The organism is Mycolicibacterium rhodesiae (assembly GCF_002086695.1).
In the GTDB taxonomy this organism is placed as follows: Bacteria; Actinomycetota; Actinomycetes; order Mycobacteriales; family Mycobacteriaceae; genus Mycobacterium; species Mycobacterium rhodesiae.
Genome location: NZ_MVIH01000004.1, coordinates 393996 through 488126 on the forward strand (window position 1 = coordinate 393996; position 94131 = coordinate 488126).

A 94131-nucleotide genomic window follows, 5' to 3' on the forward strand; every position below is an offset into this window, starting at 1 on the left:
CCGGTGGCCCGCGCGATGGCGACCTCGGTGTTGGAGTCCATCGTGAACGTGGTCATACCGTCGACGTCGGCGGGAGTCAGACCCGCGTCGTCGAGGGCGTCCAGCACGGCCTCCGAGGCCAGCCGCAACTCACTGCGGCCGGAGTTCTTCGAGAAGTCGGTGGCGCCGATGCCGACGATCGCGGCCTTGCCGCTCAGTTCGCCCGGCATTACGCGGCGCCGATCGTCAGCGTGGCGGTGGCGATCACATGATCACCAAGACTGTTGCTGCCAACGATTTTCAGCGTGATCAAACCGTCCTCCACTGCAGTGACCTCACCCGAGAACGTCACCGTGTCATAGGCGTACCACGGCACGCCCAGGCGCAGACCGATCGACTTGATGACGGCGGTCGGGCCTGCCCAATCGGTGATGAACCGCTGCACCAGACCGGTGTCGGTGAGGATGTTGACGAAGATGTCCTTTGAGCCCTTGGCCTGCGCCTTGTCCCGGTCGTGATGCACATCCTGGTAGTCCCGGGTGGCAATCGCCGTCGAGACGATGAACGTCGGGTCGCCGTAGAACTTCAGCTCCGGCAGCTTGGTGCCGACTTCGATTGCAGGCGCGCTCATTTGGCCGGCTCCCACGCATAGTTGGTCCACGCCGGCCCCACATCGTTGGCCGGGAAGTCGATATACATTGCGCGGACGGGCATTCCGATCTTCACGGTCGAGGGATCGACGTTGCGCAGCTCGCCGAGCATCCGCACACCTTCCTCGAGCTCGACGAGCGCGATCACGAAGGGCAGAGTCCGCCCGGGCACCTTCGGCGCATGGTGCACCACGAAGCTGAAGACGGTGCCGTTGCCGCTGGCGACGACGTAATCGGTCTCCTGCTCCTTGTCCAGCCACAACGCCGGAACCGGCGGGTGGACCAGTGTTCCGTCGCCGCGCTTCTGGATGCGCAGTTCATGCGCGTTGACGCCATCCCAGAAGAACTTGGTGTCCTTCGACGACGCCGGACGCATCGCGGAATCGGCGTCGAGGTCATCCGGTACCGCTGATGAGGTAGCGGGGGCCGCCTCCGATTTGTCGGCAGGGATGAACTTCATGATGCGCCACATCATCTCGGCGACATCCTCGTCACCGACCGACCAGGTGATGGTCTGGGTGATGAAGAACGCCTCGCCCAGAGCGGTCCGCTTCGGGCCGACGACATCGGTCAGCTCGGCGGCGACACTGACCTCTTCGCCGGGCCGCAGGTAGCGGTGGTAGGTCTGCTCACAGTTGGTCGCGACGACGCCGATATAGCCTGCCTCGTCGAACAATTCGATGATCTTGCCCAGCGGGTCGTCGTCCGGCCGGACGCCGCCCAGACCCATCATCGTCCACACCTGGATCATCGCCGGCGGGGCGACCAGACCGGGATGGCCTGCCGCCTTGGCGGCAGCCTCGTCGACGTAGATCGGGTTCTTGTCCCCGATCGCGTCGAGCCAGTGGTCGATCATCGGCTGGTTGACCGGATGCCTGCCGACCCGCGGCTTGCTCTTGCCCTCAGCCTTGACCCGCTCGGCAGCGGCCTTGATGTCCTCGACCGAGGCGCTCACCGCGGAACCCTCGGCACCTTCAGACCCGCAGCCGCAATCATCTCGCGCATGACCTCGTTCACTCCGCCACCGAAGGTGATCACCAAATTGCGTTTTGTCTGGCTGTCCAGCCAGTCCATCAGCTCGGCAGTCTCCGGGTCAGCCGGATTGCCGTGTGCAGCAACGATTTCCTCGGCAAGCCGGCCCGCATACTGGATGCGCTCGGTGCCGAAGACCTTGGTGGCGGCCGCATCAGCGACGTCGATGTCCTCGCCCGACGCCGCGACCTGCCAATTGAGCAACTCGTTGATGCGCCACATGGCCTTGAGCTCGCCCAGCGAGCGCTTCACGTCCGCGTGATCGAGCGGAGTGTCTCCGCTGCTGCCCGGCTTCGAGGCCCACGCATGAACCTTGTCGTAGAGCGCCGCGAACCGTCCGGCCGGTCCGAGCATGACCCGCTCGTTGTTGAGCTGGGTGGTGATCAGCCGCCATCCGCCGTTCTCTTCACCGACGAGCATGTCGGCGGGCACCCGCACGTCGTTGTAATACGTGGCGTTGGTGTGGTGGGCGCCGTCGGACAAGATGACCGGCGTCCAGGAGTAACCCGGATCCTTGGTGTCCACGATCAGGATCGAAATGCCCTTGTGCTTCACGGCTTCCGGATCGGTGCGGCAGGCCAGCCAGACGTAATCGGCATCGTGCCCGCCGGTGGTCCACATCTTCTGGCCGTTGACGATGTACTCGTCGCCCTGCTTGACCGCGGAGGTCCGCAGTGACGCCAGGTCGGTGCCGGCCTCCGGTTCGCTGTAGCCGATCGCGAAGTGCACCTCGCCGGCCAGGATCGCCGGCAGGAACTTCTTCTTTTGCGCTTCGGTTCCGTACTGCTGCAACGTCGGTCCAACGGTCTGCAGCGTGACCGCGGGCAGCGGCACATCGGCACGCTGGGCCTCGTTGACGAAGATCGACTGCTCGATGGGGCCGTAGCCCAGGCCGCCGTACTCCTTGGGCCAGCCAACGCCCAGCTTGCCGTCGGAACCCATCCGCTTGATGATCGCGCGGTAGGCCTCGTTGTGCCGGTCGGACTCCATCGCCTGGGCTTCCTCAGGCGAGATGAGATTCGAAAAGTATTCCCGCAGTTCAGCTTGCAGCTGCTTCTGCTCCGGAGTCAGCTCGATGAACATTTACGCTCCCACCAGTTCCAGACGGTGTGCCTTGCCACCCAACAGACGGGTGAGATCCTTGATCGACGAGTAGTAGCGGTGCATCGGGTAGGTGATGTCCATACCCATGCCGCCGTGCAGATGGTGGCACAGTTGCATGACCGGCGGCGCCTGCGAGGTCACCCAATAGCCAAGGATGTCAATGTCTTCGGCCGCATCGCGTCCTTCGGACAGCGCCCAGGACACCGCCGTCGACGCCAACGTGATGGTGCGCGAGGCGATGTAGATCTCGGCGAGCTGCGCGGCGACGGTTTGGAAGGTGGACAGCGGCTTGCCGAACTGGTGCCGGTTGGCGACGTAGTCGGCGGTGAGCCGCAGCGCACCTGCCACCAACCCGGACGCGTAGGCGCCGACGGCGGCCACCACCAGCTGATTGATCCGCCGCACAGTATCGCTGCCGCCCAACACATCTGCGCTGTCGACGGGGGTGTCGGCAAAGGTGACGACGTATTCGTCAGCGTGCGTCGCCGACGGGGTCTTCGCCAGGCTCACGCCGGCCGCCGTGGGCGACACGACCACCACACCGCTATCGGTGCTCACGACGATCCAATCCGCTTGCTCGGCAAAGGGAACGCCGATCTTGGTGCCGTTGAGCTTGCCGTCCGTCAGCCGCGTCTCGGGCCGCTCGGGCAGCGCGCGCCCCGGCTCGTTGAGCGCCGCCGTCAGCACCGCCCCCTTGGCGACACCGGCCAGGTAGCGATCCTGCTGAGAGTCCGACGCCAGGTCCAGCAGCGGAAGCAGACCCAGACCGAGGGTCGCGAACGCGGGACTGATGTTGCCGAACCTGCCGATCTGGGTGAGCGCCGCGGTGATCTCGGCCAGGCCGAGGCCGTCACCGCCCAGGCGCTCGGGGACGCCGAACGCCACGACGCCGCCGGAAACCAGCGCGTCCCAGCTGTTGTCCCGCTCGAGCGCGGACGTCACCACGTCGGTGACTGCCTGCTGCCCTTCGTCCGGACTGAAGTCCACGAAGAATCCTCCTTGATTCTCAGGCGATAAGCGTGTTTTAGGCCGATGCTCCGGTGTAGTCGACCTGCCAGTGCTTGATGGCGTTGAGCCACCCCGAACGTAGCCGCTCCGGTGTGCCCGCGGAGGTGAGATCGGGCATGTGGTCAGCAACTGCATTGAAGATCAGGTTGATCGTCATCTTGGCCAGGTTGGCGCCCACGCAGTAGTGCACCCCGGTGCCACCGAAACCGACGTGCGGATTCGGGTTGCGCAGGATGTTGAAGCTGTACGGGTCCTCGAAGACGTCTTCGTCGAAGTTGGCCGAGCGGTAGAACATCACCACCCGCTGGTCCTTCTTGATCTGCACGCCGGACAGCTCGACGTCCTCGGCGGCGGTGCGCTGGAACGCGGTGACCGGGGTGGCCCAGCGGACGATCTCGTCGGCCGCGGTCTCCGGGCGCTCCTTCTTGTAGAGCTCCCACTGGTCGGGGTTGTTCGCAAACGCGATCATGCCGTGGGTGATCGAGTTGCGGGTGGTCTCGTTGCCGGCCACGGCCAGCATCATCACGAAGAAGCCGAACTCGTCGTCGGAGAGCTTCTCCCCGTCGATGTCGGCGTTGATCAGCGCGGTGACGATGTCGTTGCCGGGGTTCTTACCCTTCACCTCGGCCATGTGCATGGCGTAGGCCAGCACCTCCATCGACGACTGCTTGGGGTCGACGTCGAACTCTTCGTCACCGTTGCCGGTCATTTCGTTCGACCAGCGGAACAGCTTGGCCCGATCGTCCTGGGGCACACCGAGCAAATCGGCGATCGCCTGCAGCGGCAGCTCGCAGGCCACCTGCTCGACGAAGTCTCCGCTGCCGTGGGCGGCGGCCTCCTTGGCGATGATCTGCGCCCGCCGGTCGAGTTCGTCGCGCAGCGCACTGATGGCACGCGGGGTGAACCCCTTGGAGATGATGCGGCGCAGCCGGTCGTGGTACTCGCCGTCCATATTGAGCATGACGACCTTCTGCAGGTCGATGTCCTCGCGCGCCATCTCGTCGGGGAACTGCGGGATGGCGGTGTTGGGCGAGCTCAGGAAAACGTCGTTGCGGCGGGAGACCTCTTTGACGTCCTTGTGCTTGGTGACGACCCAGTAACCGCCGTCGTTGAAGCCGCCCTTGCCGATAGCCTGTTCGCACCACCAGATCGGCGCGACCCGGCGCAGTTCGGCGAGCTCCTCTACCGGCAGCCGCTGCACATGCAGGTCCGGATCCAGAAAGTCGAAACCGGCCGGGATGTTGGGGGTTGGCATGATCATGCGCTCCTCAATATGACGTGTTCTAGTGCCAGTAAAACATGCCTTCACCGCAGACAAAAGGCACCGCAGCATCCTCGCTTGTCAGAGTAATGAAACGTGTTCTAGCCTGACCTCATGGGTAATCCTGTCATCGTCGAAGCCACCCGTAGTCCCATCGGAAAGCGGGGCGGCTGGCTGTCCGGTCTGCATGCGACCGAATTGCTGGGGGCCGTCCAGAGAGCCGTGGTCGAAAAGGCCGGCATCGATGCCGATGAGGTCGAGCAGGTCATCGGTGGCTGCGTCACCCAGTACGGCGAGCAGTCCAACAACATCACCCGCGTGGCGTGGCTGACCGCAGGCCTGCCTGAGCAGATCGGCGCCACCACCGTCGACTGCCAGTGCGGCAGCGCGCAGCAGGCCAACCACCTGATCGCCGGGCTGATCGCGACCGGCGCGATCGACGTCGGCATCGCCTGCGGTATCGAAGCCATGAGCCGCGTTGGCCTCGGCGCCAACGCCGGCCCGGACCGCTCACTGATCCGCGCCGCGTCGTGGGACATCGACATGCCCGATCAGTTCACCGCCGCCGAGCGAATCGCCAAGCGCCGCGGCATCACTCGCGAGGATCTCGACCATCTCGGCTTCCTGTCTCAGCAACGAGCCAAGCGGGCCTGGGACGAGCACCGCTTCGACCGAGAGATCTCCCCGATCGAGGCGCCGATTCTCGACGAGAACAAGCGACCCACCGACGAGCGCCACATGGTCAGCCGTGACCAGGGCCTGCGCGACACCACCATGGAGGGCCTGGCCGGGCTCAAGCCGGTGATGGAAGGCGCCATGCACACTGCGGGCACCTCGTCGCAGATCTCCGACGGTGCCGCCGCGGTGCTGTGGATGGACGAAGACAAGGCGCGCGCGCTGGGGCTCAAGCCGCGGGCGCGCATCATCAGCCAGGCGCTTGTCGGGTCGGAGACCTACTACCACCTCGACGGCCCGGTGCAGTCCACCGCGCGGGTGCTGGAGAAGGCCGGCATGAAGCTCGGCGACATCGACCTGGTCGAGATCAACGAGGCGTTCGCCTCGGTGGTGCTCAGCTGGGCGCAGGTCCACGAGGCCGACATGGACAAGGTGAACGTCAACGGTGGCGCGATCGCGTTGGGCCACCCGGTCGGCAGCACCGGCAGCCGTCTGATCACCACCGCGCTGCACGAACTGGAGCGCACCGATCAGAGCACCGCGCTGATCACCATGTGTGCCGGTGGCGCGTTGTCGACCGGAACCATCATCGAGCGGATCTAGTGGCCACCGACGACGAGCGGATCGCGGCGGCACGGGCATACATCGAGGCTCTCGCCAGTCACAAGGCTGATGATGTGCCGTTCGCGCCGGGCTGCACCCGCATCGAGTTCGGCGTCAAGACCGGATTCTCCGGAGATCAATTGCGCCGCAGTCTCAATCGCGGTCCGCAGTACCTCGTCATCAAGTCGGTCAGCGAGCCGGAGTTCACTGTCAGCGGCGATGAGGTGCATGCCCGATTCGAACTCCTCACCAAACCGACGCTCGCGGGACGACGAGTCGCCGCGCGTATCGACGAGACGTTTCTGATCCCGGCCGCCGATGGCAAGATTCATCACATTCGGGCGATCGTCCGCCCGTTCATCAAGAGCTAGCCGAGGAGTTCTTCTTGCCCAAGCCCCGCCCCAAGGGTCTCGACACACCGACGACGAAGTTCATCATCAAGTGGATGTCCAAAGGGCAGACCGCGCTGTACAAGGCGAGCAAGGGCAAGATCGGCGGCAGTTTCCTCGAAGGTGCGCCGGTGGCGCTGCTGACGACGATCGGGCGCAAGAGCGGTGAGCCGCGGGTCGCGCCGCTGCTCTTCCTCCGCGAGGGCAACCGGGTGGTGTTCGTTGCGTCCCAAGGCGGAAGCGACAAGCACCCGTTGTGGTACCTCAACCTCAAGGCAAACCCGAAGGTCAAGGTCCAGATCAAGGACGAGGTCCTCGAACTGACCGCACGCGATGCCACCGAGGCCGAGCGTGCCGAGTACTGGCCCAAGATGACGGCTTTCTACACCGGCTTCGAGGACTACAAGTCCTGGACCGACCGCGTCATCCCGATCGTGATCTGCGATCCGTAAAGCTACGCCCAGGATCTCGGCGACCAGAGCGCACCCGCGGCGAGTTCCGCGGCCTCGATGCCCGCTCTGAGATCAACGGTGGCCACGAGTAGGTCGGCGCCGTCGGTATCCCCCACCCGTGGCGCTTGAGCCACGATTGACCCGTCCGGTGCGATGATCCGGCTCTTGCCAAGCAGGTCGGCACCGCACTGATTCGCCATGATCCACCACTGGCCGTTGGCCAGCGCATTGGCCGGATACAGGATGTCCCACCAGGATTCGGTAGCGACTTCGTAGGCGCACGGTGCGACCACCACCCGGGCTCCGGCGTCATGCAGTGCGCGCGCATAGCCGGGATGGTCGCCATCGAAACACGTGCTCAATCCCACCGTGCCGAGATTGTCGATCTCGACGACGGTGGCTCGCTCGCCTGCGGTGAACGCCTTGTGCTCGTTCAATGGGGTATACAGATGGACTTTGCGATGGGCGCCCACGAGTCGGCCGTCGGGTCCGTAACACGGTGCGGTGTTGTAGATCCGGTCTGCGGCCAACTCCGGCACTGTTCCCGCGAACAGCCACACCCCGTGGCTGCGCGCGGCATCTGCAAGAGCCCGGCCCCGCACACCGTCGAGCGGTTCGGCCGCCGTGCGCGCATCGTCGGCCACCGTCGCGGGATCGTATCCGCACGGCCACAGCTCCGGAAGCACAATGAGTTCGCAGCCACCGTCCGCGAGGTCGGCGACACGACGCAGCGCGTCGTGGAGATTGCGCTCCGGCTCACCGCATCGCGCCAGCCACTGCGCGATACCGATGGTCAGCGTGTTCGTCATCAGCTGTTCCCGTGCTGCGGGCCGGTCAAATTCTGTGGTGTCAGGATCCTCTCCAGCTCCGAGGCCGTCAGCAGCCCGCGACCGAGAACGAGAGAGGCGATGTCGGAGTCGGAACTCAGCGCGTCGGCGGCGAGCCGGGTTGCCGCCTCGTAGCCGATGTACGGGTTGAGTGCCGTGACCAGTCCGATGGATTGGTCGACGGTGGCCCGCATCCGGTCCACGTTGGCGGTGATCCCGACGACGCACCGTGTCCGCAAGGTGTCGCAGGCCGCTGTCAGGTGGGCCAACGATTCGAACAGACTGTGGGCGATGATCGGCTCGAAGGCGTTGAGCTGCAACTGGCCACCCTCGGCCGCCATGCTGATGGCGACGTCGTTGCCGACCACCTCGAAAGCGACCTGATTGACGACTTCGGGAATCACCGGGTTGACCTTGCCCGGCATGATGCTCGAACCCGCCTGCACCGCAGGAAGATTGATCTCACCCAGGCCTGCGCGCGGACCAGAAGACAGCAGCCGCAGATCGTTGCAGATCTTCGACAGCTTGACCGCCGTACGCTTGAGCACCCCGGACAGCTGGACGAAGGAACCGACATCCTGGGTGGCCTCCACGAGATTCGAGGCGGTCACCAGCGGTAGTTCGGTGGCGGCACAGAGCTCTTCGCAGACCGCCTCGGCGTATCCCCGATGCGTGTTGAGGCCGGTCCCGATCGCGGTGCCGCCGAGGTTGATCTCGCAGATCAATGTTGCGGCCTCCCCCAACCGGTCACTGTCCTCACCTACCATCACCGCGTAGCTGCCGAACTCCTGCCCGAGCGTCATGGGAACCGCGTCCTGCAGTTGGGTGCGTCCCATCTTCAGATGGCCACCGAACTCGACCGCCTTATCGGCGAAGGCCGAAACCAGTTCGGCCATCGCAAGTTGCAGCCGGTGGACCGCGAACTGGAGCGCGATCTTCAACGCCGTCGGGTAGACATCGTTGGTGCTTTGCCCGAGGTTGACGTGCTCGAGTGGATGCAGGTAGCGATACTCGCCGCGCCGGTGTCCGAGTAGCTCCAGACCGCGGTTGGCGATCACCTCGTTGGCGTTCATATTGGTCGACGTGCCGGCACCGCCTTGGATGACGTCGACGACGAACTGGTCGTGCAGCAATCCGGACTTGAGTTCCGCGCATGCCGAGACGATGGCATTCGCGCGTTCTGAACCGAGCAAACCCAGCCGCTGATTGGCAAGCGCAGCAGCCATTTTCACGCAGGCCAGCGCAACAATGAACTCCGGATAGCGTGAGATCTGCGTCCCGGTGATCGGGAAGTTCGCCATCGCGCGAGCGGTATGGACGCCGTAGTACGCCGCGTCGGGGACCTCGCAGTCGCCGAGCAGATCGTGTTCGACACGAACGCTCATCGCGCATCTCCTTCGGCGGTGGCCATCAAGCGTTGGCGAGTGCCGGTATCAACCGCCGCATCCAGCAGCGTAAGCGCCAGTGCCAGCGCACCATCGGTCGCGGCCCGGTCGGCGGCCGGCGAAATGGCGGCAGCGGCGAACTCGACCTGGTGGTTGACCGCGGGCAGCGAGTCGATCCCGATGTAGGGGTGGATGGCCGGAATGCGCTGGGAGACATTGCCCATGTCTGTGGACGCGCGGTTCATCAGCGAGTCGGCGCCGGAACTGAACCGCCGGCCGAGCTCCTCGGCGCGGCGGACGTATCCGGCGAGTAGTCCCTCATCGGTACGGAACTCCGCGTACGGCTTGCTCTCAGCAGTGATGGTCAGTTCACAGCCCGTCGCGTGCGCGCCGGCTTCGAAACACCGGTTGACGCGTTCCTCCAGGCCCGCGAGTTCGGCCAGTGTGCCGGCTCGTACGTACCAACGGCCTTCGGTTCGCTGCGGAATGGCGTTCGGCGCCTCACCGCCGTTGGTCATCACCCCATGCACCCGGACTCCGCTGGGCAGCTGTTGGCGCAGCAGGCCGATCGCCACCTGGGCAATGGTGAAGGCATCAGCGGCATTCACCCCCCGATCCGGATATGCCGCGGCGTGTGCGGCCTTTCCGTCGTACTGAATGTGGCTGTGCGACACCGCGTATGGTTCAGCTCTGGCCACATCGACGGGCCCGGGATGCACCATCGCGGCCGCATGCACGCCGGCGAATCCGCCGCGCTCGAGTATCTCGATCTTGCCGCCGCCGCCCTCCTCTGCAGGTGTCCCGAATACCGACAGCGTGATGCCCAGATCGTCGACGTAGGGTGCCAACGCAACGGCCGCGCCGGTGGAGATCGCGGCGATCACATTGTGGCCGCATGCGTGCCCCATCCCCGGGAGTGCGTCGTACTCGGCACACACCGCCAAATGCAGCGGCCCGGTACCGAGGCGGGCCAGGAAAGCGGTCGACAGACCCGTGAAGTTCTCCTCGACGGCGAATCCGGAGTCGGCAAGGTCGCCGGCCACGCGCGCACAGGACCGGACCTCTTCCCAGGCGATTTCGGGGTGTGCGTGTAGGTCGTGGGACAGCGCAAGGATCTGGCCGGTCGCCCGATCGGCCGCCGACCGGACGGCATCGTCGAGTGCGGTGATCATAGATCCCCCGGCACTCCGTACGAGGGCGCGGCGGTGGGATCGATGCCGCGGGTGCGGTAGTCGGCCTTCTGCGGCGCCCACACCGCCCACAGCCGATGGAGTTCACCGATCGGATCATCGTGCCAGTCGACTCGCAGATCGGTGACCGGCCACGGTACGTCCTCGACCACTTGAAGGCCCGCGGAATGCACAGGTCCCGCTTCACCGCCGACTGCCAGCGCGGCGCCGAGGCCGTCCAGTAGCCGCTGTTCGGTCTGCAGTGCAACGGAATTGAGGTATCCGTCGATCAATGCGTCGATCACCGCCGGTTCGGCGAGCATATTGCCTGCGGCGGCGGCATTCTCGGTCTGCCGCTCGTGGCGGGTGCCAAGCGCCTTGGCGCCGGTGTGGATCGCCGTCCCTCCTGAGGCATCCACGACGATCAGCTGTCGATACTCGGCGAACGGCTCCCCCACGACGGTCTTCTCAAGTGCCGAGGACGCATTCGCTCCTGCCGCAAGCGCATCCAGGGCCAGCGCGCCAAGGTTCGGATTCGTGACGTTCTGACTGGCCACCGCTCCCACACCCGCGCGCAGGTGCACACACCGGGATGCGACCGCGGGACTCGACGAGCACACCACCATGCCGAACGCCGCGCCGTTGCGCACAACGAGCGAGAACGTCACGACCGATCTCCACTGAGCACCGCGGTGGCGTCGATCTCCACCAGCCATTCGGGGCGGGCCAACGCGTCGACGACCAGCCCGGTAGAAACCGGGTAGACGCCTTTCAGCCAGCGCCCCATGACGCGGTACACCGGTTCGCGGTAACGGATGTCAACCAGGTAGACCGTGACCTTGACGATGTCCTCGACACCGCTGCCCGCCTCGTCGAGGAGCATCGCGATGTTGGCCATGGCCTTCTCGGCCTGCGCCTCGACATCGCCGATCCCCACCGACTCCCGGCTGTCGAGGTCTTGGCCGATCTGCCCGCGCAGATAGACGACTCCTCCGGCCACCACCGCTTGGCAGAGATCGTTGTCGAGGTTCTGCTCGGGGTAGGTGTCCTTGGTGTTGAACGGCCGGATTCGCCTGTGGGTCGCGCCGGCCGGCGTCGCATCGCTCATTGACAGAGGTCCTCTCTCAGGTGTTGGCGCAGTCAGTGATCGGCGAGCACAGGCGCCTGGTAGGCGAGGTAACTGCGTTGGATCGCAATCTGATCGGCCAGGTACTTGGCGTCGTGCCAGACTCCCCAGATGAAGCTCGACCCCCGGCGGGACTGCCACGGCAGACCGAGGAAGTAGACACCGGGCTCGCTCGACACACCGCGCTGATGACGCGGACGGCCGCTGTCATCGAAGGTGTCCACCTGAAGCCAGCCGAAGTCGAACGCGAAGCCGACCGCCCAGATGATCGACGTGATGCCTGCCTGCGCAAGCTCCAGCGAGCCGATCGGGTTTGTCACGCACTCCGGATCGGGGGCGAATACCCGAGCCTGTGGCTCCTCGGGTAGGTCCAGCCCGTTGCGGGCGATATAGGCATCTGCCTCGTCGAGCATCGAGAGGTAGTTCGCATCACCGCTTTCGATGTTGGCGCGCAGATCCGGAGCAAAGTTCATCACGCCGTTCTCGTAGGGACCGGCCATCCCGAGCAAGGTGATTCCACGTGCCGCCAGATCGCGGAAATCGACAGTGTGCCCGCCGTGCGCCCCGCTGACCGCGATCGTCACATGCTCGGCGCCACGCGGCGGTGCGGCCATGTCCCACTTGCCGAGAACCCCCAGCCACCAACAGAAGTCGCGGCCACGATAGCTGCGGGGCGGTCGGTCGTGCGGGCCGACGGCGAGATACACACTGCGCCCGGACTGACGCAGTTCGTCGGCGATCTGCACTCCTGATGAACCCGCACCGATCACCAGTACGGCACCGTCGGGCAGTTGCTCGGGGTTGTGATACGAGCTGGAGTGCAGCTGATGAACGCCCGCACTCTCGGGGACCACCGGGGGGATGATCGGTTTCTGGAACGCGCCGGTGGCGGCGACGACGTATCGGGCGTCGATGGTCCCGGCGGTTGTCTCGGCCCGGAAGCCGCTGCGCCCCTCGAGCTTTCGAACGGATTCCACGGTGACACCAGTACGGATCGGCGCGTCGATCTTGTCCGCGTACGCGACGAGGTAGTCGGCGACCTCTTCCTTGCCTGCGAAGGCGTCGGGGGCGATGTCGAAGTCCAGCCCCGGGAACCGGTCGTGCCACGCCGGGCCGTTGGCGACCAATGAGTCCCAGCGCCATGACCGCCACCGTTCGGCGATGCGGTCGCGCTCCACGACCAGATGCGGCACGCCGTGCGCACTGAGGTGCTCACTCATCGCGATCCCCGCCTGCCCAGCCCCGACAACGAGAACCTCGACCTCTTCGATCGCCAATTTGACCTCCACGGACTCGGCGTTCCTGCTCGCCCTCCATCGTTCAAGCCGCTCTTGCATCTGTACAGCGCGTAGATCCGATGTACGGCATCGATGAAAACGATCCACGCTGGTCGTGGTGTCAGATCTTGGGCGGGTTCGCGAACAGGTTGCGGCACAGGTCCGCCACCACACTGGCCCGGCGGGTGGGACGGGCGGCCACCGCGTCGAGCAGCACCACGGTGAGGCTCGGCGGGTCACCACTGATCGGGATCGCCGCCACGGCATGGCCGTCGAGCGCGGTGGGCACCGCGGCCCGCAGGTTCAGCACGCAGTAGGCCAGCCCGCGCCCGACCAGGGCCCGGCAGGTCTCGACCGTCGTCGAGCGATACCGGATGTTCGGCGTGACGCCGGCGGCGCGGAACACGCTCTGGAAGTAGTCGCGGCTGTGCGGCAGGTCCAGCAACACCATCGGTTCGTCGGCCAGCTCGGCGAGATCGACGCTGTCCCGCGTCGCGAAGCGGTGCTCCCCCGACACCAGGACATACGGCGGCAACGTGTACAGCGGCCAGCGCTTCAACCGTGGATCGTCGACGAGGTCGTAGCCGATGCCGAGTTCGAACGTCCCGTTGGCGACGCCCTCGGCCAGATCGGCGAGATCGACCTCGGTGGTCAACAGATCGAGTTTGGGGAGTTTCTCGGCGGCGGTGGCCAACAACTCCGGCAGCAGGTAGGGCGCCACCACCTGGAAGCAGCCGATCGACAGAGTGCCGCTCAGTGAGGTGCCCAATCCCTGTGCGACTGCTCGCAGGTCACCCGCCGATGCCAGCAGCTGGCGGCTGGCCACCAGAAGTTCCTTGCCCGCGGGTGTCAGGCTGATGCCCCGCGCGTGGTGCCGAACCAGCAACTGGACCGACAGCGCATTCTCCAGGTCGGCCAGCGCGGCCGACATCGCCGATTGCGACAGGTGGACCGACGCCGCCGCCCGCGTGACACTGCCTGCCTCGGCCACCGCGACGAAGTACTCGAGTTGTCGCAACGTGTAGTCGGACATGTCGGCGCCTTCCGCATCAGGAAAATCGATCCTAGGGTTCGGAAACACCTGCTGTACAGGTTCATGCGGTGCGTGCAGGGTGGAACTGTGACGCTTTCCGCAGATGCCCACCCCGAGACTCTGGACGACTGGACCCGGCACGCCGCCGAGATCGAGCCTCGAGCCGGCGTTTTCATCGACGGCACCTTCCGGACTGCCGCATCGGGGGCGACCTTCGATTCGGTCAACCCGGCCACCGGCGAGGTCATCGCTGCGGTGGCCTCAGCCCAGGACGCCGATGTCGATCTGGCCGTGCGATCGGCCCGGCGGACGTTCGACGGTGGCGAGTGGTCGCGCTGCGCCATCTCCGACCGTAAGCGGGTGCTGTTGCGGCTGGCGGACTTGATCAGCGAGCACAGCGTCGAACTGGCGCTGCTGGACTCCATGGACATGGGCAAGCTCGTCATCGAAGCCCACAGCGTTGACGTTCCATCGGCCGCCGGCTTGGTCGCCTACTACGGCGAGGCACTGGACAAGATCAACGGCGAGATCGCACCCACCGAACCGGGCAATCTCGCCCTGGTCAGCCGTGAACCGCTCGGCGTGGTCGGCGCCGTGACCCCGTGGAACTTCCCGCTCGACCTCGCCGTGTGGAAAGTCGCCCCGGCACTGGCCGCGGGAAATTCGGTGGTGCTCAAGCCCTCTGAACGCGCGCCGCTGTCCTCACTGCGGCTGGCCGAACTGGCAGCCGAAGCGGGTGTGCCCGCCGGGGTGTTCAACGTCGTCCCCGGCCTGGGTCAGACCGCGGGTGCCGCCCTCGGCCTGCACCCCGACGTCGACGTCATTGCGTTCACCGGCTCGACCGCAACCGGAAAGGCGTTTCTGCGTTACGCCGCCGACTCCAACCTCAAACAGGTCTGGCTCGAATGCGGCGGCAAGAGCCCCAATCTGGTTTTCGCGGATGCCGACCTGGAGCAGGCCGTCGACAAGGCACTGTTCGGCGCCTTCTACAACCAGGGCGCGGTGTGCTCGTCGAATTCCCGCCTGCTGGTGGAGAAGTCGATCGCCGAGGAATTCGTCGCCGAATTGGTGAACCGCGCCGGCCAGATGCGTCCGGGTAACCCGCTGGATCCGGTGGCCGCCCAAGGCGCAATCGTCGACGCCGCCCACACCGAGCACGTCCTCGGCTTCGTCGAGCGGGCCCGCGAGCGCGGCGACATCAGGGTCGGCGGTCGACGAGTCGACGGCGGCTGCTTCATCGAGCCGACCGTGGTGACCGGCCTCGGCCCCCGCGACGAACTGATCACCGACGAAGTCTTCGGTCCCGTTCTCGCCGTGCAGACATTCGACGATCAGGACGAGGCGATCCGGATGGCGAACGACACCGTCTACGGCTTGGCCGCATCCGTATGGACCAACGACCTGCGCCGGGCTCACACGGTCTCCGCGGCCTTGCGGGCCGGCACTGTATCGGTGAATACGGTCGACGCACTCAGTGCTGGAACGCCGTTCGGCGGTTTCAAGCAATCCGGCTTCGGCCGGGATCTGTCCCTGCACGCGCTCGACAAGTACACCGGTCTGAAGACCACGTGGATCGCCCTCTAGGAGCACATGATTCGCGGCGCCCTCGGTGCTGACCAGATGGGTGCCGAGCCCGCTGCGGGCGATGTGCCTCGTCACCGGCCAGTGGCTGTTCGGCACCGGCGAGGCGATGATCGTGGCGGCCCAGCTGGGTAATTCGCCATGGACAGTGTTCGCCCAGGGCACTGCGATGCGCGCTGGACTGTCCATCGGACTGATGACGAATCTCATCGGCGCACTGGTCCTGCTGCTGTGGGTTCCTTTGCGGCAGCGGCCTGGTCTGGGGACGGTGGCAAACGTGCTGCTGGTCGGCACCGCGCTCGATGTCACCGCGCACTGGCTGCCCGCACCGAGTGGCCTGCCGGAGCGCATCGCGCTGTGCCTGGGCGGCATCCTCGTCGTCGCATTGGGCAGCGGCATCTATCTGACGACGGGGCTGGGACCCGGCCCGCGGGACGGACTCATGACCGGAATCGCGCGGGTGTCGGGGTGGCCCCTGGCCGCGGCGCGCGTTGCCGTCGAGGCGACGGTGCTGATCGCCGGCTGGCTGTTGGGCGGCGCCGCCGGCCTGGGGACCCTGCTGTTCGCGGTCTTCATCGGACCCTGTGTCCAGATCGCGGTGCGGCTGATCGGCCGTATGCCGGACCGAGACCTCTGACATCGACACCGCGGCACCCTCACTGCAGAGCGGGTTCGCTCTCCACGGCCGAGTCCATGCCGTCGGCCGTACGACGTTGGATCCGAAGGGGTCTCGCCGCCAGATAGCCGACGAGGCCCAGCACGGTCAGGGTGGCCAGCGTGCCGAGCGTGAACGCCTCGAACACGCCCGCGCTCACGCCCCAGGTCTCCTCGAAGTCGTAGTCCAGGCCGAAGAGGCGGTCCAGCGTGCCGGGGAAAACGGCCACCCAACTCCCCAGTGCCACCCAGGCGAAGCAGAGTGCGCCCATCGCACGGAATACGTTGTTCGACACCGGAACCCTGAACGGACGGACGACATCGGGGAATGCCGTGCGCAGCCGCACCGCCGCCGGAATCGAGATCAGATAGCTCAGCAGGAATGTCGACACCGAGATCGACAGCACAACGCCGAACACCGCAGCCGCTGATCCGCTCAGCGCCATGGCGGCCAGCATGAAGACGGTCCCGACGACACCGGACAGCAGATTCACCCGTACGGGCGTGCCCAGCCTGGGGTGGAAGTGGCCGAAGAAGCCGCGGAAGAAGGCGCCGTCGGCCGCGGCCATCGCCTGCATCCGGTCGCTGATGATCATCCAGGCAGACCCTTGCGTCATCAGAACAAGGGCGAACACGACGCCGGTCAGGGTCAGCATGGTCGGTGCCGCGGATCCGTAGACGCTGTAGACGGTGGCGACGGCCTCCATGAGACCCCCGATGCCGGTGATCTTTTCGGCAGGCACGACGAGCAGAATGGCAGCGATCGGCAGCAAGTAGGCGGCCGCGGCGATGGCCGACGAGCGTGCGATGGCGATCGGTACGTCGCGGGCGGGCTTCTTCATCTCTTCGGCCGCGCTGTTGCCCGACTCGAATCCGAGATAGGAGAACAACAGCAGCGGCGTGACGCCGAGAAGACCAGCCAGTGTCGGGGAGAAGTCGCTCGAGGTCAGTCCCGCGAAGCCGTTGCGGGCGGCGTAGATTCCCGCGGTTACGAGGAATCCCACCAGGAATCCGATCTTGAGGATCGCACCGAGATTTGGGATCCACTTGCCGTGTCGCAAGCTGACCACTGCGGCGAGCACGGTCATCCAGATGAACACGGTTTTGAATATGTAGTCGGTCCATGAGCCGTGTTCGAATGGCATGACGTACTGACTCCACACCTCGGCGGCGATGAACGTGCACGAACCGCCCACCCACACCGGCTGTGTCACCCATGTCAGCAGCGACGCGATGGCCGCCATCGGCCGGCCGAACGCCCGTCGCACCCATACGTACACGCCGCCCTCGTCGGTGAAGGTACTGCCGATTTCGGCGAAGATCAGGCCGTACGGCACCAGGAACAACACTGCGAGCACCAGTGCCCAGGTGAAGGTCTGACCTCCGAAGCTGGACACTTGCCCGAGCACTTCGATGGAGACCACTGCCGCCACGATGAGGAAGATGATGTCGAGCCGGCCGAGCGACTTCTGGAGATGTCTGCTCTGAGTGGCGGCCAGGACAGTCTGTTGCTCCGCCGATACTTCGAATGGCTTGTCTGGGGCCATTTATCGCGCCTTTACTTGAGTCGTCAGCGATGGGATACCGCTGCTGTGAGATAAGACACTGCGGCCTCCGGGGCCACCTGTAAAGCGCTCTTTTCCTGCTTAGGAAATCGCATAAATCGATGTAGCACAACTGTTTTCGCGAACGACGAAGTGCCCGAAGCCGATGACTCCGGGCACCTGGCGCGAGCGTCTACCGCACGGATCCGGCCAGTTCGTCGAGGAGCCGGCGCATCCGCGCGACCAGCTCGTCGATGTCGGCCCGGTCGAACACCAGCGGTGGGGAGAACTGGACCAAAGGTGCGCCCTCGTGATCCACCGCGGCGCGGCAGAGGATTCCAGCCTTCAGCAGCGCCGGCTGAAGCATGTCGTAGACGAAGTCGTTGGCTGCCGTCTCGGCCTCCCACGTCCGCCGCTGCTTGTCGGTCACCAATTCCAATGAGTAGTGGTAGCCAAGACCTCGAACGTCGCCGACGAGCTGCTGGTCGCGTAGCGTGTCCAGCTGTGCGCTGAAGTAGTCCTGGTTGCGCCGGACGTTTCCGAGTACGTCCTCACGCTCCATCACCGCGATGTTCGCCAGTCCGGCCGCACAGGCGACGGGATGACCGCCGAACGTCAAGCCGTGCAGAAACATTCCGTCTGGGCCGTTGTTGACCGCGTCCAGAATCTCACTCTTGGTGATCATGCCGCCGAGGGGCACGTGCGCTGACGACACGCCCTTGGCGAAGGTGATGATGTCGGGCGCGACATCGAACCGTGTCGAACCGAACCACTCCCCGAGCCTGCCGAATCCACAGATCACCTCATCGGCGACCAGGACGATGCCGTACCGATCGCAGATCTCGCGCACGCCTTCGTGGTACCCCGCCGGAGGCACCAGCGAGCCCCCTGCGTTCTGCAGCGGCTCCAGGAAGATTCCCGCCACGGTGTCCGGGCCCTCCTGCACAATCAGTGACTCCATCTCGCTCAGCAGCAGACCGGTGAACTGCTCTTCGGTCTCCCCTGCCGGCCGCCTGTAGCGCTTGCTGTTCGAGATGTGCCGAGACCCGTACATCAGCGGCTCGAACTGTTTGCGCAGATTGGTCATCCCATTGAGTGACAGTGCCGCGTAGGACGTTCCGTGGTAGGCCGAGCGGCGGGAGAGGAACTTGATTCGGGTGTACTCACCGCGCGCCTGGTGATACTGGCGGATGAGTTTGACCGCGGCTTCGTTGGACTCACCGCCGCCGGAGGTGAAGTACACGCGGTCCAGCCCGGGCGGCGCCAACTCGGCGATCTTGGCGGCCAACTTCACCGCAGGCGGGTGCGCGGCGTTCCAGTTGGTGTAGTAGGGCAGCTCGGCCATCTGGGCGCGAACGGCGTCGCCGATCTCCGCGCCGAAGCTGTAACCGACGTTGACGCAGAACAATCCGGCCAGCGCGTCGATATATTCACACCCGTCGGCATCCCACAGACGACTTCCCGCTCCCCGGACCATCACCGGCGGTGGCGCACCCGTGTACGCCGAACCCGCGGTGAAACTCATGACGAGGTGCCGCTGGGCCAATCTTCCCAAGTCGGTCGCCTCGGCGGCGTGAACCGAAGTGCTGGGGCTCTCGATCGTGTCGGTCATGTGGTGCTGTCCTCTCACCGGGCGTTCGTATCGGATCGCTCACATTCTTTGCGCTATACCGCAAAGAATGCTCCTTGGAGAAGTTCACGTCAAGTGGGACAGCGGGTTTCTCAGATATCGATTCCAGTGGCCGAGCGCGCATAACTGCGCAGCAAGGCCGCGGCGGCGCCGGCATCCAACGACGAGTTGCCCCCGTTGATATACATGCCGAAGGCGTCCTCGAGTGCGACAAAGTTCTGTGCGATCGCGAGCACCGACTCCGAGAGCACGAAATCTTCTGTCTTCAGGCCAGATTCGAGAACAGAGACGTAGAGCGAGACCTCCCGCTCGAACAGCAGAGTCATGAGCGCGCCATGAGTGGGTTCACGTCCGGCGTTGACCGAGAACTCGTACAAGGCTCGGCTGAGCATGTCACCGTCGCCCGCGGGCAGGCCCGATTCGATCAGGTTGACGAGCTGGTCGACCGGACTGTCGAGCTTGCTGATCGCCTCCAGCCGTTGCCAGTAGTACCGGTCAACGGCGCTGCGGTACACCTCGTCGATGAGATCGTCGATCTCGGGGTAGTAGTAAGCCACCAGTCGTGGCGATATCCCCGCGACCTCGGCAATGTCCTTGGCACGCACGGCACCCAGCCCACGGTCGGCGATGACCTCGATCGCCGCGGCCACCAATTGGCTGCGTCGGGCGTCCTGGTTGCGCACTCGCGCCACAGCCTGCTCCTACCCGTCCCGAGGTGTCCGCCAAGGGTACGGTACGCCGCCACTCTCTATCGGTCTGCCGGCGTTATCTGCGGGTCATCGCACGGGATGTGCGGCACCGTCACCGCCTTACGATTGTCCTCGGCGATGAGGTCGCTGGCACGTTCGGCAACCACCATGATCGTCCCCACCGGATTGACCGAGGGGATCGTCGGGAGTACCGACGCGTCGACAACCCGTAACCCGCGCACCCCGCGAACGCGCAACCGCGAATCACACACCGCCAGTGGATCTTCGGACGCACCCATCCGGCACGTGCCGGACACGTGGTAGACGGTCTGGTGCGTGGCGCGCAGCGCGGGCGAAAGCTCCTCGTCCTCGGTGAGATCCGCCCCTGGAAACACTTCGGCACCGATCCACTCCGACATCGGCGCGGTCGCCGCGATGCGCCGCGCGAGCCTGATTCCGGCGATCAAGGCCGCTTCGTCGGCGCCGCCGGCGTCGGTGAAGTAGCCGTAGTCGATCTCGGGCGGTGCCGCCGGATCCGGCGTGCTGATCCACACCCGGCCGCGGCTGACCGGCTTCGCGACGTTGGGCGCCAACGCCACGATCCGATCGGGCAGTTCGACACCGTAGGTGACAGCGTGGTCGGCGACGGCCTCCACCGGAAAGTGCATGAGAACGTCGGGCCGCGCGGGGCCATCGCTGCGCAGCCGCACCGCGGCACCGGCGTCCCAGCCGGTGGCACAGGTGTCGGGGATATCGCGCCGGGCCTCCCAGACGATGAGGCCCTCGGCATGATCCATCAGGTTCTCCCCGACACCGGGGCTGTCCACGACAGTCGTCACACCCGCAGCGGCCAAAACGTCTTGTGGCCCGATCCCGGAGAGCTGCAACAACTTCGGCGAGTCGATAGCGCCGCAGCACAGGATCACCTCGCATGAGGCGCGAATATCGTGCTCGGTTCCGTCATCGTCGAGAGCCAGCACACCTACCGCGACCCCGTCCTCGAGCAGGATGCGCACCGCGCGCATTCCGTGCCGAACAGTGAGGTTGTCGCGCACGCCGATGATGTCGTGGAGGTAGTGCACCGATGTCGACGACCGCAGATGAGTTTGCGGCGTGTAGCCGATCTCGAAGAAGCCCGCTCCCACGCCGGTGCGGGCGAAGTCGGGATCGCTGTTCCAGTTCGATCGCCGTGGCAGATCGAGGGCGGTCACCGCGGACGCGACGACGTCGGCAAGGTAGCGATTCTGATCTTGCTCGGGTATCGGAACGATCGGCGTCGCGAGTCTGTCGAAGCAGGCGTCGACGGTGTCAGAGTCCCAGCCCTCGACACCGAGCGCCGCCCACTCCTGCAGATCGGCGGCCAGCGGTCGCCAGCTGATCATGGTGTTGGCCGTGGAGCATCCACCCAGGATGCGCATCCGCGCCTGGCGGATGTTGGAGTTACCCCGCTGTTGCGCAATGCTGCGGTAGTCGAGGTCGTACTCGCTCTCCACCATCTCCGGCCACCGGCGGATGTCCAGCGCACGGGGTTCGCCTGCGTCCGAAGGCCCCGGCTCGATGAGAGTGACCCGGACGTCGGGATTCTCCGAAAGGCGCGCGGCGACAATGCATCCTGCGGTGCCACCCCCGACGACCAGGAACTCGCAGTCACTCACGCGACGCTCGGTGCCGCACCGGTGACGGTTGCCGCGGAAACCCGCGGCCGCATCAGCACGTAGTACAGCGGGCAGATGACCGCCAGGCCGACGATCCACGAGATATCCACCTTGCCGATGGCCTCGGCGGCGAACCCGGTGAACAACGTCGTGGACAGGAACGGGATCTGCACCAGGATGCCGGCGAAGTAGCAGCCGATGGCTACCCAGTTGAAGCGGCCGTATATGCCGCCGTCACGCTCGAAGAGCGCGTCGATGTCGTAGTGGCCGTGGCGCAACAGGTAGTAGTCGACCAGGTTCACCGCCGTCCACGGAATCAGCACACACAACAGCAGTGCCAGGAAGTTGGCGTAGTTGGCCAGGAAGTCGTCTGCGCTGACCAGTGCCGGGATCAACGTGAGCACGAAGAGCACGATCGCGACGGCGGCGCGACTGCCGGCTTGAGGATTCCACCGCGGGACGATGTTCTGCCCGATCGTGATTGTCGACAGCGTTCCGCAGTACAGGTTCATCGCGTTGGTGGCGGTGATGCCGATCGCGAAGATCGCGAACACCCCGGTCGTGACACCGTGGGTCAATGTCGAGAGTCCATCGAGTGTCTCGTCGTTGGGCAGCGCGGCACCCACCAGCACACCGAGCAGCATCGGTAGCACCGAGCCGAGCACGCACCCCGAGTAGGTGCCCCAGAACGCGGCGCGCTGACCGGTGTCCTTGGGCATGTACCGGGTGTAGTCGGAAACGTATGGGGCGTAAGCGATCTGCCACAGAGCGGCCACCGAGAGCGTGGCCATGAAGCCGGCCCAGGTGAAACCGTCGGTATGCCAGGTGCCGGCAGGAACGCCGTTGACACCGACAATCCACACGAAAGCGACGACGAGCGCACCGCCGGCCACTACCGACAACACCGCTGTCACCCGGTGGATCAGCCGGTAGCCCACGATGGTGGCAGCCACGCTGATCAATCCGATGATCACGATGGACCAGTTGGTGGGGATGCCGGTCACGTGCGAAAGGGCCTGTCCGCCCAGGACCGCGTTGGAGGCGAAGAACCCCAGATACATGAACACCACCAGAACCACGACCAGCAGGCTGCCGTACGACCCGAACTGGGCGCGGGTCTGCAGCATCTGGGGTACTCCCATCTGCGGTCCCTGCGCGGCGTGCAGTGCCATCACGACGGCGCCGACCACGTTGCCGAGTATCACCGCGACCGCGCCGGCCCACCACGGCAGACCGAAGACCGTGGTGGACAGCGCCCCGGTGATGATCGTCAGCAGCATGATGTTGGAGCCGAACCACACCGTGAACAGATCACGCGCGCGGCCATGGCGTTCGTCCACCGGAACGTGGTCGATCGTCCGGCGTTCGACGGATTCCGGTCTGGAACTGGGTGCGGTCATGGACACCGGCCTTCACATACGACGTTTTCTCGCGGATGAGACCGCGACCACTTTCAGTATTCGGCCAGGACTGAAACGGATAAATCACAAAGAACTGGACTGCTAGATCTGTTTCATCGATGTAGGGCAGCGGGAAGTCCGCGTTGACCGCGCCGCGGGAGCGGCGTGACGATCTCCCGGTGCGCGCCGACTACCTTTTCACCAACGCCTCGGTCTTCTGTCCCGCCGGTGACGGCCCCTCCGACAGTGTCGCGGTGCATGACGGTCGGGTAGTCGCCGTCGGACGCGGTGTCGATCGCGACTTGATCGGCGCGGGCACCCAGATCGTCGACCTCGGCGGTGCGACCCTGCTGCCCGGTTTCATCGATGCCCACGTCCATCCCGTCGCCGCCGGAATGCAGGCTCTCCGTTGCGATCTGTCCACGCTTGCGCACGACCGGGCCGGCTATCGCGCGGCGCTAGCCGATTACGCGGCAGCCCATCCCGAGGATCACGTGATCGCGGGGAGCGGGTGGTACGGCGACGCGTTCGACGGTGGTTTCCCCACCGCCGCCGATATCGACGATGTGGTCGCCGACCGCCCGGTCGTGCTGTCGAGCCACGACGGCCACGGCGTCTGGGTCAACAGCCGCGCGCTGGCCCTTGCCGGGGTCGACGCCGCCACCCCTGACCCGCCAGGGGGACGCATCGTGCGAGACCACGACGGGAGGCCCACGGGAATGCTCGTCGAAAGCGCCGCCGATCCGCTCAACCGCCTCATCCCGCAGGTCACGCCGGAGTTCCTCCGCCGAGCTCTGCTCGAGGCGCAGCGACGGCTGCACGCCGTCGGCGTCACGAGCTGGCAGGACGCAGGCGTCGGCATTCCTGCCTTCGGCCTCACCGATATTCTCGCGACCTACCTCGACGCCGATGCCGCCGGCGAGCTGAGGTCACGGGTGGTCGGGGCGCTGTGGTGGACGGCCGAGGCGGGGCTGGCCCAGATGGACGAGCTTCTGGCCCGCCGCGCCGCGGCCGGGCAAGGCCGGTTCAGCGCCACGACCGTCAAAGTGATGCAGGACGGTATCTGCGAGAACTGCACGGCGGCGATGCTTGCGCCCTATCAGGGCGGCGCCTACGGCAGTGCACCGACCGGAATGTCGTTCATCGACGCGAGCGAGCTCACCGAGATCACGACTCGTCTTGCCGCCGAACGCTTTCAGATCCACATGCATGCCGTCGGCGACCGCGCCGTCCGCGAGTGTCTCGACGCGCTGGAAGCTGCCGTCCGGTCTGCACCCGAGTTCGACGGGCGACACCAGATCGCCCACCTCGACGTCGTCGACCCGAGCGACATCCCGCGATTCGGTGCGCTCGGCGTGATCGCAAACATCCAGGCATTGTGGGCGCGTCGAGACACCGAGATCGTCGAGCGCAAGCTGCCGCTGCTGGGCCCGGACCGCGCGCGGTGGCACTTCCCGTTCGGATCGTTGCAGCGGCATGGTGCGCGCCTGGCGATGGGCAGCGACTGGCCGGTGACCGACCCGAATCCGTTGTGGGCCATCCACACCGCCGTGCATCGCACAGGTACCGGCGCCGACCCGCACGCGGTCGGCGCGGACGTGTTCGACACTCCGCTGCAGGCGCAGGAGGCCATCGGATTGCGTACCGCCCTGACGGCGTACACCGCCGGCTCGGCGTACGCCAACCATGACTCGCAGCGCGGCATCATCGCAGTCGGCAAGGTCGCCGACCTGGTCGCACTCGACGGCGACGTCTTCGGCGCCGAGGACATCGGCACCGTGCAGGTGGCGCTGACCATGGTCGGCGGCGAGGTCGTCTACCGGCGGTGATTCACATTCGTCGATCGCGGGCATTTCACTGTCGTGACCGACCAGTCCCACACCATCCGCAACTCGAGCGTGCTGGCGAAAGCCATGAAGTACTTCGCCCGCGCCCACATCACGGTGTATCGCCGCACCAACGGCAAGCTGGGCGCGAAACTGCTGTGGTTCCCCGCCGCGCTGCTGACAACCACCGGCCGCAAGTCGGGCCAGCCGCGCACCACCGCCACGCTTTATCTGCAGGACGGGGAACGCATCGTGCTCCCCGCCTCGTACGGCGGCCGGAACTCCAACCCCGCGTGGTACCTGAACCTCAAAGCCAACCCGAAGGTCCGGGTCCAGGTGCGTGCTCACGTCCGGGACATGACCGCACGGGACGCGACCGATGACGAGCGCCGGGTGTACTGGCGCCAGCTGACGCGAATCTACCCGCCCTACAAGGGATATCAGGACGCCGCGGATCGGCGCATCCCGCTGGTGGTGTGCGAGCCGCTGTGAGCTACGCGCCGAAGACCGGCAGCGGCATGCGCGACTTGGCGATCAGGTCGCTGACCACCGGGCCGAGCTCGGCGGGATCCCAGCGGGCGCCCTTGTCGATGGTCCCGCCGCGGTTCCAGCCCTCGGCCACCCGGATGATGCCGCCCTCGACCTCGAACACCTGGCCGGTGACGTCCTTGGACTCCACACTGCCGAGCCAGACCACCAGTGGCGAAACGTTCTCCGGTGCCATCGCATCGAAATCGCTGTCCTGCGTGGCCATCATGTCGGCGAACACGGTCTCGGTCATCCGGGTACGCGCCGACGGCGCGATGGCATTGACGGTGACGCCGAAGCGGCCCATCTCGGCGGCGGCGACCAACGTCAGGGCCGCGATCCCCGCCTTCGATGCGCTGTAGGTTGCCTGCCCGACGCTGCCCTGCAGGCCGGCGCCGGAGCTGGTGTTGATGATGCGGGCATCAACGGCGTTGCCCGCCTTGGACTGCGCGCGCCAGTAAGCCCCGGCGTGCTTCATCATGGCGAAGTGCCCCTTGAGGTGCACGGCGGTCACGGCGTCGAACTCGTCCTCGGTGGCGTTGACGAACATCCGGTCCCGCACGATGCCGGCGTTGTTCACCAGCACGTCGAGTCCGCCGAATGAGTCGACGGCAGTCTGGATCAGCGCCTCGGCCTGAGCCCAGTCGGCGACGTTGGATCCGTTGGCGACGGCTTCCCCACCGGCAGCGACGATTTCGTCGACGACACCCTGCGCGGCGCTTCCACCACCGGCCGGCGAGCCGTCGAGCCCGACCCCGATGTCGTTGACCACCACGCGCGCGCCTTCAGCTGCGAACGCCAGCGCGTGCGCCCGGCCGATGCCGCCGCCCGCTCCTGTCACGATGACGACACGGCCGTCGAGAAGTCCCATTTACGTTGTCTCCTTATTTGATGTCGGCAGTGGTGGTCGACAGGTAGTGCGGCGGTTCCCCGCCGCCGTGCACCTCCAGCGACGCACCGCTGATGTAGGACGCCGCCGGTGAGGCGAGAAATGCGGTGGCCCAACCGATATCCTCAGGTTTGGCCAGCCTGCCCAGCGGCACGTTCTTAGAGATCGCGGCGATCGATTCGGCGTCGCCGTAGAAGAGCTCGGATTGCTCGGTTTCGACCATGCCGACGACGACGGAGTTGACCCGGACCTTGGGCGCCCATTCCACGGCGAGCGTGGTGGTCATGTTCTCCATGCCGGCCTTGGCCGCTCCGTACGCGACGGTGCCCGGCGTCGGCCGCCGGCCGCTCACGCTGGTGATGTTGATGATCGAGCCACCGGAGTCCTGGGCCTGCATCACCGCATTGGCGTGCTGCGAGACTGACAGCGCACCAAGGAGATTGAGCTCCACGATCTTGGTGCTGAATTTCGCCGAGGCGTCGGCCGCGAGTACATAGGGTGAGCCGCCCGCGTTGTTGACGACGACGTCGAGGCGCCCGTGGTCGGCGACGATCCCGTCGATGAGAGCTTTGACGGCCTCGTCGTCGCGGATGTCGCATGCCCTGAACTCGTACGGCGACCCGTCGACCGGACGCCGCGCACACGTGATGACGGTGGCGCCCTGCGCGGCGAAGACGGCGCTGATTCCGGCGCCCACACCCCGCACACCGCCTGTCACCAGGACGACAGAGGCGCGCAATTGCAGGTTGATACCGCTGTCAGCCGCTTCGGTCACTGTGCTAGCGTACCAAGCAAGTGCTTGCTTAGGTATTCACCCCGTCAGGAAGTGGCCCAGGTATCCCGATGACCATCACCACCAGCACCGTTGAGCCGGGCATCGTCGCCGTCACGGTGAACTACCCGCCCGTCAACGCGATCCCCTCCCGCGGCTGGTTCGAGCTCGGTGACGCCATCACCGCAGCAGGCCGCGACATGAACACCCACGTGGTGATCCTTCGCGCGGAGGGCCGCGGCTTCAACGCCGGTGTCGACATCAAGGAGATGCAGAACACCGAAGGGTTCACCGCACTGATCGACGCCAACCGCGGGTGCTTCCACGCGTTCAAGGCCGTCTATGAATGCGAGGTTCCGGTGATCGCCGCCGTCAACGGATTCTGTGTCGGCGGCGGCATCGGACTTGTCGGCAACTCCGATGTGATCGTCGCCTCCGATGACGCGAAGTTCGGCCTCCCCGAAGTGGAACGCGGCGCCCTCGGTGCGGCCACCCACCTGTCGCGGCTGGTGCCCCAGCACATGATGCGCCGACTGTTCTTCACCGCCGCCACCGTGAGCGCCGAGACTCTGCATCACTTCGGGTCGGTGCACGAGGTGGTGCCCCGCGCCGACCTCGACGAGGCAGCACTGCGGGTGGCCCGCGACATCGCATCCAAGGACACCCGGGTGATCCGCGCCGCCAAGGAGGCGCTGAACTTCATCGACGTCCAACCGGTCAATGCGCGCTACCGGATGGAGCAGGGCTTCACGTTCGAACTGAACCTGGCCGGCGTCTCCGACGAGCACCGTGACGCGTTCGCCGGAACCTCGAAGGGCGAGAAGGCATGAGCGATAAGCAAACAACTCTCGACGAGGCCGTTGCCGTCGTCGAAAGCGGGATGACGATCGGCATCGGCGGCTGGGGTTCGCGGCGCAAGCCGATGGCCCTCGTGCGCGCCTTGCTGCGCACCGACGTCACCAACCTGACCGTCGTCACCTACGGCGGCCCCGACCTCGGCCTGCTCTGCTCGGCAGGCAAGGTCAAGCGCGTCTACTACGGCTTCGTGTCGTTGGACTCACCACCGTTCTACGACCCGTGGTTCGCCAAGGCCCGCACGACGGGTGCCATCGAGGCACGCGAGATGGACGAGGGCATGCTGCGCTGCGGTCTGCAGGCAGCGGCCCAGCGATTGCCGTTCCTGCCGATTCGCGCCGGGCTGGGCAGCGACGTCCGGGCATTCTGGGGCGACGAGCTCAAGACCGTCAAGTCCCCCTACCCGACCAATGGTGGTTACGAGGAACTCGTCGCGATGCCCGCGCTGAACCTCGACGTTGCGTTGGTGCACCTCAATCTCGGTGATGCACAGGGCAATGCCGCGTACACGGGCATCGACCCCTACTTCGACGATCTGTTCCTGATGTCGGCGCAGAAGCGGGTCATGTCGGTGGAGAAGGTGGTGCCGACCGACGAGCTGGTGAAATCTGTTCCGGTGCAGGCATTGCTGATCAACCGGATGATGGTCGACAGCGTGGTAGAGGCGCCCGGCGGCGCACACTTTACCACCGCAGAGCCCGACTACCGTCGCGACGAGAAGTTCCAGCGCCACTATGCAGAGGCCGCTGCATCCGATGAGACCTGGGCCGAGTTCGTCAAGACGTATCTGTCCGGCAGCGAGGCGGATTACCAAGCCGCAGTGCGCAAGTTCAAGGAAGACTTGGAGGCCTCGAAGTGATCTCCGCGACCCGCGCCGAGGTGTGCGCCGTCGCCTGTGCCGAATTGTTCCGTGACGCAGGTGAAATCATGGTCAGCCCGATGGCCAACATGGTGTCGATCGGTGCGCGGCTGGCCCGGCTGACGTTCTCCCCCGACATCCTGCTGACCGATGGTGAAGCGCGCATCCTCGCCGATACGCCGGCGATGGGTGCCACCGGAGCGATCGAAGGCTGGATGCCGTTCGGCCGCGTCTTCGAGACGCTCGCCTGGGGACGCCGCCATGTGGTGATGGGCGCCAACCAGATCGACCGCTACGGCAACCAGAACCTGTCCGCCTTCGGTCCGCTGCAGCATCCGACCCGCCAGATGTTCGGCGTACGCGGCGCGCCCGGCAACACGATCAACCACGCCACCAGCTACTGGGTTGGCAACCACTCCAAGCGGGTGTTCGGCGAGAGCGTGGACATCGTCTCCGGGATCGGCTGGGACAAGGTCGATCCCGACAATCCGGCCTATCGCTTCATGAACGTCTACCGGGTCGTGACCAACCTCGGCGTGTTCGACTTCAACGGACCCGACCATCAGATGCGGGCGGTGTCACTGCATCCCGGCGTGGAGCCCGATCAGGTCGCCGAGAACACCTCGTTCGAGGTGCACGGCCTTGGGGAGGCGGAGACGTCCCGGCTTCCCTCCGGCGAGGAGCAGAAGCTGCTGCACGAGGTCATCGACCCGAAGGCACTGAGGGACCGAGAGGTTAAGTAGCAGAGAATGACCGCACACCTGAAGACCCCGCTGACCGAACTGATCGGCATCGAACATCCCGTCGTGCAGACCGGCATGGGCTGGGTCGCCGGTGCGCGGCTGGTGTCGGCCACCTCCAACGCAGGCGGCCTCGGCATCCTGGCATCGGCCACGATGACGATCGACGAGCTGGCAACGGCTATCAAGAAGGTGAAAGCGGCCACCGACAAACCGTTTGGCGTCAACATCCGCGCCGACGGCGCCGACGCCGGCGACCGGGTCGACCTGATGATCCGGGAGGGCGTCAAGGTGGCGTCGTTCGCCCTGGCCCCCAAGCAGGAACTGATCGCGAAGCTCAAAGAGGCCGGCTCCGTGGTGATTCCGTCGGTCGGCGCGGCCAAGCATGCCCGTAAGGTGGCCGGCTGGGGTGCAGACGCGGTGATCGTGCAGGGCGGCGAGGGCGGCGGCCACACCGGCCCAGTCGCCACCACACTGCTACTCCCCTCGGTGCTCGACGCCGTCGACATTCCGGTGATCGCCGCCGGTGGTTTCTTCGACGGACGCGGTCTGGCCGCGGCGCTGTCCTACGGCGCGGCGGGTGTGGCGATGGGAACCCGGTTCCTGCTGACCTCGGATTCGACTGTGCCCGAGGAGATCAAGCAGCGTTACCTCAAGGCCGCCCTGGACGGCACCGTGGTGTCCACCCGGGTCGACGGCATGCCGCACCGGGTGCTGCGCACCGAACTCGTCGAGAAACTCGAGAGCGGCTCACCCATTCGCGGTTTCACCGCCGCCGCGCGCAATGCGGCCAAGTTCAAGAAGATGTCTCAGATGACATGGGCGGGGATGATCCGCGACGGTCTGGCGATGCGGCACGGTAAGGACCTCACCTGGTCGCAGGTGCTGATGGCCGCCAACACCCCGATGCTGCTGAAGGCCGGGCTGGTCGAAGGCAACACCGAGGCGGGTGTGCTGGCCTCCGGGCAGGTTGCCGGGATCATCGAGAATCTGCCGTCGTGCGCCGAGCTGGTCGACACCATCGTCGCCGATGCCGTCAAACACTTGCAGTCGGCCAGCTCCTACATCAAGTAAAGCTATCTGCTTCATTTTGATAAAATGAAGCTATAGTCTTCATATGACTGAAGTGAAGACTATAGCTTCATCATCTCGGGCGGCTCTGATCGGCGACGTCGTCGACTCCCGCCATGCCGCCGACCGCGCGGACCTGCATCGACGCGTGACTCACGCGCTCGGCGAAGTCGCGGTGGGCCCTCCCGCATTCACAGTCGGGGACGAATTCCAGGGCAGCTATCCGACCGTCGGAGCCGCGATCGATGCCGCGCTGACCGTGCGCCTGGCGCTCGATCCCGACATCGACGTGCGTTTCGGTATCGGCTGGGGCGAGATGACTGTGCTCGACTCCGACACCGGCATTCAGGACGGCCCCGGCTGGTGGTCGGCGCGAGAAGCCATCGAGTGGACGGCGGCCGCTCAGCAGCAACCTGCACTCGCGACGGTGCGCACCGCCTACCGCCGCCACGGCGACGCCGGGCCCGACCCCGACGCCGTCAATGCCGCCCTGTTGTGTCGGGACCACCTGCTTGGATCGATAGATGCCCGGTCGCTTCGGCTCCTGCGGGGACTGCTCGACCACAAGACGAAGAAGGAACTGGCAGCCATGGAAGGCATCAGTGCATCGGCGGTGTCCCAGCGAACCGCGCGCGATGGACTGGATCTGCTGGTGCTGGCGTCCGAGCATCTGAGGGCGATCCGGTGAGCGGTATCGCCGTCTTCCTGATCGCGGTCGGTTGTGCCGACAGCCTGCGCAGGTTGACGCGACTCCGGTGGCCGGCCGTCGCCATCGGCCCGGTCGTCGCGGTGATCACGGCCGCGCTGTGCGGACTGCTGCATCTTGGTGATCTGGTCCTCGTCGGCATCGCCGCGGCGGCCTCGGTGGCGTGGGAGCTGTCGTGCACCCGCGCCGAGCGGGCCGGAGGCCGCTGGCAAGTGGCGCCGTTGGTGTTGTTCGGCGCCGTGCTGGCGGTGCTGATCCTGCTATCCGGATTGGGTTCGCCGGTGGCAGGCCCGGCCAAGGCCTGGCTCGGGTGGGCCCCGGTGACCGCGACCGATCCGACCCGAATCATGTTGGTGGTCGGCGTGATTCTGCTGCAGCTCGTGACAGGTAATCAACTGGTCCGTCTTCTGCTGGGGTCGGTGGGCTCGGTCAAGCCCGCCGGCCAGCCGCAGCCGTCCGACAAGTTGAAGGGCGGGCGGCTATTGGGGCCGATGGAACGGTTGTTGATCGTGGGGCTGGCCCTGGCCGGGCAGCTGGCCGCCGCGACCGCGGTGGTGGCCGCCAAGAGCATCATCCGGTTTCCGGAGATCAACGCCCAGAAGGCCAGGGAGAACGGCGGAATCGGAATCGACGATGTGACCGAGTACTTTCTGGTGGGCAGTTTCGCCAGCTGGATTGTGGCGCTCGGCGGCCTCGCTCTGACCGCTCTCGGTTAGCCGAATCGTCGTCGCGGACCGGCGCCGGCGTCATACGTTGTGCACCATGAAAATGAATGCCGCCATCTTGTGGGAGTACGGGCAAGACTGGAGCGTCGAAGAGGTCGAGCTCGACCCGCCGAAGGACGGCGAGGTTCTGGTCTCGTTCGAGGCCACCGGGCTGTGCCACTCCGATCACCACATCCGCGACGGTGATCTGGTCGCACCCATTCCGCTGATCGGCGGCCACGAAGGCGCGGGCATCGTGCAGGAAGTCGGGCCCGGAGTTCGCGACCTCAAGGTCGGCGATCACATCGTGGCCGCATTCCTGCCCGCATGCGGACGCTGCCGCTGGTGTGCGACCGGCAAGTCGAACCTGTGCGACATGGGTGCCGAGATCCTCATGGGGCTGCAGCCCGACGGCACCTTCCGCCGGCATGCGCGCGGCCAAGACATCTACGCGGCAATCGGATTGGGCACGTTCGCCCCCTACGGCACCGTTCCTGAGGCGTCACTGGTCAAGATCGACGACGACATCCCGCTGACCCGGGCCTGCCTTCTCGGCTGCGGTGTCACCACCGGGTGGGGGTCGGCGGTCAACACCGCCGACGTGGCGCCGGGCGACACCGTGGTGGTGATCGGTTGCGGCGGCATCGGTAGCGGTGCCATCCAGGGCGCGCGGCTGGCAGGCGCGGAGAAGATCGTCGTGATCGACATCGTGGAAAGCAAGCGGGACAAGGCATTTCTGTTCGGCGCCACCCACTTCGCGACGTCGATCGCGGAGGGTACCGAGTTGGTTCGCGAATTGACCAAGGGCGTGATGGCCGATTCCGCGCTGCTGACGGTGGGACTGGTCGAAGGCCAGATGATCAACGACGCACTGGAACTCGTCAGCAAGGGCGGCGCCGTGGTGCTCACGGCGTTGGCGCCGATGACCGACGTGACACCGGTATTGCCGATGACGATGTTCACGCTCTTCCAGAAGCGGTTACTCGGCAGCCTCTACGGGCAGGCCAACCCGCGCGCCGACATCCCCAAGCTGCTCAGCCTGTACCGGCAGGGCAAGCTTCTGCTCGACGAGACCGTCACCCACGAGTACAAGCTGGGCGAGATCAACAACGCCTACGACGACATGCTCGCCGGCCGCAACATCCGTGGCGTGGTGCTGCACGACCACTGATGCGGCCGGCGACGAAAGTCGCTAGAGCCGTTCGATGATCGTGACGTTGGCGGTGCCGCCGCCTTCGCACATCGTCTGCAGGCCGTACCGGCCGCCGCGGCGTTCGAGCTCATTGAGCATGGTGGTGAACAGCTTGGCGCCGGTGGCGCCCAGCGGGTGGCCCAGTGCGATCGCGCCGCCGTTGGGGTTGACCTTTTCCGGGTCGGCCTTGGTCTCCTTGAGCCAGGCCATCACCACCGGCGCAAACGCCTCGTTGATCTCGACGACGTCGATGTCGTCCATCGTCAGGCCGGTCTTGTCCAGTGCGTACTTGGTCGCCGGGATCGGTCCGGTCAGCATGAACACCGGGTCGGCGCCGCGGGCGCTGATGTGGTGGATGCGGGCCCGCGGGGTCAGCTTGTGGTCCTTGACGGCCTGATCGCTGGCGAGCAGCACCGCGCTGGCGCCGTCGGAGATCTGGCTGGCCATCGCGGCGGTCAGCCGTCCACCCTCACGCAGCGTCTTGAGGCTGGCCAGCTTCTCCAGGGTCGACTCGCGTGGGCCCTCGTCGGTGCGGAACTCGCCGACCGGGATGATCTCGTTCTCGAAGTTGCCTGCCCGGATGGCGGCGAAGGCCTTGTCGTGACTGCCTTTTGAGAACTCCTCCATCTCCTCACGAGACAGGCCCCACTTCTCGGCGATCATCTCCGCGCCGCGGAACTGGGAGATCTCCTGGTCGCCGTAGCGGTGCAGCCAGTTCTCCGACTCGTTGGTCGGCGAGGTGAAGCCGAACTGCTCGGCGACGGTCATCGCCGACGAGATCGGGATGCGGCTCATGTTCTGCATGCCACCGGCCAGAATGAGGTCGGCGGTACCCGCCATGATCGCCTGGGCGCCAAAGGAAATCGCCTGCTGGCTGGAGCCGCACTGGCGGTCGACGGTCACGCCGGGAACCTCTTCGGGGAAACCGGCCGCCAGCCAGGTGTTGCGACCGATGTTGCCGGCTTGCGGGCCGATGGTGTCCAGGCAGCCGACGATCGCGTCTTCCACGGCGCCGGGGTCGACGTCGACGCGGTCGAAGATCCCGCGGAACGCCACCACGCCGAGGTCGATGGGATGGACGTGGGCCAGCGAACCGTTGCGCTTGCCGACCGCGGTGCGTACGGCGTCGATGACGTATGCCTGTGAAGCGGGGGCCATGTCGATCTCCTTACTTTGCGGCGGCTATTCCGCCGAGGACGATGGAAAGGTATTGGCGACCAACCTCTTCGGCCGTCAGCGGGCCACCTGGCTGATACCAACGCACGGAAACCCACGTGGTATCCCGGATGAATCGATACACCACGTCGACGTCGATATCGGGCCGGAAGTAACCCTGCTCGACGCCGGAATTGAGTAGGTCGAGCCACATCTTGCGCTGCTCTTTGTTGCGGGCTTCGACGAAATCGAACTGCGGCAGCGACGACAGCCGCTTGGCCTCGTCCTGGTAGATCACCACCTGCGCGTGCCGGTCTTCAATCGCCTCGAAGGACGTCATGAACAGGCCCTTGAGCCGCTCCAGCGGATTGGGCTCGGTGGCGATGATCTGCTGATAGCGGTCGAACAGCCAGTCCAGGAAGTCGCGCAGGACCTCCTCGACCATCTGCTCCTTGCTCTTGAAGTGGTGATAGAGGCTGCCGGACAGGATGCCCGCCGAGTCGGCGATGTCGCGCACGGTGGTCGCACGCAGGCCACGCTCGGCGAACATCGTCGCGGCGAGCACCAGAAGCTCGTCGCGACGACTGACCGGCTGCTCTGTCACGCGCGTTGACTCGAAACCGAAATGACTTCGCCGGTAAGGTAACTCGAATAGTCACTGGCCAGGAATGCGATGGTGGCCGCCACCTCCCACGGCTCCGCGGCGCGGCCGAACGCCTCGCCCTCGGAGAGCCGATCGAGCAGGTCGGCCGAGCTGACCTTCTCCAGGAACTTGTGCCGCGCGATGCTCGGCGAGACGGCATTGATGCGCACCCCGTATTCGACGGCCTCGATTGCACTGCACCGGGTCAGCGCCATCACGCCGGCCTTGGCGGCAGCGTAGTGCGACTGTGAATGCTGTGCCCGCCACCCCAGGACGCTGGCGTTGTTGACGATCACGCCGCCGTGGCCGGCATCCCGGAAATAGCGCAGCGCAGCGCGGGTCGCCCGCATCACCGACGTCAGCGTCACGTTGAGAACGCGGTCCCATTCCTCGTCCGTCACGTCGATGACCGGAGTCTCAGCGCCGAGCCCGGCGTTGTTCACCAGAACGTCGAGGCGACCCATCCGCGCGGTGGTGGACGCGATGAGCGCATCGACCTGGGCGGTGGACGTCACGTCACACACCACAGCTTCGACCCGACCCAGCCCCAATTCGGCCAACTGGTCCCGAGTTTCGCCGAGCCGGCGTTCGTGGTGATCGGAGACCACGACGTCGGCGCCTTCGAGCACCGCGCGCCGCGCGGTCGACGACCCGATACCGGTACCCGCCGCCGCGGTCACGACGACGACCTTGCCGGTCAGCAGGCCATGGCCCTCGATCTCCTTGGGCACGTCCGACAGTGGAGCCACTAGCCCTTCACCTCTCGAGGAAGGCCGAGCACCCGCTCGGCGATGATGTTGCGCTGGATCTCGTTGGACCCGCCGTAGATCGTGTCGGACCGCGAGAACAGGAACAGTCGCTGCCACTCGTCGAATTCACCATCGGGCAGCAACAGGCCGGAGCGGCCCTTGATGTCCATGGCCAGCTCGCCGAGATCGCGGTGCCAGTTCGCCCACAACAGTTTCGACACGTTGTCCATACCTGGCTGCTCGACGTCCATGGTCGCCAGCGCATAGGACCGCATCGTCTGCAACCCCGCCCAGGCCCGGGTCAACCGCTCGCGGATCAGCGGGTCGTCGATGGCCCCGGTGGACCTGGCCAGTTCGACGATTCCGGAAAGCTCACGCGCATAACGGATCTGCTGGCCCAGCGTGGAAACACCCCGCTCGAAAGTCAGCGTTCCCATGGCCACCCGCCAGCCGTCACCCGGCTCGCCGACGACCAGGTTGGCGTCGGTGCGGGCGTCGGTGAAGAAGACCTCGTTGAACTCCGAGTCGCCGGTCAGCTGGATGATCGGGCGGATCTCCACACCGGGTTGATCAAGCGGCACCAACAGGTACGACAGCCCGGCGTGGCGCTTGGAGCCCTTCTCGGTGCGGGCCACCACGAAGCACCACTGCGCCCAATGCGCCAGCGAGGTCCACACCTTCTGCCCATTGATATGCCACTGCTGATCCTCTGCGTCCAGGACGGCGGAAGTCGAGACGTTGGCCAGGTCACTACCGGCCCCCGGCTCCGAATAACCCTGCGACCACAGCTCGGTGACATCGAGGATCCGAGGCAGGAACCGCTGCTGCTGCTCGGCGGTGCCGTAGGCGATCAGCGTCGGCCCGAGCAGTTCCTCACCGAGGTGGTTGACCTTGTCAGGAGCGTCGGCTTTCGCGTACTCCTCGTAGAACGCAACCCGATGGGCGACCGAGAGACCGCGACCGCCGTGTTCGACCGGCCAGCCCAGGCAGGTCAGCCCCGCCGCGGCGAGATGCCGGTTCCAGGCCAGCCGTTCTTCGAAGGCTTCGTGCTCGCGTCCAGGGCCGCCGAGGCCCTTGAGCGCGGCGTATTCACCGACAAGATTGTCGGCCAGCCACTCGCGGACCTCCGCCCGGAACTCCTCGACCGTGATCACCCTTGTAGGCTAACCTACCAAGCACTTGCTTTGTTAGCCCGGGACCGATGCACCGGGTATCAAGCCATGAGGAGTCTCGATGACGAGCCAGCCGCGCACCACACCTGGGGTGCTGGACCGGATGGCCGTTGACTTCGCCGACCATGACGCGCTGATCACCGACGATCGCAGCTTCACATTCGCCGAACTGCGTGACGAAGTACGCCGGGCGGCCGCCGCGATCATCGGCCTGGGCGTGCAGGCCGGCGACAAGGTCGCAATCTGGTCGCCGAACACCTGGCACTGGGTGATCGCCTGCCTGGCGACGCAGTACGCCGGCGCGGTGATGGTCCCGCTGAATACGCGCTACACCGCTGACGAGGCATCCGACATCCTCGCCCGGACGCACGCGCCGCTGCTGTTCGGCATGGGCCGGTTCCTGGGCGCCGATCGGGTTGGCGATCTCGACCGCGCCGCACTGCCGGACCTGCGGCACGTCGTGCGCATCCCGATCGACGAGTCCGACGGCACCTGGGACGAGTTCCTCGCGGGCCCTGCTGCTCCGCTCTCGGAGGTCGACGCCCGGGCCGCCGCGGTGCGCCCCGACGATCCGTCCGACGTCCTGTTCACCTCGGGCACCACCGGCCGCAGCAAAGGTGTGCTCTGCGCGCACCGGCAGTCACTGGCCGCGCCCGCGGCGTGGGCCGAATGCGGCCAGCTCACCAGCGCCGACCGCTACCTCTGCATCAACCCGTTCTTCCACAACTTCGGCTACAAGGCCGGCATCCTGGCCTGTCTGCAGACCGGCGCGACGCTGATCCCCCAGCTCACGTTCGACCCCGAGCAGGCCATGCGGGTGATCGCCGAGAAGCGCATCACCGTGGTGCCTGGGCCGCCGACGATCTTCCAGACGCTGCTGGACCACCCGAATCGAGGCCAGTACGACCTGAGCTCGCTGCGGTTCGCGGTGACCGGCGCGGCGACGGTGCCCGTCGTGCTGATCGAACGCATGCAGGCCGAGCTGGACTTCGACATCGTGCTGACCGCCTACGGGCTGACCGAGGCCAACGGCTTCGGCACCATGTGCCGCGCCGACGACGACGCGGTCACCGTCGCCACCACCTGCGGAAGACCGATCGCGGATTTCGAACTGCGCATCGACTCTCCCGACGCAGAAACCGGCGCGGGCGAGGTTCTGCTGCGCGGCCCGAACGTGATGCTCGGCTACCTCGACGATCCGGCGGCGACGGCGGCGGCGATCGACGCCGACGGCTGGCTGCACACCGGTGATGTCGGCACCGTCGATGCGGCAGGGAATCTGCGGATCACCGACCGGCTCAAGGACATGTACATCTGCGGCGGTTTCAACGTCTACCCCGCCGAGATCGAGCAGGTTCTGGCACGGCTCGACGGAGTCGCGGACGCCGCCGTGATCGGCGTGCCCGACGAACGCCTCGGTGAGGTCGGGCGGGCGTTCATCGTGCGCCGGTCCGGCAGCGACCTCGACGAGCAGGCCGTGATCGATTACACCCGCAAGCACCTGGCCAATTTCAAGACCCCGCGCTCGGTGGTATTCGTAGAGGCACTACCACGAAACCCCGGCGGAAAAGTGGTCAAACCCACACTGCGAGAGATGGTTTGATGGATCTGCGCTACGACGACGCTACCGAAGAGTTCCGCACCGAGGTGCGGAACTTCCTGGCGGCCAACAAGGACTCGTTCCCGACGAAGTCCTACGACAATGCCGAAGGGTTCGAGCAGCACCGCCGCTGGGACCGCATCCTGTTCGACGCCGGCCTATCGGTGGTGACCTGGCCGGAGAAGTACGGCGGCCGCGACGCCACCCTGCTGCAATGGGTGGCCTACGAGGAGGAGTACTTCCGGGCAGGCGCGCCGGGACGCGCCAGCGCCAACGGCACCTCGATGCTGGGACCCACCCTGTTCGCGCACGGCACCGAAGAACAGCTGGACCGCATCTTGCCGAAAATGGCCAGCGGCGAGGAGATCTGGGCGCAGGCCTGGTCGGAGCCGGAGTCCGGAAGCGATTTGGCGTCACTCCGGTCCACAGCCACCCAGACCGACGGCGGCTGGCTGCTCAACGGCCAGAAGATCTGGAGCAGCCGCGCGCCGTTCGGTGATCGTGCCTTCGGCCTGTTCCGGTCCGATCCGAGCGCCGAGCGCCATCGTGGGCTCACCTACTTCATGTTCGACCTGAAGGCCGAGGGTGTGACGGTGCGCCCCATCGCGCAGCTCGGCGGCGACACCGGCTTCGGAGAAGTGTTCCTGGACAACGTCTTCGTCCCAGACGCCGACGTCATCGGCGCCGTGCACGATGGCTGGCGTGCCGCGATGAGCACATCGAGCAACGAACGCGGTATGTCACTGCGCAGTCCGGCACGGTTTCTCGCACCGGCCGAGCGACTGGTCTCGGAATGGCACGATCGCGGCGCCGACCCGGCGTTCGCCGACCGGGTGGCCGATGCCTGGATCAAGGCACAGGCCTACCGGCTGCACACGTTCGGCACCGTGACCCGAGTTGCCGCCGGCGGCGAACTGGGCGCCGAGTCGTCGGTGACCAAGGTGTTCTGGTCGGATCTCGATGTCGCACTGCACCAGACGGCGCTGGATCTCCGCGGCGCCGACGCCGAGCTGACCGACTCCTGGACCGAGGGTCTGCTGTTCGCGTTGGGCGGTCCGATTTACGCCGGTACCAACGAGATTCAGCGCAACATCATCGCCGAGCGGCTGCTCGGGCTGCCCCGAGAAAGCTCAGGAGCGAAGAAATGAAATTCGCACTCGACGAACAGCAGCGGGATTTCGCCGCCAGTATCGACGCCGCACTGGGCGCCGCCGATGTGCCCGGCGCGGTCCGGGCGTGGGCGCAGGGTGACACCGCACCCGCACGCAAGGTGTGGTCGGCGCTGACCGACCTCGGCGTGACCGCCCTCGCCGTCGCCGAGAAGTACGACGGCATCGAAGCGCATCCCGTCGACCTGGTGGTCGCCCTGGAACGCCTCGGCCGCTGGAACGTTCCGGGACCGGTCACGGAATCCATTGCGGTGGCGCCGGTTCTGCTTGCTGACGACGACCGATCAGCCGCTCTGGCGGCCGGGGAACTGATCGCCACGGTGGCATTGCCGCCGTCGGTGCCCCGCGCGGTCAACGCCGACTTCGCCGGACTCACCTTATTGGCGCAGGGCGGCCAGGTCGGTGACGCCACCATCGGCGACGGGCACTCCTCCGTCGACCCCAGCCGCACCCTTTTCGACGTGACCGCGGCAGACACCCGCGACGCCGACGTGGCTCTGGCATTTGAGTACGGGGCGCTGGCGACCGCCGCGCAACTGGTCGGCGCCGCGCAGGCGATGCTGGACATGTCGGTCGAATATGCCAAGCAGCGCAGCCAATTCGGCCGCATCATCGGCAGCTACCAGGCGATCAAGCACAAGCTCGCGGACGTTCACATAGCGGTGGAACTTGCCCGACCTCTGGTCTACGGTGCGGCGCTGTCGCTTGCCGACGGATCCCCCGACGCCGCACGCGATGTCAGCGCAGCCAAGGCGGCGGCCTCGGATGCCGCGCTGCTATCGGCACGGGCATCGCTACAGACCCACGGCGCAATCGGTTTCACCTCCGAGCACGACCTGTCACTGTGGCTGCTGCGGGTGCAGGCGCTGCACTCGGCGTGGGGTGATCCCACCACCCATCGTCGTCGAGTGCTGGAGGCGCTGACATGACATCCACCGAAGAACGGCAGATGCTGCGCGATTCGGTCGCGGCACTGATCGACAAGCACGCCTCGCCGGCGGCGGTGCGCGAGGCGATGGAGTCCGAGCGCGGCTACGACGAGTCGCTATGGAGCAAGCTGTGCGAGCAGGTTGGCGTCGCCGCACTGGTGGTGCCCGAGGAACTCGGCGGCGCCGGCGGTGAATTGGCCGATGCTGCAGCGGTTCTCGAAGAGCTGGGCCACGGCCTGGTCCCCACCCCGTTGCTCGGCACGACGCTGGCCGAACTGGCGCTGCTGGCCGCCGACGAACCCGACACCGACACCCTCGAGCAACTCGCTGCGGGTGAGTCCATCGGCGCCGTGGTGTTCGACCCCGGTTACGTTGTCAACGGGGACGTCGCCGACGTGGTTGTCGGTGTCGAAGGCGGTTCACTAACCCGGTGGAGTGATGTCACCGCCGAGGCCCTCGTGACCATGGACCCGACCCGTCGACTGGCCCGCCTGTCCGCCGGCTCCACCGCCGCCATCGGCGCCGATCCCGGCCTGGCCGACACCGCGGCCATCCTGTTGGCGGCCGAGCAGATCGGCGCGGCCGCGCGCTGCCTGGAACTCACCGTCGACTACACCAAGGAACGCGTGCAGTTCGGCAGGCCCATCGGCAGCTTCCAGGCGCTCAAACACCGGATGGCCGATCTGTACGTCGCGGTGCAGTCAGCCCGTGCGGTCGTCAACGAGGCCGTCGTTGCTCCCTCGCCGACGACGGCAGCGCTGGCCCGGCTGGCGGCCACCGAGGCGTTCACCAAGGTCGCCGGCGAAGCGATCCAACTGCACGGCGGAATCGCGATCACCTGGGAGCACGACATCCAGCTGTACTTCAAGCGTGCGCACGGCAGCGCCAAGCTGCTCGGCTCGGTCGGCGACCAACTGCGTCAGCTCGAATCCGAAGTGCTTTAGCCTGAGTCAGGTGAACAACCGCGTCGCCCTGCGAGCCGGAATCCCACCGTTCTATGTGATGGACGTGTGGCTGGCCGCCGCGGAGCGCCAGCGCACCCACGGCGATCTGGTGAACCTGTCGGCAGGCCAGCCGAGCGTCGGCGCACCCGAGCCGGTGCGGGCGGCCGCCGCGGCGGCACTGGAGGCCAACCAGCTGGGCTACACCGTCGCGCTCGGTATACCGGAACTGCGGCAGGCGATCGCCGGTTCCTACGCCGACCGCTACGGCCTGGACGTCAGCGCCGACGACGTGGTGGTGACCACCGGATCGTCGGGCGGCTTCCTGCTGGCATTCCTGGCGTGCTTCGACGCCGGCGACCGGGTGGCCATCGCCAGCCCCGGCTATCCCTGCTACCGCAACATCTTGTCCGCACTTGGCTGCGAGGTGGTCGAGATGCCGTGCGGACCCGAAACCCGATTCCAGCCGACGGTGCAGATGCTGGCCGAACTCGACCCGCCGGTGCAGGGCGTGATCGTCGCCAGCCCGGCCAACCCGACCGGCACGGTGATCCCGCCCGAGGAGCTCGCGGCGATCGCCGTCTGGTGTGACCAGACCGGGGCCCGGCTGATCAGCGATGAGGTGTACCACGGGCTGCTCTACCCCGGTGCACCGGAAACGTCGTGCGCGTGGCAGACATCCCGCAATGCGGTTGTGGCGAACAGCTTTTCAAAGTACTTCGCGATGACCGGCTGGCGGCTGGGCTGGCTGCTCGTGCCCGAGGAGTTGCGTCGCGCGGTGGATTGCCTCACCGGGAACTTCACGATCTGCCCGCCCGTCCTCCCCCAGTACGCCGCGGTGGCGGCGTTCACGCCGGAGGCCATCGCCGAAGCGGAAGGCCATCTGCACCACTACGCGGCCAACCGGGAGCGGCTGCTGACCGGCCTGCGCGACATCGGCCTGACCCGGCTGGCCCCCACCGATGGGGCGTTCTACGTCTACGCCGACGTCTCGGACTACACCTCGGACTCGTTGGGGTTCTGCGAAAAACTGTTGGCCGATACCGGATTGGCGATTGCCCCGGGGGTCGACTTCGACACCGTGCGGGGCGGGTCGTTCGTCCGGCTGTCGTTCGCGGGGCCGTCGAGCGACATCGAGGAGGCGCTGCGCCGGTTGGGACAATGGCTTCGTTGACTTGTCGGTGGGGCGGAGTACCGTCGACAACATGTTCGAAAATTTGTTCGAGTTCGATGCAGACGTCGACGAGGCGACGCTGCGTGGGATCGTTGAACAGCTCGAACGGCTGAAGGCCGCTGCAGCAGCCGCGCAGGCCCGGGCAACCGAAGCGTGGGCGACCAAGCGGCATGTGGCGGAAGCGGAAGCGGGTGTTCCGAAGCCGAAACGCGGCCGTGGACTGGCCAACGAGGTGGCTCTTGCTCGCCGCGTCGCCCCGAAGCGGGGTGGCCAACACCTCGGGTTGGCGACCGCGCTTGTACGCGAAATGCCGTACACCCTTGCCGCACTGGAATGTGGTGCACTCAACGAGTGGCGCGCGACGTTGATCGTACGAGAGTCAGCGTGTCTTTCAGTTGAGCATCGTCGGCAGTTGGATACCGAACTGTGCAGCGACACTTCGGCACTCGAAGGCTGGGGTGACAAGCGGCTTGCAGCGGAGGCAAAGAAGATCGCCGTGCGACTGGATGCGCAAGCCGTTGTCGAACTCAGCGCCAAGGCGGCAGCCGATCGATGCGTGTGGATCCGTCCTGCGCCAAACACTATGGCCTACGTAACGGTGTTGTTGCCCGTCGCGCAGGGGGTCGCCGTGTACGCCACGGTCAGACGACAGGCAGACACCACCTTCGACGGACGCTCCCGCGGTCAGGTCATGGCCGATACCGTGGTGGAGCGCGTCACCGGCAGACCCGCAGAACAGCCCGTACCGGTGTCGCTCAACCTGGTGATGGCCGATACCACCTTGGCTGGTGACGACGATGAGTCGGCATGGTTGGACGGCTACGGTCCGGTGCCCGCCGGATTCGCATGCAAGATGGTTGGCGACGCCGCTCTCGATGAAAACGCCAGAACCACGTTGCGCAGGCTCTATCGGCATCCCGACAGCGGACAGCTGGTTGCGATGGAATCGCGTTCACGAATCTTTCCGAGAGGGTTGGCCGCGTTCATCGGATTGCGGGACCAAACCTGCCGAACGCCTTACTGCGACGCCCCTATTCGGCATCGGGATCACGCGCGACCGCACCGGGAATCCGGCAGTACGAGCGCGCTCAACGGCCTCGGGGAGTGCGAGGCGTGCAACTACGCCAAAGAAGCCCGCGGCTGGCGGGTACGTACCACCGAGCGCGCCGGCATGCATCAGGCCAATTTCACCACCCCAACCGGCGCCACCTATCGGTCCATCGCCCCACCGTTGCCCGGGCCCCCGATCCGAAAGCGGGTCAGCATCATCGAGAGTCAGCTCAGCGTCGACCTGGTGACTTTCGACGCTGCCTGACCTCTTGTCACCGAGCGCTCCAGCCGCCGTCCATCGTGTACGACGCGCCGGTCACCATCGCCGCGGCCGGTGAGGCCAGCCAGCCCACCAGGTCGGCGACCTCCTCGGGTTCGACCAGCCGCTTGATCGCGCTCTCGCTGAGCAGGATCGTCTCGAGCACTTCCTTCTCGTCGATGCCGTGGGTGCGCGCCTGATCGGCAATTTGCTTGGTCACCAACGGAGTTCGCACATAGCCCGGGTTGACGCAATTGCTGGTCACGCCGTGCGGGCCGCCTTCCAGTGCGGTCACCTTGGACAGTCCCTCCAGCGCGTGTTTGGCCGTCACGTAGGCGACCTTGAACTCCGAGGCACGCAACCCGTGGATCGAGGAGATGTTGATGATCCGGCCGAATCCTCGCTCGTACATCGTCGGCAACGTCGCGCGGACGAGCAGGAATGGCGCCTCCACCATCAGCGCGAGCAGCGTTCGGAACTTGTCCGGCGGATAGTCGACGATCGCATCGATGGCCTGCATGCCGGCGTTGTTCACCAGGATGTCAAACGGCAGATGCAGCTCCTCCAGCGACTTGACGTCGAGAAGATCTACCTCCCAAGACCTTCCGCCGATCTCGCCGGCCAGTGCGGTGGCCCCGGCTCCGTCGATGTCGGCGACGGTGACTCTCGCGCCACGGGCAGCCAGTTCACGAGCGCACGCCGCGCCGATCCCGCTGGCCCCGCCGGTGACCAGAGCGGTGCGCCCCTCCAAGGCCGTCATGCCGGCGCTGCGGCGGACGTCGGCCTGTCATCGCGTTGCGCGTCGGCGTTGTCGATGTCGGCCAGATCGATGCCCTTGGTCTCTCGGGCGAACGCCAGCGCGATGAGGGTGATCACAGCCGCGCCGGCCAGGTAGATCGCGATCGGTACCGCGGACTTGTAGACCTCCAGCAGCTTCACCGCGATGATCGGTGCCAACGATCCCGCGAAGATCGCGGTGACCTGATAGCCAAGGGACACACCGGAATACCGCATCCGAGTGGGGAACATCTCGGCCATCAACGCCGGCTGCGGTGCATACATCAGCGCATGGATGACCAGACCGAGAATGATCGAACTCATGATCAGCAGATAGTGTCCGCTGTTCATCATCGGGAAGGCGAAGAAGCCCCACGCGCCGGCACCGAGCGCACCGATCAGATAGACCGGTTTGCGCCCGAAGTGGTCCGACATTCGTCCTGCGTACGGGATCACCACGAAATGCACCGCGTGTGCGGCCAGCAGCCACCACAAGATGTCGCTCGTGTCGGCGTGCACCTGCACCTTGAGATAGGTGATCGAGAAGGTGACCACCAGGTAGTACATGATGTTCTCGGCGACCCGAAGCCCCATCGCGGTGAAAACCCCACGCGGATAACGCTTGACGACCTCGACGACACCGTACGAGCTCGCCTTGATCTGTTCTGCCTCCTTTTGCGCCTCGACGAAGATCGGCGCGTCGGTGACTTTGGTCCGGATGTAGTAGCCGATGAGCACCACCACCGCCGACAACCAGAACCCGACCCGCCAACCCCAGGACAGGAACGCGGCTTCGGACAGCGTGGTGGTCAATGTCAGCAGCACCACCGTGGCGAGGATATTGCCCACCGGGACACCGGCTTGCGGCCAGCTGGCCCAGAATCCGCGCTCCCGGCTGGGACTGTGTTCGGCGACCAGCAGCACCGCGCCGCCCCACTCCCCGCCCACGGCGAAGCCCTGAAGGAAACGCAACACGACCAGAAGCGCGGGCGCCCAATAACCGATCTGTCCGAAGGTCGGCAGGCAGCCCATCAAGAATGTCGACGCACCGACGAGCACCAGGCTGAACTGCAGGAGTTTCTTCCGGCCGTACTTGTCACCGAAATGGCCGAACACGATTCCACCGAGCGGTCGTGCGGCGAAGCCGACGGCATAGGTGATGAACGCGGCAAGGATCGCGTCGAGGTCGCTGGTCCCCTTGGCGAAGAAGATCTTGTTGAAGACCAGGGTGGCCGCTGTGCCGTAGAGGAAGAACTCGTACCACTCGACGACGGTGCCCGCCATCGAGGCGGCGACCACCTTGCGAAGGCCGCTCGTCACATTGGTCACGCTCATCTGTCCCTCCTCGGTAACTTCATGCCCCCATGTGACGGCAGCCACACGTTGATGAGTATTCGCGCACGCCAGATGGGGCGCAATGCCGAAATCCGCAGCGTGCATCTGCAAATATGCAGATATGCCCGCTTACTCCGCGCCGAGGCCGAGCGCCGACGATCTGCTCGTGTTATTGGCCGTCGGCAGGTCCGGCCGCTTCGTGTCCGCCGCCGACGAGCTCGGTCTCAACCACACCACGGTCTCGCGACGAATCGCGATGCTGGAACGGACCCTCGGCGGCCGGGTGCTGGCTCGGGCTGCCGGCGGCTGGGAGCTGACCGACCTGGGCCGTACCGCGCTGGCCGCCGCCGAGAGCATCGAGTCGGCGGTGCGTTCGCTCGCGCCGAGCGCCGATGGGGCGAGGCCGCTGGAAGGGGTGGTGCGGTTGTCGGCCACGGACGGGTTCAGCGCCCACATCGCCGCGCCTGCCGCCGCCCAGATGCAGCGCCATCACCCCGGCGTCACTGTCGAGATCGTCACCGCGACCCGCCGAGCGTCCCAGCAGCGGTCCGGTCTGGACATCGAGGTCGTCGTTGGTGAACCACGGCTGCGACGGGCCACCGCCCAGCATCTCGGCGAGTACCGCCTGGGTCTTTACGGTTCGCGCAGCTACCTGGACCGCCACGGCAGCCCCGCCACCGTCGCCGACCTGGCAGGCCATCCGCTGGTCTACTTCATCGATTCCATGTTGCAGGTCGACGATCTGGATCTGGCACCGAGTTCGGTTCCGCCCATGCGTGAATCGGTGACGTCGACGAATGTGTTCGTCCACGTCGAGGCCACCCGGGCGGCGGCCGGCCTCGGTCTCCTGCCATGTTTCATGGCCGACCGCCACAGCGACCTCGTGCGGTTGCTGCCCGACCAGTTGTCCCTGCCGTTGGGCTACTGGCTGGTGACCCGCACCGAAACCCTGCGCCGACCGGAGGTCTCCGTGTTGGTCGAGGCCATCAACGCCCGGATGCACGAGATGCGCGACGCCCTCTTGGGTCTGCCCGGGCCGGGATAACTGTTTGGTTGACCGTCACCGGGTACTCCGCGGGTCGAAGACGGGAGCATCCATGCATTTCATCCGCCGTGGCGATGGTCGTCCCCTTGTGCTCGTGCACGGGCTGTCCAATCTCCACAATTGGGATCTGGTCGTGCCTGCGCTGGCCGAACACCGCGAGGTCATCGCGGTCGACCTGCCCGGGTTCGGCCAGAGCCGGCCGTTGTCCGGTTCGGTGAACGTCGCATCGTTGACCGACGCACTCCAAGCGTTTCTCGGACAGCAGGGGCTCGCCGACGTCGACGTCGTCGGATCCTCGATGGGCGCCAGGATGGTGCTGGAGATGGCGCGGCGCGGGCACCGCGGAAACGTCGTGGCGTTGAACCCCGGCGGCTTCTGGAGCGACGCCGGCGCCAAATATCTCGGCGCGACCGTCGGTCCGTCGATCGCAATGGTGCGCCGGATCCAGCCGCTGCTGCCTGCGCTCACCCGCACACCGCTCGGCCGCACCGCCCTGCTGCTGCAATTCTCGGCGAAGCCGTGGCGGCTCGATTCTGAGCTGGTACTGCAGGAACTGCGCAACTTCAAGACCTCACCCAGCATGGACGGCGCGCTCGACGCGCTGGTGCACGGGCCCAAACAGCAAGGCGCACCGCGGGGAAGCCTCCGCGGACGGGTGGTGATCGGCTGGGGTGAGAAGGATCGCGTCACCCCGCCCGGGCAGGCGCAACGTGCCCTAAGCCTGTTTCCGGAGGCGAACGTGCATTGGTTCGACGCCTGCGGACACTTCCCACACTGGGACCGCCCCGAGGAAACCGTGAGCGTCATCCTTGGTGCAACCGGAGCACACTGAGCGAAAGTGTTGCGTGACAACACCGGAGCTGGTGGGCTCATGCCATGCCCTTCATCGACCATGACCGAGGCCGTGCCTACTACCGGCATTGGGCCGCCGACCAACCGCGCGCGGCGGTCATCTTCCTGCACGGGTTCGGCGAGCACACCGGCGTCTACCACCGCCTCGGTTTCGCCCTCAACGCGGCCGGCATCGATTTGTGGGCCGTCGACCAATTCGGCCACGGGCTCTCGCCGGGCGAGCGCGGCGACTTCGGGTCCATCGAGGACAGCTCGGCACTGGCCGACTCGCTGACCGAACTGGCCCGGCAGCGAACACCCGGAATTCCACTGATCGCCCAAGGGCATTCGTTCGGCTCGGTGGTCACCCTGTTCCATCTCCTCAAAGATCCGAAACGTTATGCGGCGGCGGTGATTTCGGGGTCTCCCCTGGTTCCGGTCCCCGAGCTGCTCGGCGGTGACGCGGTCGAGCTCGACCCGGGTTGGTTGTCCGGCGACCCGTTCTACCTGGACTCACTGGAGAATGACCCGCTGGCGTTCGTCGACGCCGACGGCGGCACCCTGGCACGCGAACTCGACCGCGCCTGGGACCGTTTCGGCGCTGAGCTGCCGAAGCTGGCCGTCCCGACGCTGGCCATTCACGGCGAACTCGACCCGATCGCCCCGGTGAGCGCGCTGCGCGCCTACGCCGAGCAGGTCGAACCGGTACGGCTGCGTGAGTTCCCGGGTGCACATCACGACATCCTGAACGAAACGGTTCACCGAGAGGTGGCCGCGGCGATCGTCGACTTCATCGACGAACAGCGCTAGAGCCAGGTGTCGGTCGTCGTGGTGGTGAGGAACGCGTCGAGATCGTCGCGCCACTGCGCCGGGCTGTTCTTGTCCGGCTCGATGCCGGTGTACTCGCCGCGGTAGAACAGCAGCGGGCGCGGCTTCTTCTTCGGCACTTCGGAAAGCGAATGCACGGCACCAAACACCACGAAGTGGTCGCCGCCGTCATGCACCGAATGCACGGTGCAGTCGATGTGGGCCAGCGTGCCGTCGATCACGGGTGAGCCCAGCTTGCTTGGGCTCCAGTCGATCCCGGCGAACTTGTCCGGCTCCCTCGAGCCGAACCGGGCCGAGACGTCCTTCTGGTTCTCGTGCAGGACGTTCACGCAGAACTTCCCGCTGGCCTCGATGGCCGCCCAGGACCGGGACAGCTTGGTCGGGCAGAACAGCACCAGCGGCGGCTCGAGCGACAGCGCCGCGAACGACTGGCAGGCGAACCCGACCGGAGTGTCCTCATGCACGGTCGTGATGATCGTGATGCCGGTGCAGAACTGCCCGAGCACATGACGGAATGTGCGCGGGTCGATCTCCGGGGAAGCCATCGACTACTTGAACCCGACGGAGAAGTCGTGGCCCCACAGACTGACCGCGGTGCTCTCCCGGGCGATCCAGTCGTGATCGTCGACTTCCAGCCCCTCACAACCGAATTCGACGTCGAAGCCGCCGGGCGTCTTCATGTAGAAGGACAGCATCTTGTCGTTGGTGTGCCTGCCCAGCGTCGCCGACATCTTCACCTTGCGGCGCAGCGCGCGATCCAGGCACAAGCCGACGTCGTCGGAGTTCTCCACCTCGACCATCAGGTGCACAATGCCGGTCGGGTTGGGCATCGGCATAAAAGCCAGCGCGTGGTGGCGCGGGTTGCAGCCGTAGAACCGCAGCCAGACCGGGTCCCCGTCGGCCGGGCGGCCGGCGATCTCGGGGGGCAGGCTCATCGAATCCCGCAGCTTGAAGCCGAGCACATCCTGATAGAACGCCTGCGCGGCGGCGTCGTCGTCGCACGTCAGCACGACATGGCCGAGACCCTGTTCGGCGGTGACGAACTTGTGGCCGTACGGGCTGACGAACCGGCGACCGAGGTACTGCGCACCGTGGAACGCCTCGAGGGTGTTGCCCGCGGGATCGGAGAACCGGATCAGCCCCTCGACCCGTCGCTCGGACTTCTCCTCGCGGGTGCCTTCGACGAACTCGACGCCTGCCTTGGCCAGCGTCTCGCGCAGTGTCTGCAGCGCGGGCGCATCGGCGACCTCCCAGCCGGATACCAGCAGCCGGTCCCGCTCGCCGGGCACGATCACCAACCGGGCGGCGAACTCGTCCATACGGAGGTAGAGCGCGCCGGGGATGGCCCCGGCGCCTTCCACCATGCCGAGCACCTTGGTTCCGAAGTCCCGCCAGGCCGCCACGTCGGTGGCCTCAATCCGCATGTAGCCGAGGGCTTTCAGCGTCATACCCACCTCCGAGATAGTCGATCGTCAGGTTGTTGAACCGATTACACCATCGTGTCGCCGAGCGGCAGCCCGAATGCCTGGTTACCGAACATCACGTAGGCGCGCTCGGCGTCGTTGGCCGCGTGCACCCGACCGGCGTGCGCGTCACGCCAGAAGCGCTGCAGTGCGGTGTCGGTGCCCAGTGCGGTTGCCCCCGCGCTCTCGAAGAGCCGGTCGACGGATGCGATCGCACGCTGGGTGGCACGCACCTGGTCGCGGCGGGCCTTGGCCCGCAGCTCCAGCGGGATGTCCTGACCGTCGAGCAGCAACTTGTACTCGGCGGCCAGATTGCCCGACAGCTGCGTCCAGGCCGCGTCGATGTCGCTGGACGCCTCGGCGATGCGGACCTTGGCGAACGGGTCGTCCTTGGCCTTCTCGCCGGCGTAAGCGGCGCGCACTCGCTTACCCTGGTGCTCGACGTGCGCGTCGTAGGCCCCGTACGCCATTCCCACGATCGGCGTGGAAATGGTCGTGGGATGCATTGTGCCCCAAGGCATCTTGTATACCGGCGCCGTGTTGGTCTGCAGTCCCGGCGAAGCCAGGTCGCCCATCGCCTTGAACGAGGTGAACCGGTGGCGGGGAACGAACACGTCCTTCATCACCAGGGTGTTGCTGCCGGTTCCCTTGAGCCCCACCACATGCCAGTCGTCCTCGATGCGGTAGTCGCTGATCGGGACCAGGAAGCTGCCGAAGTCGACCGGCCTGCCGTCCTTGATCACCGGGCCACCGACGAACGTCCAGGTGGCGTGATCGCAACCCGACGACCAGTGCCAGGCACCGTTGACGATGTAGCCGTCGCCGGCCTCGGTCACCACACCCGCGCCCATCGGGGCGTACGACGAGGAGATCCGGACCGTGGGGTCGGCACTCCAGACGTCTTCCTGGGCCTGCCGATCGAAGTGCGCCAGATGCCAGTTGTGCACGCCGAGGATGCCGGCCACCCAGCCGGTCGACCCACAGGCGCTGGCCAGCCGTCGCACCGCCTCGTAGAACATCGTCGGGTCACTCTGCAGGCCGCCCCACTGCTCGGGCTGCAGCAGCTTGAAGAAGCCGACCTCGTCCAGCTCGGCGATCGTGGCCTCGGGAATGCGACGCAGGTCTTCGGTCTCCTGCGCGCGCTCGCGGAGCTTGGGCAACAGTTCATCGATGCCGGTGAGAACTGCGTTCGCGTCACGCTGTTGAATGGACGTCACTGCATGCCTCCCAGAGAGTGGTTCTGGACCCAAGACTAGAACACGTTACGATTTGTGTCGAGCAGGGCGAGCCTGCGGCTGGTAGCGATATGGAAAGCGATTTCTGTAACCTGTTCTAGTTAGGCGGAGGGAAGGCTTTACACCGTGACGCAGGTTCCACCCGACGAGCCGCTGGGCAGCCACGTGCTCGAGTTGGAAGTGACCGACGTGGTCGACGAAACCGACGACTCGCGATCGCTGGTGTTCGGCGTGCCGGCCGGTGCCGACATCCCGGCTGATCGGCTGCGCTACGCGCCCGGCCAGTTCCTGACCCTGCGCATCCCCAGCGACCGGACGGGTTCGGTGGCGCGCTGCTACTCGCTGTGCAGCTCGCCGTTCACCGACGACGCCCTGACCGTGACCGTCAAGCGCACCGCTGACGGCTACGCGTCGAACTGGCTGTGCGACCACGCGCACCGGGGCATGAGGATCCACGTTCTCGCGCCGTCGGGAACCTTCGTGCCCAAGACCCTGGACACCGATTTCCTGCTGATCGCGGCAGGCAGCGGGATCACCCCGATGCTGGCCATCTGCAAGTCAGCATTGTCGGAAGCAGGTGGCCGAGTCACGTTGATATACGCCAACCGCGACGAGAAGTCGGTGATCTTCGCCGGCACGCTGCGGGACCTGGCCGCCAAGTACCCCGACCGGCTGACCGTCGTGCACTGGCTGGAGTCGGTGCAGGGACTGCCCAGCACCGCCGCGCTGAGCAACCTGATGGCGCCCTACACCGACCGGCAGGCGTTCATCTGCGGGCCGGGACCGTTCATGCAGGCCGCCGAACAAGCCCTGGACTCGTTGCAGGTGCCGGCCAAGCAGGTGCACATCGAGGTGTTCCGCTCACTGGACACCGATCCGTTCGCGGCGGTGACGATCAGCGACGACGGCGACGAACCGCCCGCGGAAGCCGTCGTCGAACTCGACGGGCAGACCCACACCGTGTCGTGGCCGCGCAGCGCCAAACTGCTCGACGTCCTCCTCGACAAAGGCCTCGACGTGCCGTTCTCCTGCCGTGAGGGGCATTGCGGTGCGTGCGCGGTGGTCAAGCGCAGCGGTGGCGTGGAGATGGACATCAACGACGTCCTGGAACCCAGCGACATCGACGAGGGGCTGATCCTGGCCTGCCAGGCGCGGCCGACGTCCGATTCTGTTGAAGTCACTTACGACGAATAGCGCGGCGCGCTCGTCACGTGCGAGTGTGCGAGACGGCCCCTAGCGCGGCAGGCCGAGCAGCCGTTCGCCGGCCATGGTGAGCAGGATCTGCTCGGTGCCGCCGGCGATCGTCAGGCAGCGGGTGTTGAGGAAGTCGTGGACGAATCCGTCGACGGTGAGGCCGCCCGACTCGGACAACTCCTGCCGGAACTCGGCCAGGGCCTGGCGGTGCCGAACGCCAATCAGCTTGCGCGCACTGGCTTCTGCGCTGGTGTCTTGCCCGCCGACAGCCAACTGCGCGATGCGCTGATCGAGCAGCGAGCCCGCCTGCGCGGACAGGATCAGCTTGGCCGTCTGATCCTGCAGCGCCGTGTCGAGTTCACGCCCGGCGACCGAGCGCAGCATCTCCTCCACCGGATTGCCCAGTGCGGTGCCCTGCGCCATCGCGACCCGCTCGTTGGCCAAAGTGGTTCGCGCCAACCGCCATCCGTCGTTGACGGTGCCGACCACCATGTCGTCGGGCACGAAGACGTCGTCGAAGAAGACCTCGTTGAAGAGCTCGTCGCCGGTGATCTCGCGCAGCGGCCGCACCACGATGCCGGGCGAGCGCATGTCGATCAGGAAGTACGTGATGCCTTTGTGTTTCGGCGCGTCCGCGTCGGTGCGGGCCAGGCACACGCCCCAGTGCGCCTTCTGTGCGGCAGACGTCCACACCTTCTGGCCAGTGAGCTTCCAACCACCCTCGGCGCGAACAGCTTTGGTGCGCAGGGCAGCCAGGTCCGACCCGGCACCGGGCTCACTGAAGAGCTGGCACCAGATGATCTCGCCGCGCAGAGTGGCCGGCACGAACCGGTCGATCTGCGCAGGCGTACCGCCCTCCAGGATCGTCGGCACCGCCCACCAGCCGATCACCAGATCGGGCCGCTGCACGTCAGCCTTGGCCATTTCGGAGTCGATGAGCAGCTGCTCGGCCGGCGACGCCTCCCGGCCATAGGGCTTGGGCCAGTGCGGCGCGAGCAGGCCGCTGTCGGCCAGCGCGGGCTGACGCTGGTCGGCCGGAAGTTTGGCGACTTCGGCGACTGCAGCGGCGATTTCGGGCTGCAGATGCGCGACGGAATCCAGGTCGATGTGCAACTCGCGGCGCACCCCGTCCAACGTCAGCGCGGCGACCCGGCGCAGCCACGCCGGCCGGCCACCGAGGATCTGGCCGATGCTGTAGGCGCGACGCAGGTACAGGTGCGCGTCGTGCTCCCAGGTGATGCCGATGCCGCCGAGCACCTGGATGCAGTCCTTGGCGTTCGCCGTGGCCGCCTCGATACCGATGGCGGCGGCGATGGCGGCGGCGATGGACAGCTGCTGGGCATCCTCACCGGCAGCTGCGACGGCGGCGTCGGCGGCGGCCACGGACGCCTGCTGGGAACGCAACAGCATCTCGGCACACATGTGCTTGATCGCCTGGAAGCTGCCGATCGGCTTGCCGAACTGCTCGCGCACCTTGGCGTAGTCCACCGCGGTGTCCAGCGTCCAGCGGGCGATACCCGCGGTCTCGGCGGCCAGCACGGTGGCGGCGAGGTCCTCGAACCGGCGCCGCGAGACCGCCAGCGTGGTGGCGGGCACCGAGTTCAGCGTCACCCGGCCCAGAGGGCGGGAGAAGTCGGTGGCCGCCAACAGTTCGACCGAGACCCCGTCGGCGCCGGCGTCGACAACGACGACCTCGTCGCCTACCGGCAGGAGCAGCACGCCCGCGGTGTCGGCGCCGAGCACGTAGCCTGCGGTACCCGACACCTGATCACCGTCTTTGCGCAGGTCGGCGGCCAAGGCCAGGCCCGCCGAGGTCTCGCCGGAAGCCAGCGCTTCAAGCAGGTCGGCATCGGTGATCACCAGCGTGGCGACGGCCGTCGTCGCCACCGGTCCGGGGATCAGCGCCCGCGCCGCCTCCTCGACCATGGCGCACAGATCCTGGATGGAACCGCCGGCGCCGCCCGCCTCCTCGGCCACCGCGACACCGAACAAGCCCAGCTCGGCCAGCCCCCGGTACACCGGGCGCCATGCGTCGGGCGTGCCGTGGTCGACGTCGCGAACAGCGGCAAGAGCACCGGAGGAGGCCGCCCAGCTGCGGACCAACTCGCGGGCGGCAAACTGTTCGTCGGTGATGGTCGCAGACACCCGCGGCTCCTAAGGGTCACAAAGAACGGGCCCTGAAAAACTTCTCGGCCCACTAGAACGTGTTCTAATAGTGCCAGCGATCAACAGTCAAGTCGACCGGCATCGCAGCAGGACACGCGGCTGTCCTGGGGGACACAGAGGTGCGCGACGCAGTGTAGCGATGCGTATCGTTTCTCCCGTAACAGCCTTGGAAGGAGCTAGCCGACCCATGTCATCGCCAGCGCAGAAAACGACGGCCGGCGGTGCGGGTTCGCAGCCACGTGAGGTGATACCGGTGTCAGTCCTCGCCGAATCAGAGCTCGGATCCGAGGCCCAGCGCGAACGCCGCAAGCGCATCCTCGACGCGACCATGGCGATCGCCTCCAAGGGCGGATACGAGGCCGTGCAGATGCGTGCGGTGGCCGACCGTGCCGACGTCGCCGTCGGCACGCTATACCGATACTTCCCGTCGAAGGTGCACCTGCTGGTCTCGGCGTTGGCCCGCGAGTTCGAGCGCATCGACGCCAAGACCGACCGGGCCGCGGTGGCCGGCGGATCACCGTTCCAGCGGCTCAACTTCATGGTGAGCAAGCTGAACCGGGCCATGCAGCGCAACCCCTTGCTGACGGAGGCGATGACCCGGGCATACGTGTTCGCCGACGCCTCGGCCGCGGGTGAAGTTGATCACGTCGAGAAGATCATCGACAGCATGTTCGCACGCGCCATGAGCGACGGCGAACCGACCGAAGACCAGTACCACATCGCCCGCGTCATCTCCGATGTGTGGCTGTCGAACCTGTTGGCCTGGCTGACGCGCCGGGCCTCGGCGACCGACGTCAGCAAACGTCTCGATCTTGCGGTGCGACTGCTGATCGGCGACGACGGCGAGTCCTAGGACCCCGTGCCCGAGGACCCCGTGCCCGAACTCCCCGAGGATCTGCATCGCGCGCTGAGCGAGGTCGCGCGCGTCCCACAGTTGTTGGTGGCGTCCGACTTCGACGGCACCGTCGCACCGATCGTGTCGAACCCGTCCGATGCCCGTCCGTTGCCGGCCGCCGCCGACGCTCTCGCCGCACTGGCGGCAATGCAGTCCACGAATGCTGCGCTGATCTCCGGGCGTGCGCTTCGCGACCTGAAAGTACTGTCCGGCGCACCCGGTGACGTTCATCTGGTGGGCAGTCACGGCGCGGAGTTCGACGCCGACTTCCTCGATGCGATCGACGATGCTGCCAGGGCACGGTTGGCAGAACTGGAGCAGACGATGGCCGCTCTGGCGCAGCGCTATCCGGGCGCGACCATCGAAACCAAGCCGGTCAGCGTGGCCTTCCACGTGCGCAACGCGGTTCCCGAGGATGCCCAGAAGGCGCTGGACGAGGCGCTGAACGCGGTGCGGGACTGGGACATTCATGTCACCGAAGGCAAAGCGGTTCGCGAGTTCGCCGTCATCGACACCGACAAGGGCGCGGCGCTCGAGCAGTTACGCGAACAGCTCGACGCGACCGCGGTGGTGTTCTTCGGCGACGACGTCACCGACGAAAAAGGATTCAAGCGGCTCACCGACGGCGACGTCGGGGTGAAGGTCGGTCCGGGGCAGACCCTGGCCCGCTATCGGGTCGACTCCCCTGATGACGTCGCGACCGCACTGGAGTATCTGGTTCGCGCCCGGCGGGGTTAGACGGGCGGGCCCGCCGTCCGCCCACGCACCAGTTCGGTGGGCAGCACGTCGATCACCGGCAAGCCGTCGCGCGGCGGGCTGTGCAGCAGACGGCCGGCCCGCTTGCCCTTCTCCAGGCTGGGCTGCGACACGGTGGTCAGCCCCCGGCTCAAGGCCTCGGGGATACCGTCGAACCCGGTGACCGTCATCTGGCCGGGCACGTAAATGCCTTTGGCGCGTAGATAATCCATCGCCGAAATGGCCAGAACGTCGGCGGTGCACATCAAGGCGGTGATCCGCGGGTTGGTCTGCAGGGCCAACTCGGCGGCCGCCGCGCCCGACGCCGGCCGATGCTCGCAGCTCTCCACGATGGTCAGGGTGGCCGGATCGAGTCCAGCGCCGGCCATCGCATCGCACACCCCGCCGATCCGCTCGGTCTGGACGTGAAAGCGTGAGTCGCTCAGACGGTCTGGACTCACAACACCCGACGCCTGGTCGCCGACTCGGCGCTCGTTTCCCAATCGCATTGTCAGCAAGCCGATTTCGCGATGACCGAGCCCGACGACATAGTCCGCGAGCTCCCGCATGGCTGTGCGGTCGTCGATGCAGACCCGTGATGCACCCGGGACATCCACAGGCTGGTCCACGACCACGATCGGCACGTGGCGCTGCAGCACCGTCTGCAGATAGGGATCGTCGTCGGCCGCGGAGTAGACGACGAATCCGTCAACCCCGGCTGCGAGAACGGAATTCGTGCCGTCGGAGACACTGCGGTCCGGCCCGACGGCGACCAGAAGCAGACCCTGCCCGGCTTCTTCACACGATTCGGCCAGTCCGGCAACGAAATTCAACGCGGCGGGATCGCTGAAGGCGTACGTCAGCGGCTCGGTGATCACCAGGCCGACCGCGCCGGCCTTTCGGGTTCGCAGCGATCGGGCCACCGGGTCCGGACCGGCGTAGCCCAGCCTTTTGGCGGTGGCCAGTACCCGCTCCCGCAGATCAGCGGACAACTGGTCGGGTCGGTTGTACGCATTGGAGATCGTGGTCCGCGAAACCTTGAGTTCGGCGGCCAGTGAGGCCAGAGTTGCCCGCCGCCGCGGCGCGGGACTTCGGGACATGCTCCGTGAGGCTAGCGCATCCGGTTGCGCACGACCCGTACCGATGCCCTATGGTTATTGGAAACGGTTTTCATTTGTATTAGGTCCACTCAGTCAGAGGAGTGCTCGTGCGCAGTACTGCGATCCGCGCGGTGATGGGTTTGTCGGCGTTGGCGCTGGCGGCCGGTCTCACCGCATGCGGCGGTGACAAGTCCCCGGGCGGCGCCCCGGCCGCACAGACGCCCACCGTGGTGGCGTCCACCGACGTCTGGGGCAGCGTCGCGCAGGCGGTCGCAGGTGACCACGCCAAGGTCACCTCGATCATCAACAGCGCCTCGGCTGACCCGCATTCGTTCGAGGCCAGCCCCTCGAATGCGGCCGACATCGCCGACGCGTCGCTGGTGGTCTACAACGGCGGCGGCTACGACCACTGGGTCGACGACGTCCTGGCCAGCCACAAGTCGGTGGCGTCGGTCAACGCCTACTCGCTGCTGAAACCGCCGCCCGGCGAACCCGAGCCGGCCAACGAGCACGTCTTCTACGACCTGGCCACCGCGCGGGCCGTCGCGAGCTCGATCGCCGACAAGCTCGCGCAGGACGATCCGCAGCACGCCGCCGACTACAAGTCCAACGCCGAGACCTTCAACCGCAAGGCCGATGCGATCGCGCAGACCGAGAACGCCATCCGCACCACTCACCCGGGCGCCGCGGTGGTCGCGACCGAACCCGTTGCGCACTATCTGCTGGTGGCCGCCGGTCTGACCGACAAGACCCCGGCCGGATTCGCCAGCGCCGTAGAGCAGGACACCGACCCCGCCCCGGTCGACGTCGCGGCCATGCTGGACCTCATCAAGTCCCGCCAGATCGCCGCCGTGGTGTTCAACGAACAGACCATCACCGAGGTCACCAAACAGGTCCAGGCGGCCGCTCAGAGCGCCGGTGTGCCCGTCGTCAGCGTCACCGAGACGCTGCCCGACGGCAAGGACTACCTGACCTGGCAGCGCGATACCGCCGACCGGTTGACCGCCGCCTTGCAGCAGAACCGATAATCACTGCTTGTGAGTACCGAGGTCGTCTGCTTGTCCGGTGCTCGGCTGGCTTTCGGGGACCGGGTGCTGTGGGACCACCTCGATTTGAAGGTCGCCCCCGGTGAGTTCATCGCAATCCTCGGCCCCAACGGCACCGGGAAGACGTCCCTGTTCAAGGTGCTGCTGGGCCAGCTGGACCTCAGCGCGGGTTCGGCCACCATCGAGGGCAGGCCGATCGAGGCGGGCAGCGAGCGGATCGGGTACGTGCCTCAGCACCGCTCGGTCGACCGGGGACTGAGCCTGCGCGGCCGCGACCTGGTCCGCCTCGGGGTGGACGGCCACCATTGGGGCATCGGGCCGCTGTCGCCGAAGGAGCGCCAGCACCGGAACTCCGTCGTCGAGCGGGCCCTGGCGGAGGTCCAGGCGCTGAAGTTGGCCAAGGTTCCGGTCGGGGTGATGTCCGGCGGCGAACTGCAGCGGGTGCGCATCGCGCAGGCATTGGCCAGCGATCCGGTGCTGCTGCTCTGCGACGAGCCCCTGCTCAACCTGGATCCGGCCAGCGCCCGGCTGGTCGCTGCGCTCATCGACCGGCGCCGCAGATCCGGTACCGCGGTGATGTTCGTGACGCACGAGATCAACCCGGTGGTCCCCTACGTGGACCGGGTGCTCTATCTGGTCAACGGCCGGTTCCGGATCGGCACGGTCGCCGAGGTGATGACCTCGGAGACGCTCTCCGAGCTGTATCAGGCCGACATCCAGGTGGTGCAGGTCGGCGACCGCTACGTGGTGGTCGGCGAGCACCTCGATCACTCCGGCCACACCCACGGACACACCCATGAATGATCGCTTCGCACATCTGCTGGATCATCTGTTCGCCTTCGACATCACCGCCGACCTGCTGGGCCGCGGCTTCGTCCAGCAGGCCCTGATCGCCGCCGCGCTGCTGGCGTTGGTGGCCGGGCTGATCGGGCCGTTCATCGTGATGCGCCAGATGTCGTTCGCCGTGCACGGGTCCAGCGAGTTGTCGCTGACCGGCGCGGCGTTCGCATTGCTGGTCGGGTTCAACGTCGGGTTGGGAGCGCTGGTGGGCAGTGCGCTGGCCGCGGTGCTGTTCGGCATCCTCGGGCAGCGGGCCCGCGAGCGTGATTCGGCGATCGGCGTGGTGCTGGCCTTCGGGCTCGGCCTGGCGGTGTTGTTCATCCACCTGTATCCGGGCCGGGCAGGCACCAGCTTCGCGCTGCTGACCGGTCAGATCGTCGGCGTCGGTTACTCAGGTTTGACGCTGCTGATCGCGGTGACGGTGTTGGTGGTCGGCGTGCTGGCCTTCAGTTACCGCCCCTTGCTGTTCGCCACGGCCGACCCCGAAGTGGCTGCGGCGCGCGGTGTTCCGGTCCGCGTGCTGGGCATCGTGTTCGCCGCACTGGTAGGTGTGGTCGCCGCCCAGGGCGTGCAGATCGTCGGAGCGCTGCTGGTGATGTCACTGCTCATCACGCCGGCGGCCGCCGCGGCCCGGGTGTTCAGTTCACCGGTAGTGGTGATCGCGGCGTCGGTGATCTTCGCCGAATTGTCCGCAGTGGTCGGCATCGTGCTGTCGCTGGCGCCCGGAGTTCCGGTGTCGGTGTTCGTCACGACGATCTCGTTCGTGATCTATCTGGTGTGTTGGGCCGTCAGCCGACGCCGGGTGGATCCCGCCGCAGCGTGACCCATCCACCGGCTGGTTAGGCTGGTCCGGTGACGTCGGTCGACCTGAACGCAGACCTCGGCGAAGGCTTCGGGGTGTGGGAACTCGGCGACGACGCCGCGATGCTCGACGTCGTCACGAGCGCCAACGTGGCGTGCGGCTTCCACGCGGGCAATCCGGCCGGGCTGGCCCGGACCAGCCGTGCCGCCGCCGAGCGCGGGGTGCGGATCGGCGCCCAGGTGAGCTATCTCGACCTTGCCGGATTCGGTCGCCGCTTCATCGACGTCGAACCCGCCGAACTCACCGCCGAGGTGATCTACCAGATCGGCGCCTTGCAGGCACTCGCCCGGTCCGCAGGCACGGACGTCGGCTACGTCAAACCCCATGGCGCGCTGTACAACACGATCGTCACCCATCGAGAGCAGGCCCGGGCGGTCGCCGAGGCGGTGCACGCCGTCGACCCCGGGCTGCCGGTGCTGAGCCTTGCGGGTTCGGTGTTCTTCGAAGAAGCCGAACGACTCGGCCTACGCACCGTCGCCGAGGCGTTCGCCGACCGCGCGTACCGCCCCGACGGCGCGCTGGTTTCCCGCCGGGAGGACGGCGCGGTCCTGCACGATCCGGAGCAGATCGCCGAGCGAGTATCGCGGATGGTGCACAGCGGCCAGGTATCCGCCGTCGACGGATCGACGATCGATATACGAGTGGAATCGATTTGCGTCCATGGTGATTCGCCCGGTGCGGTGCAGATCGCGACCGCGGTCCGCGATCGCCTGCTGCGCGACGGGGTCGACGTGGCGGCGTTCATCTGATGCGGCTCAAACTCGGCAGGCCCGACATCGGCCGGTACCGCGACCGCTTCGACGTCCCCGAGGCCGACCCGGACACCGCGTTGTCGGTGACCTGGCTGGGGGTGTCGACGCTCCTGGTCGACGACGGCACCTCGTCGCTGTTGACCGACGGCTTCTTCTCTCGACCGCCGATGCGGGATGTCGGGCTGCGGCGGTTGGCGCCATCGGCATCGCGAATCGACTACTGCCTGAACCGGGCCAACATCAATCGACTGGCCGCGGTGCTGCCCGTGCACACCCATTACGATCACGCGATGGACTCAGCGCTGGTCGCGGCCCGCACCGGCGCCCGGCTGATCGGCGGCGAGTCGGCGGCGAATATCGCTCGGGGATACCGGCTTTCGGACGATCAGATCGTCGTCGCCGAATCCGGAGAAGAGCTGGCGCTCGGCCCGTTCGCCGTCACACTCATCGAGTCGCACCACTGCCCGCCGGACCGCTTCCCCGGCACGATCACCGAACCGGTCGTGCCGCCGGTGAAAGCTTCGGCGTTCCGCTGCGGCGAGGCGTGGTCCACCCTGATCCACCACGCGCCCAGCGATCGGCGGCTGCTCATCCAAGGCAGCGCCGGCTTCCTGCCCGGCGCCCTCGACGGCCGTCGCGCCGACATTGTCTACCTGGGTGTCGGCCAGCTCGGCGTGCAACCCCGGACCTACATCGAGCAGTACTGGGAGCAGACGGTCAGGGCGGTCGGGGCGCACCGCGTCGTGCTGATCCATTGGGACGACTTCTTCCGACCGCTCACCGAGCCGCTGATTGCGTTGCCGTATGCCGGCGACGACCTGAACGTGACGATGCGGGTGCTGTCGGGCCTGGCCGAGCGGGACGGCGTCGCGCTGCATCTGCCGACCGTGTGGCAACGCGAAGACCCGTGGGCCTGATCGCCCCGTGCTGATCGTCGCCGTCCTGGCCCTGGTGGTCGTCCTCGTCTTCGCCATCGCCCGCCCGAAGGGCTGGTCCGAGGCATGGGCAGCGGTGCCTGCCGCCGCGCTGGTCATCGCGATCGGTGCGGTGTCGACCCACGACGCCGCCGACGAGGCGGGCCGGATGCTTCCGGTGGTCGCCTTCCTGGCCGCGATACTGGTGCTCGCCAAGTTGTGCGACGACGAGGGGCTGTTCCAGGCGGCGGGCACCTGGATGGCACGCGGCACCGCCGGGAAACCGCGGCGGCTGCTGGGTCAGGTGTTCCTGATCGCGGCGGCCACCACCGCGGTGCTGAGCCTGGACGCCACCGTCGTTCTGCTGACCCCGGTCGTGCTGGCCACCGCGCGCACGCTGCGAGTGCCCCCGCGCCCACACCTGTATGCGACTGCGCACCTGTCCAATTCGGCATCGCTGCTGCTGCCGGTGTCCAACCTGACCAACCTGCTGGCATTCAGTGCCGCCGGGTTGTCGTTCACCCGGTTCAGTGCGCTGATGACCGCGCCGTGGCTCGCGGCAATCGCCGTCGAATACCTGGTGCTGCGGCTGGCGTTTCGGCGCGATCTGGCCGATGTGCCGCCTGAAAGCCCGCCCCCGCAGCCGGACCGGCCGGTGTTCGTCCTCGTCGTGCTGGCCCTGACCCTGGTCGGGTTCGCGGTGACCTCGTTCGCAGGCCTGTCGCCGGCCTGGGCGGCACTGGCCGGCGCGGTGGTCCTCGGCGTGCGATCACTTGCGCAGCGGCGCAGCACAATCGGCGGGATCGTGCACTCGCTGAACGTGCCGTTCCTGCTGTTCGTGCTGGCGCTGGCGGTGGTCGTCAAAGCGGTGATGGTCAACGGTCTCGACACCGCCGCCGCGGACCTGCTGTCGTCGGGTGGCAGCCTGCCGGCACTGCTCGGCATCGCGACGGTGGCGGCGCTGCTGTCCAACGTCGTCAACAACCTGCCCGCTGTACTGGTGCTGCTCCCGCTGGTCGCAGGCAGCGGTCCGGCCGCGGTGCTCGCCGTCCTCATCGGGGTGAACATCGGACCCAACCTGACCTACGCCGGGTCGCTGGCCAACCTGCTGTGGCGCAGAGTGCTGCACCAGCAGGGCGAGCCGACCAGCGTGCGCGAATTCACCTGGCTGGGCCTGGCGACTGTTCCGGCCTGCCTGGTCGTGGCGGTGCTGACGTTATGGGCCGGGGTGCAGCTGATCGGGGTGTGAACTGCCGGCGGCCCGGCAGGACAGTCAAGCAGCTGGGCCGTTGTGCTGCACTCGGTGTCGTGCGCTGTGCGCCTGTTCTCCCCGCGCGGCGGCAGGTGCGCTTCGCGATGGACGCATGGTGGCTGTGGCTTTGCGAGGTGTAGAGGCCGACGAGATCCTCGTGGCCGTAGGCGTTGTCGAGGTGACACGCGGCTGCGCGGCCTTGGTGCGCTGAGCGTATGTCAGACCGAACGCGATGTCGTCGCGGGCGTTGAGCACCCCCGCGGTGATACTGGTTGCCGGGTCGAAAAGGGCTTGCCGTGCCACAGATGTGACACCGCTTATGCCGTGCTCGATGGCTTGCACGACGCCGAAGGGCTGGCCCGAACGGGCGGCGGATGTCGCTTCGTCGACTGCGGCGCTGACAACCTTGATCGTGCGGGCGACCGCGAGCTGGGTCGGCAATGCGATCTCATTCATCGCGGCAGGAAGCACTTTGGCAAGCCCGATGGCGCTTTGCACCGGATCGCTGAGGATCATCATCGTCTGACTCACCAACGCCGGGATGCTCTCCGGCCCAAGCCTGCTCAACAGCGAGGGCGTGCGCTGCGAGCCGAAGATCTGATCGAAGGTGCTGCTTCCCAGCTGAGCCTTCAGATCGTCGACCGCCAGATTGAGGGTGACCCAGGTGCTGTTCTTGCTCGCCGACAGCATGTATCCAACTTCGGCAGACCGCAACGAAACCTGTTGGGCCCGCTGTTGGGGGGTGACCATCCCCGTGCCTGCAGGCAGGTAGTCGCGCACATCGGCCACGTCGACAACCTGAGTCGTGGGCGTGCCAGTCGGCAAGGCACCCGGGTAGTTCTGCCAACGCAGAACGATGCTGCCCTGGTCGTAGCCCGATGAGTCGAGCCAGTTGGGCACGCCGGGGTCAGTCGGACTGATCACATACCGCGTGCAGCCGTCCGCGTCAGGAATGACCTGAGCATTCGAGAGGCTGATCTGATGCGACTGCCACGGCAGCGTCTGCGTGAATACGTCGGTGAGCTCGGCACCGGTATAGGCCGCCTCGATGGTCGGAACGGTGAGGATGAGGGCCTGCCCCGGTTGAAGTTTGTACGTGCCCCATACCGAAGCCTGTGCGGTCAACCCTGTTACCGCCCCGGGTGATTCGCGAATCGGCGTGGTGGTGTTGGATGGAAGATAGAACACCTGGCCGACCACCTGTTGCCCGTGTCCACTGTCTTGCGGGAGGCTGGCGGCGATCGTGTCGAGGATCGCTTTGGTTTCGGTGGCGGTCAATGCCGGCGGTATCACGTGCGGCGTCGAAGGAACATCGACGCGCTTGATGGTGACCGAACCCGGCGTCGCACTCCAATTCGACAAGGTGTCGCGGACGATGACCGCGTTGGCGCCGTTGGCTATAGGGAGCCAGTTGCCCGACTGCGGGGTCGCACTGATGGTGACCGTGTAGGTGCCGTCGGGGTTGATCTGCAGTTGGTTGATGTTGAGGTTCGCCACCGTCGCGGGCAACGAGTTCGCTGCCGAGAGTCCGGCCTGCAGTGAGATATTCAAATCAGTTCCGTCACCCGCCCTCCCGGTGATCACGTAGGTGCCATTGGGATCGAGCATGGTGTAGCCGTACACGTTGTCTGGATTGATCTGCAGCGGCCGAGTGCGTGGCTCACTACCCGCGGTGTTCAGCATGTCGCCGATTCGCAACAGGTACGGCTTGTTCAAGTCGCGTGCGGCCAACAAGAGTTGCAACTCGGAGTAGGCGACGTTCTGCACGTAGCCGGGCAGCAGACTTCGATCCGTGGCGGTCACGTACGGCAGTGCGCCGGCAGCGCCGATCGCCTGTGCTTGGGCCACCACAACATTGTTGACGCTCGGTTGCAGGTCTGCGGCTTCCGCCGACGCTGACGGTGCTGCGGTCACTGCGGCGACGACGCCGCTGAGAACGGTTGCGGCGACAGCCGTGGTCCGCGACGAAACCTTGTTCTTGTGAATGGTTTTGGTGAACATGACCTCTCCGTTGAGCTCGGTACCAAACCGGCCGCCGGATCCGCGGACCGCGTTGGGGCTAGCCCCGGGGCCGACGGTATCCCTATTGCAGATATTTTTGCAATACATTTCGCATAATTGCTATAGGGTGTGTCTATGACGACTACCAAGGCGCGCCGAGGGCGGACGCCATCCGTGACTCCAGACAAGCTCACCGACGCCGTGCGCCGGGTCAGCGCGAACGAAGGCCTTTCAATGGCCGCTGTCGCGGACGAACTCGGAGTTGACGTCACGACGCTGTACCGACACGTCGGCGGTCTGGACGCGCTGCGACAGATCGGCGCTGAAGTGACCGCACCGACGGTCGGCGAATGGCCTTCCAGCGACGGCCTCTCATGGCGCGAGTGGCTTGAAGCCTTGGCGCATTACTATCGGGGTGCGCTGCACCGAAACCCCGATCTCGTCGAGTTCGCGCACACCGCAATTGATCCCGATTTCGAGCGGTTTGCTCACGCCACGCGCACCCTGACCGATTTCGGGTTCGAGGCACGAGCCGCTGGATTCGCACACGGCTTTCTCATCAACACCGTGGTCGGGTACGTCGCTGGGGAGCTACGCGAGGCCGAACTCATCGCGCGAGGAGAGTCGTCACTGTCACGCTATGTCCGCGCGCTCGAAGGTGACCGCGACAGCGACAGGATCACCACCCTGCGCCAGCTCGACCTCACCCCGTCCGACTTCGATCCAGACAGTGCCTTCGAGCGATTCCTGCGCTACGCCATCGACGGCATCGGAGCCCAACCAGGAGTGCCAGCATGATGAAGACGATCGCTTTGATATCTGCACCGACCGTGATCTACATCGTGGCCGTGGCGCTTGCCATGGCCGTGTTCAGGTAGCCCAGCCCGCATGCGCACTTGCCCTGCAGCGAACAACCTTGCGCTGCAGGGCACTAACGCGTGTTCACCGGCCCACCGAAAGCGCCAGATAATTATGCGATGCTATTTGCAAAATGACTCGCACAAGGTCTATGCTCGTGAACATGACGCAGTCGAGTCGCGGCTTGAGATCCCTGTCGGCGCTTGACCAGTTCATCGTCGGTTGCCTGATTCTGCTTCTGCTGGTTTTCGGCTTGGAGCTGATGTTGCTCGTACCGTGCGGTGGCTGGCACAACCTGCCGACGTGCACCGCCTCGGTCAAGACGAATGGCGCGTGGACCGACTACTTCGCCATCGACCCATTCTGGTCGTCTATGCCGGATTGGTATGTCGTGGTGATGAACTTCCAGGATTTTCTGTTCAATCCGTTCTGGGGCTTGTCGCTGGTGATGTACCTGATGCACCGGCAGGACACCCCGTGGTTCCGCACCGCGACCATCATCGTGTCCTCGATGATCATCACCACCAGCGCCGTCGTGTTCCTCACCCAAGCGGCGCACCCCGGCATCACGGGCAATCAACTGGGTCTATTACTGGTCATCAACGCGGGGTGGGCGCTTCTGCCCGCCCTGTTCATCTTCCGCATGCATTCAGCGGGCAGGGCAGGAGGCTCACGTGTCGACACTCACTGACAATGGAATGGACACACGCAGTGCACCGCTTCCTCCCGGGCCGCGTTATACCAACCCGCTCAAGTTCTTTCGCGAGCTACGCGCCGATCCACTCGGCTTTTATCGACGGGTCGTCGCCGAGTACGGTGACATCGGATACATCGACATGCGCCCGCGCCCGCAGGTCTGGACGATTCGCCCAGAACACTACCGCGAAGTCCTCGTCAAGAACGTCGACCGCTACCCCAAAGGCATCGCCTTCGAGCGGCTGAAGGTCATCGGCGGGAACGGCTTGTTTTTCAGTGAGGGCGAAACGTGGCGCAAGAACCGCAAACTCGTGTCGCGGTCCTTCACCCACCGCGCACTTGGCAACTTGCTCGTCCACATCACCGGGGCTGCAGTTGATTTCACCGATCGCATGGCCGAGCGGGGCGGCGGGCCGGCGTTCGACATCGTGCCAGAGATGGCGCGCGTAGCCATGGACGTTGCCTGTCGCTCGTTCTTCGGCGATGACATCCTCGAGCGCGCCATACCGTTGAGTGCGGCACTGTGGGAGACCGCGGAGTACGCCGACAAGGCGATGAATTCGCTCTTCCCACCGCCACTGTGGATACCGACACGCGTAAACCGCAAGACCAAGAAGGCGCTTCGCGTCATGTTCGGCACCATCGACGACCTGATCGAGGACGCCAGGCGGCGAGGCGAGACCGACAATGTCCTGGGCAAGTTGATCACCGCAGTCGACAATGGCGAACTCTCCCCCGCCGAACTCAGAGACGAGATGTGGACCCTGCTCAATGCCGGCCACGAGACTACCGCCACAACATTGGGTTTCGCATTTCACTTCCTGAGCCAACATCCCGAGATGCGGCGGCGTGTCGAAGCCGAGGCGGACGCACTCGGCGATCGGGCCCCGACACCAGCCGATGTCGAGCGCCTGGAGTTCACCAACCGCGTCGTACTCGAGACACTGCGCCTGCTGCCACCGGCATGGGGCACGTCACGCGAGGCTGTCGAGGACGGTGTGGTCGGCGGATACCTGGTGCCCCGCAATGCAATTGTGCAACCACTGTTCTTTCTCACCCAACGTCATCCAGAGTTTTGGGACCACCCAGACGATTTCGATCCGGACCGGTTCACCCCGGAGCGCTCCGCCGGCCGCCCCCCGGAGGCATTCTCACCATTTGCGCTGGGTTCGCGGCGCTGCATCGGTGAGCGATTCGCGATTCTCGAGGCGACCCTGGTTCTCGCGACCTTCCACCAACGGTTGGAGTTCCGGCTGACGCCAGGTTTTGATATCCAGCCCGGCCTGCAGGGCTTCGGCCCCATGCGTGCACTCAACGGCATCCCCATGACTGTCCACAACCGGCACTAGGAGAACAATGACCCGCTACGCCTTGGATCCCTACGAACTTCGCGACCTTGCACTGCAGCACGTGGGCAAGCCCGTGCCGCAGATCGCGGCAGATCTCGAGCACGATCTCGTCGCCAAGTACGGCAACCTCATCCAAACGGACATGCCCTGGGTACTGACCCCTGCCGGATTCGTGATGTACCAGGTGAAGATGGTCTTTGCCCGACGCAACGAATACCTCGGATTGATGGGCGTCCCGGTGCCGTCGACCGGACACACCGGCCGCCATCCGGTCACGTATTACGACACGATCTTGTCCGGTGCATCGCGCAACGCGTCGGCAACCGACTTGGTCGCCACCGATGTGAAGGCCGGTGACTTCCTTGTCACCCCACCATGGGAGGCGTTCACGGCCAACATCGACGACCACATCTTTTTCCTCGAGTACTGCCGCGGTCCGCTGGCAACCATCATGCCGTTCGGCTTGGCCAACTTCGTGTTCGGCACACTTGATCTCAAGAGCGCGGGCCAGATCATGCGGACGAACGCGACGCTGAACTGGCGAAGCCGGGGCGTACCCACCCCCTACGGTGATGACCGGGAAGTCTGACGGGCACAACACGTCGAGGACAGTGCCCGACTGCCGTCAGGGATGCCGACTCAGCGGCGGCGCTGCCGGGCGATCTCGGCCAGCACCACACCGGCTGCCACGGACGCGTTCAGCGATTCCGTCGGCCCGGCCATCGGAATCGACACCACCGCGTCACAATTCTGGCGGACCAGCCGCGAGAGCCCCTTGCCCTCCGAGCCGACCACGAGTACCAGCGGACCAGAGCCGTCGAGCTCGTCGAGGGTGGTGTCACCCTCAGCGTCGAGCCCGACCACCTGAATACCGGCGTCGGCCCAATCCTTCAGTGTGCGAGTGAGATTCGTGGCACGCGCCACGCGCACGCGGGCGGCCGCACCGGCACTGGTGCGCCACGCGACCGCCGTCACCGACGCAGAGCGCCGCTGCGGGATCAGCACACCGTGGCCCGCGAACGCGGCCACCGACCGCACGATCGCGCCGAGGTTGCGCGGGTCGGAAATGTTGTCCAACGCGACCAGCAGTGCCGGTTCGACGTCAGAGGTGGCGGCCGCCAGCAGATCGTCGGGGTGGGCGTAGTTGTAGGGCGGCACCTGCAGGGCGATGCCCTGGTGTAACCCGTTGGAGCTCAACCGGTCAAGATCGTGGCGCGGCACCTCGAGAATCGCGATGCCGCGGTCCGCGGCCAGCGTGACCGACTCCGTGAGCCGCTCGTCGGCTTCCGCACCCAGCGCCACGTACAGGGCTGTCGCCGGCGCGTTCGCACGCAGGCACTCCAGCACCGGATTGCGACCCAGCACCATCTCGGTCTCGTCGGTGGGCTTCGAATACTGGCGCGCCCGCTTGTCGGCGCTGGCGGCGCGCCGGGCCGCCGGATGCCCGGTGCGAGCGCTTGCCGGCGGCGTCGCGCCGCGGCCTTCCAACCCGCGCCGGCGCTGACCACCAGAACCGACTGTCGGGCCCTTCTTGGTGCCTTCCTTGCGAATCGCACCGCGCCGCTTGGAGTTTCCCGCCATTACTTGCCGCCTTCGTCGCGTAGCGCCCACTGCGGTCCGTCGGCGGTATCGGTCACCTCGATGCCGGCTTCGGAGAGCCGGTCTCGGATCTCATCGGCCAGAGCCCAGTCGCGGGTCTGGCGAGCCCCGTCCCGGCGGTTCAGCTCGGCGCGCACCAACACGTCGACCGCAGCCAGGGCCGCCGACGTCTCGTCGCGGGTCTCCCAACGCTCGTCAAGCGGGTCACACCCGAGAATCCCCATCATCGAACGGATTTCGCGCGCCTTCGCCAGCGCGGTCTCGTGGTCGCCGGATTCCAGGGCCCGGTTGCCGTCCGCGCGGGCGGCATGCACCTCGGCCAGGGCGGCAGGTACGGCGAGGTCGTCGTCGAGTGCGGTGCCGAACTTCTCGGTCCAAGTGCTGGGCAGCACGATGCCGACGCGAGTCCGCACCCTGTGCAAGAACTCCTCGATGCCGGTGTAGGCCTTGACCGCATCCTGCAGGGCGTTCTCGGAGAATTCCAGCATCGACCGATAATGCGCGCTGCCCAGGTAGTAGCGCAGCTCGGCGGGCCGGACCCGTTGCAGCACAGCGGGAATCGACAGGACATTGCCCAGCGACTTGCTCATCTTCTCCCCGCCCATGGTGACCCAGCCGTTGTGCAGCCAGTACCGGGCGAATCCGTCGCCGGCGGCACGCGCCTGAGCGATCTCGTTCTCATGGTGGGGGAAGACCAAATCCATTCCGCCGCAGTGAATATCGAACTCAGCACCCAGGTATTCATGCGCCATCGCCACACACTCGGAGTGCCAACCCGGCCGCCCCGCTCCCCACGGCGTCGGCCAGGACGGCTCGCCGGGCTTGGCGCCTTTCCACAGAGTGAAGTCACGCTGGTCGCGTTTTCCGGTGCCCGCGCCCTCGCCCTGGTGCACGTCGTCGATCCTGTGCCCGGACAGCTTGCCGTACTCCGGGAAGCTCAGCACGTCGAAGTAGACGTCACCGGCGCCGGTGTAGGCGTGGCCGGTATCGACCAGTCGCTCGATGAGCTCGACGATCTGGGTGATGTGCCCTGTCGCGCGCGGCTCGGCCGATGGCGGCAGCACGCCAAGGGCGTCATAGGCCGCCGAGAACGCCCGCTCGTGGGTGGCCGCCCATTCCCACCACGGCCGGCCTGCGTCGGCGGCTTTGGTGAGGATCTTGTCGTCGATGTCGGTGACGTTGCGGATGAACGCGACGTCGAAACCCTTGGCCATCAGCCAGCGGCGCAGCACGTCGAAAGCGACCCCGCTGCGGACGTGGCCGATGTGCGGCAAGCCCTGCACGGTGGCACCGCAGAGATAGATCGAGGCATGGCCGGGACGGATCGGCGCGAAGTCGCGCACGGCACCGCTGTAGGTGTCGTGGAGTCGCAGGGTGCCGGTCACGACGCGCCAGCTTACCGGCCTGAACGGCTCAGTCAGGCATCGAGGCAGACCCGGCCACCACCAAGGCGGTGGCGATGGCTGCCATGCCCTCCCCGCGCCCGGTCAGCCCGAGTCCGTCGGTGGTGGTCGCCGAGACCGACACCGGCGCGCCCAGCAGCCCGGTCAGCAGGCGTTGGGCTTCCTCCCGACGTGGGCCGACCTTGGGCCGATTGGCGATCACCTGGACGACGGCGTTGCCGACGGTGAAGCCCGCGGCCGTGAGCAGTTCGCGGACGTGGTCGAGCATGCGGGCACCGGTGACACCGCGCCACTGCGGTTGGTCAACGCCGAACACCGTTCCGAGATCGCCGAGACCCGCCGCCGAGAGCAAGGCATCGCAGAGCGCATGGACAGCCACGTCACCATCGGAGTGTCCGGAGCAGCCGTCGGCATCGTCGAACAACAGGCCCAGCAGCCAGCAGGGCCGGCCGGACTCGATCGGGTGGACGTCGCTACCCAGCCCGATACGCGGAATCGTCATGCGGCCAGCAGGGCTCGGGCCAGCTGGAGATCCAGCGGCGTGGTGACCTTGAACGCCATGGGGTCGCCGGCGACAGTGTGCACCGGGGTGCCCAGGTATTCGACCAGCGAGGCGTCGTCGGTGACCGAGGCGCCGCCGGCGCTCTCGTAGGCGCGGCGCAGCAGCGCGGTTTCGAAGCCCTGCGGAGTTTGCACGGCACGCAGCCCGGCCCGCTCGGGAGTGCCGAGAACGACGCCGTTGGCGTCGACGGCCTTGATGGTGTCGGTGACCGGCAGCACCGGAATGACTGCGCGGAGGCCGTCGCGCAAGGCGGCGACCACCCGCTGGATCTGCCCGACCGGCGTCAGCGGCCGGGCAGCGTCATGCACGAGAACGAACATGGGGTCACCGACGGAAGCCAGCGCGCGTCGCACGGTTTCGGGACGTTCCGGACCGCCGGCGACGACCGTGGCGCGACCGCCGAGCAGGAGCTTTGTCTCATCAACCCGCTCGGCCGGAGCAGCGACGACAACCCGGTCGACCACGCCGGAGGCCAACAGTCCCTCCACCGCGCGTTCGAGCATGGTTAGGCCGCCGAGATCCACAAAAGCCTTTGGGATACCCGCACCCAGCCGTTCACCGGAACCGGCGGCCGTGACGACCGCGACCGTGTCCGACACCTAACCCCTCAGGGCAGTCAGGACGCGGCGGCCAGCGCCTCGTCGAGAATGATGGTGGCCTTCTCGTCGTCGGTGTTCTCAGCGAGGGCCAACTCGCCGACGAGGATCTGCCGGGCTTTGGCCAGCATGCGCTTCTCGCCCGCCGACAGACCGCGCTCCTGGTCCCGGCGCCACAGGTCGCGAACGACCTCGGCGACCTTGTTGACGTCACCGGACGCCAGCTTCTCCAGGTTGGCCTTGTAGCGGCGCGACCAGTTGGTCGGCTCTTCGGTGTGCGGGGCACGAAGCACCTGAAACACCTTGTCCAGGCCTTCCTGTCCGACCACGTCGCGCACGCCGACATATTCGGCGTTGTCGGCGGGAACTCGGACAGTGAGGTCTCCCTGGGACACCTTCAAGACGAGGTATTCCTTCTGTTCGCCTTTGATGGTCCGGGTTTCAATGGCCTCGATCAATGCAGCACCGTGGTGTGGATAGACAACGGTGTCTCCGACCTTAAAAATCATCAGTTTCGAGCCCCTTTCACACTCCAATGTTAGCACGGTGCCCGACAGCGCGCGGAACAACGATGCAGGTCAGGGGCACCGAAGGTGAAGAGAGGGGGTTGACAGGGTGACGAAAGCGTGCAACGCGGGCGCTCGTACCCACTGCTCAGCACACCGCCGCCGGGTCGCCGCCGCCGACTTCTGTCACCGCCCCGCGAACCCTCAGCTACCGCCGCGCGACGCTACCTACTACTGTGCATAGTCGAACCGCGGCGGCGCCACGATGCCGTCCACACGGGCCGAGCAGGAGGCTGTTGTGAACCGCTTGACGAATCGCCTCGTCGCCGCATCCGCTGGCCTGGCGGCCGGCGCCCTGATCCTGACGGGGTGCGGGACGGGCCAGATCTCGCAGACCGCCGACCAGCAGTCGGCCGTCAACGGTGCCACTGCGAATGTCGCGAACATCGCTCTGCGCAACGTGCACATCCAGGCAGTGCAATCCGGTGACGCCCTGAAGCCGGGTCGCACCGTCGAGTTGATCTTCGCCGCGGCAAACATCTCCCCGGACACCAACGACAAGCTGGTCACTGTCAGCTCCGACGTGGGTTCGGTCGAGCTCACCGGGAACACCTCGATCCCCGCCGGATCGTCCTTGATCGTCGGCAGTGCCGACGGTCAGGCCGAAGCGGCGCCGATGGGCAGTGCGCAGCCGGCCAAGGCTGAGGTCACTCTCAGCCAGCCGATTTCCAACGGGCTGACCTACGGCTTCACCTTCACCTTCGAGAAGGCCGGCCAGGCGACGGTCCAGGTGCCCATCTCGGCGGGCGGCGCGGAGCGGCAAGGGGCACCCGCAGGCCAGGAGTGAGCTGACACGGGCCGCTAATACGCGGTTCTGTCGGAGCCACCCGATAGCGTCACGGCCGTGGCCAAGGCGCGTTCGCAATATCGCTGTTCGGAATGCCGCCATGTGATGGCCAAGTGGGTCGGCCGGTGCCCTGAGTGCGGAACCTGGGGCACGGTCGACGAGGTCGCCGGGGCCAGCGCCGCCGGCAGCACCGCGCAACGCGCGGTCGCGCCGTCCACCCCCGCAGTTCCGATCAGCTCGATCAACCCGGACCGCACCCGCCACTTCCCCACCGGCGTCGACGAACTCGACCGGGTGCTCGGCGGCGGTGTGGTGCCCGGCTCGGTCAGTCTGCTCGCCGGTGACCCCGGGGTCGGCAAGTCCACCCTGCTGCTCGACGTGGTGCATCGGTGGGCGAGTTCGGGCCGGCGCGCGCTGTATGTCTCCGGCGAAGAGTCGGCAGGCCAGATCCGGATGCGCGCGGAGCGGACCGGCTGCACCCACGACGAGGTGTTCCTGGCCGCTGAGACCGACATCAACACGGTGCTCGGCCATATCGAAGCGGTTCAGCCCAGTCTGGTGGTGGTCGACTCGGTGCAGACGATGACCGCCGGTGACACCGACGGCGTTGTCGGCGGGGTGACCCAGGTGCGCGCTGTGACGACTGCGCTGACCGCCGCCGCCAAGTCGAGCGGCGTCGCACTGGTGCTGGTCGGCCACGTCACCAAGGACGGGGCGATCGCCGGGCCACGTTCGCTGGAGCATCTGGTGGACGTGGTGCTGCACTTCGAGGGCGACCGCAACTCCACCCTCCGGATGGTCCGCGGCGTCAAGAACCGCTTCGGCGCCTCCGACGAGGTCGGCTGTTTTGTGTTGCAGGACAACGGCATTCAGGGGATTTCCGATCCGTCCGGGCTGTTTCTCGATGACCGGCCCAACCCGGTACCCGGCACCGCGGTCACCGTGGCGCTCGACGGTAAACGCCCGCTGATCGGCGAGGTCCAGGCCCTGCTGGCCTACCGCCCCGAGAACGCGCCGCAACGCCGCGCGGTCAGCGGGGTGGACAGTTCGCGGGCGGCGATGATCGCCGCGGTGCTCGAGCGGCGGGCCAGCCTCAAGGTCAGCGCCACCGACATCTATCTGTCCACCGTCGGCGGGATGCGGTTGATGGATCCGTCGTCGGACCTGGCCGTCGCGATGGCGATGGCATCGGCCTACGCGGACCTGCCGCTGCCCACCACGACCGTGGTGATCGGCGAAGTGGGCTTGGCCGGCGATCTGCGACGCGTCACCGGCATGGATCGCCGCCTCGCCGAGGCGGCCCGCCTTGGCTTCACCGAGGCACTCGTGCCGATGGGGTGCGGCACCGTCCCGAAAGGCTTCAAGGCCATCGAATCGGCCACCATCGGCGACGCCTTGCGCTCGATGTTGACGATCGCAAAACGGCCTTACGACAAGGTCGTTACGCAGCTTCGGCGGGAGGGGTCGAGTAACGACCTCGACGCAGTGGACAATAAGTGGCTGTGAGCACCGTCAACGGAGCCAGCGGCTCCGCCCAGCCAACGGCGGCCACGCTGCGCGAGACCATCGGGCGACTGGCGCCCGGCACTGCCCTTCGCGACGGACTGGAGCGCATCCTGCGTGGTCGCACGGGTGCGCTGATCGTGCTGGGGTACGACGAGCGGGTCGAGACGATCTGCGACGGTGGGTTCTCCCTCGATGTGCGGTTTGCCCCGACCCGGCTGCGCGAGCTGTCGAAAATGGACGGCGCCGTCGTGCTGTCCACCGACGGCAGCCGGATCGTGCGGGCCAACGTCCAACTGGTGCCGGATCCGACGATCCCCACCGACGAGTCCGGAACCCGGCACCGCTCCGCCGAGCGCACCGCGATCCAGACCGGCTATCCGGTGGTCTCGGTCAGCCACTCGATGAACATCGTCACGGTGTACGTCTCCGGAGAACGCCACGTGGTGGCCGACTCGGCCACCATCCTGTCGCGGGCCAACCAGGCGATCGCCACACTGGAGCGCTACAAGGCTCGCCTCGACGAGGTGTCCCGGCAGTTGTCCACCGCCGAGATCGAAGACTTCGTCACGCTGCGCGATGTCATGACAGTAGTGCAACGGCTCGAGATGGTTCGCCGTATTGGGCTCGAAATCGATTATGACGCAGTCGAACTCGGTACCGACGGCAGGCAGCTGCGGCTTCAGCTCGAAGAGCTGCTGGGCGGCAACGACACCGCACGCGAGCTGATCATGCGCGACTATCACGCCAACCCCGACCCGCCGTCGAAGGCGCAGGTCGCCTCGACGCTGGCCGAATTGGACTCGCTGTCGGACACCGAACTATTGGACTTCACCGCGCTGTCGCGGGTGTTCGGCTATCCATCGACGGCGGAGGCGCAGGATTCGGCGCTCAGCGCCCGCGGCTATCGCGCGATGGCCGGCATCCCGCGCCTGCAGTTCGCTCACGTCGACCTGCTGGTCCGCCGCTTCGGCTCCCTGCAGGGACTGCTGGCGGCCAGCGCCACCGATCTGCAGTCTGTCGAAGGCATCGGCGCGATGTGGGCACGGCACGTCCGGGAGGGCTTGTCCCAGCTGGCCGAGTCGACGATCGCCGACCGCCTGGTCTAATCGCGAGCTACCCCGCGGGAGCGGGCGCCGGCTGCGGGGCCTCACCCGGGGCACCGGCGGGCAGCTGCTGCCCGGCGGCGGGTGCGGCGCCCGGCGGCGGAGCGTCGGCGAGGATGAACGGCACCGTCGCCGAACGCAGGTTGCCCAGCTGGACGACCAGGTTGTACGTGCCGGGTCCGATCGGCTGGCGCGGCAGTGGGCACTGCGGTGCGGAGCCCATGGCGGTCCAGGTCACCTCGGTGGTCACCTGCTCACCGGGGTTGAACGTCTTGACCAGCGTCTCATTCGACGGCGCGCAGTCCAGGTTCGACCACAGCCGCTTGCCGTCCATCGAGTACACGTAGGCGGCGAGGACGGCAGCGCCGACGTCACGCTTGCAGGCCACCAGGCCGATGTTGGTGACGACCATGGTGAACTTCGGCTGATCGCCGATCGCGTACTGCGGCTGGTTCGTGATGCCCTTGACGGCCAGGTTGGAATCCGGGCAGTCGTCGCCCTCTTTGAGTACCGGCGGCGGCATGACGGCCTCGGTGGGCGTCGGCGCGACCGTGACGGGCCCCGACGGGGTCTCCGCCGGTGGCGGGGGCGCGACGACGGGAGTCTTGTTGTCCGGCTGGGGGTTCTGCGGCCCCGCTACGGGCGTGGTCTTCACGGCGCTCTTCGAATCCGAGCCACCGCTGAAGACGATGAAGGCCACCCCGACGACGATTGCTGCGACTACCGCGACGATGCCGATTGCAAGAGCACGGCGCCGCCAATAGATTTGCGAGGGTAGGGGTCCACGCGGTTCCAGATCCAGATCCAGCACCTTTCCACGGTAAGGCCAGGTCATCGCGAGTTGTTCGACCCCGCCCGGCGTGTCGCCTTGTTAGCTAGCTGGAAAAGTGGTTATTCGCCGATATCGCCGAGGTGTTCGCGCAGCACAACTTTGCCGTCGGCGAGGTGATAGGTCAGGCCCACGATGGCCAGCGTGCCTGCGGCAACCCGCTCGGCGATGAGAGCGGACCGGGCCAGCAGCTGCGTACCGGTCTCGATGACGTGGCGGGCCTCGAACTCGTCGACGCGGGTCAAGCCCTCACGGCGACCCACCAGGATCGACGGCGTCACCCGCTCGACGAGATCGCGGATGTAGCCGCCGGGTACCGCGCCGTCGTCGAGGGCGGACAACGTCGCCTTGACCGCGCCACAGCTGTCGTGCCCGAGGACGGCGATCAGCGGCACGTTGAGCACACCGACCGCGTACTCGATGGAGCCAAGCACCGCGGAGTCGATGACGTGTCCCGCCGTGCGCACCACGAACATGTCGCCGAGGCCCTGGTCGAAGATGATCTCGGCGGCGACCCGGCTGTCGGCGCAACCGAAGATGACTGCGGTCGGGGTTTGTCCCCCGGCCAACCGCGCACGGTCCTCGATGCTCTGGCTGGGATGCTGTGGCTGGCCGGCAACGAATCGCTCGTTACCCTCTTTGAGTGCCTTCCAAGCGGTTATCGGGCTGGTGTTCGGCATGGCCATCATTCTGCCTTGTCTCTCACCTCGAAACGATATGAGTTCCATTTGTGACGAGCTCGTCGTGTGGTACGGGCATGCCCGGCGCGACCTGCCGTGGCGCAGCCCTGATGTGACGGCATGGCAAATCCTGGTCAGCGAGTTCATGCTGCAGCAGACTCCGGTCGCCCGGGTGGCACCCATCTGGCTGGACTGGGTGGCGCGCTGGCCGACACCGTCGGCGACGGCAGCGGCCAGTGCCGCGGATGTGCTCCGCGCGTGGGGCAAGCTCGGCTATCCGCGGCGGGCCAAGCGCCTGCACGAGTGTGCGACGGTGATCGCCGCCGAACACGGTGACCGGGTGCCCGATGACGTCGAGGTGTTGTTGACCCTGCCCGGTGTCGGTTCGTACACCGCCCGCGCGGTGGCCTGTTTCGCCTACCAGCAGAGCGTGCCGGTGGTGGACACCAATGTGCGACGGGTCGTGGCGCGCGCGATCCACGGGCTGGCCGATGCCGGAAATCCTTCCACCACAAGGGATATGGCCGACGTCCTGGCACTGATGCCCGATGACGAGACAGCTCCGGTGTTCTCGGCGGCGCTGATGGAGCTCGGTGCGACGGTATGCACGGCACGCTCCCCCAAGTGCGGGGTGTGCCCGCTGAGTGTGTGCGCCTGGCGGGCCGCCGGGCATCCGCCGGCCGCGACCGCACCGCGGCCCAGTCAGCGCTTCGCCGGCACCGACCGGCAGGTGCGCGGCAAGTTGCTGGATGTGTTGCGCGCCAGCACTTCTCCGGTGCCGCGGGAGCATCTTGACGTGGTCTGGCTGACCGAAACCGCGCAGCGTGACCGCGCGCTGGACTCGCTTCTGGTGGACGGACTGGTGGAGCAGACCGCCGACGGCAGGTTCGCGCTGTGCGGCGAGGCCGACTAGGCGGAGCGGGCGAACCGGCGGCGGTAGTCCGATGGGGTGACGCCGACGATCCGGCGGAAGTGGTGGCGTAGCAGCGTGGCATTGCCGAATCCCGCCCGCTCGGCGATGCGGTCGACGTCCAGATCGGTTTCCTCGAGCATGCGGCGGGCGTAGAGCACCCGTTGGTCGGTGACCCACTGCATGGGCGTGGTGCCGGCCTCCTCGACGAAGCGCCGCGCGAACGTGCGCGCCGACATGTTGGCCCGGCGGGCCATGCTCGCCACAGTATGCGGCTTGTCGAGGTTGGACAGGATCCAATCCAATTGCGGGGCAAACCCTTCCGAACATCGCGCCGGGATGGGTTGGTCGATGTACTGACGCTGGCCGCCGTCGCGCTGCGGTGGCACCACCATTCTCCTGGCGATGATGTTGGTGACCGCGCTGCCGAGTTCGCGGCGGACCAGGTGCAGGCACGCGTCGATGCCGGCAGCGGTGCCGGCACTGGTCACCAGATCACCGTCGTCGACGAACAGCACGTTGCGGTCGATGATCGCGGTCGGATAGCGCTGAGCGAGGTCGTCGGCGTGCATCCAGTGCGTGGTGCAGCGGCGCCCGTCGAGCAGGCCCGCTTCGCCCGCAACGAAGGCGCCGGAACACACCGTCAGGATCGTCGACCCGGCCGCATGCGCGGCCCGCAATGCTTCCAGCGCTTCCGGCGGGTACGCCTCGACCGGCCCGGTCACCGCCGATACGGCCACCACGTCGGCGCCGATCAGGGCATCGAGGCCGTGATCGGGCACCAGGGTGGCGCCGACACTCGTGCGCAACGGTGCGCCCGCCTGCGGACCGCACACCTTGAAATCGAAGTTGGGCACGCCGTCGGCCGCCCGGTCGATTCCGAAGACTTCGCAGACCACGCCGAACTCGAAGACGGCGACGTTGTCCAGGACCAGCGCCGAAACGCTCTTCAAAGGCATGGCAGAATTTTATCTCACCGGGTCAGTACTGCCACTGTTGGCTGGATCTTTTTCCCCGAAGCATTACTGCCATGAACGCATTCGCCGCCGTCCTCAAGAAACTGCATCTGCACGCCGATCAATTCCGGGTGTGGGCACCGATGGTCGGTCCACTGTTCGCCGACGATGCCGATCTGCGCCGGATCAACCACGATCTCGACGCCGTGCGCACCCGGTTCGAACACCATCCGAGCTGGCCGTCGTCAGGTGTCCTCGGGGAGCGTCGCTAGGAACGACTCGACGGCGTTTCGGTACTCGTCCGGGGCGTCGTCGTGGACGAGGTGGCCTGCTCCGGCGACGCGGACGTAGCGGCCCGACGGGCCGGCCAGCTCGGCCATCCGGCGCATCTGCCCGGGCGGCGCCACCGATTCACCCGCCTCGATCAGCAATACCGGCGCCCGGACCGCCCGCCACTGCCGCCAGTAGTCCCGGGTCCCCCACTCCGCCGCGATCTCGATCCAGCGGGCGGGCTGGCCATGCAGCCGCCAGCCGGTCGCCGTCCGGTCGAAGGCTTCGAGGAAGTAGCGCCCGGCGACGGGGCCGAACTCGTCGAAAACGTGTTGCTCCGTGGAGTATTCGACGGGCAGCGCATGGACCCACGGCTCCCACGGTCCCGTCGTCCGGCCGACGAAGTCGGGTGCCATGTCCTCAACCACCAGCGCGCGCACCAGGTCGGGACGCTGCGCAGCAAGGCACCAGGAATGCAGGCCCCCCATCGAGTGCCCCACGAGTACCGCCGGGCCGTCGAGGCGTGCAAGGGCGTCCCCGAGGTCGGTCACGAACCGTTCGGTGGTGACCGGTTCGGAGTCCTCGACCTCACGGCCGCGGTGCCACGGCGCGTCATAGGTGTAGACCGACCCGAACCGGGACAGCCACGGCAACTGCCGCGACCACGTGGTGCCGCGGCCCATCAAGCCGTGAACCAACACCACAGGCCGTCCGATGCCGCCCCGATAGGTCAGCAGCTCAGTGCTCACCGCTTCATCTTGCGCGGTCGGTCACCGGCCCGGGCGGGCGCGGTAACCTTGCGCCATGTCCGTGGTGAAGATCAACGCAATCGAGATTCCGCCTGGTGCGGGTCCAGAGCTGGAAAAGCGGTTCGCCAACCGCGCCCACGCCGTAGACAACCAGCCGGGCTTCCTCGGGTTCCAACTGCTGCGACCGGTCAAGGGTGAGGACCGCTACTTCGTAGTGACCACATGGGAGTCCGAGGAGGCGTTCCAGGCCTGGGCGAGCGGACCGGCGATCCACGCGCACGCCGGTGAGCGCGCCAACCCGGTGGCCAAGGGTGCCCATCTGCTCGAGTTCGAGGTTGTGTTGGACGTTGCCGGGACCGACTCGAAGGCGTAGCGCACGCCGGGTGTGCCGGCGTGCGGTGCGTGCGGTGGCAGTGGCCACCGTGCTCGTGTCCGCCGCCAGCCTGGCAACCAGCTGCACATCGGCTCCCGCGCCGCCCGCCAATGCAGGCGCGGGTGTCCGCATCGACCTCAACACCCCGCAGGGCGTCCGAGCCAAGCAGGTCATGGACATGCTGAACTCGGACTGGCCGATCGGGACCGAGAGCGTCAAGACGCTGGCCACCCCGGACCTGGTGGACCCGGTCGCACACACCATGGACTCGCTGTGGTGGGACCGGCCCTACACCCTGGCCGGCGTCGAGGTCGGCGCCAACGTCGCCACCCTGCACATGCTGACCTCCTACGGCGCCCGCCAGGACATCGACCTGCGCATCGGCGACGACACCTTCGTCAGCCGGTTCGTCGTCACCACCGAGAAGCCGAAGATCGACTCGTGGCAGGACGTCGACACCGCGCTGAGCCGTACCGGCGCCCGCTATTCGTGGCAGGTGTCCAAAGTCGACGACGGTCGCTGCGAAAAGGTGGCCGGCACCAACACTTCCGAATCCCTGCCGCTGGCTTCGATTTTCAAGACGTACGTGTTGTATGCGGTTGAAACTGCCATCACTGCAGGAACTTTGAACTGGGACGACAAGCTGACGATCACCGCCGAGGTGAAGAAGCTTGGTTCGTCGGGCTTCGACAAGCTTCCGCCCGGATCGCAGATCACCGTCCGCCAGGCCGCGGGCAAGATGATCTCGACGAGCGACAACATGGCCACCGATCTGCTGATCGGACGGGTGGGAACCCACGCCGTCGAAGAGGCCCTTGCCGCCGCGGGCCACCACGACCCGGCGAGCATGACCCCGTTCCCGACGATGCGGGAACTGTTCGCGATCGGCTGGGGCAATCCCGATGTGCGCGAGCAGTGGAAGAAGACCGTGCCTGCGAATCGGGGAAACCTGTTGCATGACGCGGATTCCCGCCCCTACGACCCCGATCCGATGCGCTCCCACACACCGGCCTCGACCTATGGCGTGGAGTGGTACGGCAATGCCGAGGACATCTGTCGCGTGCACGCCGCCCTGCAGCGTGGCGCCGTCGGCCGCGCGGCGCCGGTCAAGGACGTGATGTCGGAAGCCGCAGGAATCGACCTCGACCCCGCCGAGTGGCCCTACATCGCCGCCAAGGCCGGAAACCTGCCCGGTGAGATGACATTCAGCTGGTATGCGGTGGACCGAACCGGCCAGGCGTGGGTGGTCAGCTTCCAGTTCAACTGGCCCCGCTTCCACAGCGCGAACGCGGGCGGCTGGGCGATGACGATCATCAAGCAGGTCTTCGGGCTACTGCCCCGCTACCGCTGACCGCAGGGTCCACACCGATCCACGGTAATGCAGGGTGGTGCTGCTGGCCGGCCCGATATCGATGCGCCAGAACGACTTTGGTGGCGCGTCGAGCGCACTGAGGATCGTCGCGCGAACCACTGCGGGGTGGGTGAACGCGACAACGCGCCCCGGTGTGCGGGCCACATCTTGGAGCCAGCCCCGCACCCGGGCGATCAGCTCGACCACCGACTCGCCATTGTGCGGGCGGCTTTCGGGATCGGTCAACCACTGCGCGAGCTCACCCGGCTGCACCTGGTCAAGACTCAGCCCGCCCCAGGAACCGCACGCCAGGTCGGCCAACCGCGGATCGACCGCAGGAGTCAGACCGAGCGCTTGCGCGCTCTGGCGCGCCCGGAGTTCCGGCCCGGAGAGCACCACGTCGGCGGCACCCCCGTCGACCCCGGCCAACTGCCGTCGACCCAGCGGGTTGAGTTCTTCGTCGAGCGGAAATCGTCCGGCTGCCATGGCATCGGTCATGGCGTGTGACACCAGGGTCAGCCGGACGACCTCACTCACGCAGAGACAGACTCCTGCTGCTTGCTGTCGAGCAGCCGGTGCAGCATCGCCGCACCTGCCAGACCGATCGTCGTCCAGACGATCACCTGGGTGCCCAGCGCGTACAACCGGAACTCATAGAGATCCGTCGCGGGGAAGCCCGGAAACACGATCGTCCCGGCGTCGTTCACCATCGGGCCGGGTATCTCGTCGATGGTCGGCATCACAAGCATCAGGATCGCGACCGCGACGATGTACGCGCCACCGGCGGCCAGCGTGGCGTTCCAGGCGCCGAGCTTCGGCGTGAGCTGGAAAGCGAGATAGACCGCGGCGACCATGAACAGCGCCGACAGCGCCACCATCAAGATGTAGAGCAGCGCGCGCTGCTTGATGGTTTCGTCGAGGCTGGTGGCCGGCGGGCTGGGCGGATACTTCAGTGCCGGCACCACCCACAGTGCGATCAGCATCGCGCCTGCGGTGAGCACCGCCAGCTTGCGGGCCGACACGGTGTCAATGCGGCTGTACGCCACACAGAACACCACGGCGAACAACGCACCCAGCGCGATGCTGAACATCAGCACGCCCAGCCCCATACCGATGTTGGACTGCACCGTCCGGGTGAACAGCTCGCCGCCCTCATGGCTGTGCCCGTGCCCGTGCGCGGACGCCGCCTCCATGGCTTCATGCGCCGCTGTCTTGCCATCTTCGAAGTCGATGGCTCGGCCGACGATCGGCTCGATGAAGATCTTGGACCAGACGAATCCGAACACGCCTGCAAGGGCGCCGGCCAGAATGCCGCGCCAGATTATTGATTTTTCCATTGCTCTGCAGTGATTCCCGCCGGCTCAGTGGCAGGGGAATCCGAGAAGGTGGCGGGCGTCATGCACGAATTCGTGGATGTACATGTTGTCGCCGAAGACCGAGGTGGCGCCTTGGTCGACACCGACGAAATACAGCACCAGCAGCGCGAAGAAGGCGGTCAGCGAGAGCCAGACGACAGCTTTGGCGGCCGAGAGATCGACGGCGCGCGAGTGGCTCTTTGTCTGCGGAGTAGTCATTCGGTGTCCTTCCAGGGAGCTGCGCGTCCCAATGCGAACCATGACGGGCCTCGGGTCTGACTCTCGACAGTGGCGCGACCGTTCTGGAATTTCACCAGATTCCTCGACTCGTCTCTTACACCGAGGATGCTATACCGCCGCAGGCTCAGCTGGCGCCGTAACCCAACTGCTGCGCGGTGTACTTGGCGGCATCGGTGACCGGGACCGCCTGCACCGCGGTGCCGTAGGCGCAGATCTCGGTCCAGACATCGCCGAGTTCGGTGGTGTCGAACCGCATTCCGATGATCGCGTTTCCGCCGCGCGTGCGGGCCTCAGTCATCAAGCGATTCATCGCCTCGTTGCGGCTCTCGGCGAGGTTCTTGGTCATGCCCTGCAACTCGCCGCCGAACATGCTCTTGAAGCCCGCACCCATCTGGGAGAAGGCGTTGCGCGATCGCACGGTGAGACCGAAGACCTCACCGCAAACCCGCTGGATCTCCCAGCCGGGGATGTCGTTGGTGGTAACCACAAGCATGAAGCGCAGCGTAGCGGTCACACGTGGGCGAATCGATGCAGACGCAAACAATTCATCGCGCCGACGAAAAAGGCCCCCGACATCGTCGGGGGCCTTTTTCCTCAGTGCTTACTCGCTGGCGGTGCCTGCGTTGGCCAGATCCGCCTCGGCGATCTCCGGACGCTTGGGCCCACCGTGGAAGGTGAACTTCGCGTCCTCGCCGGCGCCTTCGCCGTCCCAGTTCTCCACGTCGACCGTGACCAGCTGACCGGGGCCGACCTCTTCGAAGAGGATCTTCTCCGAGAGGGCGTCCTCGATCTCGCGCTGGATGGTCCGCCGCAGCGGCCGGGCACCCAGGACCGGGTCGAAGCCGCGCTTGGCCAACAAGGACTTGGCCTTGTCGGTCAGCTCCATCTCCATATCCTTGGTCTTGAGCTGCTTGGACACCCGGCCCACCATCAGGTCGACCATCTGGATGATCTCGTCCTGAGTCAGCTGGTGGAAGACGATGATGTCGTCGATGCGGTTGAGGAACTCCGGCCGGAAGTGCTTCTTCAGCTCGTCGTTGACCTTCTGCTTCATCCGCTCGTAGTTGTTCTCGCCGCCACCCTGGGTGAAGCCGAGCCCGACCGCCTTGCTGATGTCGGAGGTACCCAGGTTCGAGGTGAAGATCAGCACGGTGTTCTTGAAGTCGACCGTGCGGCCCTGGCCGTCGGTGAGACGGCCGTCCTCGAGGACCTGCAACAGGGTGTTGTAGATCTCCTGGTGGGCCTTCTCGATCTCGTCGAACAGCACCACCGAGAACGGCTTGCGCCGCACCTTCTCGGTGAGCTGGCCACCCTCCTCGTAACCGACATATCCGGGCGGGGCACCGAAGAGCCGCGACGCGGTGAAGCGGTCGTGGAACTCGCCCATGTCGATCTGGATGAGTGCGTCGTCGTCGCCGAACAGGAACTCCGCCAGCGCCTTGGACAGCTCGGTCTTACCGACGCCGGACGGGCCGGCGAAGATGAACGAGCCGGACGGGCGCTTGGGATCCTTCAAGCCGGCGCGAGTGCGACGGATGGCCTTGCTGACCGCGCGGACGGCATCTTCCTGGCCGATGATCCGCTTGTGCAGCTCGTCCTCCATGCGCAGCAGCCGAGTGGTCTCCTCCTCGGTCAGCTTGAACACCGGGATGCCGGTCCAGTTGCCGAGGACCTCGGCGATCTGCTCATCATCGACTTCCGCGACCACGTCCAAGTCACCTGAGCGCCACTGCTTTTCACGCTCAGCGCGCTGTGCGACCAGTTGCTTCTCCCGGTCCCGCAGATTCGCGGCTTTCTCGAAGTCCTGCGCGTCGATCGCGGACTCCTTCTCCCGGCGAGCGTCGGCGATCTTCTCGTCGAATTCACGCAGGTCTGGCGGTGCGGTCATCCGGCGGATGCGCATCCGCGCACCGGCCTCATCGATGAGGTCGATCGCCTTGTCCGGCAGGAACCTGTCGTTGATGTAGCGGTCGGCCAGAGTTGCCGCCGCGACCATCGCGGCGTCGGTGATCGAAACCCGGTGGTGGGCCTCGTACCGGTCGCGCAGACCCTTCAGGATCTCGATGGTGTGCGCCACCGTCGGCTCACCAACCTGGACCGGCTGGAACCGGCGCTCCAGGGCGGCGTCCTTCTCGATGTACTTGCGGTACTCGTCGAGCGTGGTCGCACCGATCGTCTGCAACTCGCCTCGAGCCAGCTTCGGCTTGAGGATCGACGCCGCGTCGATCGCACCTTCGGCGGCACCTGCACCGACCAGCGTGTGCAGCTCGTCGATGAACAGGATGATGTCGCCGCGGGTGTTGATCTCCTTGAGCACCTTCTTGAGGCGCTCCTCGAAATCACCGCGGTAACGGCTGCCGGCCACCAGCGACCCGAGGTCGAGGGTGTAGAGCTGCTTGTCCTTGAGCGTCTCGGGAACCTCGCCGTGCACGATCGCCTGGGCAAGGCCCTCCACGACGGCGGTCTTGCCGACGCCGGGCTCGCCGATCAGCACGGGGTTGTTCTTGGTGCGCCGGCTCAGCACCTGCATCACCCGCTCGATTTCCTTCTCACGGCCGATGACGGGATCGAGCTTGCCCTCCATGGCGGCCGCGGTGAGGTTGCGGCCGAACTGGTCGAGGACCAGCGACGTCGACGGATTGCCAGACTCGCCGCCACGGCCGCCGGTCCCGGCTTCCGCGGTCTCCTTGCCCTGGTAGCCGCTCAGCAGCTGGATGACCTGCTGACGCACCCGGGTCAGTTCGGCGCCGAGCTTCACGAGCACCTGGGCGGCGACGCCCTCGCCCTCGCGGATCAGGCCGAGCAGAATGTGCTCGGTGCCGATGTAGTTGTGGCCGAGCTGCAGCGCCTCGCGAAGGCTCAGCTCGAGAACCTTCTTGGCGCGCGGGGTGAAGGGAATGTGCCCGGACGGGGCCTGCTGGCCCTGACCGATGATCTCCTCGACCTGGCTGCGGACACCTTCGAGTGAGATGCCCAGCGACTCCAGCGACTTGGCGGCTACGCCTTCACCCTCATGAATAAGTCCCAGCAGGATGTGCTCGGTCCCGATGTAGTTGTGGTTGAGCATCCGGGCCTCTTCTTGAGCCAGGACGACGACCCTGCGGGCACGGTCGGTGAATCTCTCGAACATCCTCGGTTACCTGCTCTCCATCACGATTAGGTACAGCGGTAGTCACCACGTACCTGTCGTCCACTCTAATGGGCGGCTCGGGAAGGCGTCCTCCCTTGTCACCCTTACCGCGTCTCTGGCGGTGCGGACCTAGCACACCAACGCGGCGGAGCTGCGAATCGTTTCCGGCAATCACCGGAGTCCGCTTCGCCGCGAGCGAACGGCACCGATACCTCGGTCGCGGCGACGGGCGAGCAGGTTAGCTGGGACCTAAGTTGCGGCGTGGAAGGCGTCGATGATGTCGGCCGGGATACGTCCCCGCGTCGACACCTTGTGGCCGTTGCGGCGCGCCCATTCCCGGATCGCGGCGCTCTGCTCCCGATCGATGCTCGCGCGGCCACGGCCTGCCGCGCCCGAGCGCCCGCGGCGACGGCCGCCCACGCGACGGCTGGCCTCGACCCACTGCTTGAGATCATTACGCAGTTTCTGAGCATTCTTTGAAGAAAGATCGATCTCATAGCTGACGCCATCGAGCGCGAATTCGACCGTTTCATCGGCTGCGCCCGCGCCGTCGAAATCGTCGACGAGAGTCACGGTCACTTTTTTGGCCATTGCCTCACTGAATCCTTCTGCCTGCGCTCAACAACCCATAGTCGAGCGTCTTCCCCATGCGAACCAATGTGCCACAGCGGCCCACATCATTCAACGTACCTCGGATAAGCGCACCTCAGCCATGTCGGCGAACAATCGGGAACAAAACAGTTTCCCGAATTGACAAGCCGGTGAGTGCCATCAGCAGCCGATCGACACCCATTCCGGTTCCCGTGGTCGGGGGCATCGCATACTCCATTGCCGCCAGGAAATCTTCGTCGAGTGCCATCGCCTCGTCGTCGCCCGCGGCCGCCGCCCTGGCTTGGGCTTCGAAGCGCTCGCGCTGCACGATCGGGTCGACCAGCTCGGAATAGCCGGTGGCCAACTCGAACCCGCGCACGTACAGATCCCACTTCTCCGTGACGCCGGGAATGCTGCGGTGCTGGCGGGTCAACGGTGTGGTCTCGACCGGGAAATCCTTGACGAATGTCGGAGCCCACAATGTGTCTCCGACCGTGTGCTCCCACAGTTCTTCGATCACCTTGCCGTGCCCGTAGCCACGATCCCGTGGGATCTCCACCTCGAGCCGGTCGGCAATAGTGAGGAGATATTCCAGCGAAGTGTCCGGGGTGATCTCTTCACCGAGGGCTTCCGACAACGACGGGTACATTTCCAGCGACGGCCATTCACCGTCGAGGTCATAGATTGTGCCGTCCGGCAATGGAACTTGCCGCGTGCCGATCGCCTCATCGGCGACTTCCTGAATAACTTCACGGGTGACGATCGCCGAATCGTCATAGGTTCCCCATGCTTGATAAGTCTCGAGCATCGAGAATTCCGGCGAATGTGTCGAATCGGCACCTTCGTTTCGGAAGTTCCGATTGAGCTCGAAAACCTTCTCCAGTCCGCCGACCACACACCGCTTGAGGAACAACTCCGGCGCGATCCGCAGATACAGGTCGGCGTCGAGAGCGTTGGAGTGGGTGATGAACGGCCGCGCCGCCGCTCCACCGGCCAGTGTCTGAAGCATCGGCGTCTCGACTTCGAGAAACCCGCGACGATCCAGCGCATTGCGCAGCGCTCGGACCACGGCGATGCGTTGCCGGGCCACGGTGCGGGCCTGCGGGCGCACGATCAGGTCGACATAGCGCTGCCGGACGCGCGACTCTTCGCTCATCTCCTTGTGAGCGACGGGCAGCGGACGCAATGCCTTGCTGGCCATCTGCCAGGCATCGGCCAGCACCGAGAGTTCGCCGCGGCGGGAACTGATCACCTCGCCGTGCACGAACACGATGTCGCCGAGGTCCACCTCGGTCTTCCATGCTTCGAGCGCTTCGGCACCGACGCCGGCCAGGCTGATCATGGCCTGCAGCTGGGTGCCGTCGCCCTCCTGGAGGGTGGCGAAGCACAGCTTGCCCGAATTGCGGGCGAACACCACCCGGCCGGTGACGCCGACGATGTCGCCGGTGGCGGCATCGGCTTCCAGGTCCGGATACGCGGCCCTGATCTCGGCCAGCGAATGGGTTCGCGGCACCGAGACGGGATAGGGGTCTTTTCCTTCGGCCAATAAGGCCTCGCGCTTGCCCTGGCGAATCCGGAACTGCTCGGGGACGTCGGAGTCCGCGTGGTCGGTATCCGGGGTATCTGCAGAGCTCACGACGTGCCAGCTTAAATGAGGTCATGGGGTCCCTCATAAACGCGGCCGCGGTCACAGCCCTGGCGGGCGAACAACTGGACTGGCGGTTCAAGGGGCTGCCCGCGTCTTGGTCGGGGCTGACGGTGGCGCAGATCTGTGCCGAGGGGCCCGACCTGTTCGCCGCCGGGCCGCTGAGCCCGGTCTGCGTGCTCTCCGACGACGCGTTGCGGCACAACCTGGCGACGATGGCGACCTGGTGTACCCGGCACCGGGTCGAGCTGGCGCCGCACGGCAAGACCCACATGTCGCCGCAGCTGCTGGCCAGGCAGTTCGAGGCCGGTGCGTGCGCGGTGACCGCCGCGACGATCAGCCAGGTGCGCGCCTACCGCGCGTTCGGAGTGCGCGAGGTGGTGCTGGCCAACGAGCTCGTCGATGCCGCGGGCCTGGCGTGGTTGGCCGCCGAGCTCGAAAGCGATCCGGAGTTTCGGCTGATCTGCTGGGTGGATTCGGTGCGCGGGGTAGCGCTGATGACTGAGGCGTTGCACGCGGCGGGCGCGCGGCGCCCGCTGGATGTCTGCGTCGAGTTGGGCGCAATGGGCACTCGCACCGGCTGCCGGAACGACGTCGTTGCGGACGCCGTGGCCGCCGCGGCGGTGGCCAGCCCGCGGCTTCGTCTGGTCGGGGTGGCGGGCTACGAGGCCGCCCTGGGCCACGACGTGTCTGCAGCCGGTGTCGGCCGGGTGCGGGGTTACCTCGATTGGGTTCGTGCGGTGGCTATTCGACTCGCACCCCTGTGTTCGGACATGATCGTAACCGCCGGTGGCAGTACGCATTTCGATGTGGTGGCGCAGACCCTGACCGGTCCTTGGCGCACGATCCTGCGCAGCGGGGTGTATCTGACCAACGACGACGGGCTCTATCTACGGACCTCACCGCTGACCAGGCCCGGTGCTGAGCCGGGCGGGTTCATACCGGCGATGCACGTGTGGGCTCAGGTGTGTTCGCGGCCCGAGCCGGGCCTGGCTTTGATGACGATGGGCCGTCGCGACGTGTCTTTCGATGCAGATCTGCCTGTGCCACAACGACTTCGAGTCGGCTCTGCCTGGACGGACCTGGCGGGCTGTGAGGTGACGGCGCTCAACGACCAGCACGCGTTCGTGCGGCTGCCGCCGACCGCTCAGGACACGGTCGAGGTCGGCAGCTGGATCGAGTTCGGGGTGTCACACCCGTGCACGGTGTTCGACAAGTGGCAGCTGATCCCGGTGCTCGACGAGCGCGGCCGGGTGATCGATCTGGTGCGCACGTTCTTCTAGCGGGCGGACTTGATCCGGCGCTGATTGTCGCGGTTGCGTTCGTAGACCATCCGCAGGCCGTCGAGGGTGAGGTGCTGATCATAGTGCTGCACGGTGTGCAGATCGGGCAGCATCAACGGGGCGGTGTGACCGGTGGCGACGACCGCCACGTCGGAGCCGGCGAAGCCGTCGACATCCTCCCGGATGCGGGTCACGAGACCGTCGACCAGACCCGCGAAGCCGAACATCGCACCGGCCTGCATGCACTCCACGGTGTTCTTGCCGACCACCGACCGCGGCCTGGTCAGCTCGACGCGACGCAGCGCCGCCGACCGTGCGGCCGCCGCGTCGGAGGACACCTGGACACCGGGAGCGATTGCACCGCCGAGGAATTCACCCTTGGCGGAGACCACGTCCACACAGATCGACGAACCGAAATCCACCACGATGGCCGCCGACGAGAACTTGGCGTACGCGGCCAGGCAGTTCACGATCCGGTCGGCGCCGACCTCCTTCGGGTTGTCGACCAGCAGCGGAATGCCGGTTCGCACACCAGGTTCGATCAGCACGTGCGGCACCGCGGACCAGTACTGCTCGAGCATCAGGCGCACCTCGTACATCACCGAGGGCACGGTGGACAGACCGGTCGCACCGGTCAGGCGCTCGGAGTCGTCACCGATCAATCCCTCTATGGTGAGTGCGAGTTCGTCGGCGGTCACTTCCGGTTCGGTGCGAATTCGCCAGTGCTGCACGACTTTCGCATGGTCACCGGACCCGGATATCAATCCGACGACAGTGTGGGTGTTGCGGACGTCGATCGCCAGCAGCACGGTCAGCTCACCGTCCGCGGCGACAGCAGACCGGTGACGTCGTCCGGCACGTGGGCCGGGTCGTCGCCGAGATCGATCTGCCGGTTGTCGGTGTCGACGAACACGACCCGCGGCCGGTACTGCCGCGCCTCGGCATCCATCATCACACCGTAGGAGATCAGAATCACCAGATCACCGGGGTGGACCAGATGGGCGGCCGCACCGTTGATCCCGATCACCCCGCTGCCGCGCTGCCCGGTGATGACGTAGGTCTCCAGCCGCGCACCGTTGTCAATGTCGACGATGGTCACCTGTTCGCCTTCGAGCAGGTCGGCAGCGTCCATCAGGTCGGCGTCGACGGTCACCGAACCGACGTAGTGCAGGTCGGCGTGGGTGACGGTCGCGCGATGGATCTTCGACTTCAACATCGTGCGGAACATCAATTTCTCCAGGTGATTTCGGGGTGATCGCCGTTGCCGCCGACGCCCGGCGGAGCGGTGTCGGTGGACAGGTCGACGGCGATGTTGTCCAGCAGCCGGGTGCTGCCCAGTCGGGCAGCGATCAGCAGCCGGGCCGGGCCGGACGACGGGGCCGGATCCAGCCACGGCCCTCGCAGTTCCAGGTAGTCCACCTTGATGGCAGGCACTTCATCGAGCACCGCCCGGGCGGCGTCCAACGCGGCATCGGCGCCGCCGGCCGCTGCCCACATGCCGGCCAACAGCGCCGAGGACAACGCGCAAGCCTGTTCACGTTCCTCGGAATTGAGATAGCGATTGCGCGACGACATGGCCAGCCCGTCAGCCTCGCGGACGGTGGGTACACCGACGACGCGGACATCGACGTTGAGATCGTCGACCATCTGGCGGATCAGCACGAGCTGCTGGTAATCCTTTTCGCCGAAGAACGCCCGGTCCGGCCGCACGATCTGCAGCAACTTCAGTACGACGGTCAACATACCGGCGAAATGGCCTGGCCGAGAGGCGCCTTCGAGATCGCCACCCAACGGGCCGGGATGCACCGTGGTCCGCGGGCCGTCTGGATACATGGCCGACGCGCTCGGGGCGAACACCACCTCGACATCTTCACCGCGCAACAGCTCGAGGTCGGACTCCAGCGTGCGCGGATAGGCGTCGAGATCCTCGCCGACGCCGAACTGCAAGGGGTTGACGAAGATCGACACCACGACCACCGCACCCGGCACTTTCTTGGCGGCGCGTACCAGCGACAGGTGACCGTCGTGCAGCGCACCCATCGTCGGCACCAGCATCACCCGCCGACCGGTGTGACGCAGCGCCCGGGTGACGTCGGATACCGCTTGGGGCGTCTGGTACAGATTGAGTTGTCCGGGAGTGAATTTCGGCGGTGTCACGGCCGCCGTCCTTGCCCTGACCAGTTGGCCAACACCTCAACAACCTCCTCGGGAGCGTGCGCGCGCTGCGCGGTGCGCAGTGAGTTCGCGCAATACGACTGAGCCAGTTCGGGATTCACCGCGTCGAGGGCAGCAAGATGGCCGGCGACCGCGGCCGCGTCACCGCGGGCCACCGGCCCCGTCAGCGCGGCCTGCCCCCGTTGAAGCGTGTTCTCCAGCGCGGCACGGGCCAACGGACCGACGATCCGCTCCGCCAGGCCACCGGGCGCGTCACCGACCAGTTCCTGGCCGAGCAGCTCCTGGCCGGATACCGCCGCTCGCAACGCATCCAGCGCATCGGCGACTACCGTGACGACGTGATTGCTGGCGTGGGCCAGGGCCGCGTGATACAGCGTGCGCGCATCCTCGCGCACCCCGAAGGGCTCGCCGCCGATCTCCAGCACCAGTGACTGGGCGATGGCGTAGCCGATCTCGTCGGCGGCGGTGACGCCGAAGCAGCTGTCGGACAGCCGGGCGATGTCCTCGTCGGCGCCGGTGAACGTCATCGCCGGGTGAATCGCCAGCGGGATGCAACCCAGCTCGGCCAGCGGCGCCAGGATCGCGACCCCATTCGCGCCCGAGGTGTGCACGACGATGGTTCCCCGGCGGACCGCACCCGTCGCTGCCAACCCCCGCACCAAGCCCGGCAGCTCGGAATCGGGGACCGTCAGCAGCAGCAGTTCGGCCCGGTCGGCCACGTCGGGCACCGGCAGGATCTCGGTGTCGGGCAGCCGCCGTTCGGCCAGCCGCCGCGACGCCGTCGAGATCGCGCTGCAGGCGACCACCACATGCTCGGCACGCTCCAACGCGACGCCGAGGGCGGTGCCGACACGGCCGGCCGACACAATGCCGACCTTGAGCCGGGCCGGGCGCAAGCCGCTGGGGGTCCCCACGTAGACGACCTCGCTGACGTCGATGAGTTGTTCGTTCCAGTCCTATGCCAGGTACCGGACGGTCGACACAACTCTAACGCGGCCCGATTCGCGACCTAATCGTCGCGTCGACGCCGCCTGCCACCCTCGCCGGGCGCGGCGTTGGCCTGCAGTCGGGCCAGCAGGTCGGCGACCGACTGACCCCCGGTCTGCTCGGCGTCCCGGGCCCTGCGCCGAGGCTCTTCCTCCTCGGTCCCGCGGTGGCGGGCGGCGTCGACGCGACGATTAGGTCGCGAATC

Annotated in this window: 96 protein-coding genes and 1 pseudogene (1 of these 97 cut by a window edge); 44 read left to right on the forward strand and 53 right to left on the reverse strand. The window is 66.4% G+C overall.

What is annotated here, in order from left to right; genetic code table 11:
• The 6 genes in view from ltp2 to BST42_RS11770 are tightly spaced (at most 37 nt apart) and all read right to left on the reverse strand, a layout consistent with a single transcriptional unit that may run on beyond the window.
• A protein-coding gene (ltp2, locus tag BST42_RS11745; RefSeq protein ID WP_083118738.1) for a 17-hydroxy-3-oxo-4-pregnene-20-carboxyl-CoA lyase crosses the window boundary here: on the reverse strand, window positions 1–209 show its 5' end (the start). 958 nt of this gene lie to the left of the window's left edge; 209 of the gene's 1167 nt are visible here — the first part of the coding sequence; the start codon lies at window positions 207–209; its stop codon lies off the left edge, out of view.
• Window positions 209–610 carry a MaoC family dehydratase gene (locus BST42_RS11750; RefSeq protein ID WP_083118739.1) on the reverse strand — a complete coding sequence of 134 codons (402 nt, stop codon included), beginning with the start codon at window positions 608–610 and terminating at the stop codon, window positions 209–211. Before BST42_RS11750 ends, ltp2 begins: the two co-directional genes overlap by 1 nt.
• Complete coding sequence (locus BST42_RS11755; RefSeq protein ID WP_083118740.1) at window positions 607–1584, reverse strand: bifunctional MaoC family dehydratase N-terminal/OB-fold nucleic acid binding domain-containing protein; 978 nt, start codon at window positions 1582–1584, stop codon at window positions 607–609. Before BST42_RS11755 ends, BST42_RS11750 begins: the two co-directional genes overlap by 4 nt.
• Complete coding sequence (gene fadE29 / locus BST42_RS11760) at window positions 1581–2744, reverse strand: acyl-CoA dehydrogenase FadE29 (protein ID WP_083118741.1); 1164 nt, start codon at window positions 2742–2744, stop codon at window positions 1581–1583. Before fadE29 ends, BST42_RS11755 begins: the two co-directional genes overlap by 4 nt.
• Window positions 2745–3752, reverse strand: a complete 1008-nt coding sequence (locus BST42_RS11765; RefSeq protein WP_083118742.1) for an acyl-CoA dehydrogenase family protein — start codon at window positions 3750–3752, stop codon at window positions 2745–2747. It lies immediately after the preceding gene.
• A 37-nt stretch (window positions 3753–3789) separates the two neighbouring features.
• Window positions 3790–5028, reverse strand: coding sequence for a cytochrome P450 (locus tag BST42_RS11770; protein WP_083118892.1), 1239 nt, complete (start codon window positions 5026–5028; stop codon window positions 3790–3792).
• Between the two features lie 120 nt (window positions 5029–5148).
• Between BST42_RS11770 and BST42_RS11775 the strand changes: the two genes are divergently transcribed.
• The 3 genes from BST42_RS11775 to BST42_RS11785 are packed head-to-tail and all read left to right on the forward strand — an operon-like array spanning window position 5149 to window position 7153.
• Window positions 5149–6312 (forward strand): steroid 3-ketoacyl-CoA thiolase, encoded by a 1164-nt coding sequence (locus BST42_RS11775; RefSeq protein WP_083118743.1) that lies wholly within the window; start codon window positions 5149–5151, stop codon window positions 6310–6312.
• Window positions 6312–6683, forward strand: coding sequence for a DUF8021 domain-containing protein (locus BST42_RS11780; RefSeq protein ID WP_083118744.1), 372 nt, complete (start codon window positions 6312–6314; stop codon window positions 6681–6683). The genes BST42_RS11775 and BST42_RS11780 overlap by 1 nt, the downstream gene beginning before the upstream one ends.
• 14 nt (window positions 6684–6697) lie before the next feature.
• Entirely contained in the window at window positions 6698–7153 is a 456-nt protein-coding gene (locus BST42_RS11785) for a nitroreductase family deazaflavin-dependent oxidoreductase (protein WP_083118745.1), read from the forward strand.
• A gap of 2 nt (window positions 7154–7155) precedes the next feature.
• Here BST42_RS11785 and BST42_RS11790 read toward each other — a convergent pair whose 3' ends face one another.
• The 7 genes from BST42_RS11790 to BST42_RS11820 form a co-directional block, all read right to left on the reverse strand.
• Window positions 7156–7962: a carbon-nitrogen hydrolase family protein gene (locus BST42_RS11790; RefSeq protein ID WP_083118746.1), complete on the reverse strand. Its 807-nt coding sequence runs from the start codon at window positions 7960–7962 to the stop codon at window positions 7156–7158.
• Complete coding sequence (locus tag BST42_RS11795) at window positions 7962–9365, reverse strand: aspartate ammonia-lyase (protein WP_083118747.1); 1404 nt, start codon at window positions 9363–9365, stop codon at window positions 7962–7964. The genes BST42_RS11790 and BST42_RS11795 overlap by 1 nt, the downstream gene beginning before the upstream one ends.
• Window positions 9362–10537 carry a M20 family metallopeptidase gene (locus BST42_RS11800; protein ID WP_083118748.1) on the reverse strand — a complete coding sequence of 392 codons (1176 nt, stop codon included), beginning with the start codon at window positions 10535–10537 and terminating at the stop codon, window positions 9362–9364. The genes BST42_RS11795 and BST42_RS11800 overlap by 4 nt, the downstream gene beginning before the upstream one ends.
• Entirely contained in the window at window positions 10534–11202 is a 669-nt protein-coding gene (locus BST42_RS11805; RefSeq protein WP_083118749.1) for a DUF1028 domain-containing protein, read from the reverse strand. Before BST42_RS11805 ends, BST42_RS11800 begins: the two co-directional genes overlap by 4 nt.
• Complete coding sequence (locus BST42_RS11810) at window positions 11199–11642, reverse strand: RidA family protein (protein ID WP_083118750.1); 444 nt, start codon at window positions 11640–11642, stop codon at window positions 11199–11201. The genes BST42_RS11805 and BST42_RS11810 overlap by 4 nt, the downstream gene beginning before the upstream one ends.
• Window positions 11643–11674: 32 nt before the next feature.
• Entirely contained in the window at window positions 11675–12937 is a 1263-nt protein-coding gene (locus BST42_RS11815) for a flavin-containing monooxygenase (RefSeq protein WP_083118893.1), read from the reverse strand.
• A gap of 121 nt (window positions 12938–13058) precedes the next feature.
• Complete coding sequence (locus tag BST42_RS11820) at window positions 13059–13970, reverse strand: LysR family transcriptional regulator (protein WP_083118751.1); 912 nt, start codon at window positions 13968–13970, stop codon at window positions 13059–13061.
• An 87-nt stretch (window positions 13971–14057) separates the two neighbouring features.
• On the opposite strand from BST42_RS11820, the gene BST42_RS11825 reads away from it, so the two are divergent.
• Both BST42_RS11825 and yczE read left to right on the forward strand, forming a co-directional pair.
• Window positions 14058–15554: an aldehyde dehydrogenase gene (locus BST42_RS11825; RefSeq protein ID WP_237159365.1), complete on the forward strand. Its 1497-nt coding sequence runs from the start codon at window positions 14058–14060 to the stop codon at window positions 15552–15554.
• 25 nt (window positions 15555–15579) lie between these two features.
• Window positions 15580–16188: a membrane protein YczE gene (gene yczE / locus BST42_RS11830; protein WP_237159366.1), complete on the forward strand. Its 609-nt coding sequence runs from the start codon at window positions 15580–15582 to the stop codon at window positions 16186–16188.
• Window positions 16189–16207: 19 nt separating this feature from the next.
• Here yczE and BST42_RS11835 read toward each other — a convergent pair whose 3' ends face one another.
• The 5 genes from BST42_RS11835 to BST42_RS11855 form a co-directional block, all read right to left on the reverse strand.
• Window positions 16208–17752: an APC family permease gene (locus BST42_RS11835; protein ID WP_083118753.1), complete on the reverse strand. Its 1545-nt coding sequence runs from the start codon at window positions 17750–17752 to the stop codon at window positions 16208–16210.
• Window positions 17753–17942: 190 nt separating this feature from the next.
• Window positions 17943–19361, reverse strand: a complete 1419-nt coding sequence (locus BST42_RS11840; RefSeq protein ID WP_083118754.1) for an aspartate aminotransferase family protein — start codon at window positions 19359–19361, stop codon at window positions 17943–17945.
• 110 nt (window positions 19362–19471) lie between these two features.
• On the reverse strand, window positions 19472–20071 hold the full coding sequence (locus BST42_RS11845) for a TetR/AcrR family transcriptional regulator (protein ID WP_083118755.1): 600 nt from the start codon (window positions 20069–20071) through the stop codon (window positions 19472–19474).
• Window positions 20072–20127: 56 nt separating this feature from the next.
• Entirely contained in the window at window positions 20128–21723 is a 1596-nt protein-coding gene (locus tag BST42_RS11850) for a GMC family oxidoreductase (protein WP_083118756.1), read from the reverse strand.
• Entirely contained in the window at window positions 21720–23123 is a 1404-nt protein-coding gene (locus BST42_RS11855) for a purine-cytosine permease family protein (protein ID WP_083118757.1), read from the reverse strand. Before BST42_RS11855 ends, BST42_RS11850 begins: the two co-directional genes overlap by 4 nt.
• Before the next feature lie 143 nt (window positions 23124–23266).
• Here BST42_RS11855 and BST42_RS11860 point away from each other — a divergent pair, with 143 nt between their 5' ends.
• Both BST42_RS11860 and BST42_RS11865 read left to right on the forward strand, forming a co-directional pair.
• Window positions 23267–24952 carry an amidohydrolase gene (locus tag BST42_RS11860; protein WP_237159367.1) on the forward strand — a complete coding sequence of 562 codons (1686 nt, stop codon included), beginning with the start codon at window positions 23267–23269 and terminating at the stop codon, window positions 24950–24952.
• Between the two features lie 84 nt (window positions 24953–25036).
• Entirely contained in the window at window positions 25037–25441 is a 405-nt protein-coding gene (locus BST42_RS11865) for a nitroreductase family deazaflavin-dependent oxidoreductase (protein WP_083118897.1), read from the forward strand.
• 1 nt (window position 25442) lies between these two features.
• Here BST42_RS11865 and BST42_RS11870 read toward each other — a convergent pair whose 3' ends face one another.
• Together BST42_RS11870 and BST42_RS11875 are read right to left on the reverse strand one after the other, a co-directional pair.
• Window positions 25443–26348 carry an SDR family oxidoreductase gene (locus BST42_RS11870; protein ID WP_083118758.1) on the reverse strand — a complete coding sequence of 302 codons (906 nt, stop codon included), beginning with the start codon at window positions 26346–26348 and terminating at the stop codon, window positions 25443–25445.
• A 13-nt stretch (window positions 26349–26361) separates the two neighbouring features.
• On the reverse strand, window positions 26362–27141 hold the full coding sequence (locus BST42_RS11875; protein WP_083118759.1) for an SDR family oxidoreductase: 780 nt from the start codon (window positions 27139–27141) through the stop codon (window positions 26362–26364).
• 68 nt (window positions 27142–27209) lie between these two features.
• On the opposite strand from BST42_RS11875, the gene echA20 reads away from it, so the two are divergent.
• The 7 genes from echA20 to BST42_RS11910 are packed head-to-tail and all read left to right on the forward strand — an operon-like array spanning window position 27210 to window position 33244.
• Complete coding sequence (gene echA20 / locus BST42_RS11880; protein ID WP_083118760.1) at window positions 27210–27968, forward strand: (7aS)-7a-methyl-1,5-dioxo-2,3,5,6,7,7a-hexahydro-1H-indene-carboxyl-CoA hydrolase; 759 nt, start codon at window positions 27210–27212, stop codon at window positions 27966–27968.
• Window positions 27965–28852: a cholesterol ring-cleaving hydrolase subunit IpdA gene (gene ipdA / locus BST42_RS11885; RefSeq protein WP_083118761.1), complete on the forward strand. Its 888-nt coding sequence runs from the start codon at window positions 27965–27967 to the stop codon at window positions 28850–28852. The genes echA20 and ipdA overlap by 4 nt, the downstream gene beginning before the upstream one ends.
• Entirely contained in the window at window positions 28849–29595 is a 747-nt protein-coding gene (ipdB, locus tag BST42_RS11890) for a cholesterol ring-cleaving hydrolase subunit IpdB (protein ID WP_083118762.1), read from the forward strand. The genes ipdA and ipdB overlap by 4 nt, the downstream gene beginning before the upstream one ends.
• A 6-nt stretch (window positions 29596–29601) precedes the next feature.
• Entirely contained in the window at window positions 29602–30666 is a 1065-nt protein-coding gene (ipdC, locus tag BST42_RS11895; RefSeq protein ID WP_083118763.1) for a (3aS,4S,5R,7aS)-5-hydroxy-7a-methyl-1-oxo-octahydro-1H-indene-4-carboxyl-CoA dehydrogenase, read from the forward strand.
• A gap of 43 nt (window positions 30667–30709) precedes the next feature.
• Complete coding sequence (locus tag BST42_RS11900) at window positions 30710–31351, forward strand: SatD family protein (protein ID WP_083118764.1); 642 nt, start codon at window positions 30710–30712, stop codon at window positions 31349–31351.
• Complete coding sequence (locus BST42_RS11905) at window positions 31348–32085, forward strand: hypothetical protein (RefSeq protein ID WP_083118765.1); 738 nt, start codon at window positions 31348–31350, stop codon at window positions 32083–32085. Before BST42_RS11900 ends, BST42_RS11905 begins: the two co-directional genes overlap by 4 nt.
• Before the next feature lie 46 nt (window positions 32086–32131).
• Window positions 32132–33244 carry an NDMA-dependent alcohol dehydrogenase gene (locus tag BST42_RS11910; RefSeq protein WP_083118766.1) on the forward strand — a complete coding sequence of 371 codons (1113 nt, stop codon included), beginning with the start codon at window positions 32132–32134 and terminating at the stop codon, window positions 33242–33244.
• Between the two features lie 21 nt (window positions 33245–33265).
• Here BST42_RS11910 and fadA6 read toward each other — a convergent pair whose 3' ends face one another.
• Genes fadA6 through ipdE1 form a run of 4 tightly spaced genes read right to left on the reverse strand, consistent with a single transcriptional unit; the run spans window position 33266 to window position 36966 of the window.
• Window positions 33266–34423 carry a steroid 3-ketoacyl-CoA thiolase FadA6 gene (gene fadA6 / locus BST42_RS11915; protein WP_083118767.1) on the reverse strand — a complete coding sequence of 386 codons (1158 nt, stop codon included), beginning with the start codon at window positions 34421–34423 and terminating at the stop codon, window positions 33266–33268.
• Between the two features lie 10 nt (window positions 34424–34433).
• Entirely contained in the window at window positions 34434–35024 is a 591-nt protein-coding gene (kstR2, locus tag BST42_RS11920; RefSeq protein WP_083118768.1) for a TetR family transcriptional regulator KstR2, read from the reverse strand.
• Window positions 35021–35812, reverse strand: a complete 792-nt coding sequence (gene ipdF / locus BST42_RS11925) for a (5R,7aS)-5-hydroxy-7a-methyl-1-oxo-2,3,5,6,7,7a-hexahydro-1H-indene-carboxyl-CoA reductase (protein ID WP_083118769.1) — start codon at window positions 35810–35812, stop codon at window positions 35021–35023. The genes kstR2 and ipdF overlap by 4 nt, the downstream gene beginning before the upstream one ends.
• Entirely contained in the window at window positions 35812–36966 is a 1155-nt protein-coding gene (ipdE1, locus tag BST42_RS11930; protein WP_083118770.1) for an acyl-CoA dehydrogenase IpdE1, read from the reverse strand. The genes ipdF and ipdE1 overlap by 1 nt, the downstream gene beginning before the upstream one ends.
• Before the next feature lie 79 nt (window positions 36967–37045).
• On the opposite strand from ipdE1, the gene fadD3 reads away from it, so the two are divergent.
• Genes fadD3 through BST42_RS11960 form a run of 6 tightly spaced genes read left to right on the forward strand, consistent with a single transcriptional unit; the run spans window position 37046 to window position 44112 of the window.
• Window positions 37046–38587, forward strand: coding sequence for a 3-((3aS,4S,7aS)-7a-methyl-1,5-dioxo-octahydro-1H-inden-4-yl)propanoate--CoA ligase FadD3 (gene fadD3, locus BST42_RS11935; RefSeq protein WP_083118771.1), 1542 nt, complete (start codon window positions 37046–37048; stop codon window positions 38585–38587).
• On the forward strand, window positions 38587–39732 hold the full coding sequence (locus tag BST42_RS11940) for an acyl-CoA dehydrogenase family protein (RefSeq protein WP_083118772.1): 1146 nt from the start codon (window positions 38587–38589) through the stop codon (window positions 39730–39732). Before fadD3 ends, BST42_RS11940 begins: the two co-directional genes overlap by 1 nt.
• On the forward strand, window positions 39729–40682 hold the full coding sequence (locus tag BST42_RS11945) for an acyl-CoA dehydrogenase family protein (RefSeq protein ID WP_083118773.1): 954 nt from the start codon (window positions 39729–39731) through the stop codon (window positions 40680–40682). Before BST42_RS11940 ends, BST42_RS11945 begins: the two co-directional genes overlap by 4 nt.
• Complete coding sequence (ipdE2, locus tag BST42_RS11950; RefSeq protein ID WP_083118774.1) at window positions 40679–41626, forward strand: acyl-CoA dehydrogenase IpdE2; 948 nt, start codon at window positions 40679–40681, stop codon at window positions 41624–41626. Before BST42_RS11945 ends, ipdE2 begins: the two co-directional genes overlap by 4 nt.
• Window positions 41627–41636: 10 nt before the next feature.
• Window positions 41637–42797: a pyridoxal phosphate-dependent aminotransferase gene (locus BST42_RS11955; RefSeq protein ID WP_083118775.1), complete on the forward strand. Its 1161-nt coding sequence runs from the start codon at window positions 41637–41639 to the stop codon at window positions 42795–42797.
• 31 nt (window positions 42798–42828) lie between these two features.
• On the forward strand, window positions 42829–44112 hold the full coding sequence (locus BST42_RS11960; protein WP_083118898.1) for a 13E12 repeat family protein: 1284 nt from the start codon (window positions 42829–42831) through the stop codon (window positions 44110–44112).
• A gap of 7 nt (window positions 44113–44119) precedes the next feature.
• Here BST42_RS11960 and BST42_RS11965 read toward each other — a convergent pair whose 3' ends face one another.
• Window positions 44120–44866, reverse strand: coding sequence for a 3-hydroxybutyrate dehydrogenase (locus BST42_RS11965; RefSeq protein ID WP_083118776.1), 747 nt, complete (start codon window positions 44864–44866; stop codon window positions 44120–44122).
• Window positions 44863–46218: an MFS transporter gene (locus BST42_RS11970; protein WP_083118777.1), complete on the reverse strand. Its 1356-nt coding sequence runs from the start codon at window positions 46216–46218 to the stop codon at window positions 44863–44865. Before BST42_RS11970 ends, BST42_RS11965 begins: the two co-directional genes overlap by 4 nt.
• Window positions 46219–46339: 121 nt before the next feature.
• Between BST42_RS11970 and BST42_RS11975 the strand changes: the two genes are divergently transcribed.
• From BST42_RS11975 to BST42_RS11985, 3 genes are read left to right on the forward strand one after another with little or no spacing between them, the layout of a single operon-like run.
• Window positions 46340–47263 (forward strand): LysR family transcriptional regulator, encoded by a 924-nt coding sequence (locus tag BST42_RS11975; protein WP_110918575.1) that lies wholly within the window; start codon window positions 46340–46342, stop codon window positions 47261–47263.
• A 52-nt stretch (window positions 47264–47315) separates the two neighbouring features.
• Window positions 47316–48095 (forward strand): alpha/beta fold hydrolase, encoded by a 780-nt coding sequence (locus BST42_RS11980; RefSeq protein ID WP_083118779.1) that lies wholly within the window; start codon window positions 47316–47318, stop codon window positions 48093–48095.
• A gap of 44 nt (window positions 48096–48139) precedes the next feature.
• A complete protein-coding gene (locus tag BST42_RS11985) occupies window positions 48140–48904 on the forward strand; it encodes an alpha/beta fold hydrolase (RefSeq protein ID WP_083118780.1) in 765 nt (254 codons plus the stop codon).
• Here BST42_RS11985 and hsaB read toward each other — a convergent pair.
• Genes hsaB through hsaA form a run of 3 tightly spaced genes read right to left on the reverse strand, consistent with a single transcriptional unit; the run spans window position 48901 to window position 51602 of the window.
• The gene (gene hsaB, locus BST42_RS11990; RefSeq protein WP_083118781.1) at window positions 48901–49467 is read right to left on the reverse strand and encodes a 3-hydroxy-9,10-secoandrosta-1,3,5(10)-triene-9,17-dione monooxygenase reductase subunit; all 567 of its coding nucleotides are present in this window, start codon (window positions 49465–49467) and stop codon (window positions 48901–48903) included. The genes BST42_RS11985 and hsaB overlap by 4 nt on opposite strands.
• Before the next feature lie 3 nt (window positions 49468–49470).
• Window positions 49471–50370 (reverse strand): iron-dependent extradiol dioxygenase HsaC, encoded by a 900-nt coding sequence (gene hsaC / locus BST42_RS11995; protein WP_083118782.1) that lies wholly within the window; start codon window positions 50368–50370, stop codon window positions 49471–49473.
• Between the two features lie 41 nt (window positions 50371–50411).
• Window positions 50412–51602 (reverse strand): 3-hydroxy-9,10-secoandrosta-1,3,5(10)-triene-9,17-dione monooxygenase oxygenase subunit, encoded by a 1191-nt coding sequence (gene hsaA / locus BST42_RS12000; protein WP_083118783.1) that lies wholly within the window; start codon window positions 51600–51602, stop codon window positions 50412–50414.
• A 144-nt stretch (window positions 51603–51746) separates the two neighbouring features.
• On the opposite strand from hsaA, the gene BST42_RS12005 reads away from it, so the two are divergent.
• Complete coding sequence (locus BST42_RS12005) at window positions 51747–52814, forward strand: ferredoxin--NADP reductase (protein WP_083118784.1); 1068 nt, start codon at window positions 51747–51749, stop codon at window positions 52812–52814.
• A gap of 39 nt (window positions 52815–52853) precedes the next feature.
• On the opposite strand, the gene BST42_RS12010 is transcribed toward BST42_RS12005, so the two are convergent.
• Window positions 52854–54959: an acyl-CoA dehydrogenase family protein gene (locus tag BST42_RS12010; RefSeq protein WP_083118785.1), complete on the reverse strand. Its 2106-nt coding sequence runs from the start codon at window positions 54957–54959 to the stop codon at window positions 52854–52856.
• 208 nt (window positions 54960–55167) lie between these two features.
• Between BST42_RS12010 and kstR the strand changes: the two genes are divergently transcribed.
• Both kstR and otsB read left to right on the forward strand, forming a co-directional pair.
• The gene (gene kstR, locus BST42_RS12015; RefSeq protein WP_083118786.1) at window positions 55168–55833 is read left to right on the forward strand and encodes a cholesterol catabolism transcriptional regulator KstR; all 666 of its coding nucleotides are present in this window, start codon (window positions 55168–55170) and stop codon (window positions 55831–55833) included.
• Window positions 55834–55839: 6 nt separating this feature from the next.
• Complete coding sequence (gene otsB / locus BST42_RS12020; protein WP_237159368.1) at window positions 55840–56613, forward strand: trehalose-phosphatase; 774 nt, start codon at window positions 55840–55842, stop codon at window positions 56611–56613.
• On the opposite strand, the gene BST42_RS12025 is transcribed toward otsB, so the two are convergent.
• Window positions 56610–57710 (reverse strand): Rv3575c family transcriptional regulator, encoded by a 1101-nt coding sequence (locus tag BST42_RS12025; protein ID WP_083118787.1) that lies wholly within the window; start codon window positions 57708–57710, stop codon window positions 56610–56612. The genes otsB and BST42_RS12025 overlap by 4 nt on opposite strands.
• Window positions 57711–57844: 134 nt before the next feature.
• On the opposite strand from BST42_RS12025, the gene BST42_RS12030 reads away from it, so the two are divergent.
• From BST42_RS12030 to BST42_RS12055, 6 genes are read left to right on the forward strand one after another with little or no spacing between them, the layout of a single operon-like run.
• Complete coding sequence (locus tag BST42_RS12030) at window positions 57845–58738, forward strand: metal ABC transporter solute-binding protein, Zn/Mn family (protein ID WP_110918576.1); 894 nt, start codon at window positions 57845–57847, stop codon at window positions 58736–58738.
• Between the two features lie 9 nt (window positions 58739–58747).
• On the forward strand, window positions 58748–59560 hold the full coding sequence (locus BST42_RS12035) for a metal ABC transporter ATP-binding protein (protein ID WP_083118789.1): 813 nt from the start codon (window positions 58748–58750) through the stop codon (window positions 59558–59560).
• Window positions 59553–60419, forward strand: coding sequence for a metal ABC transporter permease (locus BST42_RS12040; protein WP_083118790.1), 867 nt, complete (start codon window positions 59553–59555; stop codon window positions 60417–60419). Before BST42_RS12035 ends, BST42_RS12040 begins: the two co-directional genes overlap by 8 nt.
• A gap of 29 nt (window positions 60420–60448) precedes the next feature.
• On the forward strand, window positions 60449–61207 hold the full coding sequence (locus BST42_RS12045) for a LamB/YcsF family protein (RefSeq protein ID WP_083118791.1): 759 nt from the start codon (window positions 60449–60451) through the stop codon (window positions 61205–61207).
• Window positions 61207–62127, forward strand: coding sequence for an MBL fold metallo-hydrolase (locus BST42_RS12050; protein ID WP_083118792.1), 921 nt, complete (start codon window positions 61207–61209; stop codon window positions 62125–62127). The genes BST42_RS12045 and BST42_RS12050 overlap by 1 nt, the downstream gene beginning before the upstream one ends.
• A gap of 10 nt (window positions 62128–62137) precedes the next feature.
• A complete protein-coding gene (locus BST42_RS12055; RefSeq protein WP_083118901.1) occupies window positions 62138–63373 on the forward strand; it encodes an SLC13 family permease in 1236 nt (411 codons plus the stop codon).
• 24 nt (window positions 63374–63397) lie between these two features.
• On the opposite strand, the gene BST42_RS12060 is transcribed toward BST42_RS12055, so the two are convergent.
• The gene (locus BST42_RS12060; protein WP_083118793.1) at window positions 63398–65377 is read right to left on the reverse strand and encodes a DUF1214 domain-containing protein; all 1980 of its coding nucleotides are present in this window, start codon (window positions 65375–65377) and stop codon (window positions 63398–63400) included.
• Between the two features lie 135 nt (window positions 65378–65512).
• On the opposite strand from BST42_RS12060, the gene BST42_RS12065 reads away from it, so the two are divergent.
• The 4 genes from BST42_RS12065 (at window position 65513) to BST42_RS12080 (ending at window position 68869) form a co-directional block, all read left to right on the forward strand.
• Window positions 65513–66175, forward strand: a complete 663-nt coding sequence (locus tag BST42_RS12065) for a TetR/AcrR family transcriptional regulator C-terminal domain-containing protein (protein ID WP_083118794.1) — start codon at window positions 65513–65515, stop codon at window positions 66173–66175.
• 223 nt (window positions 66176–66398) lie between these two features.
• Complete coding sequence (locus BST42_RS12070) at window positions 66399–66926, forward strand: hypothetical protein (protein ID WP_133057448.1); 528 nt, start codon at window positions 66399–66401, stop codon at window positions 66924–66926.
• A gap of 7 nt (window positions 66927–66933) precedes the next feature.
• Window positions 66934–68280: a cytochrome P450 gene (locus BST42_RS12075; RefSeq protein ID WP_083118796.1), complete on the forward strand. Its 1347-nt coding sequence runs from the start codon at window positions 66934–66936 to the stop codon at window positions 68278–68280.
• A 7-nt stretch (window positions 68281–68287) separates the two neighbouring features.
• Window positions 68288–68869 carry a hypothetical protein gene (locus BST42_RS12080; RefSeq protein ID WP_083118797.1) on the forward strand — a complete coding sequence of 194 codons (582 nt, stop codon included), beginning with the start codon at window positions 68288–68290 and terminating at the stop codon, window positions 68867–68869.
• Window positions 68870–68919: 50 nt separating this feature from the next.
• Here BST42_RS12080 and rlmB read toward each other — a convergent pair whose 3' ends face one another.
• The 5 genes from rlmB to carD are packed head-to-tail and all read right to left on the reverse strand — an operon-like array spanning window position 68920 to window position 72949.
• Window positions 68920–69861, reverse strand: a complete 942-nt coding sequence (rlmB, locus tag BST42_RS12085) for a 23S rRNA (guanosine(2251)-2'-O)-methyltransferase RlmB (protein WP_083118798.1) — start codon at window positions 69859–69861, stop codon at window positions 68920–68922.
• The gene (gene cysS, locus BST42_RS12090) at window positions 69861–71264 is read right to left on the reverse strand and encodes a cysteine--tRNA ligase (protein ID WP_083118799.1); all 1404 of its coding nucleotides are present in this window, start codon (window positions 71262–71264) and stop codon (window positions 69861–69863) included. Before cysS ends, rlmB begins: the two co-directional genes overlap by 1 nt.
• A 28-nt stretch (window positions 71265–71292) precedes the next feature.
• Entirely contained in the window at window positions 71293–71784 is a 492-nt protein-coding gene (ispF, locus tag BST42_RS12095) for a 2-C-methyl-D-erythritol 2,4-cyclodiphosphate synthase (protein ID WP_083118800.1), read from the reverse strand.
• Window positions 71781–72443, reverse strand: coding sequence for a 2-C-methyl-D-erythritol 4-phosphate cytidylyltransferase (gene ispD / locus BST42_RS12100; RefSeq protein ID WP_083118801.1), 663 nt, complete (start codon window positions 72441–72443; stop codon window positions 71781–71783). Before ispD ends, ispF begins: the two co-directional genes overlap by 4 nt.
• Before the next feature lie 17 nt (window positions 72444–72460).
• Window positions 72461–72949 (reverse strand): RNA polymerase-binding transcription factor CarD, encoded by a 489-nt coding sequence (carD, locus tag BST42_RS12105; RefSeq protein WP_019512593.1) that lies wholly within the window; start codon window positions 72947–72949, stop codon window positions 72461–72463.
• A 295-nt stretch (window positions 72950–73244) separates the two neighbouring features.
• Between carD and BST42_RS12110 the strand changes: the two genes are divergently transcribed.
• From BST42_RS12110 to disA, 3 genes are read left to right on the forward strand one after another with little or no spacing between them, the layout of a single operon-like run.
• Window positions 73245–73793 carry a copper chaperone PCu(A)C domain-containing protein gene (locus BST42_RS12110; protein ID WP_083118903.1) on the forward strand — a complete coding sequence of 183 codons (549 nt, stop codon included), beginning with the start codon at window positions 73245–73247 and terminating at the stop codon, window positions 73791–73793.
• 57 nt (window positions 73794–73850) lie between these two features.
• Window positions 73851–75299, forward strand: a complete 1449-nt coding sequence (gene radA, locus BST42_RS12115; RefSeq protein WP_083118802.1) for a DNA repair protein RadA — start codon at window positions 73851–73853, stop codon at window positions 75297–75299.
• A complete protein-coding gene (gene disA, locus BST42_RS12120) occupies window positions 75290–76405 on the forward strand; it encodes a DNA integrity scanning diadenylate cyclase DisA (protein WP_083118803.1) in 1116 nt (371 codons plus the stop codon). Before radA ends, disA begins: the two co-directional genes overlap by 10 nt.
• A 7-nt stretch (window positions 76406–76412) precedes the next feature.
• On the opposite strand, the gene BST42_RS12125 is transcribed toward disA, so the two are convergent.
• The gene (locus BST42_RS12125) at window positions 76413–77204 is read right to left on the reverse strand and encodes a hypothetical protein (RefSeq protein WP_237159387.1); all 792 of its coding nucleotides are present in this window, start codon (window positions 77202–77204) and stop codon (window positions 76413–76415) included.
• A gap of 89 nt (window positions 77205–77293) precedes the next feature.
• The gene (locus BST42_RS12130; protein ID WP_083118805.1) at window positions 77294–77911 is read right to left on the reverse strand and encodes a carbonic anhydrase; all 618 of its coding nucleotides are present in this window, start codon (window positions 77909–77911) and stop codon (window positions 77294–77296) included.
• A 37-nt stretch (window positions 77912–77948) separates the two neighbouring features.
• Here BST42_RS12130 and BST42_RS12135 point away from each other — a divergent pair, with 37 nt between their 5' ends.
• Window positions 77949–78824: an iron-sulfur binding domain-containing protein gene (locus tag BST42_RS12135; protein ID WP_237159370.1), complete on the forward strand. Its 876-nt coding sequence runs from the start codon at window positions 77949–77951 to the stop codon at window positions 78822–78824.
• Here the strand turns inward: BST42_RS12135 and BST42_RS12140 are convergent.
• A complete protein-coding gene (locus BST42_RS12140) occupies window positions 78821–79780 on the reverse strand; it encodes a GlxA family transcriptional regulator (protein WP_083118807.1) in 960 nt (319 codons plus the stop codon). The two genes, BST42_RS12135 and BST42_RS12140, sit on opposite strands and share 4 nt — an antisense overlap.
• A gap of 71 nt (window positions 79781–79851) precedes the next feature.
• Between BST42_RS12140 and BST42_RS12145 the strand changes: the two genes are divergently transcribed.
• Entirely contained in the window at window positions 79852–80049 is a 198-nt protein-coding gene (locus BST42_RS12145) for a hypothetical protein (RefSeq protein WP_083118808.1), read from the forward strand.
• On the opposite strand, the gene BST42_RS12150 is transcribed toward BST42_RS12145, so the two are convergent.
• Window positions 80023–80796 (reverse strand): alpha/beta fold hydrolase, encoded by a 774-nt coding sequence (locus BST42_RS12150; protein ID WP_083118809.1) that lies wholly within the window; start codon window positions 80794–80796, stop codon window positions 80023–80025. The genes BST42_RS12145 and BST42_RS12150 overlap by 27 nt on opposite strands.
• A 55-nt stretch (window positions 80797–80851) precedes the next feature.
• Between BST42_RS12150 and mhuD the strand changes: the two genes are divergently transcribed.
• Window positions 80852–81169, forward strand: coding sequence for a mycobilin-forming heme oxygenase MhuD (gene mhuD, locus BST42_RS12155; RefSeq protein ID WP_083118810.1), 318 nt, complete (start codon window positions 80852–80854; stop codon window positions 81167–81169).
• Window positions 81144–82520 (forward strand): serine hydrolase, encoded by a 1377-nt coding sequence (locus tag BST42_RS12160; protein WP_083118811.1) that lies wholly within the window; start codon window positions 81144–81146, stop codon window positions 82518–82520. The genes mhuD and BST42_RS12160 overlap by 26 nt, the downstream gene beginning before the upstream one ends.
• Here the strand turns inward: BST42_RS12160 and BST42_RS12165 are convergent.
• The 7 genes from BST42_RS12165 to lysS all read right to left on the reverse strand — a co-directional run bounded on the left by BST42_RS12165 (window position 82500) and on the right by lysS (window position 89472).
• Window positions 82500–83057, reverse strand: coding sequence for a histidine phosphatase family protein (locus tag BST42_RS12165; RefSeq protein WP_083118812.1), 558 nt, complete (start codon window positions 83055–83057; stop codon window positions 82500–82502). The genes BST42_RS12160 and BST42_RS12165 overlap by 21 nt on opposite strands.
• Window positions 83054–83857, reverse strand: coding sequence for a CbtA family protein (locus BST42_RS12170; protein WP_083118813.1), 804 nt, complete (start codon window positions 83855–83857; stop codon window positions 83054–83056). The genes BST42_RS12165 and BST42_RS12170 overlap by 4 nt, the downstream gene beginning before the upstream one ends.
• Window positions 83858–83881: 24 nt before the next feature.
• Window positions 83882–84094, reverse strand: a complete 213-nt coding sequence (locus BST42_RS12175) for a CbtB domain-containing protein (RefSeq protein ID WP_083118814.1) — start codon at window positions 84092–84094, stop codon at window positions 83882–83884.
• Window positions 84095–84239: 145 nt separating this feature from the next.
• Window positions 84240–84608, reverse strand: a complete 369-nt coding sequence (locus tag BST42_RS12180; RefSeq protein ID WP_083118904.1) for a YbjQ family protein — start codon at window positions 84606–84608, stop codon at window positions 84240–84242.
• A gap of 108 nt (window positions 84609–84716) precedes the next feature.
• The gene (gene clpC1, locus BST42_RS12185) at window positions 84717–87245 is read right to left on the reverse strand and encodes an ATP-dependent protease ATP-binding subunit ClpC (RefSeq protein ID WP_083118815.1); all 2529 of its coding nucleotides are present in this window, start codon (window positions 87243–87245) and stop codon (window positions 84717–84719) included.
• A 249-nt stretch (window positions 87246–87494) separates the two neighbouring features.
• Window positions 87495–87836, reverse strand: coding sequence for a histone-like nucleoid-structuring protein Lsr2 (gene lsr2 / locus BST42_RS12190; protein WP_083118816.1), 342 nt, complete (start codon window positions 87834–87836; stop codon window positions 87495–87497).
• A 115-nt stretch (window positions 87837–87951) separates the two neighbouring features.
• A complete protein-coding gene (gene lysS / locus BST42_RS12195; RefSeq protein ID WP_083118817.1) occupies window positions 87952–89472 on the reverse strand; it encodes a lysine--tRNA ligase in 1521 nt (506 codons plus the stop codon).
• Window positions 89473–89495: 23 nt separating this feature from the next.
• Between lysS and BST42_RS12200 the strand changes: the two genes are divergently transcribed.
• Window positions 89496–90764, forward strand: a complete 1269-nt coding sequence (locus BST42_RS12200; RefSeq protein ID WP_083118819.1) for an alanine racemase — start codon at window positions 89496–89498, stop codon at window positions 90762–90764.
• Here BST42_RS12200 and BST42_RS12205 read toward each other — a convergent pair.
• The 5 genes and pseudogenes from BST42_RS12205 to BST42_RS29355 all read right to left on the reverse strand — a co-directional run.
• The gene (locus tag BST42_RS12205; RefSeq protein WP_083118820.1) at window positions 90761–91573 is read right to left on the reverse strand and encodes a type III pantothenate kinase; all 813 of its coding nucleotides are present in this window, start codon (window positions 91571–91573) and stop codon (window positions 90761–90763) included. The two genes, BST42_RS12200 and BST42_RS12205, sit on opposite strands and share 4 nt — an antisense overlap.
• Window positions 91574–91575: 2 nt before the next feature.
• Window positions 91576–91992: an aspartate 1-decarboxylase gene (gene panD / locus BST42_RS12210; RefSeq protein ID WP_083118822.1), complete on the reverse strand. Its 417-nt coding sequence runs from the start codon at window positions 91990–91992 to the stop codon at window positions 91576–91578.
• Complete coding sequence (gene panC / locus BST42_RS12215; protein ID WP_276010276.1) at window positions 91992–92945, reverse strand: pantoate--beta-alanine ligase; 954 nt, start codon at window positions 92943–92945, stop codon at window positions 91992–91994. Before panC ends, panD begins: the two co-directional genes overlap by 1 nt.
• A complete protein-coding gene (locus BST42_RS12220) occupies window positions 92918–93853 on the reverse strand; it encodes a Rossmann-like and DUF2520 domain-containing protein (protein WP_083118825.1) in 936 nt (311 codons plus the stop codon). The genes panC and BST42_RS12220 overlap by 28 nt, the downstream gene beginning before the upstream one ends.
• A gap of 95 nt (window positions 93854–93948) precedes the next feature.
• Window positions 93949–94131 (reverse strand): annotated as a pseudogene (locus BST42_RS29355) (DUF6779 domain-containing protein); the annotation flags it as partial.

Coding starts and splice junctions, on each gene's coding strand:
- fadE29 (WP_083118741.1), bottom strand. CDS start 2,744: ATGTTCATCGAGCTGACTCCGGAGCAGAAGCAGCTGCAAGCTGAACTG.
- rlmB (WP_083118798.1), bottom strand. CDS start 69,861: ATGGCGGGAAACTCCAAGCGGCGCGGTGCGATTCGCAAGGAAGGCACC.
- BST42_RS11820 (WP_083118751.1), bottom strand. CDS start 13,970: ATGTCCGACTACACGTTGCGACAACTCGAGTACTTCGTCGCGGTGGCC.
- hsaB (WP_083118781.1), bottom strand. CDS start 49,467: ATGGCTTCCCCGGAGATCGACCCGCGCACATTCCGTCATGTGCTCGGG.
- ipdA (WP_083118761.1), top strand. CDS start 27,965: ATGAGCGATAAGCAAACAACTCTCGACGAGGCCGTTGCCGTCGTCGAA.
- BST42_RS12030 (WP_110918576.1), top strand. CDS start 57,845: ATGGGTTTGTCGGCGTTGGCGCTGGCGGCCGGTCTCACCGCATGCGGC.
- BST42_RS12065 (WP_083118794.1), top strand. CDS start 65,513: ATGACGACTACCAAGGCGCGCCGAGGGCGGACGCCATCCGTGACTCCA.
- BST42_RS11795 (WP_083118747.1), bottom strand. CDS start 9,365: ATGAGCGTTCGTGTCGAACACGATCTGCTCGGCGACTGCGAGGTCCCC.
- carD (WP_019512593.1), bottom strand. CDS start 72,949: ATGATTTTTAAGGTCGGAGACACCGTTGTCTATCCACACCACGGTGCT.
- BST42_RS11960 (WP_083118898.1), top strand. CDS start 42,829: ATGTTCGAAAATTTGTTCGAGTTCGATGCAGACGTCGACGAGGCGACG.
- BST42_RS12170 (WP_083118813.1), bottom strand. CDS start 83,857: ATGGAAAAATCAATAATCTGGCGCGGCATTCTGGCCGGCGCCCTTGCA.
- BST42_RS12145 (WP_083118808.1), top strand. CDS start 79,852: ATGAACGCATTCGCCGCCGTCCTCAAGAAACTGCATCTGCACGCCGAT.
- BST42_RS12200 (WP_083118819.1), top strand. CDS start 89,496: ATGGGGTCCCTCATAAACGCGGCCGCGGTCACAGCCCTGGCGGGCGAA.
- BST42_RS12075 (WP_083118796.1), top strand. CDS start 66,934: ATGGACACACGCAGTGCACCGCTTCCTCCCGGGCCGCGTTATACCAAC.
- BST42_RS11910 (WP_083118766.1), top strand. CDS start 32,132: ATGAAAATGAATGCCGCCATCTTGTGGGAGTACGGGCAAGACTGGAGC.
- fadA6 (WP_083118767.1), bottom strand. CDS start 34,423: ATGGCCCCCGCTTCACAGGCATACGTCATCGACGCCGTACGCACCGCG.
- BST42_RS11800 (WP_083118748.1), bottom strand. CDS start 10,537: ATGATCACCGCACTCGACGATGCCGTCCGGTCGGCGGCCGATCGGGCG.
- ipdC (WP_083118763.1), top strand. CDS start 29,602: ATGACCGCACACCTGAAGACCCCGCTGACCGAACTGATCGGCATCGAA.
- BST42_RS12050 (WP_083118792.1), top strand. CDS start 61,207: ATGCGGCTCAAACTCGGCAGGCCCGACATCGGCCGGTACCGCGACCGC.
- BST42_RS11775 (WP_083118743.1), top strand. CDS start 5,149: ATGGGTAATCCTGTCATCGTCGAAGCCACCCGTAGTCCCATCGGAAAG.
- BST42_RS12060 (WP_083118793.1), bottom strand. CDS start 65,377: ATGTTCACCAAAACCATTCACAAGAACAAGGTTTCGTCGCGGACCACG.
- BST42_RS12070 (WP_133057448.1), top strand. CDS start 66,399: ATGACGCAGTCGAGTCGCGGCTTGAGATCCCTGTCGGCGCTTGACCAG.
- ipdE2 (WP_083118774.1), top strand. CDS start 40,679: ATGACATCCACCGAAGAACGGCAGATGCTGCGCGATTCGGTCGCGGCA.
- BST42_RS12040 (WP_083118790.1), top strand. CDS start 59,553: ATGAATGATCGCTTCGCACATCTGCTGGATCATCTGTTCGCCTTCGAC.
- BST42_RS11945 (WP_083118773.1), top strand. CDS start 39,729: ATGAAATTCGCACTCGACGAACAGCAGCGGGATTTCGCCGCCAGTATC.
- ispF (WP_083118800.1), bottom strand. CDS start 71,784: ATGACGATTCCGCGTATCGGGCTGGGTAGCGACGTCCACCCGATCGAG.
- BST42_RS11965 (WP_083118776.1), bottom strand. CDS start 44,866: ATGACGGCCTTGGAGGGGCGCACCGCTCTGGTCACCGGCGGGGCCAGC.
- BST42_RS11770 (WP_083118892.1), bottom strand. CDS start 5,028: ATGCCAACCCCCAACATCCCGGCCGGTTTCGACTTTCTGGATCCGGAC.
- BST42_RS12130 (WP_083118805.1), bottom strand. CDS start 77,911: ATGCCGAACACCAGCCCGATAACCGCTTGGAAGGCACTCAAAGAGGGT.
- BST42_RS11835 (WP_083118753.1), bottom strand. CDS start 17,752: ATGGCCCCAGACAAGCCATTCGAAGTATCGGCGGAGCAACAGACTGTC.
- mhuD (WP_083118810.1), top strand. CDS start 80,852: ATGTCCGTGGTGAAGATCAACGCAATCGAGATTCCGCCTGGTGCGGGT.
- BST42_RS11865 (WP_083118897.1), top strand. CDS start 25,037: ATGAAGTACTTCGCCCGCGCCCACATCACGGTGTATCGCCGCACCAAC.
- hsaC (WP_083118782.1), bottom strand. CDS start 50,370: ATGACGCTGAAAGCCCTCGGCTACATGCGGATTGAGGCCACCGACGTG.
- BST42_RS11900 (WP_083118764.1), top strand. CDS start 30,710: ATGACTGAAGTGAAGACTATAGCTTCATCATCTCGGGCGGCTCTGATC.
- echA20 (WP_083118760.1), top strand. CDS start 27,210: ATGACCATCACCACCAGCACCGTTGAGCCGGGCATCGTCGCCGTCACG.
- BST42_RS12025 (WP_083118787.1), bottom strand. CDS start 57,710: ATGTCCCGAAGTCCCGCGCCGCGGCGGCGGGCAACTCTGGCCTCACTG.
- BST42_RS12140 (WP_083118807.1), bottom strand. CDS start 79,780: ATGCCTTTGAAGAGCGTTTCGGCGCTGGTCCTGGACAACGTCGCCGTC.
- BST42_RS11970 (WP_083118777.1), bottom strand. CDS start 46,218: ATGAGCGTGACCAATGTGACGAGCGGCCTTCGCAAGGTGGTCGCCGCC.
- BST42_RS12180 (WP_083118904.1), bottom strand. CDS start 84,608: ATGCTTGTGGTTACCACCAACGACATCCCCGGCTGGGAGATCCAGCGG.
- BST42_RS11975 (WP_110918575.1), top strand. CDS start 46,340: ATGCCCGCTTACTCCGCGCCGAGGCCGAGCGCCGACGATCTGCTCGTG.
- BST42_RS11810 (WP_083118750.1), bottom strand. CDS start 11,642: ATGAGCGATGCGACGCCGGCCGGCGCGACCCACAGGCGAATCCGGCCG.
- BST42_RS11940 (WP_083118772.1), top strand. CDS start 38,587: ATGGATCTGCGCTACGACGACGCTACCGAAGAGTTCCGCACCGAGGTG.
- BST42_RS11790 (WP_083118746.1), bottom strand. CDS start 7,962: ATGACGAACACGCTGACCATCGGTATCGCGCAGTGGCTGGCGCGATGC.
- panD (WP_083118822.1), bottom strand. CDS start 91,992: ATGTTCCGCACGATGTTGAAGTCGAAGATCCATCGCGCGACCGTCACC.
- BST42_RS12135 (WP_237159370.1), top strand. CDS start 77,949: ATGAGTTCCATTTGTGACGAGCTCGTCGTGTGGTACGGGCATGCCCGG.
- BST42_RS11750 (WP_083118739.1), bottom strand. CDS start 610: ATGAGCGCGCCTGCAATCGAAGTCGGCACCAAGCTGCCGGAGCTGAAG.
- BST42_RS11870 (WP_083118758.1), bottom strand. CDS start 26,348: ATGGGACTTCTCGACGGCCGTGTCGTCATCGTGACAGGAGCGGGCGGC.
- clpC1 (WP_083118815.1), bottom strand. CDS start 87,245: ATGTTCGAGAGATTCACCGACCGTGCCCGCAGGGTCGTCGTCCTGGCT.
- BST42_RS11855 (WP_083118757.1), bottom strand. CDS start 23,123: ATGACCGCACCCAGTTCCAGACCGGAATCCGTCGAACGCCGGACGATC.
- BST42_RS12175 (WP_083118814.1), bottom strand. CDS start 84,094: ATGACTACTCCGCAGACAAAGAGCCACTCGCGCGCCGTCGATCTCTCG.
- lsr2 (WP_083118816.1), bottom strand. CDS start 87,836: ATGGCCAAAAAAGTGACCGTGACTCTCGTCGACGATTTCGACGGCGCG.
- BST42_RS12080 (WP_083118797.1), top strand. CDS start 68,288: ATGACCCGCTACGCCTTGGATCCCTACGAACTTCGCGACCTTGCACTG.
- kstR (WP_083118786.1), top strand. CDS start 55,168: ATGTCATCGCCAGCGCAGAAAACGACGGCCGGCGGTGCGGGTTCGCAG.
- BST42_RS11980 (WP_083118779.1), top strand. CDS start 47,316: ATGCATTTCATCCGCCGTGGCGATGGTCGTCCCCTTGTGCTCGTGCAC.
- BST42_RS11985 (WP_083118780.1), top strand. CDS start 48,140: ATGCCCTTCATCGACCATGACCGAGGCCGTGCCTACTACCGGCATTGG.
- fadD3 (WP_083118771.1), top strand. CDS start 37,046: ATGACGAGCCAGCCGCGCACCACACCTGGGGTGCTGGACCGGATGGCC.
- BST42_RS11840 (WP_083118754.1), bottom strand. CDS start 19,361: ATGACCGACACGATCGAGAGCCCCAGCACTTCGGTTCACGCCGCCGAG.